Here is a 112725-nt window from a genome sequence, read left to right as displayed (position 1 = left end):
CGCGGCGGCCGTCAGCCCGAGCAGGGCAGCCGCCGCGAACGTGCCCATGACGAGGCCGGGCGTGAAGTCGTCGGCGGCGTAGAGCGACGGGAGGTCGTCCTCGTGGACCGGGTCCGTCACCGGGTACGGGTCGCCCGGCGTCGTCGGCTCGTCGGTGCGTTCCGTCCTGTCGAGCAGGGTCATGAGGGAGTCGAGGCGCTCGCCGAGACGGTGGTCGTCGGCGGCGTCCGCCTTGTCGTCCCCGTAGGAGATGGACTCCGGAAGGTCGAACAGGAGGCTGTAACTGTCGAGGGCCAGGCCATAGTTGAAGACGTCGATGTAGCCCGAGAGGGGGTCGGCGACGACGTACACGCCGTCCTCGCCGTCGAGCTTGTCCCGGACCGCGTACGCGAAGTTCTCCTCGTCCGCGCCGGACTCGTCCTCGTACAGCTGGGGGACGAGGAGGAGACGGACCGGGCCGCCGCCCTCCGATCTCCCGAACGCCTCGATACGGGTGCGGAGTCGCTCCACCTGGGCCTCGTCGAGGGCGCGCGGGCTCTCCGGGTCCTGGTAGACCGCGTCCCGGGCGAGGCCCTCGGCGACCCGGTCGATCCGGGCGTTGAGGTCGATCGCGCGGGGGCGGGGGGACGCGCTCGACGTCGTCTCGTCGAAGACGTGCGGCGCGGTCACGGCGATGGCGAGTCCGGTCGCGACGGCGGCGGTGGGGAGGGCGAGTTTCGTCCAACGGCTGTGTGCCGTTCCCTTCTTGAGGGACACAGGTGCCCCGGGGCGACGGCGGCGCCACCGCCGTACGTAGGGGACCAGGAGGACGAGTGTCAGCGGGGCGCCCGTGATCGCGAGGCCCGTCAGGAACGCCTGGTTGTCGCGGTCGGTCGGGCCTATGTACAGGTCGGCGGGCTCGCTGTCGGCGTCGCGTGCCGCCCGCGCGCGGGCGGCGGCCTTCTCGGCGCCTCCGGCGACGACGTCCACGAACCGCTCGAAGCTGCGCAAGGGTCCCGCGTCGTAGGGGAGTTCGTAGAAGGCGACGGTCACGGCGTCGTCCGCGGGGGCGCTCACGCCGTACGCCGTGGCGTCGGTGACCGTCGAGTCGTCGAGGAGGACGTACAGCCCGTCCTCGCCGAGCCGGTCGTGGACCGCGCCGAGCAGTGCCTCCCCGTCGGAGGTCCCGGTGGCCCCGGAGGGCAGGACGAGGACGTAGGTCGGGACACCGGTGCGGTGCGCGAGCCTCTCGAAGGACGGGGTCGTCGACTTCGGAATCTCGCGCGGGAGTTGGTCGGTGACGTAGACGGGGTCGGCGCGGAGCCGCTCCGCCAGGTACGCCGCCTGGGTGTCGGCCGCCGCGCGCGCGGACGGGGTGGCGGTCGCGAAGAGCGCCAGCAGTACGGCGAGTCCGCCGAGCAGCCGCGCCCCTCTTCTCCCGGTTCCCCCGACTCTTCTCCCGGTTCCCCCGACCCTTTGCCGGGTCCTCTCGACCCTTTGCCGGGTCCTGTCGACCCTTGCCGCTCGCATCGCCGGAAGCCCCCGTTCCCCGCCTGCCGTCACGCGCGGCACTCTACTGGGAGGGTTCGCTAGTGCGAAACACCGTCCGGAGAGGATCGGGTTCAGCCGTGCAGCAACTTCTGGAGCTGCGGCGAGAGTTCGGGCACCTGGGCGCCGGCCGCCTGGGCGGCGGTGATCGCCTTGACGTACTCCGTCGCCTCCGCCCGGAGCCGTGCCTTCTCGCCGCCCTGGTTGCTGCCGATCAGCCAGACGACGATCGCGAGGGGGATCAGGGCGAGGGCGCCGTAGCCGAGCGGTTCGGTCTCCGACCAGGCCCAGCCCGCGCCGATGACGCCGGCGATGACCAGGAGGCAGCCCGCCTCGTCGTGCCAGCCGCCGGTGTCGGCGACGCGCTCGTACTCGGCGACGGCGGCCGGCTTCGGCGGGACGGGCACGGCGGAGGCGGAGTCCACGGGTGCCGCGGGCGCCTCCACCGTCGGATACACCGGGATCGGCAGCACCGCCTTGCCGCCGCCCTGTCCGGCCTCCGGCCGCCCCTCCAGCCACGGCGGCACGTGCGTCGGCGTCATCCCGTGCGCCCGGGCCCGGCCGAGGACCTCGCGGTACCCGGCGAGGGCGGGATGCTCCATCTCGCGCCGCCAGCCCTTGCGGACGTGGACCAGCGCGGCGACGGCCGCGATCAGGGGAGGGCCGGCGAGCGCCGCCGCCTTCGGGCCCAGCGCGGGGACGCCCACGGCCGCGACGACCCAGCACACGACCGCCACCAGGGTCAGGCCCGCCACCCAGGCCAGCGGCCGGTGCTGGGCCGCGTGCGCCGCCTCGCGCCGCTCCGCCAGGAGCGTGGTGACCGCGCGGTCGTCGGTGTAGTCGACGCCGGTGCGCGCGCCGATCTCCCGTACCGCGGTCAGGAGCCGCTCGTCGGAGGAGAGCGCCGCACCGCCGATCGGGAGGAGAACCGTCTCTGCCTTCGCCATCGCCTGATGCCCCCGTGTCGTGAAACCGAGCAGAGATCATGGCACGCGGCCCTGGCGGCTTCGTGAGCGAATCGTGCAGGCCTCATGGGCGGGGCGTGACGGACGGTGCCGCGGGGGCGGTGCGGCGCACCCGCGGCCGATTCGCCGCTGCACAGGCAACCGCCCTGTTCCGGCGGGTGCGTGTGCGGGCCCGGAGCGGAAGAAGTTGCAGATGGATAACGAGGTACGGGGTGGGGAGCGGGACTTCGGACGTGCCTTGAGGGGCTTATGTGCGGCTGATACGGTGCGATGGCTTGACACTCACCTCTGCGATGGCTATTCGCGTAAGTCGAGTAGACCTAGGTGAAGTGTCCCAATTTGCATGTCATTTGACAGACTTTTCTTGGGTTACGGGGAGCGGTTGCGTGAAGATCCAAGAGCGTTCGGGGGCGGCTCAAGGGCGTCCCACGGCTCCGGTCCAGCCGTCGGTCGGTGACCGGCTTCCCACCCCGCCTCGCGAGCGCAAACCCGCGCTCGCGGCGCTGGCGGTGCTGTTGATCCTGGTGGGCGCGCTGGGGGCGACGATGCTCGTCCTCCAGGCCGGTGACCGGGTCGAGGTCGTCCAGGTGACGAGCGACATCCAGCCCGGCGAGTCGGTGGGCGACAGCGTCACGTCCGTGCTGGTCGCCGACGACAGCGCCATCAACTACGTGCGCTGGGACCAGCTCGCCGCTCTCAAGGGTCTCAAGGCCAAGTCCACGATCTACAAGGGCACCGTCGTCATCGGCGACATGTTCACCGAGAACAGCGAGGCCACCCAGGGCAAGACCCTCGTCGGTCTCGCCCTGAAGGCGGGCCAGTTCCCCTCCGGACTGAAGATCGGGGACACGGTCGCGGCCTACCGCGTCACCGACGGCGGCTCCGGCGGCAACAGTTCGGCCTCGGCCACCGGTGACAACTCGGTCATCGTGGACAGCGCGATCGTGGCCACCGTGCCGCAGGCCGGCGGCGACGAGATCGTCAGCAGCGCCAACCAGTCGTACACCCTCGCCGTCGACAACGACCAGGCCGGCGCCCTCGCCCAGGCCGCGGCCAACGGTGAGGTCGCCCTCGTCCTCGTCCCCAGCAGCAACAGCAGCAACTAGAAGGCAGGCGGCCCCACCCCATGGCGCTCATCGCTCTCGCCGCCGACAAGGGTTCCCCCGGCGTGACCACCGCGGCCGTCGCTCTCGCGGCGGTCTGGCCGCGGCGTGCCCTGCTCGCGGAGACCGACCCGGCGGGCGGCGACCTCGTGTACCGCAGTGCCGCCGCGCACGGAGGCCCGCTCAACCCGAACACCGGGATGCTGTCCATCGCCGCGACCGCCCGCCGCGGCCTGGTGCCCGACCAACTCTGGGACCACGTGCAGCCGTTGAGCGGCGGTCTCGAAGTCCTCGTGGGTCTCGGCAACGCCGAGCAGGCCGCCGGCCTCGCCGGACTGTGGCCGACCCTCGGGCACTCCTTCGCCGCGCTCGCCGAGTCCCCGAACGCGCCCGCCGACGTCATCGCCGACTGCGGGCGGATCGCCGGGGACACCCCTGTCGTGGACCTCTTCCCGCACGCCGCGCTCGTCCTGCTGATCAGCCGCACCGAGCCGGAGGCCATCGCGCGCGTCCGCGACCGGGCCGCCGCCCTCGGCAACAAGCTGCACGGCGGCCAGCGCGGCGTGGCGACCATGGGCAACCCGATGATCGGCGTCGTCCTCATCGCCGACACCAACAGCGCGCCCAAGATCGCCGGCCAGGTCAACGACATGCTTGTGCACGCCCAGACCGGCGCCCGCGTGGTCGGCACCCTCGCCGACGACCCGGCCGGTGCCGACCAGTTGGCCGGCCGCAAGCGCGGACGCCTGGAGAAGTCGCTGCTGATCCGCACCGCCCGCAAGGTCACCGCGGACCTGTACCAGCAGTACGGCGCCGCCTGGTCCGCGCCCACGCAGGCCCAGCAGCCGCAGGCGTACGGCCAGCCGGGCGGCCATGCCGGGGCCACCCGATGACCGCTGTCGACCACTCGCTGGTCAAACGGTTCCGGCAGGACGCCGGCGACCGGATCGCCGAACAGCGGCGCCAGGACCAGGTGTCCGGGGTCTCGCCGATGTCCGGCGAGGACGAACGGCACTACGCCCGCGCGGTCATAGCCCAGATCCTGGAGGAGTACGCCCGCACCGAGATCAACGCGGGCCGCACCCCCCTCGACGCGGAGACCGAGGAGCAGTACGCCGCCGCCGTGCACGCCGCGCTGTTCGGCGTCGGCCGGCTCCAGCCGCTCCTCGACAACATCGACGTCGAGAACATCGACATCAACGGGTACGACCAGGTCTTCGTCGGCTACTCCGACGGGCGCGAGTCCAAGGAGGACCCGGTCGCCGAGTCCGACGAGGAGCTCATCGAGCTCATCCAGGTCCTCGGCGCCTACTCGGGCCTGTCGTCCCGCCCCTTCGACTCCGCCAACCCGCAGCTCGACCTGCGGCTGCCCGACGGCTCGCGGCTGTCGGCCGTCATGGACGTCACCCGGCGCCCCGCGCTGTCCATCCGCCGCGCGCGCATGGGCAAGGTGTTCATCTCCGACCTCGTCGGCAACGGCACCGTGACCCCGGAGGTCGCGCACTTCCTGGCGTGCGCGGTGCGGGCCCGCAAGAACATCATGATCGCGGGCGCCACCAACGCCGGCAAGACGACGCTGCTGCGCGCCCTCGCCAACGAGATCCCGCCCCACGAGCGGCTGATCACCGTCGAACGGGCCCTGGAGCTCGGCCTCGACACCTTCGACGACCTGCACCCCAACGTCGTCGCGTTCGAGGAGCGGCTGCCCAACTCCGAGGGCCAGGGCCTGATCTCGATGGCCGAGCTGGTGCGCCGGTCGCTGCGCATGAACCCCTCCCGGGTCATCGTCGGCGAGGTCCTCGGCGACGAGATCGTCACCATGCTCAACGCCATGTCCCAGGGCAACGACGGCTCCCTGTCCACGATCCACGCGAACAGCTCGCACGAGGTGTTCAACCGCATCTCCACGTACGCCCTCCAGGCCGCCGAACGGCTGCCCATCGAGGCGAGCCAGATGCTGATCGCGGGCGCCGTGAACTTCGTCGTCTTCATCCAGCGGCGCAACAACTTCCAGACGGGCGGCCGACTTCAGCGCATGGTCACCTCCGTCCGCGAGGTCAACGGCGTCGACGGCCGTGTGCTGTCCAGCGAGGTGTTCGCGGAGACACCCGACGGGCGGATCGTGCCGCACGCGCCCATCGCCTGCCTCGACGACCTGATCGCACAGGGCTACCGGCCCTCGGGAACCTGGGGGTGACCGCCATGACGTCCTACGCCGCACTCGGTTCGCTCGGCTCCATGGGCGGACTGTTCTCCACGACCGTCCTGTACTCGCTCGGCTGCGGGGTCGCCGTCGGCGGCGGCATCGCGCTGTTCGCCGCCGCCCTGCGCGGACTGCCGGTCAAGCCGGATCACGAGAAGCAGAAGGCCGCCGAACGGGCCTCCGAGATGATCCGGTTCGCCGGACAGCGCGGCTCGCTCGCCGCGATCATCGGTCTCGTCGTGCTGCTGCTCACTCGCTGGGCCGTCGCCGGCATCGCGGCCGGGGTGCTCGTCTTCTTCTGGGACCGGCTCTTCGGCGGCGCCGCCGAGGAACGGGCCGCCATGCGCCGGGTGGAGGCGCTCGCCTCCTGGACGGAGTCGCTGCGCGACACCATCGCCGGCGCCGTCGGTCTGGAGCAGGCCATCCCCGCGTCCGCGCGGGCCGCGGCCCCCGTCCTGCGGCCCCATCTCGACGCGCTCGTCGACCGGTTGCGCTCCCGCACCCCGCTGCCCGAGGCGCTCCAGCACCTCGCCGACGAGATCGACGACGCCTCCGCCGACATCATCGTCGCCGCGCTCATCCTCAACGCCCGGCTGCGCGGCCCCGGTCTGCGCCAGGTGCTCGGCGCGCTCGCCAAGTCGGCGCGCGAGGAAGTCGACATGCGCCAGCGCGTGATGGCCCAACGGTCCTCCACCCGCCGCTCGGTGCAGATCGTCGTCGCCGTCTCCATCGCCTTCGTCCTCGGACTGTCCATCTTCAACCGGGACTTCGTCGAGCCGTACGGCACGGCCGTCGGCCAGCTCGTCCTCGCCTGCGTCTGCGGGCTGTTCGCGCTCGGCTTCTGGTGGCTGCGCAAGCTGTCCACCATCGAGACGCCCGAACGGTTCCTGATCAAGGACGAGTCGTCGGTCCAGTTCGTCCGGCCGAGGACCCAGCCCGCGGAAGAAGGGGTACGTCGATGAGCCTGACCATGCCGATCACCGTCGGCGCGATCATCGGCCTGGGCATCTACGTCCTGGTCCGGGCCCTGATGCCGACCAAACGCAGCGCGGTCTCCCAGGTCGCCCGGATCGACGCGATGCGGGCCCGCGGAGCGGCGTACGAGTCCTCGCGGACCGGCGCCGACCAGGGGCGGCTCGGTTCGATGCGGGCCGACGTCGGGCGCCGCGTCGCCGAGTTCTATCTCCAGCAGGGCTGGGAGCAGCGGTCGCTGCGGGCGGATCTCGCCGTCCTGGACCGCAGTTGGGAGAAGTTCCTCGCCACCAAGGTGCTGCTGGCCACCGCCGGTCTGTTCTTCGGCCCGTTCCTGTTCGCGGTGATCTGGACCCTGGGCTTCGGCCGCAGCCCGATCATCCCGGTGTGGCTCGCGCTCGCCTTCGCCGCCGTCTTCTTCTTCCTGCCCGACCTGGAGGTACGGCGGGACGCGGCCGAGAAGCGGCGCGATCTGCGGCGTGTGATCGGCGCCTATCTGGACCTCGTCTCCATGAGCCTCGCGGGCGGACGCGGTCTGCCCGAGGCGCTGATGGCGGCGGCCGAGGTCTCCGACGGCTGGGCCACCCAGCGCATCCGCAACGCGCTCAACGACGCCCGGATCACCGGTATCAGCCAGTGGCAGGCGCTCGGTCAGCTGGGCGAGGAGATCGGCGTGGAGGAACTGAAGGACCTCTCCGCCTCGCTCGCCCTGGTCGCGGACGACGGGGCCAAGGTCCGTGAGTCCCTCGCCTCCCGCGCCGAGACCATGCGGCACCGCGAACTCGCCGAGATCGAGGGCAGCGCGGGCGAGAAGTCGCAGTCCATGCTCGTCGCCCAGCTGCTGCTGTGCGCCGGCTTCCTGGTGTTCCTGATCTTCCCGGCGGCCATGAGGGTGTTCCAGGTCTCCTGAGCCGCCGCCCCCGGCCGTTTCCAGCAACGCCGCACGCCAACCGCTGTTTCGAGAGGACGACACACGACATGAACGCACGTATCGCACGCACCGGACGGGACGGGCGCGACGGCCGGGAGTTCCGCACCGGCATCCCGCAGGTCGACTTCCTGATCACCTTCCTGAGCGCCCGCGTCGAGCGCGCCCGCTCCGGCGAACTGGACCGCGGCGCCTCCGCGGTGGAGTGGGTCATCATCTCCGCGGTCGTCGTGGCGATCGTCGGCGTGGTCGCCGCGATCATCAACGCCGCGCTGAGCGAGGGCGCCAACAAGGTCGGCGACTGCATCAAGGGTGCCGACGCGGGCAAGACCTGCTGATCGTCCGTATGACGATGAAGACGGACGGCGTAGGGGGATGGGTACGCCGCAGGGTGCAGACGGCTCGCCAAGAGGCGTCCGCCCGCGGCGACTCCGGCATGACCGCGATCGAGTTCGTGCTGCTCACACCGGTCCTCTTCTTCATGATCTTCGCGACGGTGCAGTTCGCGCTGTACTTCTTCGCGGACCATGTCGCCCAGGCGGCGGCACAGGCGGGTGCCCGCAAGGCGCGTGCCACGGCCGACGCCCAGCCGGGCGCGTGGCGCGGTGAGGCGCGGGACGTCGTCGACAGCTACATCGGCCAACTCGGCCCGCAGCTCGTGCTGTCGCCGAACGTGACGATGCTCCAGCCCGAGCAGAACACGGTCGGCGTGGAGATCACGGCACGGGTCCCGACGGTCTTCCCCGGCCTCGACCTGACGGTGCACGCGCAGTCGCAGGGACCGGTCGAACGGTTCGTCCAGGACAACGGGAACTGAGCTGAAGCTGACCATGAAGCATGTGCTGCGCGGGGCGGCGCGCCGGTTCAGAACCGACGACGGGGCTCCGCCGACGGACGACCAAGGGGCTCCGCCGACGGACGACCGAGGGCTCTCCACCGTCGAGGTGGTGATCCTCGCCCCGGTGATGATCCTGTTCATCCTGGTCCTGGTGGCCTTCGGTCAACTCGTCGACGGTCGGGGCGCGGTGGACGGCGCGGCCCGTGACGCCGCGCGCGCCGGCTCCATCCAGAAGGACCACGCCACCGCGATGTCGGAGGCCCGCAAGGCCGCCGAGGCCGACCTCGCCGACGTCTGCTCCGGTCCCGTGACCGTCGACCAGACGAGCGCGGGCTTCGAGGCGGCGACCTTCTTCACGGTCGAGGTGAGCTGCGAGGTCCGCGGACTGGCCATGCTCGGCCTCGACATCCCCACGACCCTGACGGCGAGCTTCAGTTCGCCCCTGGACCCGTTCCGGAGGACGGCGTGAACGGTATCCGGGCCGCCGCGCGCGACTGGCTGTCGGACCGCCGGTCCCACCTCGACGACCGGGGTTCGGGCGCCGGCGCGGTCATCATCTTCGCGCTGGTCTTCCTTTCCCTGTCGGCCTTCGTCATCGACGGCGGCCTGTCCATCTCCAAGCGCGAACGCGCCGCCGACATCGCCGAACAGGCCGCGCGGTACGCCGCCCAGGACATCGACCTGGACGCCCTCTACGACGACGAGAACGGCCCCGCCCCGATCAACTTCCAGAACTGCGACGCCCGGGTGCGCGCGTTCGCCCGCGAGATGAACATGACGGGCGCGGACATCGCGGCGACCCACTGCGTCACCGCGGACGCCGACCAGGTCGCGGTCGAGGTCCAGTTGACCTACTCCCCGGTCTTCACCGGCATGTTCTACAGCGGCGACGTCACCGTCCACGGCCAGGCGACGGCGGAGAACGAGGTCGGCTGACGGCCGGTTCCCGGGTTCTGCGGCGGCTGCTCGGGCGGGGGAGTCCCGCCCGGGGGCGTCCGGCCCGGTGGCATCCCACCTGACGGCTTCCCTCCGGGAGGTGGGCAGTTGTCCTCGCCGGGAGGGGTCGGCTCCTTCGGAGTGGGCTCCGGGTGGGCGGGAGGCGTCGGTTCGGCGGGCGGGTTCGGTTCGGCCGGGGGCGTCGGCTCCGCCGGAGGCGCGGGTTCGGTCGGGGAGGGTTCAGGCGCGGTCGGCGCGGTCGGCGCGGTCGGCGCGGTCGGTTCGGCCGGAGGCGTGGGCTCCGTGGGTTCCGCCGACGGTGCGGGTTCCGTGGGTTCCGCCGGAGGCGTCGGCTCTGCCGGTTCCGTGGGCGTCTCGACGGGTACCGGTTCCGTGGTCGCCGGTGGGGCCGGTTCGGCCGTACTGGGAGCCGGAGTCGGAAGGGGGGTCGCGGACGGAGTCGCAGGGGGCGTCGGGCTGGCGGAGGACTCCGCGGGGGCCGGGACCACGGGCGTTCCGCCGTCGCCGGGGGCCGCCGCGGCAACCGGCTCCTCCCGTACGACCGTGTCGCCGACCGCCGAACCCGTCGTACCGCCGACCGCCGAACCCGTCGTACCGCCGACCGCCGAACCCGTCGTACCGCCGACACCGACAGTGTCGCCGTCGCCGTCGCCGTCACCGGCGTCGCCCCGTGCCGGGGCGGTCACCGGGTCCTGGGCCACCGGTGACCGGCTCGCCGGGACTTCGGCGACGGGGGTGCGGTGGGCGGGGGACTGGTCGTCGGGGCCGAGGGCGAGCAGGAGGGCCGCGGCGGCGAGGGCGATCGCGCCGGCCGTGGCGGCGGCCTTGGCCGCGCCTCCCTTCGCCGGCCCCTTCCACCCGCCGACACCGCTCCAGCTCGTCGAGCCCGCGGCGAAGGTCAGCAGGAACCGGCCCGAGCCGCCCAGCACCACGAGAAGCAGCGCGGGCCCGACGAGCGCGGGCAGCCGGTCGTTGGCGCTCATCAGCGCGGCGAGCCGGGCCCGGCAGTCGTCGCACGCGTCCACGTGCCCCAGGACGCGTTCGGACTGCCGCGCGGTGGCGGAGCCACGGACGTACGCGGGCATGCGGGCCCAGTGGACCTGGCAGGCGGGATCGTCCGGAGCACCGGTCTGCGCGCGCAGGAACGCCTGCCGCATGCCCTCACGGGCGCGGTGCAGCAGGACCGCCGTGGCCCCGTCCTTCGTGCCGAGCTGCGGCCCGATCGCCGCCAGCGGCAGCCCTTCCGCGTCCGCGAGCCACAGCGCCTTGACCCACCGCTCGGGCAACTGCCCCAGCACCCGCACCAGCAGGTCGACGGAGGACACCTGCTCGGCCGGATCACCGCCCTGCGCGGGCACGGAGACCCGCTCGTCGCTCTGCGGATCGTGCGGGGTCTCCCGTACGGCGCTGCCCGCGGCCGACGCGAGACGGCGGACCGTCGTCATCAGGTACGCGGGCACGTTCTCGATCTCGTGCCCCGCGGCGAGGCGGCGCCACACGCGGAAGTGGGCCTCCGCGACGAGGTCCTCGGCGGCCCAGGAACTCCTGGTGAGGGAGCGGGCGTAGGCGACCAGACGCGGCTGCTGCTCCTCGTAGACCCGGGCGTAGGCGGAGGTCGCGGTGGAGATCGCGGCGGAGGTCGCCGCGGAGGCTTCAGCGTCAGTGGATCCGTCAGACATGGCGGAACGCTCCGGAGTGCCTGTTTGAAGCGGCGGTAAGGGTTTGTCAGCCTAGATGACGAAACTTTCAATAAAAGTTTCCGGCATCGTCGGAAGTGGCGTACATCACATGGGTAACTTGCGTAACCGGCGTAATGCCGGCCCCGGTTTCCTCCTCGAAGGAGGTGCAACGGCCCAACCGGCCGCCTCCCGCCCCGCATCGGAGACGCACATGCGACACAACGGTCACCTCACCCTGGAACAGCCCACCGGTGCGCGCCTGCTCACCGCCGACGACGAGGAGTTGGCGGTCACCGTCACCCTCCGCTACACGGCCGACGACCCGTTGGCCGTGCACTTCGACTTCCCCGCGTGGATCTCCCTGGACGGCGAGGAGTTGACGTGGACCTTCGCGCGGGGGCTCCTGGAGGAGGGCGTCGGCAGTCCGGCGGGCCTGGGCAACGTCCACGTCGGCCCGTACGACCGCACGCGCACCGCCGTGGAGTTCAGGGCGCCGGAGGGCGTGGCGATGATCCTCTTCGAGACGGCGGCCCTGCACCGGTACCTGCTGCGCACGTACAGGGTCACGGAGCCGGGGGACGAGCCGACGCAGCCCGCGCTGGAGCGGGGACTGGCGGAGCTGCTCGGCGGGGTCCGAGACGCCCCGGGAGCGTGAACCCGTCTTCTGCCGGGGCTACTTGTCGGCCTTGGGAGGCCGCTTGTCCTCGGTCCTCATCTTGTCGTTGACCTGCTTGGCGAGTTCGTCGTCGAGCTTCTTGAACTCCCGGACGACGGCGTCCGACATCTTCGACAGCGCGTCGAGCTGCTGCGTGATGTCCTCGCGGCCGTCCTCCCAGTTGGACTCGAAGTCGTCGAGGGCGTCGTTCACGCTGCCGTCGCCGATGTCGTCCCTGTACTGCTCGAACAGCTTCTTGGTGTGGTTGAGCTGCGCCTTGATCGACCGCAGCCGCTGACCGTACGTCTCCAGCTCGGTCAACGGGAGCGAGAGGTCGCTCTTGCCGCCCTGTCCCATGGCCACGTCCCCCGATCTCGTAGTCTGACGTGCACGGTACAACGGATGAGGACGGGGAAGGTCGGTCTACGTCATGGCCCGCTACATGGAGACGCTCACCGTCGAGCGCGGGGGTTTCCGGATCAAGGTCCCCGAGTCGTGGTGGGAGTTCGACGTCCGCCCCGAGTCACGGGACGACTCGATCCGCCGCATGGTGAACGAACGCGTCGGACAGCACCCGGAGCTGTCCCAGTACCGTGACGTCTACACGGACTTCCTCCGCAAGGCCGCCGCGGACGCCTGGAAGTCGGGCGCCCTGTACTGCGGTTGCATGGCGGAGAACTTCGGCGCTGACACCCCGATCACGGGATCGGTGACGGTGTCCCTGGTCGGCGGACGCAACGAACACGGCGAGCCCCTCTCCAACGACCCGTCCGTCATCGCGAGCCAGCTGGCCGTCAAGGAGGCGAAGCGCGAGGGCGACTCCTGGCGCAAGGTCACCACGGTCGACATCCCCGGTGTGGGCCCGGCCGCCCGCACGTACGGCATCGAGGACATCCCCGTCCCCGACGACGCCCTGAACCGCACGATCCGCGCGGTGCTCGTCCAGACGTACATCCCCGTCCCGGGCCAGGAGGGCAAGGTCGCGCTCGTCGCCGGCAGCAGCCAGGTCCTGGACCTCGCGGAGTCCTTCTTCGACATCTTCGACGCGATCACGTCGACGTTCCGCTTCACGGCCTGACCGGATGACGGCGTCGGTGACCGAACGCGGCCTGGCCTACGACGTGTTCGGCCCGCTGTGGTCGGTCCTCGACCTGGGTGCGGTGGCGGGGGCCGAGTCGCCGACCGCCTTCGTGGCCGCGCACCGGGCCGAGTTGGACGACCTGCTCGAAGCGGTACGGGAGATCGGCGACTTCTCGCCCGGGACGATGCGGCTCTTCGAGCGGCAGGGCGGCTGGAACGACCGGGGCGGCGGGTCGGCGGAGGTGACGCCCGAGTCCCTGACGCTGCACTCGGCCTGCGTCGAGCGATACCCACCGGACCTCACGGACCCCGCGGCGCTGCGCCGTATCCTCCGCACGGGCGGCGACCTGCAACTCACCCGGCTCATGGACGGGTTGGTGGGCGCCGCGGTGACACGGGGGACGGAGGCCGACCGGGGCGCCGCCCTCGTGTCCGCCGCCGTGCGCGGGGCTGCGGCACTGCTCGGACGCGACGGCGGGCGCGCGGTGGCCGACGTGTTCCGCATGTGGCGGGTGGCGTCCCTGCCGGACGCGCTGCGCCCGGACGCGCCGACGCCGGAAGCCGCCAGGGAGGGCTTCAGGGCGTACGCCCACGCCCTGGCGGACGCGCTCGACGGGCCTGGACCTGGATGAACGGCGGACCATGAAAGGATCACGCCTCGTGCCTCAGCCGATCGACCGCAGCCGGTCCCTGACGCAGCTCGACGGGCAGCGATGGGCCGATCCGCCCCCGGACACCACCGCCATGGTCAGGAACGTCCACGAGCTGCGCCACCGCCCGATCGGCCTGCTCGCACCACATGAGCTGGCCCGCCTGATCGGCCAGGACGTCGGCCTGCCCTGGCTGCTTCCCCGGGCGGTGGAGATCCTCCGGGACACCGCTCCCGGCCAGGCGGCCGGCGGCTGGTACGACGAGGACCTGCTCTACGCGGTCGTCACCAGGAACCGGCATGCCTGGACAGACGTCCCGCAAGCTGCGTACTGGACGGCTGAGTTGAGGAACACCTTGACCGTGCTGGTCGATCTCTCCCGCTCCTTGAAGCGAGAGGCGGACACCTGCCTCTCCACGCTCCCCGGAGGAACGTCATGACGCCGCACCACCCCCACTCCGAGACGCGGTGGTCGCGATAGCCCGCCACTGGAACTGGGAGACCGGCGAGGGCCTGCTGGGCATCGACGACCCGGCGGAGGTCGACGCCGCCCTCGACCGCCGGGACGACCGTCTGGGCGCCGCAGTGATCGGCCTCGCTCTCAACTGCGAGCCGGAGGTGGTGTCCCCGCGGATCATCCGGGCCCTGGAACTGCTCCCCGGCCCCGGCCGTGACTTCCCCTTCACCGCGACCGCCCACCTGGCCCGCCTCGACCGCCGCCTGACCCCGGAGCTGTACGAGGCCCTCCGCGCCGAGGGCCCGGGCGGCGCCGCCGACCACACGTTCGACGACGTCCTGACGTACATCCCCTTCCGGGACCTGCCGCCCTGGCTGAAGCGACGCTGGGTCCGAGTGACGGTACGGGAGACACTGCGACGCTGGTGGCCATGGCCCCGCTGATCGATTTCCAGGACGAGTGATCATGGGCAGTGGATACAGGTACCGGTTCCGGAGCTCGCTCGATGGACTTGCCGCGGCCTGTTTCCCAGCGGCCCATTTCCGCCCGGAGGTGGCCGCGTTGGCCACAGCGGGAACTACGCCTTCCGTTGGGGAGGCAGCGAATCACCCTTTGCGGACGAATCCCAGGGACGTGCTCCGCAGCTCACCAGCAGAATGCCGCTGGTGGTGACCATGACCTCACTGATCGAGCTACCCCTCGAACGGTCGTCCAGGTAAGTTCGCACGCGCACAGAGATGTTGTTGACGTTGCGTGCGTGACGGGGGTTGCGGGTATGGCGGGGCATCGGCCGACGGACTGGTATGTCCTGGATCTGGAGAAGGATCCGACGCCGGGTGATCCGGACCGGGTGAAGCGGCTGGCGAAGACGCTGCACGATTTCGCGGACGACGTCTCGGACGCTTTGCGTCTGGTGAAGGGGATGGCGGGCGAGGACACCCTGCTGGAGTGGGCGGGGAAGTCTGCTGAGGTGTTCAAGGAGGAGTTCGGGGGTGTCCCGAAGAACCTCAAGAAGCTGAAGAAGTCGTACGAGTTGTGCGGGGACGCGCTCGCCGACTTCTGGCCGAAGCTGGAGCGTGCGCAGGCGCTGGCGGATCGTGCGCTGGTGAAGGGCCGTGAGGCGCAGAGCGACCTGTCGTCCGCCAACTCCCGTCTGTCCTCGGCTGATTCGTGGGTCACCCGTGCCAACAAGGAGGCGGACAAGTACAAGGACGATCCCATCGGCAGTAAGTCGGGTGGTGACAAGCCGGACGAGGGGAAGGTCCGTGCGGCGACCCGGGATGCCCAGCATGCCAAGTCGGCGCAGACGACGGCGCGGTCGGATGTCGACAGTGCGCAGGACGCGTTGGATGCGGCGAAGAAGATGGCCGCGGATGCGCGGAGGATGCGTGAGGACGCGGCGCGGGACGCGAAGTCGAAGATCGACGAAGCCTCGGATGCGGGTATTCAGAACCGGTCGTGGTGGGAGGAGGTCGGTGACTGGTTCACCGACAACTGGGACACCATCGTGTCGGTCTGCAAGATCGTCGTAGCGGTCGTCGGGATCGTCGCGATGATCATCGGTGGTCCGATCCTCGGTGTGATCGTGCTCGTCGCCGCACTCGTTGTCCTGGCCGACACGCTCTACAAATATTCGAAGGGCCAGGCGTCCCTGTGGGATGTGGGCCTGGCGGCCCTGGACTGCATACCGGGCATGAAGGGGATCACCACGCTCGGTGGACTCGCGAAGGGTCTCAAGGGCGGCATGGCCGCGATGAAGGGGATGCGGGGCGGCCTCAAGGGGATGAGTCTGGCCCTGCGCGGGCTGGGCAAGAACGCCCGCGGCATGATCGCGGATGGGGCCAAGGGCGCCTACAACCGGACCAAGGAGACAGTCAAGTCACTGTTCACGGACCCCGTTGACCTGGCAACGGGAACTATGTTCCTGCCACAGACCGACATCGTGCTGCCGGGTGTTCTGCCGCTCGTCTTCACCCGACGTGTCGCTTCGGACTACCGGTGCGGGTGGTGGTTCGGACCGACTTGGGCGTCGACCATCGACCAACGCCTTGAAGTCGATGAGCAGGGCGTTGTCTTCGTCACGGAGGACGGGCTCCTGCTGTCGTATTCCCACCCGGTCCACCCGGGCCTTCCGGTTCTCCCGGACAGGGGACCGCATCAGCCGCTTCTGCGCCTGGACGACGGTGGCTACCGTATCGATGATCTGGCCACAGGGCACAGCCGGCTGTTCCGTGCCCCTGACCCGAGCGGTATGTGCCTACTGGCCCGTGTCACCGACCGGAACGGTAATACCGCCGAGTTCGACTACGACGATCAGGGCACGCCACTCGGCATTCGACACTCCGGGGGCTACCGCCTGGGGTTCACGGCAGAGGACGATCGCATCGTGGCCCTGACGCTGAAAGGCGCGGCTGAAGACGGCGGCGACGAGCTCATCAAGCGATACGGCTACAGCGACGGAAACCTCATGGAGGTGTTCCACGCCTCGGACGAACCGCTGCGGTTCGAGTATGACGATCGACTGCGTATCACGTCGTGGACCGACACCAACAGCAGTACGTACTCGTATATCTACGATGAGAAGGATCGCTGCACGGCAGAAGGCGGCGAGGCCGGACATATTGCTGTCACTCTGCAGTACGACGGTGAGGATCCCCAGTGGCCGGGTATGCGGATCACCGCGCTCACGACAGCAGACGGAGCGGTCAACCGCTTTGTCATCAACGACAGCTGTCAGGTTGTTGCCGAAGTTGACGCGTTGGGGGCAATCACTCGCACTGAATATGATGTGAACCATCATGTCGTCGCGTACACGGATGCCTTGCAGCACACCACCCGTTTCGTCAATGATGAGGTGGGACGTCCTCAAGCCATCACTCGGCCGGATGGTGCGACAACTCGTATCACCTACAATTCCTTTGGCCGACCCACCCTCATCGTGTTGCCTGGCGGCGCGCGCTGGGTTCGTGACTACGACGAGCGTGGTAACTGCACCTCGATTGTGAATCCTATGGGCAGGGCGATGCGCTTTGCCTACGACGATCGTGGAGGAATTGTCGCCACGGTGGATCCCCTGGGCGAGACGACACACGTCCTCTGTAACTCTGCCGGACTGACCATCGAGCTCACCGACCCGCTCAATAGTCGATCCACCTATGAATACGACGCGTTCGGGCGCCTGACCGCAGTAGCGGACGGGAGCGGCGCAGTCACGCGTATGCGCTGGTCGACGCAAGGTCACTTGATTCATTGTGCATATCCTGACGGCTCTGCGGAGTCCTGGTCGTACGACGGCGAAGGGAACTGCGTCCGTCATGTGAATGCGGCCGGCCTGGCCACGGTTTCCGAGTACACGCACTTCGACCTCCTGAGTGCACGCACCGATCCGGATGGATCTCGGTACGAGTTCGACTACGATTCCGCTCTCAGGCTGACGAAAGTGATCAATCCGCAGAAGCTGGAGTGGTCGTACGCATACGACCTCGCCGGTCGTCTCGTATCCGAGGTCGACTTCGACAGCCGCTCGCTGGAATACGGTTATGACCCTGCGAACCGGCTGACCTCGCGGACCAATGCCCTTGGCCGGACGATCCGCTTCGATCGTGATTCCCTGGGGCAGGTTGTCCGGAAGACGGCCGGCGAGGTGGAGACCACGTTCTCCTATGACCTCGACGGACGGATGACAGAGGCCGTCGGGCCGGACGGTCGGCTGGCCCGAGAATACGACGCGGTCGGGCTGCTGGCGCTGGAGACGGTCAATGGCCGGGCCGTGAGTCACACCTACGACCTGGCGGGGCGTCGTACGAGGCGAGCCACCCCCACGGGCGTCGTCAGCGAGTGGACCCATGATGCCGCAGGTAACACCAGGACGCTCTCCGCCGCCGGTCAGGTGATCCACTTCAACTACGACGCCACAGGCAACGAGGTGCTGCGCAGTGTCGGCACGAATCCCGTTCTGACACAGGCATGGGACGGCCTGGGGCGTCTGCGGGAACAGGGCGTGCTCGGGGCCGGGGGTCAGACCATCCAGCGGCGGAGCTACGTCTACCGTGCCGACGGCCATCTGCTGGACGTGGATGACCAACTGAACGGCGCCCAGCATTTCTCTCTTGATCCCATGGGGCGTGTCAACGCGGTTCAGGCCATGGGATGGACCGAGCGATACGCCTACGACGAAGCCGGCAACCTGACGGATGTCTCAGGGACCGAATCCGCATCCGGACACTTGCTGAGCGGCACGCGTTCGTACCGGGGGACACGCATCGTCCGTGCGGGTGGAGTTCACTATGAATACGATGCGGCGGGGCGTCTTGTCCTCCGCCGGAAGGCCCGGCTGTCGCACAAAGCGGACGTGTGGCGTTACTCCTGGAGTGACGAGGACCGGCTGACCGGAGTGGTGACGCCCGACGGAACGCACTGGCGGTACCACTACGATCCTCTCGGTCGGCGCATTGCGAAGCTGCGCCTTGCCGCAGACGGTGTCTCCGTGGCGGAGCGAACCGACTTCTGCTGGGACGGCACCACCCTCTGTGAACAGACGACCCATCAGACCGGAACAGCGAACGAGATCACCCTCACCTGGGGGCATCAGGGACTGCATCCGGTGAGTCAGACCGAACGTGTCACTGCTGTCGGCGAACGGCAGGAAGAAATTGACACGCGGTTCTTCGCGATTGTCACGGACCTGATTGGTGCTCCGCGCGAACTGCTCGACGGCGGCGGAAATATTGTCTGGCGTTCTCGTCCAATGCTGTGGGGTTCCACCGCTTGGAATTCCGGCGCAACCGCCTATACGCCACTCCGATTTCCCGGCCAGTATTTTGATCCCGAGTCGGGTCTGCACTACAATTATCTACGCTATTATGACCCCGACGTTGCGCGCTATGTGAGCAGTGACCCCATGGGGTTGTCTCCGGCGCCCAATCCGGTCGGGTACGTGGACAATCCTTACTCGTGGAGTGATCCGCTGGGGCTCGGTCCTTACGACCGGGCAGTAAAGCGTACGAATAAAGTGATGAAGAATGCCGAGGCCGGGACAGTCAGGCGTGCCCCGAACTATCACGGGCGGCTACCGGACGAGCTGGAAAGGGATATCCTGGCATCGCCGGACGGCGTGTATGCCTCAACTGGTACCGGCGGCCGCTTCATTTTCCACAAGGGGCAGGACATTGTCATCACCGAAGGCCAGGGTGCGAACGCTGGACAGGTGGTGACAAGCTACGGCCCATCAGGACCCCGTGGTAAGAGTGGGGCTGAAATCTATGGCGGAGATCCATCGGACCCTGGGCTCCCGATCACACCCGAGATGATCACAAATGGCGAGATTCCCACGCCCAGCGGCGGAACAGTTGCACCGGCAGTCCAAATCGGGCCTTAGTGAGGAGCTGTAGTGCATATTGGTGCGGGAATCGTAGACGTCCACCCAGGTGGCGGTATTGCGGAGATCCCACGGTTCGTCGTTTCGGGGGCCCTGGTGATGGTGGGGCCCTATGCCGACAGCGAGCAGCATGAGATGCATCTTCTTGCCACTTGCGGAGCGGGGAACTGGCAGGATTCCGCGGAGGACGAATTCCGCTTCGGCGGTGTCGATCGCGCGCTGAGCAGCATGATTCTGCAGGTCCCATCCGGAACGAAGGTCATAGATGAAGACTGCGCGGGGTGGTTGCTGACCCCTTACGAGGAGGTGGGCTTTCGGCTCTCCTTGACAGGTGACTTCACGGTTCCGAAATGCGTTACGAGTCTGACCACGCCGACTGGAGACAGGCTGGTGTGTGGGATCAGTGGGTTCCCGTCCGTGGGGTCGGAGAGCAGGCGTCGTCTTCGTGTGTGCCGCGACCTGGACCTTCTTTTCTCGGGGTCCAGGTATGTCGGATGGATCTTGTCCAGCCCTGTGGAATACATGACCTCCGGCTGGATTGTCGCCGAATCAAGTTCCCCGGACAGTGAACTCGCCGAGGTCCTGAGGGATTACTTGATCCTCAACACTGAGCACTTCCACGAGACGTTGGAGGAGGGTGACGCTGCAAGTGGTGACGCGTTGCGGCAGTTGATGGCACGGATCCAAACGGACCACGGTGCGGTCGCCGGGCGCCGCGCGCTGCGGGACTGCATCACCGAGATTCTCGACTGGTACTTCTGAGTTCACCGTCGGGTTTTGAGGTCCTCGATGAAGGCGGCGAACGTGGTGGGCGGGAAGGAGAGGGTGGCGCGGGCCGGGGCCTTGGAGTCGCGGACGGCGACTCGGGTGTGCCGGTTGGCTATCTCCACGCAGTCGTTGCCCTCCCCGCCGCCGGAGAAGGACGACTTCCGCCACTGAGAGGGAGTGGTCATGGACGGGTCCTCACAGTTCCTTGGCCAGTCGTTGGATGAGGTCACGTGACCGCTCGGGGTCGAGTGAAGCTTCCCTCACCCTACGGAAGAGCCTTCGGAAGTGCTCCAGTTGGGCTTCGGAGTCGATGAAGGCTGTGCCGTGTGGGGCGTCGCGGACCACGGTGTCCAGGGGAGGTACCGGTCCGCCGAGGTGCACCATCGCGCTTCCGGCGCCGGGGAAGTCGTCGGCACTGAAACCGCTGGCGGCAGCCTTGGAGACCACCGACACCGAGAGCGCGGGGATGCTCGCGCAGCTCGTCGAATCCTGCCTGGTCGATGTCGAGGCCCGGCAGACGTGGAAGGAGCTGATGATGGCGGTCCGCTACTTCTTCTTCCGGCACGAGGTTGCCGAGAAGGTACGTGAAGAAGGCCGTGAAGAAGGGCGGGCCCAGGCCAGGGCGGAGATGGTGCTCCGGATCCTTCAATGGCGCGAGATCCCCGTTCCGGATGCCGTTCGTGAGCGGGTCGAGGGCTGCGCCGATCTTCATCAGCTGGAGGTGTGGGCCGAGCGGGCCGTCCACGCGGCGGACGCGTGGGATCTCTTCGTCGGGGCCGCTGACAGCGGGCGCTGAGGGTACGGCGGCGCGGCGACCGCGAAGGGCCGGCCGGTGGGGAGGGGGAGGGGTGCGAATCGGGAGCGGTACCCCTCTGCCCGAGCTTCGACTCCTTACATAAGATCTCTGTAGGCTCAGCACACCCCCCGCCCCCACCCACACCTCACCCACCACCTCAGGACGCCGCCATGGCACGACGCCGCAGTTCAAGCCCGTCACGCTCGACGGGAAACGGCTCGACCGGGAACGCGACCACCCCCGGCACCCCCCGGAACCGCACCCCTCAACCTGTGCGGATCCGGCGGCGTACCTTCGGTGATTTCGTGAAGGCGTTCTTCGCGTTCGTGGCGTTGCTCGTGCTGGTCGTCGGGGTGCCGGGCGCGCTCGCGATGAGCGTGGGATGGCCGTTCCCCAGCGGGGCGCCGAAGCTGGAGTGGCTCCAGCAGGAGATCACCACCGGCACGTTCCTGCGCATCCTCACCGTCCTCGTCTGGCTCGCCTGGGCGCAGTTCGCCGCCTGCGTGCTCGTCGAGATAAAGGCGGCGGTGTCGGGGATCGGCGTTCCGGGACGCGTTCCGGGCGCGGGGCCCAGCCAGTTGCTCGCCCGGCAGCTCGTCGCCGCGCTGCTGCTCGTGGGCGCGACGGCCGCGAGCCTGACGCCGGGGCTGTCGCAGCTCGGGCACAGCATCGAGGGCAACCAGCGGGGCACGGTCGCCGCCGCGCAGCAGACGCCGGGCGGCGGGGGGCTGTTCGCGCAGCAGCAGGAGCAGGCCGCGAGCACGGCCGCCGCGCTCGCCGAGCAGGCGTCCACCGCCGCCGCGCACGCCGACGCCGGGGGCGGCTCCGGCGCCGCCAGGAGCGGGCCGACGAAGTACTACCGGATCCAGCCCCCCGAGGGACGGCACCACGACTCCCTGTGGGAGGTCGCCGAACGCCACCTCGGTGACGGCCGCCGGTACAAGGAGATCTTCGAGCTCAACAAGGACCGTGTGCAGCCCGACGGTTCGAAGCTGTCGGAGGCCAGTCTGATCCGGCCCGGCTGGATCATGGAGATGCCCGGCGACGCCCGCGGCGGCGACCTCGTCGAGATGCCCGACAGCCCCTCCGGCGGCGCCCAGCAGCAGGTCCACGACTACGGACAGACCGGCGACCAGGCCAAGGGCGGCGGTGACGAAGTCCAGGGCGGCGGTGACGAGGTCCAGGGCGGCGGCGAGAACGCCCAGGTCTCCCTCCCCGGACAGCGCCCCGAGCAGCGCCCCGCCTCCGACCAGCGGCACGAGCAGGGGCAGCAGCACGCCACCCCCGCCGCCGAGGAGTCCTCCTTCGGGCTCCCGCAGGCCCTCCTCGGCGCCCCCCTCCTCGCCGCCGGCCTCCTCGGCGCGCTCGGCCGGCGCCGCCGACAGGCCCTGTGGCAGTCGGCGTTCGGCGCGGTCGGCGGGCGGCGCGGGATGGAACCGCCGACGCCGACCGGGGACGCGGCCGACGTGCAGGACGCGCTGCTCGTGGGCGCCGACCCCGAGGGCGTACGGCTCCTGGACCGGTCCCTGCGCGGGCTCGCCGCCCAACTGGCCACCGAGTCCCGGCCGTTGCCCGTCGTCTACGCCGCCTGGCTCACCGGCGGCGATCTGCACCTCCAGCTCGCGCAGCCGTCGGGCAAGCCGCCCACGCCCTGGCAGCAGGGGCAGGACCAGACGTTCTGGATGCTCGCCCGCGCCGACGCCGAGCGCTACGAGGACGAGGACACCGCCGCGCCGTACCCGGGGCTCGTCTGCCTCGGCACGATGGACGACTCGCGGCTGCTGCTCAACCTGGAGGCGGTGCCCGGACTCGTGTCGCTGTCGGGCCGGGAGGCCGACCGGGCCGCCGTGTTCGCGTCCGTCGCCGCCGAACTCGCCACCAACGGCTGGTCGGACCGCATGACCATCACCCTCGTCGGGTTCGGCGAGGACCTCACCCCGCTCGCCCCGAACCGGCTCCGGCACCTCGACGGCATCGAGGACCTCATCGAGACCATGGGCGCCGAGACCCGCCAGCGGCGCGGCGCGCTCGGCGCGGCCGGGCACGACTCCGTCCTCACCGGCCGTACCGGCCCCGCCCAGCACACCCGTTGGGCCCCGCACCTGGTCCTGCTGGCCGCCGAGCCGTCCGCCGACGACGCGATGAAGCTCGCCGAACTCGCCGCCGACGCGAGCCGGTTGGGCATCGGCTACCTCGTCGGCACCGAGAGCGGCGATCTGCCGGGCGCCGCCTGGGAGATGGAGATCACCGGCGAGGGCAAGCTGCTCGCCCCGCTCCTCGGACTCGAACTCGACGCCCAGCTCCTGCCCGCCGCCCAGCAGCGCGCGGTCGTCGAGCTGTTCGTGCAGGCCGACCCGGACCGCACGCCCGACGGGCCCGTCACCACCCCGCCGTTCCTCGTCGACATCAGCGAGCAGGGCCGTCCGGCCGTGTACGCGCGGCTCGTCGGGCCGTACGAGATCATCGGGCTCGACACCCCCGACGGCGAGCGGAGCGTCCTGCTGCACGAGGCGCTCGCCCTGCTGCTCCTGCACCGCGAGGGCGTGCACCCGCGGGTGCTGTCCTCCGCGCTGTGGCCGCGCGGCGTGACGGACGACGTGCGCGAGGCGCTGCTCGACCGGCTGCGCGCCTGGCTCGGCACCGACCCCGACGGGACGCCGCGGCTGGCGGCCGACCGCGCCGGGCGGCTCACCCTCGCCAAGTCCGTCGTGTCCGACCTGGACGTGCTGCGGTCGCTGTACCACGAGGCCACCCAGGGCAAGGGCGTCGACAGCCGGGCCGTGCGCGGCCGGCTGCTCACCGACGCGCTCGTCCTGGTGCGCGGGCCGCTGCTCGCGGACCGGCCCGAGGGCCGCTACCGCTGGCTCACCCACGAGATCGTCGACGCCCAGCTTCCGCTGCTCGTCGCGGACATCGGCCTCGCGCTCTCCGAGTTCCACCTGGTGAAGGACCGCGCGGAGAAGGCCATCGAGGCGCTCACCGCCGCCCTGCGGACCGCCCCCGGCGACGAGCGGCTGTGGCACGAGCTGCTCCGCGCCACGCACGGCACCGGCGACGCCGCCCGGCTCCGGGCGCTGGCCGCCGACCTCATCTCCCGCAGCGGGGCCCGCGGACTCCCGCCGCGCACCGAGGCCCTCCTCGACGAGCTCCTGCCGAGCTGGCGCGACGGCGTCGCGGCGGCCGGATGACCGTCCTGCTCGTTCTCGCCGCCGCGCTCTGGGGCGCGGCGGCGGGCGCGTTCCTGCCGACGGCCGTCTACCGCTTCTCCGCGCCCGCCGGGGAACCCTGGCGGGACGCCTGCCCCGACGGCCACCCGCTCAGGGGCTGGCTGGGCCGGGCCCGCTGCGCCCGCGACCGCACCGCGTACGGCCCTTCGGCCACCCTTCTCGCCGCCGTCACCGCCGCCGTCTGCGCCGCGCTCGCCGCCGCCACCGGTACCCGGCCCGAGCTGGCGGTGTGGCTGCTGCTCGCGCCGGCCGGTGTCCTGCTGGCGACGGTCGACCTGAAGGTACGGCGGCTGCCCGACCCGCTGACCCTGCCCCTCGCGGGCGCCGCCCTCGCCCTCCTCGGCGCGGTCTCCTTCGTCCCCGAGCACGCCGGTGACTGGCTCCACGCCCTCCTCGGTGCCCTCGCCCTCGGCGGCGGCTACCTCGTCCTCTTCCTGATCAACCCGGCCGGCATGGGCTTCGGCGACGTGAAACTGGCCCTCGGCACGGGCGCCGTCCTCGGCTGGTACGGCTGGCCGACGGTCCTGCTCGGCACGTTCGCCGGGTTCCTGCTGGGCGCGCTGTACGGCGGCGCGCTCGTCGTCGCGGGCCGGGCGAACCGCAAGACGGCCATCGCCTTCGGCCCCTTCCTGATCATGGGAGCGTTCCTGGGTCTGCTGATCGGCGCGTACACCGCCTGAGGCCCGGCACCGGGGGCCGTACGGCCTGACGTCGGTGTCCGGCAGGGGCTGGCGTAGGCTGGCCGGGACCGTCCGTAGCGGGCGGGCCGTCCACAACCCTTGACGAAAGGGACGCCCCGGTGACCGAGAAGGCCGACCTTCAGTCCGTGCTCGACCGTGCCGCCGCCGGTGGGCGGATCAGCCCTGAAGAAGCGCTCGACCTCTACCGTGACGCCCCGCTGCACGCGCTGGGCGCCGCCGCCGACGCCGTACGCCGCCGCCGGTACGCCGGTACCGAGCACATCGCGACGTACATCATCGAGCGGAACATCAACTACACGAACGTCTGCGTGACGGCGTGCAAGTTCTGCGCGTTCTACGCCCCGCCCACCGCCAAGGACAAGGGCTGGACCCGCGATCTCGACGACATCCTGCGCCGCTGCGCGGAGACCGTCGAGCTCGGCGGCACGCAGATCATGTTCCAGGGCGGCCACCACCCGGACTACGGCGTGGAGTACTACGAGAAGCACTTCGCCGCCATCAAGGAGGCGTTCCCGCAGCTCGTCATCCACAGCCTGGGGGCGAGCGAGGTCGAGCACATGGCCCGCATCTCGAAGGTCTCCGTCGAGGAGGCCATCCAGCGGATCCACGCCGCGGGCCTCGACTCCTTCGCCGGCGCGGGCGCCGAGCTGCTGCCCGCGCGCCCTCGCAAGGCCATCGCCCCGCTGAAGGAGAGCGGCGAGCGCTGGCTGGAGATCATGGAGACCTCGCACAACCTGGGCGTGGAGTCCACCTCCACCATGCTGATGGGCACCGGCGAGACCAACGCCGAGCGCATCGAGCACCTGCGCATGATCCGCGACGTACAGGACCGGACCGGAGGCTTCCGGGCCTTCATCCCGTACCTGTACCAGCCGATGAACAACCACCTCAAGGGCCGCACCCAGGCCACGATCTTCGAGTACCTGCGGATGATCGCGATCGCCCGGCTCTTCATGGACAACATCGCCCACATCCAGGGCTCCTGGCTGACGACGGGGCAGGACGCGGGCCAGCTCACGCTGCACTACGGCGCCGACGACCTCGGCTCGGTCATGCTGGAGGAGAACGTCGTCTCGGCGGCCGGTGCCAAGCACCGCTCCAACCTCCAGGAGATGATCGACATGATCCGCACGGCGGGCCGCACCCCCGCCCAGCGCTCCACCACCTACGAGCACCTGGTCGTCCACGACGACCCGGCGAACGACCCGGCCGACTCGCGGGTGATGTCGCACATCTCGTCGACGGCGATCGAAGGCGGCACCGCCCACCCCGAGTTGAAGATCCTCGCCTCCAACTGACCCGCGCATGGAGACGATTCACACCGCCGACGAACTGCGCCGCACCTGGTCCGGGGAACCGGTCGAGGGCGGCGCGGTCCTGGTGGACGGCGACCGGATCGGCGCCGTGGGCACGCTGGCGGACCTGCGCGAGCGGTTCCCCGGCGCGCGCGTGCGTGTATGGCCCGGCGCCCTCGGCCCGGCCCGCGTCTTCGTGAGCCCGCTCCCGGACGCCCCGAGCCCGCGCGAGACGATCCACGCCGTACTGAAGTCGGGCGCGACGACGGTCCTCGCGGAGTACGTCGGCACACCCGAACTCCGCGCGGCGGCCGAGCGGAACGGCGTCCTGATGGTCGCCCGCGCCCAGGCGACACCCCTCGGCGTGACGGGCCGCGCCGACCTCGCGGTCTTCGACGCCGACGGCACCTGCCTCGCGACGGTGTGCGCCGGCCGCCTGGTCCACCGCCGCCGCTAGCGAGCCCTCACACCGCGGGGGCGGGCGGGACCTCGCGGACACGGCCTAGCCCGCGAACGCCTTCCCGAACGCCCCCGAACTCTGCTCCACACCACTGCAGTTGGTCAGCGCGTCGTCCTCGCCGTCGTCGCCGTCCACGCACTCCTGGTCCCGGAACGTCGACCACATCGACACCCAGGCGATCTCCTTCTCCTCGGCGAACGAGCGCACCTCGGCGGCGTCGGCGAGCGTGAACGTCTCTCCGTCCACGTCGTTCGTGCCGATCATCGACGTGAGCGCCATCGCCCGCCACGCGGTCGCGTCCGAGGTCCCGAAGACGTCCATGAGCTGGGTGTGGGCGGCCTTCGCCGAGGTGAGCGCGTACGCGCCCATGTCACCGTCGTAGGACTCTCCGTAGTTCATGGTCATGATGTTGACCGTCGAGACCTGTACGGCGCTGTTGTTGGCGGACTGGAGCAGCGCGACGCTGTCGTCGTCGAGGCCGGACGGCATGACGGGGAGCGTGAACGACACGGTGAGGTCGGTCCGTTCCTTCTGGAGCAGCGCGATCGCCTCCGACCGCAGCTCGACCGAGTCGGAGTCGGTGAGCGTGTCGCCCTCGATGTCGAAGTCGGCCCGGGTGGACCCGGCGGCGTCCAGGGCCGCGCCGTACGCCTCCGCGAGGTCCTCCGCGCTGTCGCAGGTCTCCGCGAGCTCCTTGCCGGAGGCCCCGCCGAAGGACACCCGCACGTCCGCCCCGTCCTCGGTGAGCGCCGAGATCCGTGACGTCACCGCGGAGTCGGTGATCGCGTACGCCCCGTTCCACTCGGGCGTGCAACTGCTCCCGTCGGAGATGACGAACGCGAGGTTGTACGTCGACGGCGACCCGGCGGAGTCCAGGTCGGAGGCGCTGGTGGCACTGACGTAGGGGGCGAACCCGGTGCTCGACGAGGTGCCCGAGGCGCTCTGCGTCGGCGCCGCCGAGGACTGCTCGGGCGTCGACTCCGACGAGGTGCCGGTGTCGGCCGAACAGCCCGCCGTGGCCAGGGCAAACAGGCAACTGAGCCCCGCCGCCGGCTTCAGGAAACGCCGCATCGCGTAAGCACCCGCTCTCGTGATTTCCGTCTCAGGATGGAAACAAACTGTGTTTGTGGAGTGGAAATGTCTCACACCGGGCTGAGCTTCATGAGGGGCGGGTCATCATGGCCGATCCATAGGTGACAGCCAGAAAACCGGACAAATAACCACCTTAAAGAGGGCAAGTCGCCCGCCCTGTGACGGGTGGGGTCGCGCAGGCGTTCCAGGGAACTCTCAGAGAGAAGACAGGTTAAGGCGTTTCTCATACGTGCCTCACATGAGAAGCAGAGTTTCTGACACATAAAGCCTCCCTAATATCCGGGGAATGCATTCCGAGCCTGCCATCGATAACCGCGCCGCCCGCGGTCGCCGCCGCAAACGCGGCAACGAGTCCGCCGACGGGCCCGTGTTCGTTGACAACTCCGGTCGCCGCTCCAAGCTGCTGCGCCGGATCGGCATCCTCGTCGGCGTCCTGTGTCTGGGGTACGCCGTCGTCCTGGGCCTGGCGTTCATGGGGATCGGCACGTCGAACCCGTCCTCGCTGCTGCCGTTCGGCGACGGCGGAGGCGGCCCCGCCACACAGGGCGGCGGCGGCCCGGGCGCCCAGCCCCAGGGCGGCATCGGGGGCACCGTGCAGCCCACCGGCACCCCGCCCGCGCTGCCCTCGGGCGTCCCCACACCGTCCGCGTCCGCGAACGCCAACTGACCGGAGCGCGGCCCTGCCATGACGACTACGACGACACCCTCCCGCGGCCGCCGCCGCGCCCCCTCCCGCCTCGGGCGCGCGGCGGGCAAGGCGGCGGCGCTCCAGAAGCCGCGCGTGCTGCTCGCGCTGCTGCTCCTGCTCGCGCTGACCAGCGTGATGCTGCTCGACGGCTATCTGCGCGCCGAGGTCGGCGGCGACGAACGCGTCCGCGACGGCGCCAGCGCCAGCAAGGTCCCCGACAAGGTCCTCGACGGCGGCCCGATCATCACCTTCCGCGGCGGCCAGGCGACCTCCGTCTCCGTCCCGGACAAGACGATCGCGCTCACCTTCGACGACGGACCCAACCCCACCTACACCCCGCAGGTGCTGGAGATCCTGGAGAAGTACGACGTCCCCGCCACGTTCTTCGTGGTCGGCTCGATGGTGTCGCGCTACCCGGGCATCGTGAAGGACATGGTCGCGCAGGGCAACGAGGTGGGTATCCACACCTTCACCCACGTCGACCTCTCCTACCAGAGCGACGCCCGCGTCAACCGCGAGATGCAGCAGACCCAGTTGGCGCTCGCGGGCGCGGCCGGCATCACCACCACGCTCTTCCGGGCGCCCTACTCCTCCGAGACCGACGCCATCGACAACTACAGCTGGCCGGTCTACAAGGAGCTCGGCGCCGACGGGTACACCAGCGTCTTCGTCGACACCGACAGCGACGACTGGAAGAAGCCGGGCGTCTCGAAGATCATCAAGTGGGCGACCCCGGACGACGGGGACGGCGCCTCCGTCCTCTTCCACGACGCTGGCGGCGAGCGCTCGCAGACCCTGAAGGCGCTGCCCAAGTACATCGAGAAGATGAAGAAGAAGGGGTACACCTTCACGACCATCAGCGGGGTGCTCGCGGAGGAGCAGTCCGCGCAGGCCACCGGCGCGCCCACCGCGAACGGCACCCAGCAGCCGGGCGGCCAGACCGCCCCCGGCAACGGCACCGAGGCCAACGGGGCCCAGGGCAACGGCACCGAGGCCAACGGGGCCCAGGGCAACGGGACCCAGGGCAACGGCGTGAACGTCCTCCAGGCCGCTCACCGCAGCGCCACCGGCACCACCCTCTACGAGGGCAAGGCCCTCATCGCGGCCGTCGCCGTCGCCGAATGGACGGTGCCCGTCCTGTCGTACGGGCTGCTCGTCGTCGGCATCGCCGTGATCGGCAGGTTCGGGATGATGCTCGTCCTGGCCCGGCGCCACTACAGACAGCGCAACAAACGCCGGTTCAGCTGGGGGCCGACCGTCACCCGGCCGGTGAGCGTGATCGTCCCGGCGTACAACGAGAAGGAGTGCATCGCCAACACCCTGGAGTCGCTGGCGCAGAGCACCCACCCGATCGAGGTCATCGTCGTCGACGACGGATCGAGCGACGGCACCTCCGAGATCGCGCGCGCCGCCGCCGACCGGCTCGGCATGCGCAACGTCCGGGTCATCCGGCAGGAGAACGCGGGCAAGCCCGCCGCCCTCAACAACGGCGTCCGCAACGCCAGTTACGACATCGTCATCATGATGGACGGCGACACCGTCTTCGAGCCGGACGCCGTGCACCAGCTCGTGCAGCCGTTCGCGGACCCCGAGGTCGGTGCCGTCGCCGGCAACGCCAAGGTCGGCAACCGCAACACGATCATCGGCGCCTGGCAGCACATCGAGTACGTGATGGGCTTCAACCTCGACCGCCGTATGTACGACCTGCTGCGCTGCATGCCCACCATCCCGGGCGCGATCGGCGCGTTCCGCCGTGACGCGGTGCTCCAGGTCGGCGGGATGAGCGAGGACACCCTCGCCGAGGACACCGACATCACCATCGCCTTCCACCGCGCGGGCTGGCGGGTCGTCTACCAGGAGCACGCCAAGGCCTGGACGGAGGCGCCCGGTTCGCTCAAGCAGCTCTGGTCCCAGCGCTACCGCTGGTCCTACGGCACCATGCAGGCGCTGTGGAAGCACCGCAAGTCCCTGACGGACAAGGGCCCTTCGGGCCGCTTCGGCCGGGTCGGCATGCCGCTCGTGGTCATCTTCCAGATCGTCACGCCCGTCTGCGCCCCGCTGATCGACGTCTTCACCGCCTACTCGATGATCTTCATCGACTTCCAGGCGGCCCTGTACGCGTGGCTCGCGGTCCTCGGCGTCCAACTGTTCTGCGCGGCGTACGCCTTCCGGCTGGACCGTGAGCAGTACCGCTATCTGCTGATGATGCCGCTCCAGCAGCTCGCGTACCGGCAGATGATGTACCTCGTCCTCATCCACTCCTCCATCACCGCCCTCACCGGCGGCCGGCTGCGCTGGCAGAAGCTGAAGCGGACGGGTGAGGTCGGCACTCCGGCGGGGGCGAACGGCTGATGAGCTGGGAACAGCAGCAGGGGTACCCACAGGGACAGCCGCAGGACCGTCAGCAGGGCTATCAGCCGGGTTATCAGCAGGGCTACGACTACAACTACGGGTACACCTACGGCGGTTACGAGCAGCCGCAGCAGTACGTGCAGCAGGGCTATCCGCAGCAGCAGTACACGGAGTACCCCCAGCAGCCGGTGGAGTCCGTGGAGTCCGTGGAGCCCGTGCAGGCCGACCAGACGGCCCGGTTGCCGCAGGTCGAACCGGAGGACGTGCCTGCGGACGCGCCCGCGGAGGCACCGGAGCAGCCGGCCGAGCAGAAGCCCAGGTCCCCTGGCCGGGACCGGTACTTCGACACGCTCCGGGCCGTCGCGCTCGTCCGTGTCGTCACGTACCACACCTTCGGGTGGGCCTGGTGCGGCATGGTGTTCCCGTCGATGGGGATCATGTTCGCGCTGGCCGGCACGCTGATGGCGAAGTCGCTGGAGAGGCCGCCGCTCAAGGTGATCAGGAGCCGGCTGCGGCGCCTGCTGCCGCCCTTCTGGTTCTGGGGTCTCTTCGTCGTCCTGGCGATGATGATCCACGGATGGATACCGCACTGGCAGATCGTCTTCTGGATCGTCCCGTTCGGTGATCCGATCGGCAACAAGTGGGGCGTCCAGGCCTGGGAGATCCTCTGGTACCTGCGCACCTACCTGTGGTTCGTGCTGCTGTCCCCGCTGCTGCTGAAGGCGTTCCGGCTGGCCCGGATCCCGATGCTGCTGCTGTCCCTCGCGCCGATCCTGGTCCTCACCTTCGTGTGGGCGGGGCCCGAGGGGCGGCTCGGCAACGAGCTGTGGGACTTCTCGACGTACCTCTTCTGCTGGATCCTCGGCTTCGCGCACCGCGACGGGGTGCTCCAGCGGCTGAAGCCGGCCCTGGTGGTCCTGCTGTCGGCCGCCGCGCTGGCGTACGGCGGCTGGTACGCCTTCACGCACCAGGGCGAGGTCGGCACCTACGACCTCGACGAGATCCCGCTCGCGCAGGCCTTCTGGTCGGCCGGGTTCGTGACGCTGCTGTTCTGGGCGAAGGCGCGCTTCGGGATCGACTTCGCGTGGCTGACCCGGTTCCGCCGCACCGACCGGATCGTGACGATCTTCAACGCGCGGGCCGTGACGATCTACCTCTGGCACGAGATCGCGCTGATCCTCGCCGTCCCGCTGATCGACCAGTTCTGGAAGGTGCGTGCCTTCGAGCTGTACCTGCCGCTGGAGAGCCAGTGGTTCATGTTCGGGATCGGCTGGGTGCTGATCGTGGTGTCCGTGCTCGCCTGCGGATGGGTGGAGGACGTGGCGGCGAAGAAGAAGCCCAGGCTCGTCCCGTGAGGCGGGGCTGCAAGAATGGGCGGGTGACCCGGGCCTCCCTGAACAAGCAGCCGCACGAAGTCGCCTCGATGTTCGACGACGTGGCGGAACGGTACGACCTGACCAACGACGTGCTGTCGCTCGGCCAGGACCGCGCGTGGCGCAAGGAGGTGGCGAAGGCCGTCGACGCCCGCCCGGCGCAGAAGATCCTGGACCTGGCGGCCGGCACGGCGACCTCCTCGCTGCCGTTCGCCCGGACCGGCGCCTACGTCGTCCCCTGCGACTTCTCGCTCGGCATGCTGAAGGTCGGCAAGCGCAACCACCCCTGGCTGCCGCTGACCGCGGGCGACGCGACGAAGCTGCCCTTCAAGGACGACACGTTCGACGCCGTCACGATCTCCTTCGGGCTGCGCAACGTCCAGGACTTCGACGCGGGCCTGCGCGAGATGTACCGGGTGACCCGGCCCGGCGGCCGGGTCGTGATCTGCGAGTTCTCGCACCCCACCTGGGCGCCGTTCCGCACGGTCTACACCGAGTACCTGATGCGCGCCCTGCCGCCGGTGGCCCGCGCGGTCTCCTCCAACCCCGAGGCGTACGTCTACCTCGCCGAGTCCATCCGCGCCTGGCCCGACCAGCCCGCGCTCGCCGGCCGCCTTCAGGAGGCCGGCTGGTCGAAGGTGGCGTGGCGGAACCTGTCGGGCGGGATCGTGGCCCTGCACCGCGGCTTCAAGCAGGGCTGACGACCGCGTCGTAGGGGTTGCCCGGCTCCTCCATCTCGCGCCGCAGCCCGCCGCCCGGCGGCCTCGGCACGCGTGGCTCGCGCACGCCCCCGCCGCCCTCTCCCTCACCGAAGTCGAACCAGACGTAGATCACGGAGTCCCGCGGCACCTCGGCGTCGGGCGGCGGGTACTGCCGTACGACGTACTCGACCACGGTCCGGTGGAAGTCGGGCCGGTCCGGTGCGTTCAGGAAGAGGCCGGTCGCCTCCGCCGTCCGACGCGCGTCCATGGCCATCAGACCCACCAGCCGTGGCACGCGCACTTCGGGCGTCTTGGGTGTTAAGCGCAATTTGTCACCCCCAGCGGTACTGGAAGAGTAACTCCAGCCGCGGAGCGCCCGGAAGCCTCGGGCTGCGTTCTGTGACAGATCGCTACTCAGCGTTATCTTTCTGCGAGTTGAGGTTCCGCTTCGGGTGCCGTGCCGATGTCGAGCCGGAAGCAGAGCGCCTCCTCCGGGAGCGTCGGATGCGGGAACGTCTGTGCCAGCTCCATGCCGAGGCGGCGGGTGACCGCCACGGACCGCTCGTTGCCGGGTCTGACCATCGCGACCACGTCCCGCACCCCGGCCGCCCGCAGCCGCTCCAGCGTCAACTCCGCGGCGGTGGTGGCGTACCCCTTGCCCCAGTGCTCCCGGCCGAGCCTCCAGCCGATCTCGATCTCGCCCGTGGGACCCCACTCCCGCTCCCAGGGCTGGGCGCCGGTGAACCCGATGACCTGGTCGTTCTCGTCGAGCATGGTCCACAGGCAGAAGCCGCGCTCGGCGTCGTGGCGGCGCTGGCGGGCGGTGAGCTCCTCGTAGACGTACAGCTCCGCGGACCTGCCGCCGTGGAACTCCATGACGTCGGGGTCGTCGAAGACCCGGTGCCAGGCAACGGCGTCCTCGTCGGTGGGAACACGCAGTCGTACTACAGGCAGAGCTCGGTTCACGGGGCAGCCCTTCAGCCGGGTGATCGGTACCGCTGAATAGACTGCCCATGTCCAGTGCCGGTCGGCACGCAGATTTCGAACTTGGGGAGATCCCGCCGTGACCGCCGAGACCGAGCCCCACTCCGAGCCGTCGTCGGAGACCCTGTCGAAGCCCCTGTCCGAGAACACCGCCGATGTGATCGTCGTCGGCGCGGGGCCGGCGGGCTCCACGACCGCCTACTACCTCGCCAAGGCCGGTCTCGACGTCCTGTTGCTGGAGAAGACCGCCTTCCCGCGCGAGAAGGTCTGCGGCGACGGCCTCACCCCGCGCGCCACCAAACAGCTCGTGTCGATGGGCATCGACATCTCCGAGGAGGCGGGCTGGCTGCGCAACAAGGGCCTGCGGATCATCGCCGGCGGCGTCCGGCTCCAGCTCGACTGGCCGGAACTCGCCTCCTTCCCGGACTACGGCCTCGTCCGCAAGCGTGACGACTTCGACGAGCAGCTCGCCCGCCAGGCCCAGAAGGCCGGCGCCCGGCTGCACGAGCGGTGCAACGTCGGTGCCCCGATCGTCGACGAGCGCACCGGCCGCATCACCGGTGTGCACGCCAAGCTCGGCGAGGAGAAGCGGGAGGTCACCTTCCACGCGCCGCTGGTCGTCGCCGCGGACGGCAACTCCACCCGGCTCTCCCTCGCGATGGGCCTGCACCGCCGCGAGGACCGCCCGATGGGCGTCGCGGTCCGCACCTACTTCGAGTCGCCGCGCCACGAGGACGACTACCTGGAGTCCTGGCTGGAGCTGTGGGACCGCCGCGGCGCCGAGGACCGCCTCCTGCCCGGCTACGGCTGGATCTTCGGCATGGGCGACGGCACGTCCAACGTGGGCCTGGGCGTGCTGAACACCTCCGACTCCTTCAAGGAGCTGGACTGGCGCGAGGTGCTGAAGGCCTGGTGCGCCTCGATGCCCGCCGAGTGGGGCTACACCCCGGAGAACATGACCGGCCCGATCCGCGGCGCGGCCCTGCCCATGGCCTTCAACCGCCAGCCGCACTACACCAAGGGCCTGTTGCTCGTCGGCGACGCCGGCGGTCTGGTGAACCCCTTCAACGGCGAGGGCATCGCCTACGCCATGGAGTCCGGCCAGATCGCCGCCGACGTCATCGTCCAGGCCCACGCCCGCCCGACGCCCGCGAGCCGCGAACTGGCCCTCCAGCGCTACCCGCAGGTCCTCAAGGACGTCTACGGCGGCTACTACACGCTGGGCCGCGCCTTCGTGAAGCTCATCGGCAACCCGAAGGTCATGAAGATCGCCGCCCAGCGCGGTCTGACCCACCCGATGCTCATGAAGTTCACCCTGAAGCTGCTGGCCAACCTCACCGACCCGACGGGCGGCGACGCGATGGACCGCATCATCAACGGCCTGAGCAAGGCGGCCCCGAAGGCCTAGGGGTTCCCGGCCTCCCGTCCGGCGAGGCCCAGTGCCTCCACGTTGGCGGCCCGGCGGGCGAACACCTCGTCCCGCCGGTCCGCCATCTGCCGCAGCGCGTCCCCGCGTTCGCGCCGGGAGAGCCGGTCCAGGTAGACGTGCCCCTCGGTGTGGTCCGTCTCGTGGGCCAGACAGCGCGCGAAGTACCCCGTCCCCTCGACGACGAGCGGCGCGCCGTCCCGGTCGCACCCGCGCACGACGGCCCGGTCCGGACGCGCGACGTCCATGACGGCACCGGGCACGGACAGACAGCCCTCGCCCTCGTCCAGCAGCCGACGCCCGGAGGGACCGGCCGCGTCGACGACCGGGTTGACGATGTGCCCGACGTGCCGGACCCCGTCGTCGTCCGGGCAGTCGTACACGAACAGCCGCAGGTCGACGCCCACCTGGTTGGCCGCCAGTCCGCAGCCCTCCGCGATGTACATCGTCAGGAACATGTCGTCGATGAGCGCGGCGAGATCGGGCCCGAACTCGGTGACGTCCCGGCACGGCCTGTGCAGAACCCCCTCACCCGTCTCGGTGATCCGCCGTACCTTCCCGCGTCGCGCCTCGGGCGCGAGCCGGGGGTACGCGTCGACGGGCCTGCCTTGTACGAACACACTGGGCATGTCTGTGCCTCCTGGTGGACCGATCCGGTGCGCACAACGCGGAAGGACCGCTGCCCCCGAGCGGCCGCGGTCCTTCCGTACAGTCGTGCGTGCGTCAGAGTACGCGCACCGCACCCGTCGCCGGGTAGCCCGACAGGTCCTGGATGACGACGCCCTTGGAGGGGTTCGCCGCGTCCAGGTACTGGCCGTCGCCGATGTAGACGCCCACGTGGTACGCCGAGCCCGCGGAACCCCAGTACAGGATGTCGCCGACCTGGAGGTTGGACAGGGAGACCGGCGTGCCGGACGTGGACTGGTCCTGCGAGATGCGCGGCAGGTCGACACCGACCTGCTTGAACGCCGCCTGGACCAGACCCGAGCAGTCCCACGCGTTGGGTCCCGTGCCGCCCATGACGTACGCGTCGCCGACCTGCGCCTTGAGGAAGGCGATGACCGTCGCGACGCTGCCGCTGGCGGGCGCGGAGGCGGTCGTGGCCGTCGAGAGGCTGGTCCGCTCGGCGGAACGCGAGGTGGCGGCCTCGGCGGCGGCCTTACGGGCCTCCTCGGCCTTCTTCTTCGCCTCGGCCTTGGCCTTCGCCTCGGCGAGATCCTTCTTGGCCTGCTTGGCCGCCGCCGCGGCGGCGGCGTCGCGCTCGGCCAGGAGCTCGTAGTTCGCGGCCGCCTGCTGCGTGGCGTCCGCGGACTGGGCGACCTGAGCGGCCAGGTCGGCCGTCAGGGTGGGCAGTTCGAGCGTCTGCGTCGTCTCGGCGGCGCTCGCCGCCGTGGACGCGCCCGCCGCTGCCATGCTGAGCATGCCACCGGCGACGCCGGCACGCACGGCGATCGAACTCGTCGCGTTGCGGCGGGGCTTCCGGTGGCTGCGTATGTGAGCGGTGTGGGACATGAGAACAACCGGTATCAGGGGCTCCTCCATACCTACAAGAAACGTGTGCTGCGCCACAGTTGTTCAACCGGACCCCGAAATCCCCAGTGGGCGCCCCTTTATTGACGCCGTAACGGACATTGCGGACGTGACGCAATACGGTCGTGATCACGGGCTTTCGTCATTACGTCCGAATTGCCCCGCGCCTACCACTGGTTGAGACCCGTGGCCAAGCCCTCTTCTCATGGACCTCTTATGGATGTGGTGGAGGTCACGCAACGGTCACGGAGGCGGCTGCGTCACGCGCGCGCATCCCGCCTCGCTCGCTCGTGAACGGGCGCACGCGTCCACATCGCTCCTCGCGGCTCCCTCTGTTGTGTGAACGCGGCGCTCTATCAACCGGTCGCGTCCAGCACCAATTTGCATGCAAGGGAAGTCTCTTGATATTGAGACGCCGCCTCCGAGCTGCGCCGACGAGCGAAAATGTCACCTCTGGTGATCACTCGGACGCTTCTCGTTCAAAGATCACCGCTCATCCGACTTCATGATCCTTCGTCAGGTGGTGGAGATCACAAAGCTTGTGCAATACCCCGTGTCGCAGATCACAGAGCGGCGGGCATAAGATGCGAGGCAGTTGGGCTTGTGACCTGCTTCACATGTTCGCGATCTTCGTCAGGACGAACGGAGTTCGCCGGGCGCGCGGGGCGGAAGCGAACCCGATGCCATCGCCAGCAGTCAGTGCCGACTGAGAGGAGCGAGGAGCGGTGAACGCGTATGCGCCCATCCTCGTACTGGGAGCCCTCGGGGCAGGCTTTGCGATCTTCTCCGTGGTCATGGCCACGCTGATCGGTCCGAAGCGGTACAACCGGGCCAAGCTCGAGGCCTACGAGTGCGGGATCGAGCCGACCCCCACGCCGGCGGGCGGCGGGCGCTTCCCCATCAAGTACTACCTGACGGCGATGCTCTTCATCGTCTTCGACATCGAGATCGTCTTCCTCTACCCCTGGGCCGTCACCTTCGACGCCCTGGGTGTTTTCGGGCTCGTGGAGATGCTGCTCTTCGTGCTCACCGTCTTCGTCGCCTACGCGTACGTATGGCGGCGGGGCGGCCTGGAATGGGACTGAGGGGCCTTTAACGACATGGGACTCGAAGAAAAGCTGCCGAGCGGCTTCCTGCTGACCACCGTCGAGCAGGCCGCGGGCTGGGTGCGCAAGGCGTCCGTCTTTCCGGCGACGTTCGGCCTGGCCTGCTGCGCCATCGAGATGATGACCACGGGCGCCGGCCGGTACGACCTGGCGCGCTTCGGTATGGAGGTCTTCCGCGGCTCACCCCGCCAGGCGGACCTGATGATCGTCGCCGGCCGGGTCAGCCAGAAGATGGCGCCGGTGCTCAGGCAGGTCTACGACCAGATGCCGAACCCCAAGTGGGTCATCTCCATGGGGGTCTGCGCCTCCTCGGGCGGCATGTTCAACAACTACGCGATCGTGCAGGGCGTCGACCACATCGTTCCGGTCGACATCTATCTCCCCGGCTGTCCGCCACGGCCGGAGATGCTCATGGACGCCATCCTCAAGCTTCACCAGAAGATCCAGACCTCCAAGCTCGGAGTCAACGCCGAGGAGGCCGCCCGTGAGGCGGAGGAGGCGGCGCTCAAGGCCCTGCCCACGATCGAGATGAAGGGGCTGCTGAGGTGAGCGACGCGCACGGCACCGGCAACGGCGTCAATCCCGAGAAGGACCTCGGTGCCTCCAACCTCCCCGGTCAGCGGGGCGACGGCGGCGAGGAGATCCGCGTCCAGCGCGGCATGTTCGGCGCGAACAACGGCGGTGACACCTCCGGCTACGGCGGCCTGGTCCGCTCCATCCGGCTCCCGGGGGCGGCCACACGCCCCTACGGCGGCTGGTTCGACGAGGTCGCCGACGAGCTGGAGGGCGCGCTGGAGGAGCAGGGACTCCTGCCGGACAACGCGATCGAGAAGACGGTCGTCGACCGCGGTGAACTCACCTTCCACATCGAGCGCGAGCACCTGGTCCGCGTCGCCCGCACCCTGCGCGACGACCCCGCCCTGCGCTTCGAGCTGTGCACCGGTGTCAGCGGTGTCCACTACCCGCACGACAAGGGCCGCGAGCTGCACGCCGTCTACCACCTGCGCTCGATCACCCACAACCGGCTGATCCGCCTGGAGGTCAGCGCCCCGGACGCCGACCCGGTGATCCCGTCGCTGGTCCCCGTGTACCCGACCAACGACTGGCACGAGCGCGAGACGTACGACTTCTTCGGGATCGTCTTCGAGGGCCACCCGGCCCTGACGCGGATCATGATGCCGGACGACTGGCCGGGCCACCCGCAGCGCAAGGACTACCCCCTCGGCGGCATCCCCGTCGAGTACAAGGGCGCCCAGATCCCTGCTCCGGACCAGCGGAGGTCGTACTCATGAGCACGCAGCACGCATCCGCCGCCTCGGCGCGGGAGACCACCGAGGGCGCCGTCTACACGGTCACCGGCGGCGACTGGGACGAGATCGTCCAGTCCGCGGCCCGCGCCGACGACGAGCGCATCGTCGTCAACATGGGTCCCCAGCACCCCTCCACCCACGGGGTGCTCCGGCTGATCCTGGAGATCGACGGCGAGACCGTCACCGAGGCCCGCTGCGGCATCGGCTACCTCCACACCGGCATCGAGAAGAACCTCGAGTTCCGCACGTGGACGCAGGGCACCACGTTCGTGACGCGCATGGACTACCTGACGTCCTTCTTCAACGAGACCGCCTACTGTCTCGCCGTCGAGAAGCTTCTCGGCGTGGAGGACCAGATCACCGAGCGCGCCAAGATCATCCGGGTGCTCCTGATGGAGCTGAACCGGCTCTCCTCGCACCTGGTGTGCATCGCCACCGGCGGCATGGAGCTCGGCGCCACCACGATCATGATCTACGGATTCCGTGATCGTGAAATGATTCTCGACATCTACGAGCTCATCACGGGCCTCCGGATGAACCACGCGTACATCCGCCCCGGCGGACTCGCGCAGGACCTGCCGCCCGGCGCGGTGGACCACATCCGCGAGTTCGTGAAGAAGATGAAGAAGAACCTCCCCGAGTACGACAAGCTCGCCACCGGGAACCCCATCTTCAAGGCCCGTATGCAGGACGTCGGCCATCTCGACCTGGCCGGCTGCATGGCCCTCGGCGCCACCGGCCCGATCCTGCGCTCCACCGGCCTGCCGCACGACCTGCGCAAGTCGCAGCCCTACTGCGACTACGAGACCTACGACTTCGAGGTCCCCACCGCCGACACCTGCGACTCCTACGGACGCTTCCTCATCCGCCTGGAGGAGATGCGCCAGTCGCTGCACATCGTCGAGCAGTGCCTGGACCGGCTCCAGCCCGGCCCGGTCATGGTCGCCGACAAGAAGATCGCCTGGCCCGCCCAGCTCGCGCTCGGCCCCGACGGCCTCGGCAACTCCCTCGACCACATCAAGAAGATCATGGGCACCTCCATGGAGGCCCTGATCCACCACTTCAAGCTGGTCACCGAGGGCTTCCGGGTTCCGCCGGGACAGGCCTACGCGGCCGTCGAGTCGCCCAAGGGCGAACTCGGGGTGCACGCCGTGTCCGACGGCGGCACCCGCCCCTTCCGGGTCCACTTCCGCGACCCGTCCTTCACCAACCTTCAGGCCATGGCGGCGATGTGCGAGGGCGGCCAGGTCGCCGACGTCATCGTCGCCGTCGCGTCCATCGACCCCGTGATGGGAGGCGTCGACCGGTGACCACCACCCCCGAGGGCGTCAGCCTGGGCATGCCCCAACTGCCCGCGCCCGCCTACCCGGACGACGTCCGTGAACGCCTCGAACGGGACGCGCGCGAGGTCATCGCCCGCTACCCCGACTCCCGCTCCGCCCTCCTGCCGCTGCTGCACCTCGTGCAGTCCGAGGAAGGCCATGTCACCCGCACCGGCATGCAGTTCTGCGCGGACGTGCTCGGCCTGACCACCGCCGAGGTCACCGCGGTCGCGACGTTCTACACCATGTACCGGCGCCGTCCCTCCGGCGACTACCAGGTGGGCGTCTGCACCAACACGCTGTGCGCGGTCATGGGCGGCGACGCGATCTTCGAGTCGCTCCAGGAGCACCTGGGCGTCGGCAACGGCGAGACCACCGACGACGGCAAGGTCACCCTGGAGCACATCGAGTGCAACGCGGCCTGCGACTTCGCGCCGGTCGTGATGGTCAACTGGGAGTTCTTCGACAACCAGACCCCGGCCAGCGCCAAGGGCCTCGTCGACGACCTGCGGGCCGGCCGTCCGGTCGAGCCCACGCGCGGGGCGCCGCTGTGCACCTTCAAGGAGACCGCGCGGATCCTCGCCGGGTTCCCCGACGAGCGGCCCGGAGCCGTCGAGGCCAGCGGCGGCGCGGGACCCGCTTCACTGATCGGCCTCCGCCTGGCCAGGGGAGAGGCAGCACCCGCGCGCGTGGTCCATCCGCGGACCGAGGAGCCAGAGGACCAGTCGCCCTCTGACCACATCGAGGAGGGGGAGGGATGACCTTGGCACCCGAGCTGAAAGACACCAGCCCCGAGAAGCTGCTCGCACCGGTGCTGTCGGCCTTCTGGGACGAGGACAGGTCCTGGACGCTGGACGCCTACCGGCGGCACGACGGCTACGAGGGCCTGCGCAAGGCGCTCGCCATGTCGCCGGACGACCTGATCGCCTACGTCAAGGAATCCGGTCTGCGCGGTCGAGGCGGCGCCGGCTTCCCCACCGGGATGAAGTGGCAGTTCATTCCCCAGGGGGACGGAAAGCCGCACTACCTGGTGGTCAACGCCGACGAATCGGAACCCGGGACCTGCAAGGACATCCCGCTCCTGTTCGCGAACCCGCACAGCCTCGTCGAGGGCATGATCATCGCGTGCTACGCCATCAGGTCGTCGCACGCCTTCATCTATCTGCGGGGTGAGGTCGTCCCCGTGCTGCGGCGGTTGCACGCGGCCGTGAGCGAGGCCTACGCGGCCGGCTACCTCGGGCAGAACATCCTGGGCAGCGGCCTCGACCTCGAACTCACCGTGCACGCGGGCGCCGGCGCGTACATCTGCGGCGAGGAGACCGCGCTGCTCGACTCGCTCGAAGGCCGCCGCGGTCAGCCACGACTGCGTCCCCCCTTCCCCGCTGTGGCCGGCCTCTACGCCTGCCCCACTGTGGTGAACAACGTCGAGTCCATCGCGTCGGTTCCCGCGATCCTGCACAAGGGAAAGGACTGGTTCAGGTCGATGGGCAGCGAGAAGTCCCCGGGCTTCACGCTGTACTCGCTCAGCGGCCATGTCGCGGGCCCCGGCCAGTACGAGGCCCCCCTCGGCATCACGCTGCGCCAGCTCCTGGAGATGAGCGGCGGGATGCGGCCCGGGCACCGGCTCAAGTTCTGGACCCCCGGCGGCTCCTCGACCCCGATGTTCACCGACGAGCACCTCGACGTCCCCCTCGACTACGAGGGCGTCGCCGCCGCCGGATCCATGCTCGGCACCAAGGCCCTGCAGTGCTTCGACGAGACGACCTGCGTCGTCCGCGCCGTCACCCGCTGGACCGAGTTCTACGCCCACGAGTCTTGCGGCAAGTGCACCCCCTGCCGCGAAGGCACCTACTGGCTCGTCCAGCTGCTCCGCGACATCGAGGCCGGCAAGGGCGTCATGTCCGACCTCGACAAGCTCAACGACATCGCCGACAACATCAACGGCAAGTCCTTCTGCGCCCTCGGCGACGGTGCCGCCTCGCCGATCTTCTCCTCGCTCAAGTACTTCCGCGAGGAGTACGAGCAGCACATCACGGGCCGCGGCTGCCCCTTCGACCCGGCCAAGTCGACGGCCTGGGCCGACTCCAGCACGGAGGTGAACGCATGACCGTGACCACCAACGCTCCCTCCGGAGGGGGAGAGGCGGCGGTCCCGCCGGAAGATCTCGTCTCGCTGACCATCGACGGCGCCGAGATCAGCGTGCCCAAGGGCACCCTGGTCATCCGGGCCGCCGAGCAGCTCGGCGTCGAGATCCCCCGCTTCTGCGACCACCCCCTGCTCGACCCGGCCGGCGCCTGCCGGCAGTGCATCGTCGAGGTCGAGGGCCAGCGCAAGCCCATGGCGTCCTGCACGATCACGTGCACCGACGGCATGGTCGTCAAGACGCACCTCACCTCGCAGGCCGCAGAGAAGGCCCAGCACGGGGTGATGGAGCTCCTCCTCATCAACCATCCCCTCGACTGTCCCGTCTGCGACAAGGGCGGCGAGTGCCCGCTCCAGAACCAGGCGATGTCCCACGGACAGGCCGAGTCCCGCTTCGAGGGCCGCAAGCGGACCTACGAGAAGCCCGTCCCGATCTCCACCCAGGTGCTCCTGGACCGCGAGCGCTGCGTACTGTGCGCCCGCTGCACCCGCTTCTCCAACCAGATCGCGGGCGACCCGATGATCGAGCTGGTCGAGCGGGGCGCGCTCCAGCAGGTCGGCACCGGCGAGGGCGACCCCTTCGAGTCGTACTTCTCCGGGAACACCATCCAGATCTGCCCGGTCGGCGCGCTGACCTCGGCGGCGTACCGCTTCCGCTCCCGCCCCTTCGACCTGGTGTCGACCCCGAGTGTGTGCGAGCACTGCTCCGGCGGCTGCGCGACCCGCACCGACCACCGGCGCGGCAAGGTCATGCGCAAGCTCGCGGCCAACGACCCCGAGGTCAACGAGGAGTGGATCTGCGACAAGGGGCGGTTCGGCTTCCGGTACGCGCAGCAGCGCGACCGGCTCCAGACGCCCCTGGTGCGCAACGCGGAGGGCGAGCTGGAACCGGCGTCCTGGCCGGAGGCGCTCCAGATCGCCGCGCAGGGGCTGCTCGCCTCGCGCGGACGCACCGGAGTGCTGACCGGCGGCCGGCTCACCGTCGAGGACGCCTACGCGTACAGCAAGTTCGCGCGCGTGGCCCTCGATACCAACGACATCGACTTCCGCGCGCGTGTGCACAGCGGCGAGGAGGCCGACTTCCTCGCCTCCCGCGTCGCCGGACGCGGCCGTGACCTCGACGGCACGGGCGTCACGTACACCGTGCTGGAGAAGGCGCCCGCGGTGCTGCTGGTCGGGTTCGAGGCCGAGGAGGAGGCGCCCGGCGTCTTCCTGAGGCTGCGCAAGGCCTGGCGGGCGCACGGGCAGAAGGTGTTCTCGCTGGCCACGCACGCCACCCGGGGTCTGGAGAAGGCCGGCGGCACGCTGCTGCCCGCCGCTCCCGGCACCGAGACCGAGTGGCTGGACGCGCTCGCGAGCGGGTTCGGTCTGGAGGAGGGCGGCGCCCAGGCGTCCGAGGCGCTGCGCGCCGAGGGCGCGGTCATCGTCGTCGGTGAGCGGATCGCCGCCGTCGCCGGCGGGCTCACCGCCGCCGTCCGGGCCGCCGCGGCGACCGGCGCGCAGCTGGTGTGGATCCCGCGGCGCGCGGGGGAGCGGGCCGCCGTCGAGGCGGGCGCACTGCCGTCGCTGCTGCCGGGCGGACGTCCGGCCACCGATCCGCGCGCGCGTGAGGAGGTCGCCGCCGCGTGGGGCGTCGCCGAACTCCCGCACCGCTACGGCCGCGACACCAGCCAGATCGTCGAGGCCGCCGTCAACGGGGAACTCCAGGCGCTGCTCGTCGCGGGTGTGGAGATCGCGGACCTGCCCGATCCGGCCCGCGCGCGTGAGGCGCTCGCCGAGGTCGGCTTCCTGGTCTCGCTGGAGCTGCGGCCCAGTGAGATCTCCGCGAAGGCGGACGTGGTCCTGCCCGTCGCCGCCGTCGCCGAGAAGGCCGGCACGTTCGTCAACTGGGAAGGCCGGGTGCGGCTCTTCGAAGCCGCCCTCAAGCCCGACCAGATGACCCGCCGCCTCCCGCCGACCGACGCGCGCGTGCTCCAGATGCTGGCCGACGCCATGGACGTGCACCTGGGCCTGCCCGATCTGCGCACCGTCCGCGGGGAGATCGACCGGCTGGGCGCCTGGGACGGGCCCCGCGCGAGCGAACCGCTGGAGATCGCGGCCCAGTTGCCGCGGCCCGCCGCCGGTGAGGCCGTCCTCGCCGGACACCGGCTCCTGCTCGACCAGGGCCGCCTCCAGGACGGCGACGCGGCGCTCGCCGGGACGCGGCACGCGGCCCACGCGCGCGTGTCGGCCGCCACCGCCGCCGAGGCCGGGGTCAAGGACGGCGACGTCCTGGCCGTGACCGGCTCCGCCGGGGTCGTCGAACTGCCGCTGCGGGTCACCGAGATGCCCGACCGGGTGGTCTGGCTCCCGCTGAACTCCACCGGCGGCGGCGTCGCCTCCGACGCCGGGGTGCTGCCCGGCTCCCTCGTCCGTATCGGCCCGGCGACGCTCGACGGCGAAGCCCCCAAGGAGGTGGAGGCATGAGCCCGTACCTCTCCGCAGAAGACCTCTCGATGTTCGGCCGCGACCCCTGGTGGCTGGTCGTCGTCAAGGCGGTGTTCTGCTTCGCCTTCCTGATGGTGACCGTGCTGTTCTCCATCGTCTGGGAGCGCAAGGTCGTCGCCTGGATGCAGCTGCGCGTCGGCCCCAACCGGCACGGGCCCTGGGGCATGCTCCAGTCGCTCGCCGACGGCGTGAAGCTGATGCTCAAGGAAGACGTCATCGTCAAGCGCGCGGACAAGGTCGTCTACGTCCTCGCGCCGATCATCGCGGCCATCCCGGCCTTCATGGCGATCGCGGTGATCCCCTTCGGGCCGGCCGGCAACGAGGTCTCGATCTTCGGCCAGCGCACCACGATGCAGCTCACCGACCTGCCCATCGCGATGCTCTACATCCTCGCGGTCGCCTCCGTCGGCATCTACGGCATCGTGCTCGCGGGCTGGAGCTCCGGATCGACCTACCCGCTCCTGGGCGGGCTGCGCTCCTGCGCGCAGATGATCTCCTACGAGATCGCCATGGGTGCCGCGTTCGCCTCGGTGTTCCTCTACTCGGGGTCGATGTCGACCTCGGCGATCGTCGAGGCGCAGCAGGACCGCTGGTACGTGCTGCTGCTGCCGGTCTCCTTCATCATCTACATCATCACGATGGTCGGTGAGACCAACCGCGCCCCGTTCGACATGCCGGAGTCCGAGGGCGACCTGGTCGGCGGCTTCAACACCGAGTACTCGTCGATCAAGTTCGCGCTGTTCATGCTCGCCGAGTACGTGAACATGGTGACGGTCTCGGCCGTGTCGGTGACGCTCTTCCTGGGCGGCTGGCGGGCTCCCTGGCCTGTCTCGACCTTCTGGGAGGGCGCCAACCACGGCTGGTGGCCGCTCCTGTGGTTCGTCATCAAGGTGCAGCTCCTGCTGTTCTTCTTCATCTGGCTGCGCGGCACGCTCCCGCGCGTGCGCTACGACCAGCTGATGAAGCTCGGCTGGAAGGTCCTCATCCCGGTCTCCGTGGTGTGGCTGATGCTCGTCGCGACGGTGCGGACCCTGCGCAACGAGAACTACGACTTCGCCGACATCGCGCTCTACGTCGGCGGCGGCGTCCTGGTGCTCCTGTTGCTCTCCTTCGTCGTGGACCTGTTCCGCGGCAGGCCCGAGGACGAACAGCCCGCCGCGGCCCTCCCCTTCGACCCGATGGCGGGCGGGTTCCCCGTGCCGCCGCTGCCCGGACAGGAGGTCCCGCAGGTCCCGAGGCGCCGTCCGCGCCGGGAGCGGGAGCTGATTGTCAGTGGCGGGTCCGATACTCACAGTGACGGAACTTCGACGGATGGAAAGGAGGCGTCCGATGGCTGACGAGCCCAAGGAGACCAAGCCCGGTTTCATGAACCCGGTGGCCGGCTTCGGCGTGACCTTCAAGGCCATGTTCAAGAAGCGGCTGACCGAGCAGTACCCCGAGCAGGAGAAGACCACCGCTCCGCGTTTCCACGGACGGCACCAGCTCAACCGCCATCCGGACGGCCTGGAGAAGTGCGTCGGCTGCGAGCTGTGCGCCTGGGCCTGCCCCGCCGACGCGATCTACGTCGAGGGCGCGGACAACACGGACGAGGAACGCTACTCGCCGGGCGAGCGGTACGGGCGGGTGTACCAGATCAACTACGCCCGCTGCATCCTGTGCGGTCTGTGCATCGAGGCCTGTCCCACGCGCGCGCTCACGATGACGAACGAGTTCGAGCTCGCGGACAGCAGCCGCGCCAACCTCATCTACACCAAGGAGCAGCTGCTCGCCGGTCTGGAGGAGGGCATGGTCGACAGCCCGCACTCGATCTTCCCCGGCACCGACGAACAGGACTACTACCGGGGCCTGGTGACCGAGGCCGCGCCCGGCACGGTCCAGCAGGTCGCCGTCTCCAAGGGAGAGAAGCCCGAAGAAGAGGAGGTGGAGGCATGAGCGCCCAGCTCGCCGCGTACTCCACCTCCACCGGCGAGGCCGTCCAGTTCTGGGTCCTCGGGACCGTCGCCGTCGTCGGCGCGCTGGCCACCGTCTTCATGAAGAAGGCCGTGCACAGCGCGCTGTCCCTGGCGGGCACCATGATCGTCCTGGCCGTGTTCTACCTCGCCAACGGCGCCTACTTCCTGGGCGTCGTCCAGATCGTCGTCTACACCGGCGCGATCATGATGCTGTTCCTGTTCGTGGTGATGCTCGTCGGCGTCACGGCCGCGGACTCCCTGAAGGAGACCATCAAGGGCCAGCGCTGGCTGGCCCTGCTGTGCGGCCTCGGCTTCGGCATCCTGCTCCTCGGCGGCATCGGCAACGCCTCCCTGACGGAGTTCGACGGACTCGCCCAGGCGAACGCGAACGGCAACGTGGAGGGCCTCGCCGCCCTCATCTTCACCAAGTACGTGTTCGCCTTCGAGATCACCGGCGCCCTGCTGATCACCGCCACCATCGGCGCGATGCTGCTCACCCACCGCGAGCGCACCGAGCGGGCCAAGACCCAGCGCGAGCTGGCCGAGGAACGCGTGCGCGCGGGCAAGCACCTGCCGCCGCTGCCCGCGCCCGGCGTCTACGCCCGGCACAACGCCGTGGACATCGCCGGTCTGCTGCCCGACGGCACCCCGTCCGAGCTCACCGTCAGCAAGACGCTGCGCGACCGCGGCCAGATCCGGGACGTCTCGCGGGAGGCGCTGAGCGACCTGCGGGCCCTGGAGCAGCGCTCCGAGGAACGCCTGGAGCGGACCCCGGTCGAGCCGGCCGACGCCCAGCGGGCCGAGGAGGCGTCCAAGTGAATCCGGTCAACTACCTGTACCTCGCGGCCCTGTTGTTCACGATCGGCGCCACCGGCGTGCTGATCAGGCGCAACGCGATCGTCGTGTTCATGTGCATCGAGCTCATGCTCAACGCCTGCAACCTCGCGTTCGTCGCCTTCTCCCGGATGCACGGCAATCTCGACGGCCAGATCATCGCCTTCTTCACGATGGTCGTCGCCGCCGCGGAGGTCGTGGTCGGGCTCGCGATCATCGTGTCGCTGTTCCGTTCCCGCCACTCGGCCTCGGTCGACGACGCCAGCCTGATGAAGCTGTAAGGGGTCGCTGAATCGTGGAGAACCTGATCGCGCTGCTCATCGCGGCGCCCCTGCTCGGAGCGGCGGTCCTGCTCGTCGGCGGACGGCGTCTGGACGCCGTCGGCCACTGGATCGGCACCCTGCTCTCGAGCGTGTCCTTCGTGTTCGGCGTCGTCCTGTTCACCGATCTGCTCGGCAAGGACGCGGAGCACCGCACGCTCACCCAGCACCTGTTCAGCTGGATCCCGGTCGAGGGCTTCCAGGCGGACGTCGCCTTCCGCCTCGACCAGCTCTCGATGACGTTCGTGCTGCTGATCACCGGCGTCGGCTCGCTGATCCACCTGTACTCGATCGGGTACATGGAGCACGACGAGCGCCGCCGCCGCTTCTTCGGCTATCTGAACCTGTTCCTCGCGGCGATGCTGATCCTCGTCCTCGCCGACAACTACCTTCTGCTGTACGTCGGCTGGGAGGGCGTCGGTCTCGCCTCGTACCTCCTCATCGGCTTCTGGCAGCACAAGCCCAGCGCCGCCACCGCCGCGAAGAAGGCCTTCCTGGTCAACCGCGTCGGCGACATGGGCCTGTCCATCGCCATCATGCTGATGTTCACGACCTTCGGGACGTTCGCCTTCGGCCCGCTCCTCGGCACGCACGAGGAGGCGGGGCTCGCGGCCGACGCCACCGAGGGCAAGCTCACCGCCATCGCCCTGATGCTGCTCCTCGCGGCCTGCGGCAAGTCGGCCCAGGTGCCGCTCCAGTCCTGGCTCGGGGACGCGATGGAGGGCCCGACCCCGGTCTCGGCCCTCATCCACGCCGCGACGATGGTCACCGCGGGCGTCTACCTGATCGTCCGCTCGGCGGCCATCTTCAACCTCGCGCCGGACGCGCAACTCGTCGTCACCATCGTCGGCGCGGTCACGCTGCTGTTCGGTGCGATCGTCGGTTGCGCGAAGGACGACATCAAGAAGGCGCTGGCCGGCTCGACCATGTCGCAGATCGGCTACATGGTCCTCGCGGCGGGCCTCGGCCCCATCGGCTACGTCTTCGCGATCATGCACCTGGTGACGCACGGCTTCTTCAAGGCCGGGCTGTTCCTCGGCGCCGGCTCCGTCATGCACGGCATGAACGACGAGGTCGACATGCGCAAGTACGGCGGCCTCAGGAAGTACATGCCGGTCACCTTCGTCACCTTCGGCCTCGGCTACCTGGCGATCATCGGCTTCCCCGGCCTGTCCGGCTTCTTCTCCAAGGACAAGATCATCGAGGCGGCGTTCGCCAAGGGCGGCACCGAGGGCTGGATCCTCGGCGCCTGCGCCCTGCTCGGCGCGGCCATCACCGCGTACTACATGACGCGCGTGATGCTGATGACCTTCTTCGGCGAGAAGCGCTGGCAGCCCGACGCGGACGGCCACGAGCCGCACCCGCACGAGTCGCCGAGGTCGATGACGATCCCCATGATCGTGCTGGCCTTCGGATCGGTCCTCGCGGGCGGCTTCTTCAGCATCGGCGACCGCTTCCTGCACTGGCTGGAGCCCATCACCGGCCATGACCACGGCGACTCTCCCCTCAGCGCCCCCACGGTCACCGCGGCCACGGTCACCGTCATGGTCGTCGGCGTGGTGCTCGCCTGGTTCCAGTACGGGCGCCGGCCGGTCCCGGTCGTCGCCCCGCGCGGTTCGCTGCTCACCCGGGCCGCCCGGCGCGACCTGCTCCAGGACGACTTCAACCACGTCGTCCTGGTCCGCGGCGGCGAGCACCTCACGCGCTCCCTGGTCTACGTCGACCACACCCTGGTCGACGGAGTCGTCAACGGCACGGCGGCCTCGGTCGGCGGCCTCTCCGGACGGCTGCGCAGGCTCCAGAACGGCTTCGTGCGGTCGTACGCGGTCTCGATGTTCGGCGGTGCGGCGGTCATCGTCGCCGCGACCCTGCTGATGAGGGCGGTCTGATACCGATGTCCTTTCCTCTGCTGACAGCGACGGCGGCGCTCCCGGCGATCGGGGCGATCGCCACGGCCGCCGTGCCGGCCGCGCGCCGCACCGCCGCCAAGTGGCTGGCGCTGCTCGTCTCGCTCGCCACGCTCGCCCTAGGGATCGCCGTCCTGGTCCGTTTCGACCCGGACGGCGACCGCTACCAGCTCACCGAGTCCCACTGGTGGATCAAGGACTTCGGGGTCCGCTACGAACTGGGCGTCGACGGCATCGCGGTGGCGCTCATCGCGCTGACCGCGCTGCTGATCCCCTTCATCATCCTCGCGGGCTGGCACGACGCCGACCCGCTGGAGACCGGCAGCAGGCGGTGGCGGCCGACACAGGGCTTCTTCGCCCTGATCCTGGCCGTCGAGGCGATGGTGATCATCTCCTTCGAGGCCACCGACGTCTTCGTCTTCTACATCTTCTTCGAAGCCATGCTCATCCCGATGTACTTCCTCATCGGCGGCTTCGGCGACCGGGCCCACGAGCACGGCGAGGAAGCGGCGTCCACGCAACGGTCGTACGCCGCGGTGAAGTTCCTGCTCTACAACCTGGTCGGCGGTCTGATCATGCTGGCCGCGGTGATCGGCCTGTATGTGGTCGCCGGGAACTTCAGCCTCCAGGAGATCGCCGAGGCGCGCGCCAACGGCTCGCTCGACATGGCGACGAACACCGAACGCTGGCTGTTCCTCGGCTTCTTCTTCGCCTTCGCGGTGAAGGCGCCGCTGTGGCCGCTGCACACCTGGCTGCCGAACGCGATGGGGGAGGCGACCGCCCCGGTCGCCGTCCTGATCACCGCGGTCGTCGACAAGGTCGGCACCTTCGCGATGCTCCGCTTCTGCCTCCAGCTCTTCCCGGAGGCGTCGAAGTGGGCGACGCCCGCGATCCTCGTCCTGGCGCTCATCAGCATCATCTACGGGGCGCTGCTCGCCGTCGGCCAGCGCGACATCAAGCGGCTGGTGGCGTACGCGTCGATCTCGCACTTCGGCTTCATCATCATGGGCATCTTCGCGATGACCAGCCAGGGCCAGTCCGGCGCGACGCTCTACATGGTCAACCACGGCATCTCCACCGCCGCGCTGATGCTGGTCGCCGGGTTCCTGATCTCGCGGCGCGGCTCGCGGCTCATCGCGGACTACGGCGGTGTCCAGAAGGTCGCCCCGGTGCTCGCCGGCACGTTCCTGATCGGCAGCCTCGCGACCCTGTCGCTGCCGGGGCTCGCGCCGTTCGTGAGCGAGTTCCTGGTCCTGGTCGGCACGTTCGCGCGCTACCCGGTGATCGGCATCATCGCGACCCTCGGCATCGTGCTGGCCGCGCTCTACACCCTCGTCCTCTACCAACGGACGATGACGGGGCCGGTGAAGACCGAGGTCGCCGAGATGCCCGACCTCAGGTTGCGTGAAGTGCTCGTCGTGGCACCGCTGGTCGTCCTGCTGATCTTCCTCGGGGTCTACCCGAAGCCGGTCACGGACATCGTCGACCCGGCGGTCAAGCAGACCCTGTCCGACGTCCAGAAGAAGGACCCCCAGCCCGAGGTGGAGGCGGCCAAGTGAGTGCGACAGTCGTCCACAGCCTGTGGACAACCGCGGCCGACCCGATCTCGAAGATCGATACGCCGAAGATCGAATACGGACAACTGTCCCCCACGCTGATCGTCGTCGGTGCGGCGGTCGTCGGGGTGCTCATCGAGGCGGCGGTACCGCGCAAGCAGCGCTACTACGCCCAGGTGTTCGTCTCCGTCGTGGCGCTGTGCGCCGCCTTCGCGGCGGTCGTCGCGCTCGCGGCCGACGGCTACGCGACCACCAAGGCGGGCATCGCCGCGATGGGCGCGATCGCCGTCGACGGACCGGCCCTCTTCCTCCAGGGCGTCATCCTGCTGGCGGGCCTGGTCGGCCTGTTCACCTTCGCCGAACGGCGACTGGACCCCGAGGCACACGGCAACCGCGTCGACTCCTTCGCCGCGCAGGCCGCGTCCGTACCGGGCAGCGACAGCGAGAAGGCCGCGGTCAAGGCCGGGTTCACCACCACCGAGGTGTTCCCGCTGCTCCTGTTCGCGGTCGCCGGCATGCTGGTCTTCCCGGCGGCCAACGACCTGCTGACGCTGTTCATCGCCCTGGAGGTCTTCTCGCTGCCGCTGTACCTGATGTGCGCCCTGGCCCGCCGCAAGCGGCTCATGTCGCAGGAGGCCGCGGTCAAGTACTTCCTGCTCGGCGCCTTCGCCTCGGCGTTCACCCTCTTCGGCATCGCCCTGCTCTACGGCTACGCCGGCTCGGTGTCGTACGCCACCATCGCGCAGGTCGTCGAGGGCACCGTCCCGAACGTCGACCCGGCTCTCGCCGACACCATGGGCAACGACGCGCTGCTCCTCATCGGCGCCGCGATGATCGTCATGGGCCTGCTGTTCAAGGTCGGCGCCGTCCCCTTCCACATGTGGACCCCGGACGTGTACCAGGGCGCCCCGACGCCGGTCACCGGCTTCATGGCCGCGGCGACCAAGGTGGCCGCCTTCGGCGCGCTGCTGCGCATCCTGTACGTCGTGCTGCCGGGCCTGCGCTGGGACTGGCGGCCGGTCATGTGGGCCGTCGCGATCGTCACCATGCTCGGCGGCGCCATCGTCGCGATCACGCAGACCGACATCAAGCGGCTGCTGGCGTACTCGTCGATCGCGCACGCGGGCTTCATCCTCGCCGGTGTCATCGCGACCACCCCGGACGGCGTCTCGGCCGTCCTCTTCTACCTGGCCGCGTACTCGTTCGTGACGATCGGCGCGTTCGCCGTGGTCACGCTCGTGCGGGACGCGGGCGGCGAGGCGACGCACCTGTCCAAGTGGGCCGGGCTCGGCCGCCGTTCACCGCTGGTGGCCGCCGTGTTCGCGGTGTTCCTGCTGGCCTTCGCCGGTATCCCGCTGACCTCCGGGTTCGCCGGGAAGTTCGCCGTGTTCAAGGCGGCGGCGGAGGGCGGCGCGGCACCGCTCGTCGTGGTCGGTGTGATCTCCTCGGCGATCGCGGCGTTCTTCTACATCCGCGTCATCGTGCTGATGTTCTTCAGCGAACCGCGTCCCGAGGGCCCGACCGTCGCGGTGCCCTCGCCGCTGACGATGACGGCGATCGGGGTCGGCGTCGCCGTCACCCTGGTGCTCGGCGTCGCCCCGCAGTACTTCCTGGACCTGGCCAACCAGGCCGGAGTGTTCGTGCGCTGAACCGCGCCGTCCGTACGGTGGCCCCGGATCCCCTCCTGACGGGGGAGCCGGGGCCTTCGTGCGTCGCGGGTCAGTGCGCCGGGGCGGACGACGGGGTGGTCGGTGCCGCGGTCGGGGTCATGGTCGGCGTCACCAGGGTGGGCACGCCGGCCGGGCACTTGACGTCCGGGTTCCACCGGCCGAACAGACCGTCGGGGTTGTCCTTGTAGATCCACGCGTGCAGCGTGTAGAAGTTCCCGTTCAGCGGCTCGCCGTAGGGGCGCGCGTCCCGGAAGGTCTGCCCGAACAGCGTGGGCGCGGTGGCGGTCGTGGCGGCGTCCGCGAGCCACTCCACCCCGATCAGCCTGCGCTGCCCGTCGGGACCGTCCTCGTAGAGCAGGGCTCCCGGGGTCGTGGGCGTGATCTTCCCGATGTTCGCCTTGTTGAAGTAGTGGTAGCCCATACCGCCCTCGCCCGGCATCTCGGCGCACGGCGTGGCCTCGAAGCCGTCCCGGACGGCGAGCGGCTCGTACTGGTAGCCGCCGGTCGCCGCGAAGACGGCGGAGAGCTGGGACCAGACGGCGGGGTCGGGGTCGTCCGCGGCGTGCGCGGGCGGGGCGGCCAGGGCGAGGGCGCCGGCCGCGGCCAGGCCGACGGCGGCCTTGAGGGGCCGAGAGGACATGGTGGGACTCCTTGGAGCGGAGGAGAGGGGCGCGCCGGGCGCACCGCCCGTGGAGCGACGGCGAGGTGGGGCGCCTCGCGTGGAGCGTGGACCGGCGTCCTGCGTACTGCGGCGCCTCGCCCGGTGGGGCGGGCTCCCCCCGTCCCGCCCCAGCAGCATGGCCACGCGGCCCGGGAGCCCGCCAGGTGACCAGGGCCATTGGAATGACCACGGAGGGTAGCGGGACTCACCCGGACGGGTCTGTGGATAACTCCTGGGCTGTCAGTCCGGGCGCCTATCGTGGACGCAGTGGTCGAGGGACGACGTACGGGGGACACGACGATGGGCGGGACGGGCGGGATCATCGAGATGCCAGGGACGACCGAGGCACCGGGAACCGAGAGCGAGGCGCTGGCCACACTCCACCGGGTCTTCGGCTACGACGCCTTCCGCGGCGAGCAGGAAGCCGTCATCGAGCATGTGGTGGCCGGCGGGGACGCCGTCGTGCTCATGCCCACCGGCGGCGGCAAGTCGCTGTGCTACCAGATCCCGGCCCTGGTCAGACCTGGCACGGGCATCGTGGTCTCACCGCTCATCGCGCTGATGCAGGACCAGGTGGACGCCCTGCGGGCGCTCGGCGTGCGCGCCGGATTCGTCAACTCCACACAGGACTTCGACGAACGCCGGGTCGTCGAGGCCGAGTTCCTCGCGGGCGAGCTGGACCTGCTGTACCTGGCCCCGGAGCGGCTGCGCCTGGACTCCACGCGCGACCTGCTCGCGCGCGGCAAGATCTCCGTCTTCGCGATCGACGAGGCGCACTGCGTGTCCCAGTGGGGCCACGACTTCCGCCCCGACTATCTCGCCCTCTCCCTGCTCGGCGAGCGCTGGCCCGACGTCCCGCGGATCGCGCTGACGGCGACGGCCACGCACGCCACGCACACCGAGATCACCCAGCGGCTGGGCATGCCGGACGCCCGGCACTTCGTGGCGAGCTTCGACCGGCCCAACATCCAGTACCGGATCGTCCCGAAGGCCGACCCCAAGAAGCAGCTGCTGAGCTTCCTGCGCCAGGAGCACGAGGGCGACGCGGGCATCGTCTACTGCCTGTCGCGCAACTCGGTCGAGAAAACCGCCGAGTTCCTCTCGAAGAACGGCGTGGAGGCAGTGCCGTACCACGCGGGCCTGGACGCGCGGACGCGCGCCGCGCACCAGTCCCGGTTCCTGCGCGAGGAGGGCCTGGTCGTGGTGGCGACCATCGCCTTCGGCATGGGCATCGACAAGCCCGACGTCCGCTTCGTCGCCCACCTCGACCTGCCGAAGTCCGTCGAGGGCTACTACCAGGAGACGGGCCGCGCGGGCCGCGACGGAGCGCCCTCCACGGCCTGGATGGCCTACGGCCTCAACGACGTCGTACAGCAGCGCAAGCTGATCCAGACCGGTGAGGGCGACGAGGCGTTCCGCCGCCGGGCCGCCTCCCATCTCGACGCCATGCTCGCCCTGTGCGAGACGGCGAGCTGCCGGCGCGGCCAGCTCCTCATCTACTTCGGCCAGGAGCCCGGCGCGGCGGGCTGCGGCAACTGCGACACCTGCCTCACCCCGCCCGAGACCTGGGACGGCACGGTCGCGGCCCAGAAGGTCCTGTCGACGATCGTCCGGCTCCAGCGGGAGCGCGGGCAGAAGTTCGGCGCCGTGCAGATCGTCGACATCCTCCTCGGCAAGCGCACCGCCAAGGTCATCCAGTTCGACCACGACCAGCTGTCAGTGTTCGGCATCGGTGAGGACCTGGCCGAGGCCGAATGGCGGGGCGTCATCCGCCAGTTGCTGGCCCAGGGCCTGCTCTCCGTCGAGGGCGACTACGGCACGCTGGTGCTGACCGAGGACAGCGGGACGGTGCTGCGGCGCGAGCGGGAGGTGCCGCTGCGCAAGGAGCCGAAGAAGCCGGCGACGTCACGGGCGTCGGGGTCCTCGTCCTCCGGCAAGGGCAAGGCGAAGGCCGCGGCGGCCGAGCTGCCCGAGGCGCTGGTGCCGGCCTTCGAGGCCCTGCGCGCCTGGCGCGCCGAACAGGCCCGCGAGCAGGGCGTCCCGGCGTACGTGATCTTCCATGACGCCACGCTGCGGGAGATCGTCACCGTGTGGCCCACCTCCGTGGCCGGGCTCGGCGAGGTCAGCGGGGTGGGCGAGAAGAAGCTCGTCACCTACGGCGAGGGCGTCATCGGGGTCCTCGCCGGACTGGGTGAGGGCGCTCCGGCGGACGCGGGAGCGCGGAGCGCGGCGGACCCGGTGAGCACGGGTGCGCAGACCCGGGTCGCCCCGCAGGCCCGGACGGCTCCGGAAGACGACCACTGGCCCGAGTTCGACGAGGAGCCGGAGCCCGAGGACTGGATGTAGGGCCGCGAGGCCCGGAGGCGGGGGCCGCGCCGCGCGAGCCCGGGAGGGGGAGTGCCGCGCGGGCCCGCGCGGCAGGTGTCGAAGCCGCCGCGGGCGGTCGCGGGCGCGCGGCTACGCCAGGGCCGTCAGACCCGGCGCGAAGGTGATCAGCAGCGGCAGCAGGGGGACCAGTGTCGCCACCGTCGCCGTCAGGGCCCGGTGGCGGCGGCCCAGACGGGGCTTGGGGGCCAGCAGGCGGTCGACGCGTTCGCCCAGCAGCCGGTGGCTGGAGGCGCAGGACAGGACGCCCCGGTGCTGGTTGAGCTCGATCAGGGCGAGCGCGGTGGTCAGATGGCCGCACCGCCGGGACGCGGTGTCGTCCGCCGCCAGCTCCACCAGCCGGTGGGTCTGGTCGCAGAAGTGCGCGAACAGGGGGACACGGGGGAAGCCGGTGGCGAGCGCGGTCGACAGATGCAGGAGCCAGTCGTGGTGGGCGCGGGCGTGGTCGCGCTCATGGGTCAGGACGGCGTCCAGCTGGTGGTCGGTGAGCCGGTGCAGCGCGCCGGTCGTCACCACCAGCTGGGGCGGGCTGCCCGGCATCCACCAGGCGTCGGGGTACTCGTCCTCCAGGACCAGCAGGGGACCGCGCGCGGCCTCCTCCAGACCACCGGGCAGCTCCGGCGCGCGCTCGCGCAGATGGGCCCGCGCCCGACCGCGCCGGCGCCGGGCCTCGGCGAGTTCGCGGGCCAGCATCGCCGTCGTCCAGGCGGCTCCGCAGGCCAGCAGCAGGGTGAGGCCGGCGGCCCAGGCCGGGGTCGCGGAGAGGTCGTAGGCGGCGGTGACCGCGGGCGGCGCCGGGGCGAAGACATGGTCGCGGACCGTGTGGAAGACGGCCGCCGCGCCCAGGACCAGCGCCGTCAGACAGCACATCAGCACGGTCGCGACCAGGCACTGCCACACCCACAGCGCGACCACCGGTTCCCGTTCGGGCCAGCTCGCCCGGGTCAGCGCACGGGGCGCCGGCACGGCGGCCGTCAGGGCGACGGCGCTCAACAGGAGCAGGCAGACGGTCATGCCACGGGCTCCGGATCCTGGTCGGCGGAAGGGCGGCTACGGCGGGTCGGCGGGTGGGTGCGGGGCACCGGACGGCCGGTGGCCCACCCGCCGATCAGTATGACGGGGCCGGACGCCGCACGGCAGCCCTCGCGCCCACCCCGGCCGACGTCACACCCCGACGTCACACCCCGGCGGCCCGCCCCGCCGTCCCGGTGCGCGGATCAGCCGGCCACCCGTCCCGTGACCTCCCCCAGGCCCACCCGTACCCCGCCCGGTCCCGGGGCCCAGGCCGAGAGGGTGACCTCGTCGCCGTCCTCCAGGAACGTCCGTTTGCCGTCGGGCAGTTCCAGCGGTTCGCGACCGTTCCACGTCAGTTCCAGGAGCGAACCGCGCTGGCCGGGGCCGGGTCCGCTCACCGTGCCCGAGCCGTACAGGTCGCCGGTGCGCAACGAGGCCCCGTTGACGGTCATGTGGGCCAGCTGCTGCGCGGCCGTCCAGTACATGGTGGAGAAGGGAGGCTCGGAGACGACATGGCCGTTGACCGCGACGGAGATCCGCAGGTCGTAGCCGCCGGGCTCGACGTCCGGGGCGGAGTCGTCGAGGTAGGGCAGCAGCGCGTGGGTGCGCTCCGGCGGTGCCACCGTCGCCTCCTCCAGCGCGTCCAGCGGGGTGATCCACGCCGACACGGAGGTGGCGAAGGACTTGCCGAGGAACGGGCCGAGCGGCACGTACTCCCAGGCCTGGACGTCGCGCGCGGACCAGTCGTTGAGCAGGCACAGACCGAAGACGTGCTCGCGGAAGTCGGCGAGGGCGACGGGCGAACCCATCGCCGAGGGCGTGCCGACCACGAATCCGACCTCCGCCTCGATGTCCAGGCGGACGGACGGGCCGAAGACGGGCGCCGCGTCCGTGGGGGCCTTGCGCTGCCCCGAGGGGCGGACGACGTCCGTCCCCGACACGACCACCGTGCCCGAGCGGCCGTGGTAACCGATCGGCAGATGCTTCCAGTTGGGGGTGAGGGAGTCGGCCGCGTCCGGGCGGAAGATCCGGCCGACGTTGCGGGCGTGGTTCTCGGAGGCGTAGAAGTCGACGTAGTCGGCGACCTCGAACGGCAGATGCAGGGTCACCGACGGCAGCGGGTGCAGGAACTCGGCGACGGCCGACCGGTGCGCGGGGACCGTCACCCAGGCCGTCAGCGCGCGGCGCACGTCCGACCAGGTGGTGCGCCCGGCCGCGAGCAGCGGGTTCAGCGTGGGCCGGTTCAGCAGCGCGGCGTAGGGCGAACCCAGGGCGAGGGCCGAAGCGCCGGCGTCGAGGACGTGGTCGCCGAGACGGACGCCGACCGTGCGGTCGTCGGTGCCGGGCCGGGTGAACACCCCGTAGGGCAGGTTGTGCGGACCGAAGGGGTCGCCCTCGGGGAGATCGAAGGGGGGCATGGGTGCTGCCTCTCGCTCAATCGCTGGTGCGGGTCGCGCCACACGTTACGTCGGTCCCGCTTGGCTCGGGAGGCCCTAAAGAGTTAGCAATGTCCTGGTAAGGATCGGTTGGAGCGTCGGATTCCGGCTTAGCGTCCTTTGGGACGGCAAGGGGACGCCAGGGGACATCGGGCGGGGTGGTGCCGTTCCGCAGTCGGGACACGTGGGGGGACCCGTGGCCAGGAGCGCAGAGACAGGTGTGCCTGTTCAGGCCGACAGAGACGTGCCGGGCCTGATCGTGAAGTTCGGTGACTATCCGCTGCACCACGGCGGTGTCGGCGCCATCCGCAGTCTCGGGCGCCTCGGAGTGCCCATGTACGCCATCACCGAGGACCGCTGCACCCCGGCCGCCGTCTCCCGCTATCTGCGGAAGGCGTTCGTGTGGCCGACGACGGGCACGGAGGACCCGGGCCGGCTCGTCGAGGGACTGCTGCGGATCGGGCGGCGCATCGGACGGCCCACCGTGCTGGTGCCCACCGACGAGGAGGCGGCCGTCCTCATCGCCGAACACCAGGACGACCTCAAGGGCCGCTTCCTCGTCCCGCCCGTCGAACCGGGCCTGCCGCGCCGCCTGGCCAGCAAGCAGGGGCTGCACGAACTCTGCGGGGAACACGGCATCCCGAGCCCCACGGCGGCCTTCCCGCAGTCCTACGACGACGTCGTGGCCTTCGCGGAGAAGGCCCGCTTCCCGGTGGTGGCCAAGAACCGTGAGGCGTTCGTGCGGCGCACCCGGCCCGCCGTGAACGGCACGACCCGGGTCGCGACCCCCGAAGGGCTGCTCACGCTGGCCCGGCAGTGGGGCGAGCGGCCCGGGGTGATCCTCCAGGAGTACCTGCCGAGGGAGGACGCCGAGGACTGGATCGTGCACGCCTGCTTCGACCGCAACTCCACCCCGCTGGCGCTGTTCACCGGCGTCAAGGTCCGCTCCTGGCCGCCGCACGCGGGGATGACGGCGAACGCGTACGTCGTCGACAACCCGGAACTCGCCGATCTCGCCGCCCGGTTCATCAAGCAGATCGGCTTCACCGGCGTCATCGACCTCGATCTGCGCTTCGACCGGCGCGACGGCCGCTACAAGCTGCTCGACTTCAATCCGCGCGTGGGCGCCCAGTTCCGGCTGTTCGAGACCACCTCGGGCGTGGACGTCGTCCGCGCCCTGCATCTGGATCTGACCGGCCGGCCCGTTCCGGAGGGGGAGCAACGGGCCGGGCACCGGTACATCGTGGAGAACATCGACCTGCCCGCGCTCCTCGCCTACCGCCGCAGCGGCTACACGACGCCGCACGCGCCGCGCCGGGCGAGCGGGACCGAGCTGGCCTGGCTCGCGGGTGACGACCCGCTGCCGTTCCTCACGATGCTCGCCCGCTTCGTACGGCCGGGTGCGAAGCATCTGTACCAGCTGTGGCGGACCAGCCGCACCGCCGGGTGAAACCCACTGCCGGGTGAGCCCGATGCCGGGTGATCCCCGCCGCACCACGAAGTGACGAAGTGAACGTCCTGGGGAGGGACTTCGTGAACCGACCGGTAGCAGTCATCGGCGCCGGGCCCTTCGGCCTGTCGACCGCCGCGCATCTCAGGGCCCGCGGGCTCCCCGTCCGGGTCTTCGGCGACCCCATGGTCAGCTGGCGGGCCCATATGCCGGCCGGCATGCTCCTCAAGTCCACCCCGGCCGCCTCGTCCCTGGACGCCCCGCGGCCCGGGCACACCCTGGCCGACTACTGCGACGCGGCCGGCGTACGGCGGCTGGTGACGGACGAGGACATCATCCCGGTCGAGACGTTCGTCGCGTACGGGGAGTGGTTCCAGCAGCGGCTGGTGCCCGGCCTCGAACGGGTGCGGGTCGTCTCCGTCGACCGGCACCGTCCCGGGGGCTTCGCACTCAAGCTGGACTCCGGGGAGTCGTTCACCGCCCGCGCGGTCGTCGTCGCCACCGGTCTGTCCGGGCTCGCGCACCTCCCGCCCGAACTGGCCGCGGGCGACGGCCCCGCGCCCGGCGGACCGGTCTCGCACAGCGGCCAGCACCACGACCTGAGCCGGTTCGCGGGCCAGGAGCTGATCGTCGTCGGCGCGGGGCAGTCCGCGCTGGAGACGGCGGTGCTGGCCGCGGAGGCGGGGGCGCGCGTGCGGGTCGTCTCGCGCGGGCGGGGCCGGGTCGGCTTCGGGGCGCCGCCGTGGGAACAGCCGCGCCTGCGGCCCGAGTCGCCGTTCGGACGGGCCTGGTCGCTGTGGGCGCTCAGCTACTACCCCCACCCCTACCGCCGTCTCCCGGCGCAGCTGCGCCACCATCTGGTGCGGCGCGTCCTCGGGCCGCTCGGCGCCTGGTGGCTGCGCGACCGCTTCGAGGGCACGGTGCGGGTCAGCGAGGTCCGCCGGGTCCTCGGCACGGACATCGCCGACGGCCGCCCCGCCCTGACGGTGCTCACCCGCACCGGCGGCACCGAGCGGCTGGACGCCGACCACGTCGTCGCCGCCACCGGCTACCGCGTCGACCTCGCCGCGATGGACTTCCTCGGCCCCGGGCTGCGGACGGCCCTCGTGGTGAGCCGGGGCGCGCCCCGGCTGGGCGCCGGGTACGTGTCGTCGGTGCCGGGCCTGTACTTCACCGGGCTCCCGGCGGCGTCCTCGTACGGGCCCGTGATGCGGTTCGTGTGCGGCACCGAGTTCGCGTCACCGAGGCTGGCGCGCCATCTGGCGGCGGCACACGGCTGACCGCGACGGGCCGGCCGGGTCCCGGCCGGCCCGCTCTCGTCACCGCCGGTAGGAGCCCACCGTGGACAGCCCGGTCAGGGCCTTGCTGCTGTAGTCGAACAGGGCCTGGTTCTCCCAGGCGTTGCCGGAGGAGGCGTTCGTGGGGTCCCAGCCGTTGCCGGTGACCGCCGTCCACAGGCCCTCCCAGTAGCAGTAGCCGAGGCCTCTGTTGTTGGGCGCGGCGGCGACCGTGTCGGCGAGCGCCCGGATCCAGGCGTCCTGCCCGGCGGCGGTGGCGGGGTAGCCGGAGGTGAGCTGGCTGCTGGAGTAGACGATGTTGGAGGTGCTGTCCTTGTTCGCGAGGGTCCACGGGTAGGCCGTCTCGACGACGATCGCCGGGGTGGCGTACCGGTTGGTGACGAAGGTGAGGTTGGCGGCGAGGTCCGAGAGCGTGCCGTGCCAGTACGGGTAGAAGGACAGCCCGATGACGTCCCAGCCGACGCCGCGTGACTTCATGTTGTCGAAGAACCACTGGTACAGGCTCTGCGTACCGCCGTTGGCGAGATGCAGCACCGTCCGCACCCCGGAGGTCGTCGCGCGGGCGGCGCTGGTGCCGGACTTCAGGAACGTCGCCAGGTTGTCCAGGTGCTCCCAGTTGCCGTCGGGCCAGAGCATGCCCCCGTTCAGCTCGTTGCCGATCTGCACGAGATCGGCCGGGGTGCCCTGCGCGACGAGCGCGCCCAGCACGTCGGCGGTGTGGTTGTAGACGGCCGTCGACAACTGCGCGACGGAGTACGACGACCAGGCCGCCGGCTTGGTCTGGGTCCCCGGGTCGGCCCAGGTGTCGGAGTAGTGGAAGTCGATGATGAGCTTGATGCCGACCGCGCTGAGCCGCTTGGCCAGCGGCAGGACGCGCGCCTTGTTGTTGTAGCCGTCGGCGGGGTTGACCCACACCTTCAGCCGGGCGTGCGAGATGCCGACCGTGCCGAGCAGCGCGACCGGGTCGACCTTGGTCCCGGCGGAGTTGTAGTACACCCCGCCGTACGCCTCGGACTTGGGCAGCGAGGAGATGTCGATGCCGCGGACGGAGAGGGTGGTCGCGGCGGCGGCCGGGGTGACGGCGGCGGCGGACACCAGAGGTGCGGCAGCGGCGGCCTTGAGGATCGTGCGACGGCGCATGAGGGGTTCCTTCCGGTGCGAACGTGCGGGTTCGGGTGGAGGAGCGTGCGACGTGCCGGGGTGTGCGTCGTGCGCGAACGCGCGTCGTGCGGGAGCGCGCGTGCGTGGCGCTGGGGTGGGCGTCGTGGGGGACCGTGCGTGGTGCGGGGGTGTGCGTCCTGGGTGAATGTGCCGTGGTGCGGGGGCGTGCGTGTGCTCCCGTCGGCGGCCGGAGCGGGCCGCCGACGGGACGGGGGAGGGGCTACGAGCGGTAGCGGCCCAGCGTCCGCAGGCCCGGCAGGGCCCGGTCCTCGAAGTCGAACAGCGCGAGGTTCTCCCACGCGTTGCCCGACCCGGGGTCCTCGGGGTTCCAGCCGCTGCCGGCGCGGAAGGTCCACACGCCTTCCCAGTAGCAGTAGCCGAGCCCCTGCCCGCCCGGGACGGCCGCGGCGAGGTCGGCGACCGCGCGCAGCCAGGCCGCCTGGCCCTCGGGGGTGGCGGGGTAGCCGGGGGTGAGCTGCGAGGGGCTGTTGAGGATGTCGTTGATGTCGTCCTCGCTGCCGAGCGTGAACGGGTACGCCGTCTCGGCGATGACGACCGGCTTGCCGTAACGGGCGGTGATGTCGGCGAAGTTGGCCGCCGCGGTCTCCAGGGAGCCGTGCCAGAACGGGTAGTACGACTGGGCGATGATGTCGAAGTCGAGGCCGTACGCGACCGCGTTGTCGAACCACCAGCGGGAGGTGCCGTTGTCGCCGCCGGAGGCGATGTGGAGCATCGTGCGGACGCGGGGCGTGGTGTCGCGGGCCGCGCTCAGACCGGCCTTCAGCAGGACCGCGAGCCCCTCCCAACCGCCGCTGTCACTCCCCCAGTTCTTGCCCTCGGGCCACAGCATGCCGCCGTTGATCTCGTTGCCGACCTGCACCAGGTCGGCCGGCGTGCCCTGCCGCCGCAGCGCGCCCAGCACGTCGGCCGTGTGGTCGTACACGGCCCGCGCCAGGCCCGTGACGTCCAGACCGGACCACGCGGCCGGCTTGGTCTGGTGCGCCGGGTCGGCCCAGGTGTCGGAGTAGTGGAAGTCGATCCAGATGCCGATCCCGGCCCGTCTGAGCCGGCGGGCCAGCGGGAGGACGCGCGCCTTGTCGTTGTAGCCGTCGACCGGGTTCACCCACACCTTCAGCCGGGCGTGGGTGATCCCCGCGTGGGCCAGGAGCCGGACCGGGTCCTCGCGGCGGCCGTCGGCGGTGCGGTACACGGCGCCGTGGTCCTCGTTCTTGGGCAGCGAGGAGATGTCCATGGCGCGGATCGGGAGGCGGCGCCCGTGGGCCGAGGCCGCGGCGGCGGGCGCCGCCCCCAGGACGGGAACGGCCAGCGCGGCGGCTCCCGCGGCAGTGAGAACACTGCGTCTACGCATGTCTGTTGTCCTTTCGGATGATCCAGAAGACAGGTGTCAGCGCGGCTCGCGGAACACCTCGACGGCACCTGTCGCCACGGCGGCCTGACGGCCGTCCGGCAGGGTGACCTTCACCTCGCCGCCGGTGTGGTTGACGGCGAAGCGGTAGGTCCCCGACTCGCCCTCCCGTACGACGAGTTCGACGTCCCGGGGCAGATCGGCCGGGGTGACGCCCGCGTCGGCGAGGGCCAGGTCGACCACCGCCGCCAGCGCGTCCCCGGTCAGCCGGGTCGCCAGGTACCAGGCCGCCCCCTCGCCGAGCGCCCGCCGGGTGAGCGCGGGCCGCCCCGCGGTGCGTCCGCCCGCGAACACGGCGACCGTCTCGCAGCCGTCGCCGGGGACGACGTGCTCGGACCACAGATCGGCCTCGTACGTCTCGCCCCGCGGCGTCGTCACGGTGATCCGCTCACCCGGCAGCAGGGGGTCGAACTCCTCGACGGTCAGGCCCAGTACGTCCCGCAGCGCGCCCGGATGCGGGCCGGGGTGGACGGCGTCGTGCTCGTCGACGATGCCGGAGAAGAACGAGACGAGGAGGGTGCCGCCGCGCGAGACGTACCGCTCCAGGGCCGCGGAGAGCGACGCGGGCGCCGCGTACAACTGGGGGACGACCAGCAGCGGGTACCGGGCCGGGTCCAGGTCGCCGGCCGCGGACGGCGGGAAGAAGTCCACGGTCAGGTGCCGGTCGTACAGGGCCTCGTAGAAGGCGTCCAGCCGCTCGCGCGCGTCCAGCGCGGCACTGGGCTTCCACTCCAGGCGCTGCGCCCACCAGGACTCCCACGACCACAGCATCGCGACGTCCGCCCGGGTCCTGGTGTCCCGGAGGTCGGCCAACTCGCCGATGCGAGCGCCGAGTTCGACGACCTCACGCCACACCCGGGCACCGGTCCCGCCGTGCGGGAGCATCGCGGAGTGGAACTTCTCGGCGCCGAAGCGGGACTGGCGCCACTGGAAGAACATCGCGCCCTCGGAGCCGCGTGCCACATGGGACAGGGAGTTGCGGGCCATCTGCCCGGGTTCCTTGGCCGGGTTGTGCGGCTGCCAGTTGACGGCCGAGGTGGAGTGTTCGAGCAGGAGCCAGGGGGCGCCGCCGGCCAGCGAGCGGGTGAGGTCGGCGGCCAGGGCCAGGTTCACCTGGGTGCGGCGGCCGTCGGTGATCAGGTAGTGGTCGTTGGTGACGACGTCCACCTCCTTCGCCCAGGCCCAGTAGTCCGCCGTGTCGCACTGGCTCGGCGCGGCCATGAAGTTGGTGGTGACCGGCACGCCGGGGGAGAGGCGGTGCAGGACGTCCCGCTCGGCGCGGAAGCCGGCGCGGGCCTGGGCGTCCGCGAACCGCCGGAAGTCCAGCTGCTGGGCGGGGTTGGCGACCGTGGGGGTGGCGGCGGGGACGCCGATCTCGTCCCAGTCGCCGTACTGCTGGCCCCAGAAGGCGGTTCCCCAGGCGTGGTTGAGGGCGCCGAGGGTGCCGTAGCGGTCCATCAGCCAGTTCCGGAAGGCCCGTTCGCAGGTGGCGCAGTAGCAGCTCATCACCGGGGCGCCGTACTCGTTGTGGACGTGCCACAGCACGACGGCCGGGTGCCGTCCGTACCGCTCGCCCAGCCGGGCGGTGATCGCCTGGGCGGCTGCCCGGTAGTGCGGGTCGGAGTGGCAGATCGCCCCGCGTGAACCGAACGCCAGCCGCACCCCCTCGCGGGTCACCGGGAGCGCCTCGGGGTGCGCGCGGTAGAACCAGGCGGGCGGGACGACGGTCGGGGTCGCGAGGGCCACGCCGATCCCGGCCCCGTGGAGCAGACCGAGGACGCGGTCGAGCCAGCCGAAGTCGTACTCCCCCGGCCGGGGTTCGGTCCTGGCCCAGGCGAAGACGCCGAGCGAGACCAGTGTGACACCGGCCTCCCGCATCAGCCGTACGTCCTCCTCCCACACCTCTTCCGGCCACTGCTCGGGGTTGTAGTCACCTCCGAAAGCGAGTGGCTGACCGTCGTACGGCATGGGTGTACTCCCCGGGGGATCGACAAGGAGACGCCCTGATTCTGTGATCGTGCACATTCGAGAGGGCGTCGGACATCCGCGAGCAACAAGTAGGTAACCCGACGTCCCCTCCATTGACAAGGGGTTGAAACGCTTCTCTACTGTGCACGATCACAGAGCCGACCGGCGTTCGGGCACAGCCCTTCGGCCCTTGCGAGACGTACCGCCGTAATGGGCTCGTTCTCAGTCAGGGGAGAAGAACATGTCGATGCACAGCCCCCGGATCAGCAGGCGCACCATGCTCGCCGGGGCCGCGGCCCTCGGCCTCACCGGAACCCTCGCCGCGTGCGGCGGCTCCGACGACTCCGCCCAGGACGACGACTCCGACGCGCCCGTCAAGCTGACCTACTGGTCCTGGGCGCCCAACATGGAGAAGGTCGCCGCGATCTGGAACAAGAAGAACCCGAAGATCACCGTCACCGTCTCCAAGCAGGCAGGCGGCGGCGAGATCGTCGCCAAGCTGATCACCGCGAAGAAGGCGGGCAACGCCCCCGACCTCATCCAGGCCGAGTACCAGTCGCTGCCGACCCTGGTCTCCAACGACGTGCTCGCCGACATCGCGACATACGCGGGCGACGCCAAGTCCGAGTTCGCCGAGGGCCTTTGGGGCATGGTCACGCTCGGCACCGACGCGGTCTACGCGATCCCCCAGGACTCCGGGCCGCTCATGTTCTACTACCGCGAGGACCTCTTCAAGCAGCACGGGCTCAAAGTCCCCGCCACCTGGACGGAGTTCGCCGAGACCGCACGCGCCGCCCGCAAGGCCCTGCCGAAGTCGTACCTGACGACGTTCTCCGCCAACGACCCCGGTCTGTTCGCCGGGCTGGCCCAGCAGGCCGGCGCCAAGTGGTGGACCGTGGACGGCTCCGGCCAGTGGACGGTCGCCATCGACGACACCGCGACCCGGCAGGTCACCGAGTTCTGGGGCGGCCTCGTCCAGGAGGGTGTCATCGACAACCAGCCCATGTACACGCCCGCCTGGAACAACGCCCTCAACAAAGGCACCCACATCGGCTGGGTCTCCGCCGTGTGGGCGCCCGGCGTGCTGGTCTCCGCCGCGCCCGACACCCAGGGCAAGTGGCGCATGGCCCCGCTGCCCCAGTGGACGGCCGGCGACAACGTCACCGGCAGCTGGGGCGGTTCCTCCACGGCCGTCTCCACCGACTCCGAACACCCCGAGGCCGCCGCGAAGTTCGCGCACTGGATCAACACCGACCCCGAGGCGCTCGCCGCCCTCGTCAAGGAGGTCGCGATCTACCCGGCGGCCACCAAGGGCCAGTCAGGATCGGTCCTCACCACGCCCGAGTTCTTCCCCAACCAGCCCGACTTCTACGACACGGCCGCCGAGATCGCCGCCACCACGGCCGCCTCCGCCTGGGGGCCGAACGTCACGATCGCCTACACCACCTTCAACGACGCTTTCGGCAAGGCCGCCAAGGCGAAGAAGGAGACCCAGTTCCTGACCGCCCTGGCCGGCATGCAGACGTCGACCGTCGACGACATGAAGAAGCAGGGCTTCAAGGTGGCCGGGGCATGACCAGCGCCGCCCCCCTCAAGGGCTCCGGCCGCACCCCGGCCGGGTCCTTGGCGGACGGCGCCGGCACCGGTGATCGCACCCGTCCCCGCCGCGTCCGGCGCCCCGGCCGCAGTGCCCCGTACTGGTTCCTGGCGCCGACCCTGCTGCTCTTCGCCGCCTTCACCGTCGTCCCCATCGGCTACGCGATCTGGCTGAGCCTGCACAAGGTCCAGGTCAAGGGCATGGGTCTCGGCTCGGGCGCCCGCGAGGAGGTGTGGAACGGCCTCGCCAACTACACCGCCGTCCTCCAGGACTCCGCGTTCGGCCACAGCGTGCTGCGCGCCTTCGGATACGGCCTCGTCGTCATCCCGACCATGCTCGGACTCGCCCTCGTCTTCGCGCTGATGCTGGACACTCCGAAGGCTCGCAGCGCGCCCTTCGCCCGCCTGACGATCTTCCTGCCGTACGCCGTCCCCGGCATCATCGCCGCCCTGATGTGGGGCTTCCTGTACCTCCCCGACGTCAGCCCCTTCTACTTCCTGCTGCGCGAACTCGGCCTGCCCCAGCCGGACCTGTTCGCCGACGGCAACCTCTACCTCTCCTTCGCCAACATCGCCGTGTGGGGCGGCACCGGCTTCAACATGATCGTCATCTACACCGCGCTCAGGGCGATCCCGCAGGAGATCTACGAGGCCGCGCGCATCGACGGCGCCTCCGACCTCAAGATCGCCCTCCGCCTCAAGATCCCGATCGTGATGCCCTCCCTGGTCCTCACCTTCTTCTTCTCGGTGATCGCCACCCTCCAGGTCTTCACCGAGCCCATGGCGCTGCGCCCGCTCACCAACGGACTGCCCACCGACTGGAGCCCGTTGATGGCCATCTACGACAGCGCCTTCCGCCAGTCCGACATCTACGGCGCCTCCGCCACCGCGGTCGTGCTCGCCCTCGCCACCTTCGTCGTCTCCTTCGCGCTGCTGCGCGTCACCGACCGTCACACCAGGGAGGAGCAGCGATGACCACCCCCGTGGCGCACGTCCGGCGCACCGCCTGGGTCCCCACCCTCGTGCTGATCCTGGGCGCCCTGTACTGCCTGGTCCCGATCGCCTGGGTGGTCGTCGCGGCCACCAAGAACCGTGCCGAGCTGTTCTCCACCTTCACCTTCGCTCCGGGCACCGGATTCCTCGACAACATCAGTGAGTTGACGACCTACCGCGACGGCATCTACTGGCGCTGGATGCTCAACTCCGCCTTCTACGCGGGCCTGGGCGCCCTGCTGTCCGCCGCGGTCTCGGCCGCCGGGGGCTACGCGCTGGGCCGGTTCGCGTTCCGCGGCCGGGAGGCGGTCTTCAAGCTGATCCTGGCCGGCGTCCTGGTGCCGGGCATCGTCCTCGCCGTACCGCAGTACCTGCTCCTGTCCGAGCTGGGCCTCGCCGACTCGTACTGGTCGATGCTGCTGCCGTCGGTCCTCTCCCCGTACGGCGTCTACCTGGTCCGCATCTACGCCGCCGCGTCGGTGCCCGCGGAGCTGATGGAAGCGGCCCGGATGGACGGGGCGAGCGAGTGGCGGATCTTCGCGCGGATCGCCGTACCGATGATGATCCCGGGCCTGATCACGGTCTTCCTGTTCCAGTTCGTCGGCATCTGGAACAACTTCCTGCTGCCCTACGTCATGCTCGCCGACGACGAGAAGTTCCCGATCACCCTCGGCCTCTACACCCTGCTCGCCCAGGGCGCCTCGCAGCCCGCGCTCTACACCCTCGTCATCACCGGCTGCCTGCTCGCGATCCTGCCCCTGATCGCCCTCTTCCTGATCATCCAGCGCTTCTGGTCCCTGGACCTCCTGAGCGGCGCGATCAAGTCGTGACCCCCCGGTCGAACGGCCGCGCCGGGACCTGTCCGGCCGGCTGAGGCGCTTGGGGCGACGGAGTGTGCGGTCCCGGGTGAGCGGGGGTCGATGGGACGGATGCGAGGCGGAGGAGGAGTGGTTGATCGGCCGCTGCCGCGGCGGGTGAAGCGTCTCCCGGCGTGAGGCTGGGGGAGGTTGGCGCGTGACGGCGCCGCTGGGACCCCTTGGCTCCGGGCCGGTTGGGGAGAGAACGCGGCATGGTCCGCCGGACAGGCCCTGACGTAACCGTAGTTGCCTCACCGGAGCGGTCGGCTTCCTGGCGGACGAACCGCAGGAGAAGCCGTTCGCGACCCCTGACCCCGCTGTCCTGTCACGCGGTTGCGCCCAGCGCCTGGCTCGGACCGTGCCTTCTCCGCTCGCCCTGAGCCGCAGACGGATCGGGACGGTCAGTGGGCCGCCCGATCTGCCCGGTGGGGCTGCCGGGTTGGCCGGGTACCGGGAGGTGCTCCGGGACGGAGCGGGAGGCACCCTTCTTCATCCGGCTGCCGCCGGCGCGCGCGCCCGGGCTGGACGCTGTGTTCGCCGGGTCCGATCTGATGGCGCAGGGTGTCGTCAACGCCCTCCGGGCGGAGGGGTGTTCGGTGCCCGGGGACATCGCGGTGGGCGGCTTCGACGACTCGCCGGCCGCTCTCGCCGTCACCCCGGCCCTCACCACCGTCCGGCAGCCCTTCGAACGCATCAGCGCCGAGATGGTCCGGATGCTCCTCGCCCGGATCGCCGGGGAGGACACCGCGGGGGTGCTGCTGCCTACGGAGCTGGTGGTGCGGGGCTCGACCTGAGGGGTGGGGCGCGCGAACGGAACCGGAGCAGCGGTCAACGGATGTGAATGCTGCGCCCGTCCGGTTCGAGTCGAGTCGCGGGGGCGTCCGGTCCGTATTCTCTGATCATGGCCGCTCCCACCGCATATTCCTTGATCGCCACCGACCTCGACGGCACCCTGCTGCGGGACGACGACACGCTCTCCGACCGGTCGCTCGCCGCGCTCGCGCAGGTCGCCGCGGCCGGTGCCCGGCATCTGGTGGTGACTGGCCGGCCGGCGCCCAGAGTGCGTCCGCTCCTCGACGACCTCGGCAGCAGGGGGCTCGCGGTGTGCGGACAGGGCGCGCAGGTGTACGACGCCGGCGCGGACCGTCTGCTGTGGTCGGTCACCCTGGACCGGGAGTTGGCCGAGACGGCGCTCGGCAAGATCGAGGCGGAGGTCGGCCAGGTCTACGCGGCCGTCGACCAGGACGGCGTCGACGGCCTCACCCTCATCGAGCCCGGCTATCTGATGCCGCACCCGACCCTGCCCGCCCTGCGGGTGGGCCGCCGCGACGATCTGTGGTGCGAGCCGATCAGCAAGGTGCTGCTGCGCCATCCCACCCTGTCCGACGACGAGTTGGCGGCCACGGCCCGCTCGGTGATCGGTTCCCTGGCCACCGTGACGATGTCGGGCCCCGGCACCGTCGAACTCCAGCCATGCGGGATCACCAAGGCGACGGGCCTGGCCCTGGCCGCGGAGCATCTCGGGCTCGGCCCCGAAGCCACCCTCGCTTTCGGGGACATGCCCAACGACATCCCCATGTTCGACTGGGCCGCCCACGGCGTCGCCATGGCCAACGCCCACCCCGAACTCAAGGCCGTGGCCGACGAGGTGACCCTGTCCAACGAGGACGACGGCATCGCCGTCGTCCTCGAAAGACTCTTCGGGACCTGGTGAACGGACCGTGCTGAACGGGCCCTGCTGAACGGACCCGCGTGAGAAGCCCGGTGGCGACAGCCCAGTGGAGACGGCCTAGTAGGCGCCGTACACGTTGTCGATCGAGCCGTACACCGCGGCGGCGTACTTGCAGGCCGCGGTGATGTTCGCGACCGGGTCGTACGGGTCGTAGGAGGTGCCCGCCACGTGGTACGCGTTGAAGGTCGGGTCGATCACCTGGAGCAGGCCCTTGGACGGGGTGCCGGCCGCGGCGTTGGAGTCCCAGTTGTTGATCGCGTACCGGTTGCCCGAGGACTCGCGGATGACGTTGCGGTAGATGCCGTTGTACGTCCCCGGGATCCCGTTCTGCGACATGACCTGGAGCGAGGCGCGGATCCAGCCGTCCAGGGTGTCGGAGTAGCCGAGCGAGGTGGCGGTGACCGTGGTCGTGGTGGCCGCGGACGCCGTGGTCGCGCCGACGACGGGGAAGGCGAGTGCGGCGACGGCGACACCGGTGACGGCGAGCTTGCGGGACAGACGCATGACGAAGTTCCTCTCCGGCGCCTGCGAGGTGAGCTGTCGGGTTCGGGCGGGAGCTGCCCGGTCACACCCGTGAAGGCATGACTGCACCCCGAGCCGTACCGGTCCGTCCGAAGACGCGACCGGTACGGCGACTTACCTGGGTCCCCCGCTCCTGCCGTGAAGTCTTCTCTAGGTGAGCGGTCTCCGGGTGGCGGCAGGATTAGGCGTCCACCCGGGGCGGGAACGTATGCGAATGCACATGTCCGAAACAAGTACCGGATTCACAGATCGCACCTGTTGACCTTGGTGCACGGTTTGCGAAGCCCGGAATTCCGGGCTTCGCGGGTGTGGCGGCGTGAGGCAACTCACCGTCGAGCACAAGAGCGGCAAAACGGTCAATGCCGCTCAACTGGCAGTTATCCGGCGGTCCGTGGAATGCGCCTCTCCCAGGTCCGGTGGAAGACCACCTCGCCGCCCTCCGTGCAGATCACCTCGTTGGACGTGCGGAACTCGGCCGCCTCACAGGTGATCTCCGAACGGGTCCGCACGGTCGTGTCCCAGGCCAGGTCCGGACGGTGCAGCCGGATCGTCCAGTCCGAGCGGGTCCGCGCCGACAGCGGGTCCGTCTCGTCGACCGTGTAGACCTCCAGCGCGTCCTCCGTGAACTCCAGCCCGTCCGGGTACACGCGCGTGCCGCCGTACCGCGGGTCGACCTCCAGACGCCACTCTCCCCGGGCCACATCGCGTACGACGAGCCGCTCCGGGCGCGGTTCCTCCAGCGTGGCCGGGTAGTGCACGCCGAGCGGCTCGGCCTGCTCGGGCTCGCCGAAGACGATCTCCGGGTCCGCCTCGCGCGCACGGACCGGCAGGTCGAGGAAGCTGCCCGCCGGGTCCAGCGCGAAGCCCGCCGCCGAGCCGGGCTGGGGCCAGATCCACGGCCAGTACGCGGAGGAGACGGCGAGCCGGATGCGGTGGCCGGGCGGGAAGACGTGCCCGATGCCGTTCAGCTCGAAGGTCACCTCCTCGGTGGCCCCCGGCTCCCAGAGCACCGCGCGGTCCCGTCCGTGGCGCGCCGACAGGTTCAGCACCCCGCGCGTGACCAGCGTCGAGGAGCCGTCCGGCGCCACGTCGCACAGCCGGGCGACGATCTGCCCGCGCTCCGACTCCGACGTCACCCGCAGCCGGACCCGGGGCCGTCCCAGCACCCAGGTCTCCTCGCCCACCGCGAACTCGAAGCAGGCCGAGCGGGCGTCCTCCTCGCGCTGGTCCGGCGGCAGGTCGGCGTCGTTCCCGAACGGGAAGAACCGCCCGGCGTCGACCCCCGTGTGCTGCGGCGAGCGGACGAGCACGGGGGCGCCCTGGAGGCCGTACGTGACGGTCGTGACGTGCGGGGAGGGCCAGGACGGCTCACCGACCCAGCGGCCCGGCAGGGTGTCGTACACGGTCGCGGGCGGATGCGAGTCGCTGACGTAGGCCCGCAGCAGCGGCTCGCGCATCACACCGGTGTCGGCGCCCTTGAGGTGCTGGTCCCACCAGCGCAGCGTCTCCTGGAGGAAGCCGATCGCGGGGCCGGGCGGCAGACCCCGGTCCGGGTACTGGTGCGACCAGGGGCCGATCAGCCCGCGCACCCGGTCCTCGGGCAGGTGCTCGACGAGGCGCAGCACCGTGTCGCGGTACGGGTCGTGCCAGCCGCCCACCGCCAGCACCGCCGCCCGGATCGCGCCGTAGTCCTCGCAGACGCTGCCGTGCCGCCAGTACGCGTCCCGGGTCTGGTGGCCGAGCCAGGTGTGGATGAACGGGTCGACCGCCTCCAGGCGCTTCAGCCACATGTCCCGCCAGGCCTCGCCCGCGTAGCGCGGGTCGGGCGGGCGGGAGACGAACGCGAGCATCGTGGCCGCCCACGCGTGCATGTCCACCGCGAGGACGGAACCGCCCATGTAGTGCACGTCGTTGTCGTAGCGGTCGTCGGTGGAGCAGACCGTGACGACGGCCTTCAGCGGCTCGGGCGCGAGCGCCGCGATCTGGAGGGAGTTGAAGCCGCCCCAGGAGATGCCGAACATGCCGACCTTGCCGTCGCACCAGGGCTGCTCCGCGAGCCAGTTCACCACCTCGACGCCGTCGGCCAGCTCGGTCGCCGAGTACTCGTCGCCCGGCATGCCCTCGCTGTTGCCGTGCCCGCGGACGTCCACGCGCACGGACGCGTAGCCGTGGCCCGCGTACCAGGGGTGGCGCTGGACGTCGCGGGGCGCCGTCCAGTCGGTGAGGCGGTACGGCAGGTATTCGAGCAGAGCGGGTACCCGTTCGTCGGTGAGCGGGCGCCACACGCGCGCGTAGAGGAGCGTTCCGTCCGAGAGCGGGATGCGCAGGTCCTCGTGGGTCGTCTCGTGGGGGAAGGAAGCGGGGAGGTGCATGAGGGGGATCCCGGGAGGTTCAGTGGACGGGGTGCATCGTGCGCCGCAGCCACGGTGCCGCGGCCATCACCGCGAGGCCCGCGGCCACCGCGATCGCGCCGTTGACGCCGAAGTAGGCCGGCTTGGAGACGTCGTCGTAGAGCTTCACCGTCTGGGCCTGGATGCCGTTGGCGAGCGCCAGGGACAGGAACCACAGCGACATGGTCTGGCTGGAGAAGGCGGCCGGGGCGAGCTTGGTGGTGGCCGACATGCCGGAGGTCTCCAGCAGCACGTCACCGAGGCCGAGCAGCAGGTAGGAGCCGACGATCCACCAGGCCGACATCAGGTAGTCGTCCCCGGAGTGACCGCTGGTCGGCACCACCATCAGCAGGAACGACAGACCGCCGAGCACGACCCCGATCGCGATCTTGTTGGAGGCGTGCGGCTGGCCGCGCCCCATGCGCACCCACAGTCCGGCGACCACGGGCGCGAGCGCGACCTCGAAGGCGCCGAGCGCGGAGGCGTACCAGCTCGCGGGGAAGTCGAAGCCGAGGATCGTCGTCTCGGCGTTCGTCGAGGCCAGCAGCATCATCGTGCTGTAGGCCTGGAAGAGGATGAAGTTGAACACGGTCGAGGCGAGGAACAGCACGATGTACGGCTTCAGGCGCCCGCGTTCCCCGGCGGTCACCCGGGGGCTCATGAACATCACCGTGAAGTAGACGACCGGGGCGATCACCGAGACGAGCGTGAGCAGGTCGACGAAGCGGTCCATGGTGAGCCAGCCGGCGCCCGCGAGGAGCGCGGCGAGCGCCGCCACGACGGCCGTGCCCGCGACGATCAGCCGCACCGCGCGGCGCATCGCGGCGGGGGCGAGCGCGTACTCCGCGGAGTGCCTGCGCCCGGCCAGGTGACGGCGGCCCGCCACGTACTGGATCAGACCGAAGGTCATGCCGATCGCGGCGGCCGAGAAGCCCCAGTGCCAGCCCTGGTGGTCGCCGAGCCAGCCGGTGATCAGCGGGCCGGCGAAGGCGCCGATGTTGATCGCCATGTAGTACAGCGCGAAACCGGCGTCCCGGCGCTCGTCGTCGGTGCGGTACAGCTTGCCGACCATGGTGGCCACGTTGGGCTTGAGCAGCCCGGTGCCGCCGCTGATCAGCCCGAGGCCCACCCAGGTCATCGTGGGGGTGGGCACGGCCATGGCGTAGTGTCCGCAGGCGATCAGGATGCCGCCCCACAGCACCGCGCGGAACGAGCCGAGCATCCGGTCGGCGAGCCATCCGCCGGCGACGGAGACGAGGTAGACGAGGGTGCCGTAGGCCGCGGAGACGGACGCCGCGGTACCGGACGACATGCCCATGCCGCCGTGGGCGACGGTGTCGGCGAAGTACAGGACGAGGATGGCCTGCATGCCGAGGAAGGAGAAGCGCTCCCAGACCTCCAGTCCGGAGAGTGTGAGCAGGCCTTTGGGCTGGCCGAAGAAGGCGGTGTCGTCCTCGGGCGGCGGCTGGCTTTCGGGGTCGGTATCGACATCGGTTCGGGACACGCTCTACTACTTCCGCTTAAGTCGATAAATATCCGCTCTTTTCAGGTGATCAAAAACATACCGGTCGTGATCCGATACCGCCCGTGGTGCAGGGGTGGGCGGCAGCGGTGATCGAAAGGTGACCGGATACGCTGACGTGAGTGATGGCAGCGACCTATCGACAATCCGGGTAATCGCCAGTAGACACCAGCAGACAGGAGACCCCTCGTGACCGTCGTCGGGCCGTTCGGGCTGAGCGTGCGGGACCAGGCTCTGGAAGCCGATGTCCAGGCCGGATTGACGGCTGTCGAGGAGGGACTGCTCGAAGCCACCAAGAGCGAGGTCCCGTTCATCACGGAGGCCGCGCAGCACCTGGTACGCGCGGGTGGCAAGCGCTTCAGGCCGCTCCTCGTGATGCTCGCCGCCCGGTTCGGCGACCCCTACGCGCCCGGGATCGTGCCGTCGGCCGTGGTCGTGGAGCTGACCCACCTCGCGACGCTGTACCACGACGACGTGATGGACGAGGCCACGGTGCGCCGCGGCGTCGACAGCGCCAACACCCGCTGGGGCAACTCCGTCGCCGTCCTCACGGGTGATTTCCTGTTCGCCCGCGCCTCCCACATCCTCGCCGACCTCGGCCCCGAGGCGGTCCGGGTCCAGGCCGAGGCGTTCGAACGCCTGGTCACCGGCCAGATCCTGGAGACCGCGGGCCCCATGGACGGCCGTGACCCGGTCGAGCACTACCTGGACGTCCTCGGCGGCAAGACCGGCTCGCTGATCGCCGTCTCCTGCCGCTTCGGCGCGATGATGTCCGGCGCCGACGAGACGGTCGTGGACGTCCTCACCCAGTACGGCGAGCGGCTCGGCGTCGCCTTCCAGCTCGCCGACGACGTCCTCGACATCGCCTCCGACTCGCACGAGTCCGGCAAGACGCCCGGCACCGACCTGCGCGAGGGCATCCCGACGATGCCGGTGCTGCGGCTGCGCGAGCGGGCGGAGCGGCTCGGGCTCGCCGAGGACCTCGCCCTGTGCGAGCTGCTCGACTCCGACCTGAGCGACGACGACCTCCACGCCCGCGCGCTCGCCGGGCTGCGGGCGCACCCCGCGCTCGAACAGGCCCGCCGCGACACCGTCCGCTACGCCGAGGAGGCGCGGGCCGCGCTGGCCCCGCTGCCCGAGTGCGACGCGAAGGCGGCGCTGGTGGAGCTGTGCGACGCGGTGGTCCACCGCGCGGGCTGACGCCCCGCCCGGGTGCGCACCGGGGGAGACCGCCGAGGTGCCGTACCGGGCGGACCACGTGTTTCTGCGCGACGGACGGACCCGGCCCGACCGGGCCTGACCGGCCGACAGGAGCGGCGCCCCCTACGGGTCGTAGGGGGCGCCGCCGTGTCATGTCATACCCCAGGTGTACGCGGAGTTGGCTCCGTGGGCTGACGTCTCAGGTCGGACGATTTGGTCAGATGGACACCACGGACCACACCACTCCTCACCGATCCGGGTGAGAATGGCGGCACGGGGTGGACGACTGTGCTTGCGAACCGGCCGCCGCCGACACGGAGGTAGGGCACACCATGGCACCGTACGAATCCGACGACATCACCGAGGACCCGAAGGCGGGGCGCCGCAAGGCCGCCCGCTACGTCGTCCCGGTCGCGGTCGTGGGTGTGGCCGCGGCGACCATCGGGCTCGTCCCGGCGCTCGCCGACTCCGGCGACCCCGACCTGCCGGAGATCAGCGCGCAGCGGCTCATCGAGAAGATCGCCGCGTCGGACGTCGAGCAGCTCTCCGGCACCGTGCGGTTCAGCACGGACCTCGGGCTGCCGGACCTCGGCGGGCTGGAGAGCGGCCTGACCGGCGGCGCCGCGGGCTCCGGCGGCGGCTCCTCCGCCGACCCCACGGCCAAGCTCACCGAACTCGCCACCGGCACACACACCTTGCGCGTCGCGGCCGACGGCCCGGACCGGCAGAAGGTCTCCCTGCTGGAGGACGCGGCCGAGTACAGCCTCATCCACAACGGCAAGGACGTCTGGGGCTACGACAGCGCGTCCAACGAGGTCTTCCACGCCGAGTCCGCCGAGGCCGGCACCGGCGGGAAGAAGGACGCCGAACCCCCGGCCACACCTCAGCAGCTCACCGAGGAAGCCCTCAAGGCGGTCGACGACACCACGTCCGTGACCGTCGAGGGCACCGCGCACGTCGCCGGACGCGACGCCTACCGGCTCGTCGTCAAGCCCAAGGACTCCGGCTCCACGGTCGGCCAGATCACCGTCGCCGTGGACGCGAAGACGGGCATGCCGCTGAAGTTCACGCTCACCCCGGCGAGCGGCGGCGCGGCCGTCGTCGACGTCGGCTTCACCCAGGTCAGCTTCGCCGCACCGGCCGCCTCCACCTTCGACTTCACCCCGCCCAAGGGCGCGAAGGTGACGGAGGAGGAGCAGCCCGGGGCGACGGAGAAGGGCTCCACCGAGGCACCCGGGCGCACCGGCTCCGGCGAGCACCCCTTCGGCAAGGACTCCGGCTCCGAGGACGGCCCCGGCGGCCTCGACGGGATGAACGTCATCGGGGACGGCTGGGACTCCATCGCCACCTTCGACACCGGAGGCGAGGGCGTCCCCTCCGGCTCCGAGACCGGCGGCGGCGCGCTCGGCGGCTTCATCGACTCGCTCGGCGACAAGGTCACCGGCAAGTTCGGCACGGGCACGGTGTTCAAGACCCGCCTGATCAACGCCCTCGTCACCGACGACGGCAAGGTCTACGTCGGCGCCGTCACCAAGGACGCGCTGGTGAAGGCGGCCGACGCGGCGCAGTAGCCCACCCGCACGACGAATCGAGGGAGCCGATGGACGAGCCGCCCACCACGGAGGCGGACCCGGCGGGACCGGACGACGGCGTCATCCGGACCCGTGGGCTCACCAAGCGCTACCGCGGCGGGCAGCTCGCCGTCGACGGTCTCGACCTGACCGTCCCGGCGGGCAGCGTCTTCGGCTTCCTCGGTCCCAACGGCTCGGGCAAGACGACCACCATCAGGATGCTGATGGGCCTGATCGAGCCCACCTCCGGCTCCGCGCACGTCCTGGGCCGTCCCATGCCCCGCGCGACCCGCGCGGTCCTGCCCCAGGTGGGCGCGCTCATCGAGGGCCCCGCCCTCTACGGCTTCCTCTCCGGCCGCGACAACCTCGTCCGCCTCGACGCCGCCGACCCGGCCTCCGACCCCCGCACCCGGCGCGCCCGGGTCGCGCAGGCCCTGGACCGGGTGGGTCTGACGGCCGCCGCCGCCAAGAAGGCGAAGGCCTACTCGCTCGGCATGAAGCAGCGCCTCGGCCTGGCCGCGGCCCTCCTCCAGCCCCGCCGGCTCCTCGTGCTCGACGAACCGACCAACGGCCTCGACCCGCAGGGCATGCGCGAGATCCGCTCCCTGGTGAGGGAGCTGGCCTCCGACGGCACGACCGTCTTCCTCTCCTCGCACCTCCTGGACGAGATCGAGCAGGTCTGCACCCACGCGGCCGTCATGGCCCAGGGCCGGCTGATCGTCCAGGGCCCGGTGTCGGAGCTCGCGGCGGGCGCGCGGGGCCGTCTGGTCGTGACCACACCGGACCCGGGGGAGGCGGCGCGGGTCCTGAAGGAACAGGGCGTCGGCGACGTGGTCGTGGCCGAGGACCGCGTGACGGCGGAGCCGCCCGCCGGTGAACCCGCGGATCTGAACGCGGCGTTGGTGAAGGCGGGCGTGCGGGTGCGAGGCTTCGGGGTGGAACGGGCGTCCCTGGAGGACGCGTTCGTGGCGCTGACGGGGGAGGGCTTCGATGTCGCGGGCTGAGGCCGCGGTCCTCCCGGTGCCCCGCCGCCGGATCACCCTCCGGGGCACCCTCTTCGGCAACGAGCTGCTGACGACCTTCCGCCGCTGGCGCACCCTCGCCCTGCTGGCCGTGGTCGCGGCGGTCCCCGTCCTCATCGGCATCGCCGTGCGGATCGAGACCGGCGGTGACGGAGGCGGCCCCGGCCGCGGCGGCGGCGGTGACGGACCGGCGTTCATCTCCCAGGTCACCAACAACGGCCTCTTCCTGGTCTTCACCGCGCTCGCCGCGACCCTCCCGTTCTTCCTGCCGATGGCGATCGGCGTGATCGCGGGCGACTCCGTCGCGGGCGAGTCGAACGCCGGCACCCTGCGCTATCTGCTCGTCGCCCCGGCGGGCCGCACCCGTCTGCTGCTCACCAAGTACGCAACGGTGCTGACGTTCTGCCTGGTGGCGACCCTCACGGTCGCGGTGTCGGCGCTCGTCGTGGGCGCGCTGCTCTTCCCCCTGGGCGACCTCACGACCATCTCCGGCACCCGGATCACCTTCGCCGACGGCCTGGTCCGGGCGTTCCTGATCGCCCTGGTGGTCGCCGCGTCACTGATCGGGGTGGCGGCGCTCGGCCTGTTCGTGTCGACGCTCACCGGGAGCGGCATCGCGGCGATGGCGACGACGGTCGGCCTGCTCATCACGGTCCAGATCCTCGACCAGATCCCCCAGCTGCACGCGATGCAGCCGTACTTCTTCTCCCACTACTGGCTGTCCTTCGCCGACCTCATGCGCGAGCCGGTCTACTGGGACGACCTGCGCAAGAACCTGGGCCTCCAGGCCCTGTACGCGGTGGTGTTCGGCTCGGCGGCCTGGGCGAGGTTCACGACGAAGGACATCACGGCGTAGCGGGCGGGAGGCGCGTCAGGCGGCGTCCTCGTAGGGGAAGCGCGCGAGGGGCGGCTCCTGGGCGAAGAACGTCTTCGCCCGGGCCAGCGCCTGCGCGTCCGCGAGCACGTCACCCGGCTTGCTGCCGTTGCCGAGGAGGACCCCGCCGAACCGCATCCCCAGATACGCGGCCGAGTGGTGCAGGGTGCCGACCAGCGGGTCGGCGACCTCGGGCTCCTCGTGGGCCAGCGCGGTCACGCCCCAGAGCGTGCGCCCCGCCATGACGGCCTTGAAGTCGACGCCGGGGGTGCGCAGCCAGCCGGACCAGTGGTCCAGATAGCGCTTGGTGGACGCGGACACGGAGTACCAGTAGAGCGGGGAGACGATCACGACGTCCGTCGCCGCGAGGGTCGCGTCCAGCAGCAGCCCGACGGTGCCGTCCGTGGGGCGGACATGGTCGCTGTCGTGGCGCAGGTCCCGGAAGTCGGGCAGCGGGTGCTCGGCGAGCGAGATCCAGCGCCGCTCCGCCTCCGCGGGCAGCTGCTCGGCGGCCCGGCGGGCCAGCAGTTCGCTGTTGCCCTCCTCGCGGCTGCTGCCCAGCAGGAACAGGAAGCGGCGGGTCATGGGATCCCCCAGGCGGTGAGACGGGACGACACGCCCGAGGAGGGCGCGCACAGGGAGGGTGCACACAAGCAAGGCGTCCACGAGCAAGACGCCCACAAGTAGAGCGCACGCCGATTAACTGCACACGCATTATATGCGCACGCAATTACCTCCTGTCCAGGGCCGCCCCCGTCAGCCGGGCCAGCGCCTCCGTCTCGCGCGGTGGCCGTCCGGTCAGGTCGCCGAGCCGCCAGTCCGGGACCCAGGGCACGCGGTACACGTCGATCACCGACTCGATGACCTTGACGTGCTGGGCGAGCGGCCTCGGCAGCCGCCCCGGGGCGTCCGCGACCAGCACCACCGCGTCGAGGTCCAGCCCCCGGGGCGCCTCGCCGAGCCGGAAGAGGTCCAGCGTGCGCAGCACCGCCGCCAGGCCCGCCGCGTGCGTACGGCCCACCAGCAGCACCGACGGGGGATCGGCGGGGCCGGGCCAGCCGTGCCCGCAGTCGTGGCCGCCGTAGACGCGGGAGAGCGTGGAGGTGCCGGAGCCGCCGTGCGTGCCCACCCAGGAGAAGTGCCGCGCCGTCGCGGTGCCCCGGGGGACAGGGCTCGGCTCCTCGGGCACGGCCACCGGTCCGCGCAGCCAGATCTCGGGCCCTTGCCGCACGTCGGACCGCATGGAACCCCCTCCTTCCGCTTCTCCCCGACGGCTCCCGCCGGGGCTGGGACGAGCCTGTGACGTCACGGTGACGTGAGTACCGTGAGTGAGCGGAGAGACTACTCAACAGTACGTGTGCGACCGGTTCCTGACTCGGAGGAGCGGAGACCGGAGCGGGGAGGGAGCACCATGGAAGCCGGACCCATCCCGGACCGGGACCCGAACACGCAGTACGCCGCCCACTCCCCGACGCATCCGAGTGAGGGAACGATGTCGCGACTTGGCCGCGAGAAGCGGGAACAGCAGGGCGCCGCCCACCCGGCGGTGCTCGCGGCGGCCCCCGTGGACGTCCTCGTCGGGCCGGACGGCGCCTCGGTGGGCGGGGTGCCCGTGCCCGTGACCCCGGGTGAGGAGATCCAGCAGACGGTGCTGAACCACCTCCACCGGGTCGCCCTCGCCACCGGCCATCCCGTCCACGCCACCGTCCGCGACGACCGCATCGGCTACGTCGTCGCCCTGCGCGTCGCCATGGACGGCGCCAGCAGCTTCACCGCGGAACCCCGGCCGACCACCCCGCCGGAGCCCCCGGCACTCCTCCGCCCCGAGCCCCCGGCTCCCGCACGGCCCGAGCTGCCGGCCGCCGAGCCCCAGGCGCCCGCGGACCGGCTGCCCGAACCCTCCGTGACCTGGCCCCCCGCGGCGACCGACGACCCGCCGCCCGCGCGGTCCGAGGGCCACGACGCCGGACCCGCCGCGCCCGAGGACCGGCCGGCCGCACCGGCCGAGCCCGCCCGGCCCGCCGAGCCCGCCACCTTCCCGCTGCGGGCCGTGCCGGAGGACGCGGCCGAGGAGGAGCCCCGGGACGCCGTGCCGACCTTCCGGCTGCGGGCCGTCCCGGAGTGGGTGGAGAACCGCGCGCCCGGGACCGTCGCACCCCCGACCGGCCAGTTCGGGCCGCCCCCGGTGATGGGCGACCCGGCGACGGCACAGGCTCCGGCACCGCAGGACGCGCCGCAGGACGCGCCGAGGGGCGCCGCGAGGACGTTCGGGCTGATCGCCGACGCGCACGCCACCGACGTACGCCTCGACGACCCCGACCCCAGGCCGACCCCGCCGCGCGGGTTCGACGCCGTCGCCGAGGCCGTCCTCGGGGACGACCCGGCCACGGCGTACGACGGCGGCGGCACCCCGCTGCTCGCCGAACCGATGGCGGGCATCAACGAGGCCGTCAAGGCCGGGCGGATCCAGCAGGCGTCGGAACTGGCCGAGGAGACGGTGGTCCGGGCGTCGGCGGCGCTCGGTGCCAAGCACCCCGAGGTGCTGCGGCTGCTCGAACTGACCTCCTACATCGCCTATCTCGCCGGCGACCCGGTCCGCGCCTTCGGCCTCTCGCTCGACCTGGCCAGGACCCGCCACGGAGCCCGGGACGCCGAGGCCGCGTACGGCAACGTCCAGAGCGCGGCGACCGCCTGGCGTGCCGTACGCGACCCGGAACTCGGGCTGCGCATGGGCGTCGACCTGCTGAACCTGTGGACCGAGCTGTCCGCCGAGGGCGGCCCGGCCGCGGAGGACGCGGAGCAGCTCGACTCCGCCCGCGCCCGCATGGGCCGCCTCGCCGAACGGGCCCGCAAGTCCTAGGCCCGGCAGGGCCGATGGGTCTCGTGGGCCCGGCAGGGCCGATGGGTTTCCTGGGCCCGAGGGGCCCGGCGGACGTCAGGCCGAGAGCGCCCAGATCGCGTACGCCACCGCGTCACTGTTCCGGTTCAGCGCGGTGTCGTTGATGTTGGACGTCGTGTCGCAGGACGAGTGGTAGCAGCGGTCGAAGGCCAGCCCCGACGTACCGCCCCACTTGGCGGCCTGCGCCGCCGTCTTGATGTAGTCCGCGCCGCTGAACAGCCCGCCCACCGGGACGCCCACGTTCTTGAACGGGGCGTGGTCGGAACGGCCGTCGCCCTCGGTCTCGATCTCGGTCGGGACCCCGAGCCCGGCGTAGTAGTCCTTGAAGGTCTGCTCGATCGTCGGGTCGTCGTCGTAGACGAAGTACCCGGGGTTGGGCGAGCCGATCATGTCGAAGTTGAGATAGCCGCTGATCTTCGCGCGGTTCGTGGACGACAGGTTGTTGACGTAGTAGCGGGAGCCGACCAGGCCCAGCTCCTCGGCGCCCCACCAGGCGAACCGCAGATGCTTGGTGGGCTGGTACCCGGCCCGGGACACGGCCAGCGCCGTCTCCAGGACCGCCGCCGAGCCGGAGCCGTTGTCGTTGATGCCGGCGCCGGAGGTGACGCTGTCGAGATGCGAGCCGGCCATCACGACCTTGTTGGTGTCGCCGCCCGGCCAGTCGGCGATCAGGTTGTAGCCGGTGCGCCCGGAGGTCGTGAACTGCTGGATGACCGTGGTGTACCCGGCGGCGTCCAGCTTGGCCTTCACGTAGTCGAGCGAGGCCTTGTAGCCGGTGCGGCCGTGGGCCCGGTTGCCGCCGTTGGCGGTGGCGATGGACTGCAACTGCGTGAGGTGCGCCTTGACGTTGGCGACGGGGATGTCCGGCGCGGCGGCCACCGCGGGTCTCGGGGTGGCGGGGGCCGCGCCGGCTATGGATCCGCCGACCAGGAGTGTCGCGGCCGCGATGACGGTGGTGACCGTGGCGCGTCCGGGAACCGAGAGCTTCATGTGGGGGGCTCCGAATTCCTCGGGAATCACAGGGATTCCACAGCGAATGGGGTGCCTGGATGGTGAAGCTGTGGCCAACAGTCCGTCAAGAGCGGTATCAGGACACGGGTGTTCGTATACCGGGCAGGTGCGGCCCGGCCTGCGGGTCCGCGGTCAGTGCACGCAGAACTCGTTGCCCTCGGGGTCCGCCATGACCACCCACGCCCCCGACGGCTCCTCCACCTCGCGCAGCACCCGCGCCCCGAGCGCCGCCAGCCGCGCCACCTCGTCCTCCCGCCGCCCCGCGCCCGGGTGCAGGTCGAGGTGGAGGCGGTTCTTCACCGTCTTCTCCTCCGGCACCCGCTGGAACAGCACCCGCCGCCCCAGCCCGGTCCCGCTGTCCGCGTCACAGGGATCCCCGGGATGCCGTACGGCGATCAGGTCCCGGAAGGCGAGGCGCCCGTGGAACCCGACGGTGGCCTCACGGGGCAGCGCGCCGAGGCCCAGGAGCCGCTCGATCAGGGCGTGGTTGTCCTCGGCCGTGTAGTGCAGCGCGGCGGCCCAGAAGTCGGCCTGGGCGTGCGGGTCGGCGCAGTCGACGACGAGCTTCCAGTGGACGGGCTCGGGGGCGGGGGCGGGCTCTGGTGTGGTGGTCATGGGTCATTCATAGCCCCGGACCAGGTCGGGAACTGTCCTAAACGGGCTCGGCCTCGGGTGCGGTCTCGGGTGCGGTCTCGCGCCGGCCGGTGACCGGGGTGCCCGCGCGGGCGGTGTCCATCCGCAGCCGTCCGCGCCGGGCCGCGCGCAGCGCGTCCCAGGTCAGCAGGGCCAGCGCCAGCCAGACCAGGGCGAAGCCCGCCCACCGCTCGGCCGGCATGGCCTCGTGGAAGTAGACGATGCCGAGCAGGAACTGGAAGACCGGGGCCAGGTACTGGAGCAGCCCCAGCGTGGACAGCGGCACCCGGATCGCGGCGGCGCCGAAGCAGACGAGCGGCAGCGCGGTGATCACGCCGGTCAGCACCAGCAGGGTGGTGTGCCCGGCGCCCTCGGCGGTGAACGTGGAGTCGCCACGCGCCCCGAGCAGCAGCAGGAAGGCGACCGCCGGCAGGAACTGGAGCGCGGTCTCGGCGGCCAGCGACTCCAGGCCGCCCAGGTTGACCTGCTTCTTCACCAGCCCGTACGTCGCGAAGGAGCAGGCGAGGATGAGGGAGATCCAGGGCGGATGGCCGTAGCCGACGGTGAGGACGAGGACCGCGGCGAAGCCGACGCCGACCGCCGCCCACTGCGCGGGCCGCAGCCGTTCCTTCAGGATGAGCACGCCCATCGCGATGGTGACCAGCGGGTTGATGAAGTACCCGAGGGAGGCCTCGACGACCCGGCCGTTGTCCACGGCCCAGATGTAGGTGCCCCAGTTGACCGCGATGAAGGCCGCGCCGACCGCGATCAGCGCGAGGCGTCGGGGCTGGCGCAGCAGCTCCCCGGCCCATCGCCACCGCCGCAGCACGAGCAGGGCCACGGCGACGACGGCGAGCGACCACACCATCCGGTGGGCCAGCACCTCGAACGGCCCGGCGGGCTTCAGCAGCGGGAAGTACATGGGGAACAGGCCCCACATCCCGTAGGCGGCGAAGCCGTTCAGCAGTCCTATGCGCTGCTCGCCGCGATCGACCTTGGGCTCCGCGCTCACGGGCCCTCCTTCCGCTCACACATGCGGTGGTCCCGGTTCACGCATGCCAGCACGAAGGTAGCGCCGAAGGCCGCGGCCTGTCATGCCCGTATCGCCATACGGTCATGACAGGGTCCGCGGCCTTCGGTCTCGGCCGGGGGGTCAGCCCTTGAGGGCGGCGGCGATCGCCTCGGCCAGCGGGGTGGTGGGCCGGCCGGCCAGCCGGGACAGGTCCCCGGAGTCGACGACCAGCTCGCCCTCGGCGATGGAGGCGTCCACGCCGGCGAGGATCTCGGCGAACGGCTCCGGCAGACCGGCGCCGGTCAGGATGGAGACCAGGGCCTCGCCGGACACCTGGCTGACGGCGATCTCCTTGCCGGTCTGCCGGCTCAGCTCGGCCGCGTACTCGGCGAAGCTCCACGCGGTGTCGCCGCCGAGCTCGTACGTCCGGTTCTCGTGCCCCTCGCCGGTCAGTACGGCCACGGCCGCCGCGGCGTAGTCGGCGCGGGAGGCGGAGGAGACACGGCCCTCACCGGCGGCGGTGACGACGGCGCTGTGCTCCAGGGTGGGGGCGAGGTTCTCGGTGTAGTTCTCGTGGTACCAGCCGTTGCGCAGCAGTGTGTACGGCAGCCCCGAGGCGAGCAGCACCTTCTCGGTGGCGCGGTGGTCGTCCGCGAGCGCGGCGGTGAGGGTGCCGGGGGCGCTGGTGTAGGCGAGCAGGGCCACGCCTGCGGCCTTGGCGGCCTCGATGACGACCGTGTGCTGGCCGGGGCGGTCGTTGCCGACCTCGCTGCCGGAGATGAGCAGCACCTTGTCGCCGGCGCCGAACACGCCGTCGAAGGTCTCCGGGGCGTTGTAGTCGGCGACGGCGATCTTCACGCCCTTGGCCGCGAGGGCGGAGCCCTTCTCCGCGCTGCGCACGACCGCCGTGATCTGCTCGGCCGGGACCTTCGTCAGCAACTGCTCGACGACGTGGCTGCCCAGGTGTCCGGTGGCTCCGGTGACGACGATGCTCATGATGTGCGATCTCCTTGTGGGGTGCGGATGCACTCACCGTAGAAGCTGCACTAACTCTTGGAAAGTACCCACTTTGAAGTAAGGTACTGGCATGGCAGTAAGCAATCCGGAGAGCCCCGAGGCGATGTGCCCCTACCGCCTCGTCCTGGAGCACGTCACCAGCCGCTGGGGCGTCCTGGTCCTCATCACCCTCCTCGACCGCCCCCACCGCTTCAGCGAGCTGCGCCGCGCCGTCAGCGGCTTCGGCCGGAGCGTCAGCGAGAAGATGCTCACGCAGACCCTCCAGACCCTGGAACGGGACGGCCTCGTCCACCGGGACGCCAAGCCGGTCATCCCCCCGAGGGTCGACTACTCCCTCACGAACCTGGGCACCGAGGCAGCACAACAGGTACGGAGCCTGGCGCTGTGGACGGAGCGGCGGATGGGGGCGGTGGAGGAGGCGCGGGAGGTGTACGACACGCGCAAAGCGGCTGCTGAGCAGGGATGACGCGGTCTCCGGGGTCCGGCAGGACGTATGTCGACGGCGCTCGCTGGGCACATACATGTCAGGGCGTTGGTTGACCTCGGCGAGGTGTCCATCCGTGCGCCCCCTTTCCGCCCCTCGGGCCGACTTGAGTCGCCCGGCATGCTGAGGGGCGCGGTGTTGTGCCCAGCCGTACGTCGGTCCGGACGAGCCGCTGGCCGGCGCCTGGACGCCTGACTCGGGGGTTCGCATTGGACACAGGGGATCCGGATGTGCGAGGGAACGATTCAGCAGCGGGCGGAAGTCCCGCGGGGTGGGTGGAGGGACTGCTTGAGCAACTGACCGTGCTCGCAAAGGAGATCAGGCATGCCAACCTGATCCAGCTCCACCGCATCTCGGTCGAGCAGATGGAGCGCAGGATGGCAGATCCTGCTCTGGCCGATGCCGTCAATATTCTGTCGGGCCTCACAGAGCGCGAGCGTCGTCAGCTCATCCATGTCAACGCGCAGTACCACGGCATACTGCTCCATCACCGAGTGGAAGCCATGACATGGAACGAACTCATGGGGCATTTGCGGGTTTTGTGCAGGAACCCCGTCTTTGAGCGCTACTGGGAGCTCACTCGGGATCACCGCAGAAGCCTGCCTCGCGGGTCGCTGGAGTCTCGTGTGGGGAGTGCTGTGGATGTAGTGGTGGAGGGGCTCCGCGAGGAGCCGGAGGAATGGTGGGTCGTGGCGTACCCGGAGGAGCCACCGTCGCCCTGAGGGACTGCTTTCACTCGAAGCGGCAGAAGTCTTCACTCCCAGGGTCTAACTCCGTTTAAAATGACGTGTCTTGGGGCACCGGAGTCGGTTGTGTCCGACGACCATGGCCCCATCTCGTCAAAGAGGCTTTCCGCGTGCACAACGAACCCTCCGCCGTCCGCATTCTCCGACGTATCGGCGACTCGCCGCGCCTGCGAGGAAGTGTCACGGACACGACGTGTCCTGACCTCTTCGAGTTGAGTGACGGAAGTTTCGCGGTGATCGGAACGGACCGGACCGAGGAGTTGGACGGTCTGCTCCCCGAAGACGCCGCTCGCGCCGACTACGAGCGCATCGTTGTGATCACTCGCGAGACCCTCCTCCGGGCCAAGCGGGACATCCCCGACGTCTGATGCCGAAGGGCCCGGACGCGGTGCGCGTCCGGGCCCTTCGTGTGTCCGGACGGGGTCAGCCGACCACCGTCCACGTGTCGCCCCCGGCGAGAAGCGCCGCCAGGTCACCCTTGCCGTTCTGTTCGATCGCCGCGTCGAGCTGGTCGGACATCTGCGTGTCGTAGACCGGACGGTCCACCGCGCGCAGGACCCCGATCGGGGTGTGGTGCAGCGTGTCCGGGTCGGCGAGGCGGGAGAGGGCGAAGGCGGTGGTGGGGGAGGGGGAGTGCGCGTCGTGGACGACGACCGCGGACTCGTTCTCCGGCGTCACCGTGACCACCTTCAGATCGCCGGTCGCCGCGTCACGGACCACACCCTTGGAACCGTCCGCGCCGAACCGGATCGGCTGCCCGTGTTCGAGACGGATCACCGCCTCCCCGGCCTGCTGACGGTCCTTCAGGACCTCGAAGGCGCCGTCGTTGAAGATGTTGCAGTTCTGGTAGATCTCCACGAGTGCGGTGCCGGGGTGGGCGGCGGCCTGGCGCAGGACCTCGGTGAGGTGTTTGCGGTCGGAGTCCACGGTGCGTGCCACGAAGGACGCCTCGGCGCCGATGGCGAGGGAGACGGGGTTGAAGGGTGCGTCCAGGGAGCCCATGGGGGTGGACTTGGTGATCTTCCCGACCTCGGAGGTGGGGCTGTACTGGCCTTTGGTGAGGCCGTAGATCCGGTTGTTGAAGAGGAGGATCTTGAGGTTGACGTTGCGGCGCAGTGCGTGGATGAGGTGGTTGCCGCCGATGGAGAGGGCGTCGCCGTCGCCCGTCACCACCCACACGCTCAGGTCCCGCCGCGAGGACGCCAGTCCGGTCGCGATCGCCGGTGCCCGGCCGTGGATGGAGTGCATGCCGTAGGTGTTCATGTAGTACGGGAAGCGGGAGGAGCAGCCGATGCCGGAGACGAAGACGATGTTCTCCTTGGCCAGCCCCAGTTCCGGCATGAACCCCTGGACGGCCGCCAGGATGGCGTAGTCGCCGCAGCCGGGGCACCAGCGCACTTCCTGGTCGGACTTGAAGTCCTTCATCGACTGCCTGGCCTCGGCCTTGGGGACGAGGGAGAGCGCCTCGATCGTGCCCGTGCCTTCCGTGGACGTCTCAGCCATCGATGGCCTCCTTGAGAGCCGTGGCGAGCTGTTCGGCCTTGAACGGCATGCCGTTCACCTGGTTGTACGAGTGCGCGTCGACCAGGTACTTGGCCCGGATCAGTGTGGCGAGCTGTCCGAGGTTCATCTCCGGGATGACGACCTTGTCGTAGCCGTCCAGGACGGCGGCGAGGTTGTGGGGGAAGGGGTTGAGGTGGCGCAGGTGGGCCTGGGCGATGGACTCGCCCGCGGCGCGCAGGCGCCGGACCGCGGCGGTGATGGGGCCGTAGGTGGAGCCCCAGCCCAGGACCAGGGTGCGGGCGCCGTGCGGGTCGTCGACCTCGAGGTCGGGCACGGTGATGCCGTCGATCTTGGCCTGGCGGGTGCGGACCATGAAGTCGTGGTTGGTGGGGTCGTAGGAGATGTTGCCGGTGCCGTCCTGTTTCTCGATGCCGCCGATGCGGTGTTCGAGACCGGGGGTGCCGGGGATCGCCCACGGGCGGGCCAGGGTCCGCGGGTCGCGTTTGTAGGGCCAGAACACCTCGGTGCCGTCGTCCAGGGTGTGGTTGGGTCCCTGCGCGAACTGCGTGGTCAGGTCCGGGAGTTCATCGGTCTCGGGGATGCGCCAGGGCTCGGAGCCGTTGGCGAGGTAGCCGTCGGAGAGCAGGAAGACCGGGGTGCGGTAGGTCAGGGCGATACGGGCCGCCTCCAGGGCGGCGTCGAAGCAGTCGGCCGGTGTGCGCGGGGCGATCACGGGGACCGGGGCCTCGCCGTTGCGGCCGTACATCGCCTGGAGCAGGTCGGCCTGCTCGGTCTTGGTGGGCAGACCGGTGGAGGGACCGCCGCGCTGGATGTCGACGACCAGCAGCGGCAGCTCCAGGGAGACCGCCAGCCCGATGGTCTCCGACTTCAGGGCCACACCCGGACCGGAGGTGGTGGTCACCGCGAGGGAGCCGCCGAAGGCCGCGCCCAGCGCCGCGCCGATGCCCGCGATCTCGTCCTCGGCCTGGAAGGTGCGCACCCCGAAGTTCTTGTGCCGGCTCAGCTCGTGCAGGATGTCCGAGGCCGGGGTGATCGGGTAGGAGCCCAGGAACAGCGGCAGGTCCGCCTGGCGTCCGGCGGCGATCAGACCGTAGGACAGGGCCAGGTTCCCGGAGATGTTGCGGTACGTGCCGACCGGGAACGCCTGCGCGGCGGGCGCCACCTCGTAGGAGACGGCGAAGTCCTCGGTCGTCTCACCGAAGTTCCAGCCCGCACGGAACGCCGCGATGTTCGCCGCGGCGATGTCCGGCTTCTTCGCGAACTTCGTCCGCAGGAACCGCTCCGTGCCCTCCGTCGGACGGTGATACATCCACGACAACAACCCCAGCGCGAACATGTTCTTGCTGCGCTCGGCCTCCTTGCGGCTGAGGTCGAACTCCTTGAGGGCCTCGACGGTCAGGGTGGTCAACGGCACGGGATGGAGGCTGTACCCGTCGAGCGACCCGTCCTCCAGGGGCGAGGCGCCGTACCCGACCTTCTGCATCGCCCGTTTGGTGAACTCGTCCGTGTTGACGATGATCTCCGCGCCGCGCGGCAGATCGCCGACGTTCGCCCGCAGCGCCGCCGGGTTCATCGCGACGAGGACGTTCGGCGCGTCGCCCGGCGTGAGGATGTCGTGGTCGGCGAAGTGCAGCTGGAACGACGAGACCCCCGGCAGTGTGCCTGCGGGGGCCCTGATCTCGGCGGGGAAGTTGGGGAGGGTGGACAGATCGTTTCCGAAGGAGGCCGTTTCCGAGGTGAAACGGTCACCGGTGAGCTGCATACCGTCGCCGGAGTCCCCCGCGAAGCGGATGATCACCCGGTCCAGCCGGCGGACGTCCTTCGCCGCGGCGGGTTTGCGCTGCTCTCCCAGTTGCTCTCCCAGTACTGCTTCGTCGGCCTGTTCCGCTGGGCTGCTGACCTGGCTGGTCACTGAACTGGACCTCCCTCGAGGCGGCTGTCCGGGACCGGCCCTCCCTTGGGCCGTCCCAGGATCAACCCTACGTCCGTAAGGGTCGCCTTCCTGTGGACAATCGCAGGATGGACACGATTTTGAGACGGCCCTTCGCCCTGACTTGTCATGATTTCTCGCCCCCCGATGCCTGACTCTGTAGACGCTCGGTGCTTCCGCGTGGTTCTCCGGGTTCGCTGAGTGACGACCGCGGCCCGCGCGGCCGTCGTACAGCTGACACGGTGTCAGGGCATCAGGAGTTCAGATAGGTGAGGACCGCCAGGACGCGACGGTGATCCCCGTCGCTCGGGGACAGCCCGAGCTTCAGGAAGATGTTGCTGACGTGCTTCTCCACCGCGCCGTCGCTGACGACCAGCTGCCGCGCGATCGCCGAGTTCGTCCGCCCCTCGGCCATCAGCCCCAGCACCTCGCGCTCCCGCGGGGTGAGTCCCGCGAGCACGTCCTGCTTGCGGCTGCGCCCGAGCAGCTGCGCCACGACCTCGGGATCCAGCGCCGTCCCGCCCTCGGCGACCCGCACCACCGCGTCCACGAACTCGCGTACCTCGGCCACGCGGTCCTTGAGCAGATAGCCGACCCCGCGGGTGGAGCCGGCGAGCAGCTCGGTCGCGTACCGCTCCTCCACGTACTGCGACAGCACCAGCACCCCGAGTCCGGGATGCGCCTTGCGCAGCTGCACCGCCGCCCGGACCCCTTCGTCGGTGTGCGTGGGCGGCATCCGCACGTCGGCCACGACGACGTCGGGCAGTTCCCCCTGGGCGTCCAGCTCGGTGATGGTCTTGATCAGGGCCTCGCCGTCCCCGACACCCGCGACCACGTCATGCCCGCGGTCGGTCAGCAGCCGGGTCAGCCCTTCCCTGAGCAGTACCGAATCCTCGGCGATGACCACCCGCACCCTGTCCTCCACGATCCCGGCCCCCCAGCACGCACTCCGACGTCCGGTGGTCCAGCATTCCAGCATTCGGACCCGACTGCGCCCGAGGGGCACGAATCAACGCCGAACAGATGCGCGATAAGGCGGATTCCCGCCCACCCCCTTGTTTCTTTCAGCCCGTCCGGCGCTTGAGGACGAGGCCCGTTCAGGGCCGATGGGGGGTCCAGGGGGCGGAGCCCTCGGGGCGGTGCGGGGTCGAAGGGTCGGCAGCCCCTGGGGAGGGGAACGGGTAAGGGCGGCGGGGGCGAAGAAACCCCCACCGCCCGCCCCGCCCCGCACTCAGAGCGCCCGCTCACCCCGCCACGGCAGCTCCGCCGTCACCCGCGTGGGCCCGCCCACCGGAGAGTCCACCACCAGCACCCCGTCCACCGCGTCGAGCCGCTCCCCCAGCCCCGCCAGCCCGGACCCGCCAGAGGTGTCCGCGCCGCCCACCCCGTTGTCCACGACCTGGAGCATCAGCCGGTTCTCCACCCGCCACACGTCCACCGCCGCCCAGGTGGCCCGGGAGTGCTTGCTGATGTTCTGGAGCAGCTCCGACACCGTGAAGTACGCGATCCCCTCGATCGCCGGCGCCGGCCGCTGCGCCAGATCGACCTCCACCTGCACCGGCACCGTGCAGCGTGAGGCGACGGAGGACAGGGCGGCGTCGAGGCCCCGGTCCGTGAGGACCGCCGGGTGGATGCCCCGGGCCAGGTCCCGCAGCTCCTGGAGCGCCGTCTTCACCTCGCCGTGCGCCTCGTCCACCATCCGCGCCGCCGCCTCCGGGTCCTCGGCGAGCTTCTCCTTCGCCAGCCCCAGATCCATGGCGAGCGCCACCAGCCGGGCCTGCGCCCCGTCGTGCAGATCCCGCTCGATGCGCCGCAGATCGGCGGCGGCCGTGTCGACGACGACCCCCCGGTCCGACTCCAGCTCCACCACCCGCGTGGCCAGCTTCGACGGCCCCAGCAGCCCGTGCACCATCACCCGGTCCACCATCGTCAGCGCCCGCACGATCCACGGCGTGGCCAGCGTGAACAGCAGCCCGACCAGCGCCGTCACCCCGATCTCGAAGGGGTTGTCCAGATAGATGTGGTGGCTCTGGTCCCCGTAGAGCTGGAGCCCGTCCTGCCCGACGTACGCCGGGAACACCCAGAACCACAGCGGATACGTCAGCAGCGCCCACCCGTAGGCCCAGAAGTTCACCGCGACCACGAACGAGAACACCGCCCACGGGAACTGGATCACCGCGTACAGCAGCGCGCGCCACGAGGCACCGCTCTTGAGGACGGCCCCCATCCAGGCCATGAACCCGTGCCCGCGCATCCGCAGCGGCTCGGGGTCGGCGACCTCCAGGCCCAGCAGCCCGCGTGCCCGCGCCCGCTCCAGCGTGCCGAAGCCCCGGCAGCCGGCGAGACCCGCCGCCAGCACCGGGACGCCGAGGAACGTCACCAGCAGACCCGCGCCGAGCGAGACCATGGTGACGGCGTAGGTGAACAGCAGGACCGCGATCGGCAGGCCCAGCAGCACATACCCGAACTCCCGCCAGCTGCGCCCCTCGAAGGGGGCCCGCAGCCCCGTCGGCAGCCGGCGCCGCCGGGTCTCCCCGGTCGACCCGAGCCCGCTGTCGTACCCGTAGCGCTGTCCGTACTCCGTGGCCATCGGCGTCGTCCGTTTCTGCTCGTCCACTCGCCCGTGCGGCGCGGCGGTCCTGCCGTACCTCCACACTCCTCGACGGCAGGTCACCGGGCCATGGAGTCCATCGGAGTCTTCGAAGGGGGGTTTTCCCTACCCCCGCCCGCCGGAGCCCCGGCCCGGCCGCCGGAGGTCCGGCCCAGGTCTGCCGGAGCCCCTGCCGAGCTCTGCCGGAGGTCCGGCCGAGGTCTGCCGGAGGGTCAGCGGTTCCGCCAGGGCAGTTCCGCCGTCACCGTCGTGGGGCCGCCGACGGGGGAGTCGACGACGAACAGTCCGTCGACGGCGTCGAGCCGTTCGGCCAGACCCCGCATGCCGGTGCCGCCTTCGAGGCGGATGCCGCCCCGGCCGTCGTCCGACACCTGGATCAGCAGCCGGTCCTCGGACCGCCACACCTCCACCGACGCCGTCCGCGCGCCGCTGTGCTTGCTGACGTTCTGGAGCAGCTCGGAGACGGTGAAGTAGGCGATGCCCTCGATGGCGGCGGCGGGCCGCTCGTCCAGATCGGCGGTCACCTGCACCGGCACCGTGCAGCGTGAGGCGACGGAGGACAGGGCGGCGTCGAGGCCCCGGTCCGTGAGGACCGCCGGGTGGATGCCCCGGGCCAGGTCCCGCAGCTCCTGGAGCGCCAGCTTCACCTCGCCGTGCGCCTCCGCGACCATCGCCGCCGCGTGGTCGGGGTCCTCCAGCAGCTTCTCCTTCGCCAGGCCCAGCCCCATCGCGAGACTGACCAGCCGGGCCTGCGCCCCGTCGTGCAGATCCCGCTCGATGCGCCGCAGATCCGCCGCCGCCGTGTCCACCACGACCCCGCGGTCCGACTCCAGTTCGGCGATGCGCCGCTCCAACTCGTCCGAGGGCGAGAGCAGTCCGCGCACCATCGCCCGGTCGGCGTTGGTGAGCCCCCGCGCGATGAACGGCAGCACCGGCCACAGCACGAACAACGAGGTCAGCGTGACGGTGAAGGTGACGATGCCCCAGGGCAGCCGGATGAAGTCGTACAGGATCGTCCGCCAGCCCACCGGGTCCTTCAGCATCAGCCACAGCTGCTGGAAGAACCCGCTGCGCGCGGTGCTCCACGGCAGCGGACTCGGCTCGTCGATCCGCACCCCGAGCAGCGCCCGGGCCCGCTTGCGCTCCAGCTTGCCCAGTTGCCGCGCGCCCATCAGCCCGGCCGCGAGCACCGGCAGACCGATCACCGTCAGCGTCAGCAGGGCACCGGTGAACAGCACGGTCATCACGTACACGAACCCGAACACCGACATCGGCAGGTTCAGCAGGAGATGAGCGATCTCCTTCCAGGTGTGCGCGCCGTAGGCGAAACGTGCGGGCGGGAGCTCGGGCGCGGGCTCGGCGGCCCGGGTCCGGAGCTGTCTGGGGCGGCGTTCGGTCATATGGGCCAGCGTGCCGCGCGCCGCGCCGGAACGCCATGAGGGGGACCACCGAGAAGTCCGGGGGAAAACCCCACCCGAACCCTGACCCGACCGCACCCGAACCCCGCCGGAACCCCACACCGACCCCGCCAGGACCCCACACCGACCCCGCCAGGACCCCACACCGACCCCGCCAGGACCCCACACGGGCCCCGCCGGGACGCCGCCGGAACCCCGCCGGGACAACTCAACCGGTGACGGGCTGCTTACGCTCCCTTTAGCAGGCCCTAGACTCCCGTGCGTATCGATCGTCGAGCAGCGTGGGCGTGTTCACGGGAGCAGGGAGCGAGGGACGTACGTGACGGACGTGCCGGAACCGACCGCCGAACCGACCGTCGCCATCGCGTCGGACTACTTCCAGTCCTACTCGGTCGTCGGACTGCTCGCCGTCGTCGGCGTGCTCTTCGTCGCCGTAGCCTTCAGCGCCAACCGGCTGCTGCGCCCCGTGGTCCCGACCCCCGAGAAGCTCCTGACGTACGAGTGCGGCGTCGACCCCGTCGGCGAGGGCTGGGCCCACACCCAGGTCCGCTACTACGTCTACGCCTTCCTCTACGTCATCTTCGCCGTCGACTCGATCTTCCTCTTCCCCTGGGCGACGGTGTTCGCCGCGCCCGGCTACGGCGCCACCACGCTCGTGGAGATGTTCGTCTTCCTGGGCTTCCTGACGGTCGGCCTCCTCTACGCATACAAGAAGGGCGTCCTGGCATGGACGTGACGCCGGAACAGAACCCGCCGCGACAGCCGGTGTACCTGCCGGAGCCGAAACGGCTGGGCGCCCTCGCCCGCCTCGCCCCCGAGCCGATGAAGGTGGTCCTCAACTGGGGCCGCCGCTACTCGCTCTGGGTCTTCAACTTCGGCCTCGCCTGCTGCGCCATCGAGTTCATCGCCGCGTCGATGGCCCGCCACGACTTCATCCGTCTCGGCGTCATCCCGTTCGCGCCGGGCCCCCGCCAGGCCGACCTGATGGTCGTCTCCGGCACGGTCACCGACAAGATGGCCCCGGCCGTGAAGCGCCTGTACGAGCAGATGCCCGAGCCCAAGTACGTCATCTCCTTCGGCGCCTGCTCCAACTGCGGCGGCCCCTACTGGGACTCCTACTCCGTCACCAAGGGCGTCGACCAGATCATCCCCGTCGACGTCTACGTCCCCGGCTGCCCGCCCCGGCCCGAGGCCCTCCTCCAGGGCATCCTCAAACTCCAGGAGAAGATCGCCCGGGAGTCCCTGGCCGACCGCTACGCCGACGCCCCCGGCCCGTCCGCGGCGGCTCTGCAGAGCGGGCTGGTCCCGGCACCCTCCGCCGTCGCCCCCGGGGAGGGACGATGACCGCCGTCGGCTGGCTCCCCGCCCCCGCCGAGGACCTCTTCGGCCCGGACGCCACCGCCGAGGAGTCCTACGACCTCCTCACCGTCGACGTGCCCCCGGCCTCCTGGCTCACCGCCCTGGAGACTGCCCGCGACGGGCTCGGCTGCACCTACTTCGACTGGCTGAGCGCCGTCGACGAACCCGGCACCGGCTTCCGCGTCGCCGCCCACCTCGCCGCCCTCGCCCCGGTCCGCCGGCTCCTGGTGCGCACCACCGTCCCGCACGCGTCGCCGACGCTCCCCTCCGCCGTCGGCGTCTTCGCGGGCGCCGCCTGGCACGAACGCGAGACGCACGAAATGTTCGGCGTCGACTTCCAGGGCCACCCCGGCCTGGACCACCTCCTCCTCCCGGAGTCCTTCGAGGGGCACCCCCTGCGCAAGGACTTCGTCCTCGCCGCCCGCGTCGCCAAGGCCTGGCCGGGCGCCAAGGAACCCGGCGAGTCCGACCACGGCGGCCCCAAGCGCCGCCAGATGCTCCCCCCGGGCGTGCCCGACCCCAACGAGTGGGGTCCCCTCAAGGGCCAGCTCCCCCCGGCCCCGGCCCGCCCCGCCCGCGCGGCCGGTGCCCGCGCCACCGGTCCCCGTGCCGCCGCGGGCGACCGCCCGGTACGCCGCGCGCGCTCGGTGTCGGAGGGCTCGGCGAGCCAGCAGGCGGTCGAGGAATCGGCTCCCCAGCTCCCCGACACGGGCGCGACCTCCGCCGGCCCCCGCCGCTCCCGCAGCGCTTCGGAGGGTTCGGCTTCCCAGCTCCCGGACACGGGCGCGACTCCTGCCGGTCCCCGCCGCTCCCGCAGCGCCTCGGCGGGTTCCGCGAGTCAGCGCACCACCCCCGACGCCCCGGTGACACCTCCGTCCCAGCCCCCTGCCGAGGCCGCACCCCGCAGCCCCGACGCCCCGTGGCACCACGCCCGCCCGGCCTTCGACGAACCCGGGGCCGAGACGGAAGCCGCGCCGCGGAACCCGCAGACCCCCGGAACTCCGGAAACCCCCGAACCACCCGGAACTCCGGAAACTCCCGAACCATCCGAAAGTCCGGAACCACCCGAGAGTTCGGTAACCCCCGAGAGTTCGGAAACCCCCGAGGACCCCGCAGGAGGCTCGCAGTGAACGACGCTCTCGACGTCGCCCTGCGACTCCTGATCGTCTTCGTCGTCTTCCTCACCTTCCCCCTGATCGTCGGTCAGACCGAGCACAAGGTGATGGCCCACATGCAGGGCCGCCTCGGCCCCATGTACGCGGGCGGTTTCCACGGCTGGGCCCAACTCGTCGCGGACGGCGTCAAGTTCGCCCAGAAGGAGGACATCGTCCCGACGGGCGCGGACCGCCGTGTCTTCCAGCTCGCCCCGGCCGTCGCCCTCCTCCCGTACCTGCTCGTCCTGCTCGCCATCCCGATCGGCCCGGGGGAGGGCGCGGTCGGCCAGGTCGTCGACGCGGGCGTCTTCTTCGTGCTCGCCGTGATGGGCGTGGGCGTCCTCGGCTCGCTCATGGCCGGCTGGGCCTCCGCCAACAAGTTCTCCCTCCTCGGCGGCCTGCGCACCGCGGCCCAGCTCCTCGCCTACGAACTGCCGATGCTGCTCACCGCCGCCTCCGTCGCCATGGCGGCCGGCACGGTCTCCCTGCCCGGCATCGTCGACGCCTTCGAGTGGTGGTGGCTGCCCTGGCAGATCGTCGGCGCGATCGTCTTCTTCGTCGCCGGCCTCGCCGAACTCCAGCGCCCGCCCTTCGACATGCCCGTCGCCGACTCGGAGATCATCTTCGGCGCGTACACCGAGTACACGGGCCTGCGCTTCGCTCTGTTCCTGCTCGCCGAGTACGCCGGGATCGTCGTCCTGTGCGGTCTGACCACCGTCCTCTTCCTGGGTGGCTGGCACGGACCCTGGGGCGCCGACGGCCTCGGCTGGGTCTGGACCCTGCTGAAGACGGCCGTCCTCGCCTTCGTCGTGATCTGGCTCCGCGTCACCTACCCCCGTCTGCGCGAGGACCAGCTCCAGAAGCTCGCCTGGACCCTCCTCGTCCCCCTGTCCCTCGCCCAGATCGCCCTCACCGGCGTCGTCAAGGTGGTGATCCGGTAACCATGGCCCCCTTTCCAGGGAGCGGCCTCGCCAAGGGCCTGGCAGTCACCCTCCGCACGATGACGAAGAAGACCGTCACCGAGCAGTACCCGGAGGTCCAGCCCGACCTCCCGCCCCGCACCCGCGGAGTCATCGGCCTGTTCGAGGAGAACTGCACGGTCTGCATGCTCTGCGCCCGTGAGTGCCCGGACTGGTGCATCTACATCGACTCCCACAAGGAGACCGTCCCCGCGGCGGCCCCGGGCGGACGCGAGCGCAGCCGCAACGTCCTGGACCGCTTCGCCATCGACTTCTCCCTGTGCATGTACTGCGGTATCTGCATCGAGGTCTGTCCTTTCGACGCGCTGTTCTGGTCACCGGAGTTCGAGTACGCCGAGACCGACATCCACGAACTCACCCACGAGCGGGACAAGCTCCGCGAGTGGATGTGGACGGTCCCGGCCCCGCCCGCCCTCGACCCCGCTGCCGAGGAGCCCAAGGAGATCGCCGCCGCCCGCAAGACCGCCGAGAAGCTCGCGGCCCAGGCGGCCGAGGCGGCTCAGACGGCCGAGGCGGCCCAAGCAGCCCGAGCGGCATCGTCGGACGAGCCGGAATCGCCGGAGCAGGAGGGCACCCCGTGAGCCCCGCCGCCACCCACGCCCTTCTCGCCGCCGGGACCCACGGCTTCCTCTCGCCGACCGGCGTCGAGATCGCGTTCCTCCTCGTCGGCCTGGTCACCTTCGGCGCCGCGATCGTCACCGTCACCACCAAGCAGCTCGTGCACGCCGCCCTGTGGCTGGTGGTCACCCTCGGCGGGCTCGCCGTCGAATACCTCCTCCTCACCGCCGAGTTCATCGCCTGGGTGCAGGTCCTCATCTACGTCGGTTCGGTCGTCGTCCTCCTCCTGTTCGGGCTGATGCTCACCAAGGCCCCCATCGGCCGCTCCCCGGACGCCGACTCCGGCAACCGCTGGGTCGCCCTCACGGTCGCCGTCGCCTCCGCCGCCGCCCTGGTCTGGGTCGTCGTCGACGCCTTCCGCGCCACCTGGATCGACCTCGACGGCCCCGCCGCCGGCTCCACCGAGGCCACCGGAGCGAGCCTCTTCCAGAACTGGGTCCTCCCCTTCGAGGCTCTCTCCGTCCTCCTCCTCGCCGCCCTGGTCGGCGCCATCGTCCTGTCCCGCAGGACGGGGACGGAGCCGGGCGCGTCGACGGGACCGGCCGCACCGGCCGGATCGACGGTGCCGGGACAGCCGACCGCACCGGCCGAGCAGGAAGGCGCCCGCTGATGCACCTCGCCTACCCCGCCGTCCTCTCCGCCCTCCTCTTCTGCACCGGCCTGTACGGCGTCCTCGCCCGCCGCAACGCGATCCTCGTCCTGATGTCGGTCGAGCTGATGCTCAACGCCGTCAACCTCAACCTCGTCGCCTTCGACGTCTGGCTCAGCCGGGCCGCCGAGGAGACGCTCCACTCGGGCCAGGCCCTGACCCTGTTCACCATCGCCATCGCCGCCGCCGAGATCGGCATCGGCCTGGCGATCGTCCTCGCCGTGCACCGCAACCGCGGCACCGCGGACATCGACAAGCTCCGCGACACCGCCGAGGGCCACGACCCCGACGACCCGGACGACCCGGACAGCATCGCCCCCGCGACCGAGACGGGCGCCGAGAAGGCCGAGGCCACCGCGTGACGACCACCACCCTCGCCGTCCTCGTCCCCCTTCTGCCCTTCCTGGGCGCGGCGGCCGGCCTGCTGCTGGGCCGCACCGCCCCCGGCTTCGTCCGCCCGCTGGCCGTGGTGCCGCCCCTCGCCGCCCTCGCCCTGGCCGCCGTGGCCGCCGTGGTCGCCGTGCGCCAGGGCGGCGACGCGGCGATCGACGCGGCCACCGAGCTCACGCCCACCGGCTCCGTCCCGGTCGAACTCGCCCTGCACATCGACGGCTTCGCGGCCCTCGTCGCCGTCCTCGTCTGCCTGGTCGCGAGCTGCGTGCAGATCTACTCGACCGGCTACCTGCGCGACGACCCGCGCTACCCCTCCTACGCCGCCCTCGTCTCCCTGTTCACCTCCGCGATGCTGCTCGTCGTCTACTCCGGCGACCTGATGGTGCTGCTGGTCGGCTGGGAGATCATGGGCATCTGCTCGTACTTCCTGGTCGGCCACTACTGGGAGACCCCGGAGGCCCGCGCCGCCTCCATCAAGGCGTTCCTCGTCACCAAGCTCGGCGACGTCCCCTTCCTGATCGGCCTGTTCGCGCTCGCCACCGACGCCGGCTCCTTCCGGATCACCCGGATCCTCGGCGCCGTCGCGCACGGCGGGCTCGACCACCCGACCCTGATCGCCCTGCTGCTCCTCGCGGGCGTCGCGGGCAAGTCGGCGCAGTTCCCGCTGCACACCTGGCTCCCCGACGCGATGGCGGGCCCCACACCCGTCTCCGCGCTGATCCACGCCGCGACGATGGTCGCCGCCGGTGTCTACTTCGTCGCCCGGCTCCTCCCGGTGTTCGAGGCCTCCCAGGCCGCCATGGTCGTCCTCGCCGCGATGGCCGCCGTGACGATGCTCGGCTCCGGTCTCGCCGCGCTCGCCCAGGACGACATCAAGCGCGTCCTCGCCTACTCGACCATCGGCCAGCTCGGCTACATGACCGGCGCCCTCGCCGTCGGCGACCGCGGGGCCGCCGTCTTCCACCTCCTGTCGCACGGCGCCTTCAAGGCGCTGCTGTTCCTCGCGGCCGGCGTGATCATCCACGCCGCCGGCACCAACTCGCTGGCCGCCATGTCCCGCATGGGCCAGCTGCGCGACCGCGTGCCCGACGCCTACTGGACGATGACCGTGGCGCTGCTCGCGCTCGCCGCGATCCCGCCGTTCAGCGGCTTCTTCTCCAAGGAGTCCGTCCTCGGCGCCGCCGAACACGTCGCCACCGGTCACACCGAGCACGCCCCCGGCGCCGCGGGCTGGGTCGTCCTCGTCGCCGGACTGCTCACGGCCCTGCTCACCGCCGCCTACGCGATGCGCCTGTGGCTGCTGGCCTTCCGCGGCCAGGGCGCCGAGGCCCCCGACCACGGCCGCCAGCCGCTCACCATGACCGTCGTCCTGTGGGTCCTCGCCGTCCCCTCCCTGGCCCTCGGCGGGCTCGCCTACCGCTCGCTGCCCGGCTGGTTCGACGGCGTCGACCTCGCCCCGACCCTCACCACCTCCGTGCTCGGCACGGGCGTGGCCCTGGTCGGCGGCATCGTCACCTACGGGGCCTGGCGGCACACCAGCGTCCTCGCGGCCGACGCCCCGATGGGCGCCGTCGCCGCCCACCCGGAGGGCGACGCCGGACTCGTCGAGGCCGAGGCCATCGCCACCCACGCACCCGCGTACGGAGACGTCGCCGCGGCGTCCGACCCCGCCGACCCGGGCCGCCTCCTGCTCGGCCCGCTGCACCGGCACGCCGCCGCCGGCTTCCACCTGGACGCCGTCTTCACGGCCCTGTTCGTCCGTCCCGTCCAGGGCGCCGCCACGCTCGTCCGCTTCCTCGACCGCGAGGTCGTCGAGACGTACGTACGCGGCGCGGGCGCCCTGCCCCGCTGGCTCGGGACCGCCGTACGGCGCGCCCAGACCGGCAACGTGCAGACCTATGTGAGCGCGCTGCTCGCCGGCACCGTCGTCCTGGTGGTCGCCGCCCTCCTCGTCGCCACGGGAGCGTGAGCAGGCGTGATCGATATCAACGAGTCCGTGATGCAGGTCCTTCTGGCGTTGATCGTCGTCGGCCCGCTCCTGGGGGCCGTCGCCGCCCTGCTGCCCGCCCCGCCCGGGCTGAAGGGGAAGTCGCCCGAGCAGGCCGTCCTGCGCCACGGCGTGACCGTGACCGGCGTGATCCTCATCGCCGCGGTCGTCCTCGCGCTCGGCTTCGACCACGACCACCCGTCGAGGATGCAGGCCACGACCGACATCAGCTGGATCCCCGCACTCGACGTGCGGATCCACCTCGGCATCGACGGCATCTCCCTCCCCCTCCTCGTCCTGACCGCGCTGCTGACCTTCCTGTGCGCGCTCTACTCGTACTTCAAGATGCCCTCGGGTCCGACCCCGAAGGCGTTCGTCGCCCTGCTGCTCGTCCTGGAGTCCGGCACCCTCGCGACCTTCGCCGTCCTCGACCTGCTGCTGTTCTTCCTAGCCTTCGAGACCGTGCTCATCCCGATGTACTTCCTCATCGCCCGCTGGGGCGGCGAGGGACGGACCCGGGCCGCCTGGCGGTTCATCCTCTACACCCTGCTCGGATCCGTCGTGATGCTGCTCGGCCTGCTCCTGATCGGGATCAAGGCGGGCACGTTCGACATGGTGGCACTCGCCACTGACAACGGCCGGTCCCTCTCCACATCCGTGCAGGTCATCGCCGTACTGGCGATCGGGATCGGGCTCGCGGTCAAGACCCCGATGTGGCCGCTGCACAGCTGGCTGCCCGACGCCCACACCGCCGCCCCGACCGTGGGCTCGGTCCTGCTGGCCGGCGTCCTGCTGAAGATGGGTACGTACGGGTTCGTCCGGATCCTGCTGCCCGTCGCCCCCGACGGCTTCGCTGACTTCGCGCCCTACCTCGCCGCCTTCGCCGTCGTCGGGATCATCTACGGATCGCTCGCCTGCCTGGCCCTCGTCCGACCGGGCGCGAAGGGCGACCTCAAGCGCCTCATCGCCTACTCCTCCGTCGGTCACATGGGCTTCGTCCTCCTCGGCATCGCCACCATGACCCCGACCGGCGTCAACGGCGCCCTGTTCGCCAACGTCGCCCACGGGCTCATCACCGGCCTGCTGTTCTTCCTGGTCGGCGCCCTCAAGGACCGCACGGGCAGCACCGACCTCGACGCCCTCGCCGAGCAGACCGGCGCCGCCCTCTACGGCAAGGCACCCCGCCTCGGCGGCCTCCTCGCGTTCGCCGCGGTCGCCTCCCTCGGGCTGCCGGGCCTCGCCGGGTTCTGGGGCGAGATGCTGGCCCTGTTCGGCGCGTTCCGGCCCGCCGAGCAGCTCAGCCGCCCGGCGTTCCTCACGTTCATGGCGATCGCGGCCTTCGGCACCCTCCTCACCGCCGCCTACCTCCTTGCCGTGGTCCGCCGCGTGTGCATGGGCGCCGTACCGCAGGACGCCCCGCAGCTCGCCGACGTCCAGCCGTACGAGTTCGCGGCCTGGACCCCGCTCGTCGCCCTCACCGTCGTAGCCGGCCTGTGGCCCAAGGCCCTCCTCGGGCTGACCGACCCGGCCGTGCAGCAGCTCCTCGCAGGAGGCACCCGATGAGCTCCCCGGCCCAGCTCCTGGCCGCCGACCTCGTCCAGTCCGTCGACTGGCTCGCGATCGCGCCGCCCACCCTCGCCGCGGTCGTCGGCCTCGCCGTCCTCGTCGCGGACCTGTTCCTCGCCGACGCCCGCAAGGCACTGCTCGGATGGATCTCGGTCGCCGGGCTCGCCGCCTGCGTCCTCCTGCTGCTGCCGCTGCGGGACGGCGACCGCGCCACCTTCTGCCTGAACGGCGCCCCCGACGTCTGCAGCTACACCGCCGACCGCTTCACCCTCGTCCTCCAGCTCCTCGTCCTCGGCGGAGCCCTCCTGGCGGCCCTTCTCTCGGTCACCGCGCTCAAGGACGCCGACAAACGGCTCCCCGAAGGGGAGTACTGGTTCCTGCTGCTGTCCTCCGCCGCCGGAGCCGCCCTCCTGCCCGCCTCCCGCGACCTCGCGACCCTGATCGTCGCCCTCGAAGTCGCCTCCCTGCCCGCCTTCGCCCTCGTCGGCCTGCGCCACGGCGACCGCCGCTCCTCCGAAGCGGCCCTGAAGTTCTTCCTGTCCTCGGTCACCGCGACCGCGGTCAGCCTCATGGGCGTCAGCTTCGTGTACGCCTCCACCGGCACCCTGTACCTCACGCAGATCGCCGAACGCGTCCAGCACGTCGACGGCCAGCTCCACACCCTCACCCAGACCGGCGTCGTCCTCACCCTCGTCGGCTTCGCCTTCAAGACCGCCGCCGTGCCCTTCCACTTCTGGGTCCCCGACACCTACGTGGGCGCCCCCCTCCCGATCGCCGCCTACCTGTCGGTCGTCGGCAAGGCGGTCGGCTTCTCCGGCCTGATCCTCCTCACCGTGGTCGCCCTCCCGTCGTACGCCGACGTCTGGGGCCCGGCACTGGCCGGCCTCGCCGCGCTCACCATGACCGTCGGCAACGTCGGCGCCCTGCGGCAGCGGGCCACGCGCGCGTACAGCGCCGTACGCCTGCTCGCCTGGTCCTCCGTCGGCCAGGCCGGCTACCTCCTGGTGCCGATCGCCGCCGCCGCGTACTCCGACGACGCCGAACGCTCCATCGGCTCCACCGTCGCCTACGCCCTCATGTACGGCGCCGTGAACCTCGGCGCCTTCGCCGTGGCCGCCCTGGTGGGCCGCACGAAGACCCGCAACCGCCTGGCGGACTACCGCGGTCTGTACGCCTCCCACCCCCTGGCCGCCCTCCTCCTCGCCTTCTTCCTGATCTGCCTCGCGGGCCTCCCACCGGGCGTCATCGGCCTCTTCGCGAAGGTCACCGTCTTCTCCGCCGCCGTCGACGCGGGCCTCGGCTGGCTCGCCGTGGTCATGGCCGTCAACGTCGTGATCGCGCTGTTCTACTACCTCCAGTGGACCGGCCTGCTCTTCCGCGCCCCCGAGGACGCCCCCGAGGGCACACCGGCACGGCACCGCGTCCCCGCCCCCCTCACCGCCGCGCTCGCCCTGACCGGCGCCCTCGGCATCGTCCTGTCGGGCGCTCCCCAGCTCGTCCTGCGCTTCGCGGACACCGGCCTCTTCTGACCCCCGGCGCGCCTCACCACGCGCGCGCGGACGCCCGTCCGGGAACCGGTTTCCGACAGCCCTCACCCGGACGGCTCACAGCCGCGCCCGCGCGCACAAGGGAACTAGCCGCTCCCGCCTGGCGTTGACCAGTACGGAAGGGTCCACTGGACGTGACACGAGTGACACCAGCAGGGCCGTGGATCAGCAAGCAAAGGGTTCCCCTGCCGCACGACTTGGAGGGCGTACCGTGCACCGCCGGCACAACGGGCTCAGGACCGCAGTACTCCTCGGGGGACTGTCCGCACTCATCATCGTCATCGGCAGCTTCTTCGGCCGCACGGGGCTCATCGTGGCGGTCCTGGTCGCCCTGGGCACCAACGCGTACGCGTACTGGAACAGCGACAAGCTGGCGCTACGCGCGATGCGCGCCCGCCCCGTGAGCGAGTTCGAGGCCCCCGCGCTGTACCGGATGGTCCGCGAACTCTCCACCCAGGCCCGCCAGCCCATGCCGCGCCTGTACATCTCCCCGACGGAGGCCCCCAACGCCTTCGCTACCGGCCGCAACCCGCGCAACGCCGCCGTGTGCTGCACCGAGGGCATCCTGCGCCTGCTCGACGAACGCGAACTGCGCGGCGTCATCGGCCACGAGCTCAGCCATGTCTACAACCGCGACATCCTGATCTCCTCGGTCGCGGGCGCCCTCGCCTCGGTGATCATGTTCCTGGTCAACTTCGCCTGGCTGATCCCGATCGGACGTTCGAACGACGATGACGGCCCCGGAATCCTGGGCATGCTCCTCATCATGATCCTGGGCCCGCTCGCCGCGTCGCTCATCCAACTGGCCATCAGCCGCTCCCGGGAGTACGAGGCCGACGCGTCCGGCGCCCAGCTGACCGGAGACCCCCTCGCCCTGGCCAGCGCGCTGCGCAAGCTGGAGACCGGCACCAAGCAGCTCCCGCTGCCGCCCGAGCCCCGCATCGAGACCGCCAGTCATATGATGATCGCCAATCCGTTCCGGCCGGGTCAGGGGCTCTCGAAGATGTTCTCCACGCACCCGCCGATGGCGGAGCGCATCGCCCGCCTCGAGAAGATGGCAGGTCGCCCCCAGTGAAGATCCTGAACCTCGTCCTGAACGTCATCTGGCTGTTCCTGAGCGGCTTCTGGCTGTTCGTCGGCTACATGTTCGCCGGCCTGCTGCTGTGCGTGACGATCATCGGCATCCCCTTCGGCATCGCGGCCTTCCGTATCGGCGTCTACGCCCTGTGGCCCTTCGGGTACACGACGGTCGAGCGTTCCGACGCCGGAGCCCCGTCCTGCGTCGGCAACGTCCTGTGGCTGATCCTGGCGGGCTGGTGGCTGACGCTCGGCCACATCGTCACCGGCCTCCTCCTGTGCGTGACGATCATCGGCATCCCGCTCGGCATCGCCAACTTCAAGCTGATCCCGGTGTCGTTGTGGCCGCTGGGCCGCAAGATCGTCCCGACCGACCAGCCGTTCACGTCGTCCCGCTGGTAGGGGAACCGACACCGGGCACGCCAGTGGCCTGAGGCCCGTCACCGGCTGCCGCATGCGCCGTGCCGCCGGTGGCGGGCGTGGCAACGGCTGCGCGCAAGCGGCCGGTTGTTCGCACAGCGGTTTTCCACACGGCGGTCGTCCACAGCCTGGTGGTTGTCCACAGCCCGGTGCGTGTCCACAAGCCGGTGGTTGTCCACAGGCCCGCACGTTCGTCGGCGTCGCCCCGCATGATGAACCCGTGCCCGCGGCACGGCAGCCGAGAACACAGCACCGCGCCCCACCGCACCTCACCGACGCCCGGGCACGCCCGTCCACCGCCGCCGCACGGCGTACGCCACGACCCCCACCACCAGCACACCCGCCCCCACGACCACCGAACCCACCGGCAGCGCGAACGCGAGCACCGCGCACCCGAGCAGCCCCACCGCCGGGACCACACGCACCGCCGGCGCCGAACCCAGCGTCCATGCCGAGGCGTTGGCCACCGCGTAGTACGCCAGCACACCGAAGGAGGAGAACCCGATCGCGCCCCGCACGTCCACCGTGGCGGCCAGGACCGCGACCACCGCGCCCACGGCCAGCTCGGCCCGGTGCGGCACCCGGAACCGAGGATGAACGGCTGCCAGCGCACCCGGCAGATGCCGGTCCCGGGCCATCGCCAGCGTCGTCCGGGAGACGCCCAGGACCAGCGCCAGCAGCGAGCCCAGCGCGGCCACGGCGGCACCCGCCCGCACCACCGGCACCAGCCCCGGCACCCCGGCGGCCCGCACCGCGTCCGCCAGCGGCGCGCCCGCCTGACCCAGCGCCGCCGCGCCCAGCACGGAAAGGACGGCCACCGCCACAGCCACGTACACGACCAGGGCGATGCCCAGAGCCAGCGGGATCGCCCGCGGAATGGTCCGCGCGGGGTCACGGACCTCCTCGCCCAGCGTCGCGATCCGCGCGTACCCCGCGAACGCGAAGAACAGCAGCCCCGCCGCCTCCAGAACCCCGCCCACACCTCCCGACGCCCCGCCGCCGAGCCGCCCGGCGTCGGCCGCGCCGGAGCCCAGACAGACGACCACCACGGAAGCGAGGACGGCCAGCACGACCGCCACGATCACCCGGGTCAGCCAGGCGGACTTCTGGACGCCGCCGTAGTTCACCGCCGTCAGCGCCACGACGGCCGCGACCGCCACGGCATGCGCCCGATCCGGCCAGACGTACGCGCCCACGGTGAGCGCCATCGCCGCACAGGAGGCCGTCTTCCCGACCACGAACGACCAGCCGGCCACGTACCCCCAGAACGGGCCGAGCCGCTCCCGCCCGTACACGTACGTGCCACCGGAGGCCGGATACAGGGCGGCCAGCCGAGCCGACGAGGTGGCGTTGCAGTAGGCCACCACGGCGGCGACCGCGAGCCCGAGCAGCAGCCCCGACCCGGCCGCGCGCGCCGCGGGCGCCAGGGCGGCGAAGACACCGGCACCGACCATCGAGCCCAGCCCGATGACCACCGCGTCGCCGACCCCGAGCGTGCGCCGCAGTCCGGAGTGCTGGCCGGAACCGGTGGGTGTCATGCGCCGCACCCTACTGACCGGTGCAACCGGCGGGTACGCCCCGCACGTCCTACAGGTCGACACGGCACGAACACGCGCTGCCGGAACGCTCGAAGCACCGCGCGGTGGGCATCCCGACCGGGATCCAGATCACAGGGCCGGGACAGTTCGGACACAGCGCGGAAGGGCAGGTTCAGGACATGAGCATCATCGGTTGGATCATCCTGGGGCTTCTGGCCGGGGCCATCGCCAAGTTCCTGCTGCCCGGGCGCGACCCGGGTGGTTTCGTCGGCACGACCCTCATCGGCATCGCGGGCGCGTTCATCGGCGGCTGGATCTCGTCACGCTGGCTGGACCACCCCATCACCAAGGACTTCTACGACGGAACCACGTGGGCGGCCGCGATCGGAGGCTCACTCGTCCTCCTGATCGCCTACCGCATACTCTTCGGCAACTCACGCGACTGAACCACCCCCGGACCGCAGCCAGCAGGCGGGAAGGGTGGGCACCGGCCAGGTGCCCACCCTTCTTCGTGCGCTCGTCGTCCGACGCCGAACAGGCCGTGGACTACCGGTAGTTCACGAACTGGACCGCGAAGTCGAGGTCCTTGCCCTTGAGTAGCGCGATGATGGCCTGGAGGTCGTCCCGGCTCTTGGAGCTGACACGCAGTTCCTCGCCCTGGACCTGGGCCTTCACGCCCTTCGGGCCCTCGTCACGGATGATCTTCGCGACCTTCTTGGCGTTCTCCTGGGAGATGCCCTCCTCGATCGACGCGAAGATCTTGTACTCCTTGCCGGACAGCTGCGGCTCACCGGCGTCCAGCGCCTTCAGCGAGATGCCGCGCTTGATCAGCTTGGACTGGAAGACGTCGAGAACGGCCTTCACCCGGTCCTCGGAGTTCGCCTCCATCAGGATCTTCTCGCCGGACCACGAGATGGAGGCGCCGACGCCCTTGAAGTCGTAGCGCTGCGAGATCTCCTTGGCGGTCTGGTTGAGGGCGTTGTCGACCTCCTGCCGCTCGACCTTCGAGACGATGTCGAAACTGGAGTCGGCCATGTCCTGTGGCTCCTTGTATCGGGGTGCGTAACGGGGTGCGTACCGGGTGCGGATCGGCGGGCGTGGGGCCGCCGCCGAGCCGGGCACAGTTCCCGGGCCGCATCCGGACAAGCCTAGCCACCCGGCGTGCCCCGAGCGCTGATCAATCCGGTGGCGAAGCACCCCGCTCCATCGGGTATTGTTTACGTCGTTGCCACGGAACACCGCCGAAAAGCGGTTCGAAGGGCAGCAAAACCCCGGCGGTGTGCCCGAGCGGCCAAAGGGAGCAGACTGTAAATCTGCCGGCTCAGCCTTCCCAGGTTCGAATCCTGGCGCCGCCACGCTGAGAGAGACCCCCTCTCACCAGGTTAATTCCCTGGTGAGAGGGGGTCTCTGCGTTGCTCACGCCGTTCGATTCACTGCGGTCGGGATGCGGGCGTGTCTCACCTCGTACCGCCCATATCCCCTTGTCGGTCAGTGCGTGTCCCCCAGGTGTCCCCCGGGGGTGAGGATCATCACTCGGGTTCGTTCCACTCCCGAAGTGCGGCATCGATGCGGTCGTTCGCGCGCTCCCGCGTCTGGTCAAGCACCTTGGCGTACACCTTGTGCAGCACCGCGATGCTGTGTCCGGCCCGGCGGGCGCACTCCATGGCGTCCACCCCGGAACTGAGCCAGAACGAGACGCCGGCGTGCCGGAGGTCGTAGGGGCGGCGAGCCAGCAGGGAGGACGTTTCCGCTTCCGTGAGCACGTCCTTTCGAGCCTTAGCCCACACCTCTCCGTAGCCGGTCTCCTGTAGCAGCCCGTTGCGGTTCGTCCGGAAGAGCCGGCCATCGGGCGCGGTGCCGTGAGCGGCGATGTGCTCCCGCAGCAGGCGTACGAAGTGCGGCGGGATCGGCACCGGTCGGGAGTCCTTCTTGGCGCGAGCCTTGAGGTGCCGTTTCTCGTGCGCCGTGCCGTCGTCGGTCCAGCTCCGTCCGGCCCGAACGACCCCTTCCCGAAGGGTGAGCATCCCCCATCCCGTGTCGGGAAGGTGACACTGGCTCAGGCGCAGTCCGGCAGCCTCAGCGGGGCGCATGGACGCGTAGTAGAGGCAGCCGAAGAACGCTTCGAGATGCTGCCCACGCGGGCCCTGCTCGCGTACTCCTGCCAGCAGCGCACGGACTTGGCGTGGGTTGGCGACGCTCTCAGGGTCCACCGCTTCCACGGACTTCGGGGCGGTCCACTTCACGGCACTGATCGGATTCACCGGCATGGTGAAGTACTGCTGTTCCACGGCGAGTCCGAGCACATCGCTCAGACAGGCACGCTTGCGCTTTGCAGTGCGCGGTGACGCCTCCTTGCCGTCCAGTCGTAGAGACAGCGCGTCCAGGGCCAGGCGGATGGTCGCGGGGTCCTCCAACGCGGAGACAGGCATGGAGTGCTTGGAGATCCAAGCTAGGGCTTGCGCCACATCGTCCGGCAGGGTCTCGTCCCAGCGCTTCCGGTTGTACGCCCACCCGTACAGTGCCCGTCGCATGAGCGCGGGTTCGGGCATCCCCGCTTTCGTCTTCACAAGCGCAGGGGTGATGGTCGCCAGCGCATCGGCGTAGTTCTTCCGAGACTTCGCCGGGGCCGGCGCCCACTTGCGGTCGATGTACGTGCGGGTGTGCTCGTACCAAGTGATGGAACCCTGCCGGGCGCGCAACTCGGATACGGGCAGGCCCGTTTCCTCGTCGAACTGATCGCCGTGCCGTACGGCGGACATGAGTTCCGAGCGGCGCCCCTCAGCCTGAACCTTGAGCGTGTAGCTCTTGGAGTGCTTCCGCTCCCCGACCAGCCAACGGACACGGTAGGGCTTGGGACGATCCTTGCGAACCTCGATCGCGTAGAGGCGAACGTCGTAGGTCAAAGCCATATGAACTCCAGAGGGGCCCGCCGGAAGCGGGCCCCTCGTGTCTCGTGTGCGGGAGATGATCAGGCGGCAGCGTCTTCCATGGACGACCACCAGGCGTCGAGGTCCGTACGGCGGCAGCGGAGCTGACCGTTGGGGAGCTTGATGAGCTTCGGGGCCTTGCCGCGGGCGCGCATGCGGTAGAAGGCGGCGCGGCTCATGTCGATCTCTTCGAGGACTTCGCGGAGCTTGAGCTTCTGATCGCGGGCCACGGTGCGACTCCTCACCGAAGTGGCGGGGCTCTTCGGCCCCTTCTGGGAAGTCCGCTACATCCGCTACGCCGCTACATTGCAGGTCAGCGGCGCCTTTTGTGTAGCGGAGAGGTTCGGTGTAGCGGCTACGGCTCTTCGTGGTTCGGGGCTGTAGCCGCTACACCGGTGGTTGCCGCTACAGCGGCAGGGGCTCTGAGCTGGGGTGTAGCGGTGTAGCGGATGTAGCGGTGTCCTGGGGAGGGGGCGGGCAGTAGCGGGCCCATGCGTCCGCGAGATCGTCCGCGTGGAAGCCCTTGAGGACACCGCCCGCGGTGCGGATGTTGCGGGAGCGGATGGGGATGTGGTCGTCGGTCACGTACTCCGCGAGCATCTTCGACAGGCGCCGGTTATCGAGTGGCTTGCCGTCGAGGTCGGCCCATGGGGCGTCGTCGAGGGCGTTGAGTCGGTCGAGGATGGCGACGGTGGGCAGGCGGTCGATGCCGATCAGTACGTGGTCGCGTAGGTCGGTGAGGAGGCGGATGCCGATGC

The 112725-nt window shown here is 70.6% G+C and carries 103 protein-coding genes, 1 tRNA gene, 2 pseudogenes and 1 riboswitch (2 of these 107 only partly in view); of the genes and pseudogenes, 70 read left to right on the top strand and 36 right to left on the bottom strand.

Features of this window, described 5'->3' with window-relative positions; translation table 11 throughout:
- Together ACIPSE_RS04895 and ACIPSE_RS04890 are read right to left on the bottom strand one after the other, a co-directional pair.
- Positions 1–1542, bottom strand: partial view of a hypothetical protein gene (locus ACIPSE_RS04895; protein ID WP_401657402.1) — the 5' portion only. The gene continues 561 nt to the left of window position 1, outside the view; the window shows 1542 of its 2103 coding nt (coding positions 1–1542); its start codon is at positions 1540–1542; its stop codon lies off the left edge, out of view.
- 59 nt (positions 1543–1601) lie between these two features.
- Positions 1602–2474 (bottom strand): hypothetical protein, encoded by an 873-nt coding sequence (locus ACIPSE_RS04890; RefSeq protein ID WP_401657400.1) that lies wholly within the window; start codon positions 2472–2474, stop codon positions 1602–1604.
- 404 nt (positions 2475–2878) lie between these two features.
- Here ACIPSE_RS04890 and ACIPSE_RS04885 point away from each other — a divergent pair, with 404 nt between their 5' ends.
- From ACIPSE_RS04885 to ACIPSE_RS04845, 9 genes are all read left to right on the top strand, one after another.
- Positions 2879–3598, top strand: a complete 720-nt coding sequence (locus tag ACIPSE_RS04885; RefSeq protein ID WP_401657398.1) for a hypothetical protein — start codon at positions 2879–2881, stop codon at positions 3596–3598.
- A 20-nt stretch (positions 3599–3618) separates the two neighbouring features.
- Positions 3619–4488, top strand: coding sequence for a hypothetical protein (locus tag ACIPSE_RS04880; RefSeq protein WP_401657396.1), 870 nt, complete (start codon positions 3619–3621; stop codon positions 4486–4488).
- Positions 4485–5792 carry a CpaF family protein gene (locus ACIPSE_RS04875; RefSeq protein ID WP_401657394.1) on the top strand — a complete coding sequence of 436 codons (1308 nt, stop codon included), beginning with the start codon at positions 4485–4487 and terminating at the stop codon, positions 5790–5792. The genes ACIPSE_RS04880 and ACIPSE_RS04875 overlap by 4 nt, the downstream gene beginning before the upstream one ends.
- Before the next feature lie 41 nt (positions 5793–5833).
- Entirely contained in the window at positions 5834–6760 is a 927-nt protein-coding gene (locus ACIPSE_RS04870) for a type II secretion system F family protein (RefSeq protein WP_401657694.1), read from the top strand.
- Entirely contained in the window at positions 6757–7680 is a 924-nt protein-coding gene (locus ACIPSE_RS04865; protein WP_401657392.1) for a type II secretion system F family protein, read from the top strand. Before ACIPSE_RS04870 ends, ACIPSE_RS04865 begins: the two co-directional genes overlap by 4 nt.
- A 68-nt stretch (positions 7681–7748) precedes the next feature.
- Entirely contained in the window at positions 7749–8036 is a 288-nt protein-coding gene (locus tag ACIPSE_RS04860) for a hypothetical protein (protein ID WP_401657390.1), read from the top strand.
- 8 nt (positions 8037–8044) lie between these two features.
- Positions 8045–8515: a TadE family protein gene (locus ACIPSE_RS04855; RefSeq protein WP_401657388.1), complete on the top strand. Its 471-nt coding sequence runs from the start codon at positions 8045–8047 to the stop codon at positions 8513–8515.
- Positions 8516–8528: 13 nt separating this feature from the next.
- Positions 8529–9005, top strand: a complete 477-nt coding sequence (locus tag ACIPSE_RS04850) for a TadE/TadG family type IV pilus assembly protein (RefSeq protein ID WP_401657386.1) — start codon at positions 8529–8531, stop codon at positions 9003–9005.
- A 5-nt stretch (positions 9006–9010) separates the two neighbouring features.
- On the top strand, positions 9011–9472 hold the full coding sequence (locus ACIPSE_RS04845; RefSeq protein ID WP_401657692.1) for a TadE/TadG family type IV pilus assembly protein: 462 nt from the start codon (positions 9011–9013) through the stop codon (positions 9470–9472).
- Here the strand turns inward: ACIPSE_RS04845 and ACIPSE_RS04840 are convergent.
- On the bottom strand, positions 9415–11172 hold the full coding sequence (locus ACIPSE_RS04840) for a sigma-70 family RNA polymerase sigma factor (protein WP_401657384.1): 1758 nt from the start codon (positions 11170–11172) through the stop codon (positions 9415–9417). The two genes, ACIPSE_RS04845 and ACIPSE_RS04840, sit on opposite strands and share 58 nt — an antisense overlap.
- A 211-nt stretch (positions 11173–11383) precedes the next feature.
- On the opposite strand from ACIPSE_RS04840, the gene ACIPSE_RS04835 reads away from it, so the two are divergent.
- A complete protein-coding gene (locus ACIPSE_RS04835; RefSeq protein ID WP_401657382.1) occupies positions 11384–11827 on the top strand; it encodes an SsgA family sporulation/cell division regulator in 444 nt (147 codons plus the stop codon).
- 18 nt (positions 11828–11845) lie between these two features.
- Here the strand turns inward: ACIPSE_RS04835 and ACIPSE_RS04830 are convergent, their stop codons facing one another.
- A complete protein-coding gene (locus tag ACIPSE_RS04830) occupies positions 11846–12184 on the bottom strand; it encodes a hypothetical protein (RefSeq protein ID WP_401657690.1) in 339 nt (112 codons plus the stop codon).
- A gap of 73 nt (positions 12185–12257) precedes the next feature.
- On the opposite strand from ACIPSE_RS04830, the gene ACIPSE_RS04825 reads away from it, so the two are divergent.
- The 6 genes from ACIPSE_RS04825 (at position 12258) to ACIPSE_RS04800 (ending at position 20152) form a co-directional block, all read left to right on the top strand.
- Complete coding sequence (locus ACIPSE_RS04825; RefSeq protein WP_401657380.1) at positions 12258–12905, top strand: hypothetical protein; 648 nt, start codon at positions 12258–12260, stop codon at positions 12903–12905.
- 16 nt (positions 12906–12921) lie between these two features.
- Complete coding sequence (locus ACIPSE_RS04820) at positions 12922–13539, top strand: hypothetical protein (RefSeq protein WP_401657378.1); 618 nt, start codon at positions 12922–12924, stop codon at positions 13537–13539.
- Positions 13540–13567: 28 nt separating this feature from the next.
- Positions 13568–13996, top strand: coding sequence for a contact-dependent growth inhibition system immunity protein (locus ACIPSE_RS04815; protein ID WP_401657376.1), 429 nt, complete (start codon positions 13568–13570; stop codon positions 13994–13996).
- Between the two features lie 28 nt (positions 13997–14024).
- Positions 14025–14456 carry a hypothetical protein gene (locus ACIPSE_RS04810; RefSeq protein WP_401657374.1) on the top strand — a complete coding sequence of 144 codons (432 nt, stop codon included), beginning with the start codon at positions 14025–14027 and terminating at the stop codon, positions 14454–14456.
- Between the two features lie 314 nt (positions 14457–14770).
- A complete protein-coding gene (locus ACIPSE_RS04805; RefSeq protein ID WP_401657372.1) occupies positions 14771–19390 on the top strand; it encodes an RHS repeat-associated core domain-containing protein in 4620 nt (1539 codons plus the stop codon).
- 12 nt (positions 19391–19402) lie between these two features.
- Positions 19403–20152: a hypothetical protein gene (locus ACIPSE_RS04800; protein WP_401657370.1), complete on the top strand. Its 750-nt coding sequence runs from the start codon at positions 19403–19405 to the stop codon at positions 20150–20152.
- Positions 20153–20154: 2 nt separating this feature from the next.
- On the opposite strand, the gene ACIPSE_RS04795 is transcribed toward ACIPSE_RS04800, so the two are convergent.
- Both ACIPSE_RS04795 and ACIPSE_RS04790 read right to left on the bottom strand, forming a co-directional pair.
- On the bottom strand, positions 20155–20343 hold the full coding sequence (locus ACIPSE_RS04795) for a DUF397 domain-containing protein (protein WP_401657368.1): 189 nt from the start codon (positions 20341–20343) through the stop codon (positions 20155–20157).
- 10 nt (positions 20344–20353) lie between these two features.
- Positions 20354–20563: pseudogene (locus tag ACIPSE_RS04790) on the bottom strand (Scr1 family TA system antitoxin-like transcriptional regulator); the annotation flags it as partial.
- A 31-nt stretch (positions 20564–20594) separates the two neighbouring features.
- Between ACIPSE_RS04790 and ACIPSE_RS04785 the strand changes: the two are divergent.
- The 5 genes from ACIPSE_RS04785 to ACIPSE_RS04765 all read left to right on the top strand — a co-directional run bounded on the left by ACIPSE_RS04785 (position 20595) and on the right by ACIPSE_RS04765 (position 26634).
- Complete coding sequence (locus ACIPSE_RS04785) at positions 20595–20954, top strand: hypothetical protein (RefSeq protein WP_401657366.1); 360 nt, start codon at positions 20595–20597, stop codon at positions 20952–20954.
- Positions 20955–21124: 170 nt separating this feature from the next.
- A complete protein-coding gene (locus tag ACIPSE_RS04780) occupies positions 21125–24142 on the top strand; it encodes a BTAD domain-containing putative transcriptional regulator (RefSeq protein ID WP_401657364.1) in 3018 nt (1005 codons plus the stop codon).
- Entirely contained in the window at positions 24139–24861 is a 723-nt protein-coding gene (locus ACIPSE_RS04775; protein WP_401657362.1) for a prepilin peptidase, read from the top strand. Before ACIPSE_RS04780 ends, ACIPSE_RS04775 begins: the two co-directional genes overlap by 4 nt.
- Positions 24862–24980: 119 nt before the next feature.
- Complete coding sequence (mqnC, locus tag ACIPSE_RS04770; RefSeq protein ID WP_401657360.1) at positions 24981–26180, top strand: cyclic dehypoxanthinyl futalosine synthase; 1200 nt, start codon at positions 24981–24983, stop codon at positions 26178–26180.
- Between the two features lie 7 nt (positions 26181–26187).
- A complete protein-coding gene (locus tag ACIPSE_RS04765; RefSeq protein WP_401657358.1) occupies positions 26188–26634 on the top strand; it encodes an imidazolonepropionase-like domain-containing protein in 447 nt (148 codons plus the stop codon).
- 45 nt (positions 26635–26679) lie between these two features.
- On the opposite strand, the gene ACIPSE_RS04760 is transcribed toward ACIPSE_RS04765, so the two are convergent.
- Positions 26680–27708 (bottom strand): chitinase, encoded by a 1029-nt coding sequence (locus ACIPSE_RS04760; RefSeq protein ID WP_401657356.1) that lies wholly within the window; start codon positions 27706–27708, stop codon positions 26680–26682.
- A gap of 307 nt (positions 27709–28015) precedes the next feature.
- Between ACIPSE_RS04760 and ACIPSE_RS04755 the strand changes: the two genes are divergently transcribed.
- Genes ACIPSE_RS04755 through ACIPSE_RS04740 form a run of 4 tightly spaced genes read left to right on the top strand, consistent with a single transcriptional unit; the run spans position 28016 to position 32843 of the window.
- Positions 28016–28396, top strand: coding sequence for a hypothetical protein (locus ACIPSE_RS04755; RefSeq protein WP_401657354.1), 381 nt, complete (start codon positions 28016–28018; stop codon positions 28394–28396).
- An 18-nt stretch (positions 28397–28414) separates the two neighbouring features.
- Complete coding sequence (locus ACIPSE_RS04750; RefSeq protein WP_401657352.1) at positions 28415–30769, top strand: bifunctional polysaccharide deacetylase/glycosyltransferase family 2 protein; 2355 nt, start codon at positions 28415–28417, stop codon at positions 30767–30769.
- Complete coding sequence (locus ACIPSE_RS04745) at positions 30769–32124, top strand: acyltransferase family protein (protein WP_401657350.1); 1356 nt, start codon at positions 30769–30771, stop codon at positions 32122–32124. Before ACIPSE_RS04750 ends, ACIPSE_RS04745 begins: the two co-directional genes overlap by 1 nt.
- Before the next feature lie 23 nt (positions 32125–32147).
- Positions 32148–32843, top strand: a complete 696-nt coding sequence (locus tag ACIPSE_RS04740; protein ID WP_401657348.1) for a demethylmenaquinone methyltransferase — start codon at positions 32148–32150, stop codon at positions 32841–32843.
- Here ACIPSE_RS04740 and ACIPSE_RS04735 read toward each other — a convergent pair.
- Entirely contained in the window at positions 32830–33144 is a 315-nt protein-coding gene (locus ACIPSE_RS04735) for a PASTA domain-containing protein (protein ID WP_401657346.1), read from the bottom strand. The two genes, ACIPSE_RS04740 and ACIPSE_RS04735, sit on opposite strands and share 14 nt — an antisense overlap.
- Before the next feature lie 119 nt (positions 33145–33263).
- Positions 33264–33809 (bottom strand): GNAT family N-acetyltransferase, encoded by a 546-nt coding sequence (locus ACIPSE_RS04730; protein ID WP_401657344.1) that lies wholly within the window; start codon positions 33807–33809, stop codon positions 33264–33266.
- 97 nt (positions 33810–33906) lie between these two features.
- On the opposite strand from ACIPSE_RS04730, the gene ACIPSE_RS04725 reads away from it, so the two are divergent.
- On the top strand, positions 33907–35235 hold the full coding sequence (locus ACIPSE_RS04725) for a geranylgeranyl reductase family protein (RefSeq protein WP_401657342.1): 1329 nt from the start codon (positions 33907–33909) through the stop codon (positions 35233–35235).
- On the opposite strand, the gene def is transcribed toward ACIPSE_RS04725, so the two are convergent.
- Both def and ACIPSE_RS04715 read right to left on the bottom strand, forming a co-directional pair.
- Positions 35232–35882 (bottom strand): peptide deformylase, encoded by a 651-nt coding sequence (gene def / locus ACIPSE_RS04720; RefSeq protein ID WP_401657340.1) that lies wholly within the window; start codon positions 35880–35882, stop codon positions 35232–35234. The two genes, ACIPSE_RS04725 and def, sit on opposite strands and share 4 nt — an antisense overlap.
- A 94-nt stretch (positions 35883–35976) precedes the next feature.
- A complete protein-coding gene (locus ACIPSE_RS04715) occupies positions 35977–36795 on the bottom strand; it encodes a C40 family peptidase (RefSeq protein WP_401657338.1) in 819 nt (272 codons plus the stop codon).
- A gap of 713 nt (positions 36796–37508) precedes the next feature.
- Between ACIPSE_RS04715 and ACIPSE_RS04710 the strand changes: the two genes are divergently transcribed.
- From ACIPSE_RS04710 to nuoN, 14 genes are read left to right on the top strand one after another with little or no spacing between them, the layout of a single operon-like run.
- Positions 37509–37868, top strand: a complete 360-nt coding sequence (locus ACIPSE_RS04710; protein WP_007383963.1) for an NADH-quinone oxidoreductase subunit A — start codon at positions 37509–37511, stop codon at positions 37866–37868.
- Positions 37869–37883: 15 nt separating this feature from the next.
- Positions 37884–38438, top strand: coding sequence for an NADH-quinone oxidoreductase subunit B family protein (locus ACIPSE_RS04705; RefSeq protein WP_003998928.1), 555 nt, complete (start codon positions 37884–37886; stop codon positions 38436–38438).
- The gene (locus ACIPSE_RS04700; protein WP_401657336.1) at positions 38435–39181 is read left to right on the top strand and encodes an NADH-quinone oxidoreductase subunit C; all 747 of its coding nucleotides are present in this window, start codon (positions 38435–38437) and stop codon (positions 39179–39181) included. Before ACIPSE_RS04705 ends, ACIPSE_RS04700 begins: the two co-directional genes overlap by 4 nt.
- Positions 39178–40509: an NADH-quinone oxidoreductase subunit D gene (locus ACIPSE_RS04695; RefSeq protein WP_401657334.1), complete on the top strand. Its 1332-nt coding sequence runs from the start codon at positions 39178–39180 to the stop codon at positions 40507–40509. Before ACIPSE_RS04700 ends, ACIPSE_RS04695 begins: the two co-directional genes overlap by 4 nt.
- A 29-nt stretch (positions 40510–40538) precedes the next feature.
- Positions 40539–41282, top strand: coding sequence for an NADH-quinone oxidoreductase subunit NuoE (gene nuoE, locus ACIPSE_RS04690; RefSeq protein WP_401657688.1), 744 nt, complete (start codon positions 40539–40541; stop codon positions 41280–41282).
- Positions 41279–42628, top strand: coding sequence for an NADH-quinone oxidoreductase subunit NuoF (nuoF, locus tag ACIPSE_RS04685; protein WP_401657332.1), 1350 nt, complete (start codon positions 41279–41281; stop codon positions 42626–42628). The genes nuoE and nuoF overlap by 4 nt, the downstream gene beginning before the upstream one ends.
- A complete protein-coding gene (locus ACIPSE_RS04680; protein ID WP_401657330.1) occupies positions 42625–45129 on the top strand; it encodes an NADH-quinone oxidoreductase subunit G in 2505 nt (834 codons plus the stop codon). Before nuoF ends, ACIPSE_RS04680 begins: the two co-directional genes overlap by 4 nt.
- Positions 45126–46487, top strand: a complete 1362-nt coding sequence (gene nuoH / locus ACIPSE_RS04675) for an NADH-quinone oxidoreductase subunit NuoH (protein ID WP_401657328.1) — start codon at positions 45126–45128, stop codon at positions 46485–46487. The genes ACIPSE_RS04680 and nuoH overlap by 4 nt, the downstream gene beginning before the upstream one ends.
- The gene (gene nuoI, locus ACIPSE_RS04670) at positions 46480–47082 is read left to right on the top strand and encodes an NADH-quinone oxidoreductase subunit NuoI (RefSeq protein WP_401657326.1); all 603 of its coding nucleotides are present in this window, start codon (positions 46480–46482) and stop codon (positions 47080–47082) included. Before nuoH ends, nuoI begins: the two co-directional genes overlap by 8 nt.
- Positions 47079–47921, top strand: a complete 843-nt coding sequence (locus ACIPSE_RS04665) for an NADH-quinone oxidoreductase subunit J (RefSeq protein ID WP_401657324.1) — start codon at positions 47079–47081, stop codon at positions 47919–47921. The genes nuoI and ACIPSE_RS04665 overlap by 4 nt, the downstream gene beginning before the upstream one ends.
- On the top strand, positions 47918–48217 hold the full coding sequence (gene nuoK, locus ACIPSE_RS04660) for an NADH-quinone oxidoreductase subunit NuoK (protein ID WP_003974374.1): 300 nt from the start codon (positions 47918–47920) through the stop codon (positions 48215–48217). The genes ACIPSE_RS04665 and nuoK (ACIPSE_RS04660) overlap by 4 nt, the downstream gene beginning before the upstream one ends.
- 14 nt (positions 48218–48231) lie before the next feature.
- Positions 48232–50145: an NADH-quinone oxidoreductase subunit L gene (nuoL, locus tag ACIPSE_RS04655; RefSeq protein ID WP_401657322.1), complete on the top strand. Its 1914-nt coding sequence runs from the start codon at positions 48232–48234 to the stop codon at positions 50143–50145.
- Between the two features lie 5 nt (positions 50146–50150).
- On the top strand, positions 50151–51722 hold the full coding sequence (locus ACIPSE_RS04650) for an NADH-quinone oxidoreductase subunit M (protein WP_401657320.1): 1572 nt from the start codon (positions 50151–50153) through the stop codon (positions 51720–51722).
- On the top strand, positions 51719–53368 hold the full coding sequence (gene nuoN / locus ACIPSE_RS04645; RefSeq protein WP_401657318.1) for an NADH-quinone oxidoreductase subunit NuoN: 1650 nt from the start codon (positions 51719–51721) through the stop codon (positions 53366–53368). Before ACIPSE_RS04650 ends, nuoN begins: the two co-directional genes overlap by 4 nt.
- 70 nt (positions 53369–53438) lie before the next feature.
- On the opposite strand, the gene ACIPSE_RS04640 is transcribed toward nuoN, so the two are convergent.
- Entirely contained in the window at positions 53439–54029 is a 591-nt protein-coding gene (locus ACIPSE_RS04640; RefSeq protein ID WP_401657316.1) for a hypothetical protein, read from the bottom strand.
- A 321-nt stretch (positions 54030–54350) separates the two neighbouring features.
- Between ACIPSE_RS04640 and recQ the strand changes: the two genes are divergently transcribed.
- Entirely contained in the window at positions 54351–56396 is a 2046-nt protein-coding gene (gene recQ / locus ACIPSE_RS04635; protein WP_401657686.1) for a DNA helicase RecQ, read from the top strand.
- A 111-nt stretch (positions 56397–56507) separates the two neighbouring features.
- Here recQ and ACIPSE_RS04630 read toward each other — a convergent pair whose 3' ends face one another.
- Both ACIPSE_RS04630 and fahA read right to left on the bottom strand, forming a co-directional pair.
- The gene (locus tag ACIPSE_RS04630) at positions 56508–57449 is read right to left on the bottom strand and encodes a M56 family metallopeptidase (protein ID WP_401657314.1); all 942 of its coding nucleotides are present in this window, start codon (positions 57447–57449) and stop codon (positions 56508–56510) included.
- Between the two features lie 203 nt (positions 57450–57652).
- The gene (gene fahA / locus ACIPSE_RS04625; protein ID WP_401657312.1) at positions 57653–58867 is read right to left on the bottom strand and encodes a fumarylacetoacetase; all 1215 of its coding nucleotides are present in this window, start codon (positions 58865–58867) and stop codon (positions 57653–57655) included.
- A 238-nt stretch (positions 58868–59105) separates the two neighbouring features.
- Here fahA and ACIPSE_RS04620 point away from each other — a divergent pair, with 238 nt between their 5' ends.
- Together ACIPSE_RS04620 and ACIPSE_RS04615 are read left to right on the top strand one after the other, a co-directional pair.
- A complete protein-coding gene (locus tag ACIPSE_RS04620) occupies positions 59106–60335 on the top strand; it encodes an ATP-grasp domain-containing protein (RefSeq protein WP_401657310.1) in 1230 nt (409 codons plus the stop codon).
- 83 nt (positions 60336–60418) lie between these two features.
- Positions 60419–61615 (top strand): FAD-dependent oxidoreductase, encoded by a 1197-nt coding sequence (locus ACIPSE_RS04615; protein WP_401657308.1) that lies wholly within the window; start codon positions 60419–60421, stop codon positions 61613–61615.
- 39 nt (positions 61616–61654) lie between these two features.
- Here the strand turns inward: ACIPSE_RS04615 and ACIPSE_RS04610 are convergent, their stop codons facing one another.
- The 3 genes from ACIPSE_RS04610 to ACIPSE_RS04600 form a co-directional block, all read right to left on the bottom strand.
- Positions 61655–62773, bottom strand: coding sequence for an arabinogalactan endo-beta-1,4-galactanase (locus ACIPSE_RS04610; protein WP_401657306.1), 1119 nt, complete (start codon positions 62771–62773; stop codon positions 61655–61657).
- 241 nt (positions 62774–63014) lie between these two features.
- The gene (locus ACIPSE_RS04605; RefSeq protein ID WP_401657304.1) at positions 63015–64163 is read right to left on the bottom strand and encodes an arabinogalactan endo-beta-1,4-galactanase; all 1149 of its coding nucleotides are present in this window, start codon (positions 64161–64163) and stop codon (positions 63015–63017) included.
- A 36-nt stretch (positions 64164–64199) separates the two neighbouring features.
- Positions 64200–66188 (bottom strand): beta-galactosidase, encoded by a 1989-nt coding sequence (locus ACIPSE_RS04600; protein WP_401657302.1) that lies wholly within the window; start codon positions 66186–66188, stop codon positions 64200–64202.
- Positions 66189–66429: 241 nt separating this feature from the next.
- On the opposite strand from ACIPSE_RS04600, the gene ACIPSE_RS04595 reads away from it, so the two are divergent.
- The 5 genes and pseudogenes from ACIPSE_RS04595 to ACIPSE_RS04575 all read left to right on the top strand — a co-directional run bounded on the left by ACIPSE_RS04595 (position 66430) and on the right by ACIPSE_RS04575 (position 71348).
- Positions 66430–67764, top strand: coding sequence for an ABC transporter substrate-binding protein (locus tag ACIPSE_RS04595; protein ID WP_401657300.1), 1335 nt, complete (start codon positions 66430–66432; stop codon positions 67762–67764).
- Positions 67761–68759 carry a carbohydrate ABC transporter permease gene (locus ACIPSE_RS04590; protein ID WP_401657298.1) on the top strand — a complete coding sequence of 333 codons (999 nt, stop codon included), beginning with the start codon at positions 67761–67763 and terminating at the stop codon, positions 68757–68759. Before ACIPSE_RS04595 ends, ACIPSE_RS04590 begins: the two co-directional genes overlap by 4 nt.
- Positions 68756–69607 (top strand): carbohydrate ABC transporter permease, encoded by an 852-nt coding sequence (locus tag ACIPSE_RS04585; protein ID WP_401657296.1) that lies wholly within the window; start codon positions 68756–68758, stop codon positions 69605–69607. Before ACIPSE_RS04590 ends, ACIPSE_RS04585 begins: the two co-directional genes overlap by 4 nt.
- 397 nt (positions 69608–70004) lie before the next feature.
- Positions 70005–70428 (top strand): annotated as a pseudogene (locus tag ACIPSE_RS04580) (LacI family DNA-binding transcriptional regulator); the annotation flags it as partial.
- Between the two features lie 107 nt (positions 70429–70535).
- Entirely contained in the window at positions 70536–71348 is an 813-nt protein-coding gene (locus ACIPSE_RS04575; protein ID WP_401657294.1) for an HAD family hydrolase, read from the top strand.
- 75 nt (positions 71349–71423) lie between these two features.
- Here the strand turns inward: ACIPSE_RS04575 and ACIPSE_RS04570 are convergent, their stop codons facing one another.
- The 3 genes from ACIPSE_RS04570 to ACIPSE_RS04560 form a co-directional block, all read right to left on the bottom strand.
- Positions 71424–71870 carry a transglycosylase SLT domain-containing protein gene (locus ACIPSE_RS04570; RefSeq protein WP_401657292.1) on the bottom strand — a complete coding sequence of 149 codons (447 nt, stop codon included), beginning with the start codon at positions 71868–71870 and terminating at the stop codon, positions 71424–71426.
- A gap of 5 nt (positions 71871–71875) precedes the next feature.
- A riboswitch (cyclic di-AMP (ydaO/yuaA leader) is annotated at positions 71876–72044 on the bottom strand.
- A 221-nt stretch (positions 72045–72265) separates the two neighbouring features.
- Positions 72266–74260, bottom strand: coding sequence for a CocE/NonD family hydrolase (locus ACIPSE_RS04565; RefSeq protein WP_401657290.1), 1995 nt, complete (start codon positions 74258–74260; stop codon positions 72266–72268).
- A 19-nt stretch (positions 74261–74279) separates the two neighbouring features.
- Positions 74280–75782, bottom strand: a complete 1503-nt coding sequence (locus tag ACIPSE_RS04560) for a peptide MFS transporter (protein ID WP_401657288.1) — start codon at positions 75780–75782, stop codon at positions 74280–74282.
- Positions 75783–75989: 207 nt separating this feature from the next.
- Here ACIPSE_RS04560 and ACIPSE_RS04555 point away from each other — a divergent pair, with 207 nt between their 5' ends.
- From ACIPSE_RS04555 to ACIPSE_RS04540, 4 genes are all read left to right on the top strand, one after another.
- Positions 75990–77000, top strand: a complete 1011-nt coding sequence (locus tag ACIPSE_RS04555) for a polyprenyl synthetase family protein (protein ID WP_401657286.1) — start codon at positions 75990–75992, stop codon at positions 76998–77000.
- A 332-nt stretch (positions 77001–77332) separates the two neighbouring features.
- Positions 77333–78571, top strand: a complete 1239-nt coding sequence (locus ACIPSE_RS04550) for an outer membrane lipoprotein carrier protein LolA (RefSeq protein ID WP_401657284.1) — start codon at positions 77333–77335, stop codon at positions 78569–78571.
- Between the two features lie 29 nt (positions 78572–78600).
- Positions 78601–79575, top strand: a complete 975-nt coding sequence (locus tag ACIPSE_RS04545) for an ABC transporter ATP-binding protein (protein WP_401657282.1) — start codon at positions 78601–78603, stop codon at positions 79573–79575.
- Positions 79562–80449: an ABC transporter permease gene (locus ACIPSE_RS04540; RefSeq protein ID WP_401657280.1), complete on the top strand. Its 888-nt coding sequence runs from the start codon at positions 79562–79564 to the stop codon at positions 80447–80449. The genes ACIPSE_RS04545 and ACIPSE_RS04540 overlap by 14 nt, the downstream gene beginning before the upstream one ends.
- A gap of 15 nt (positions 80450–80464) precedes the next feature.
- Here the strand turns inward: ACIPSE_RS04540 and ACIPSE_RS04535 are convergent, their stop codons facing one another.
- Positions 80465–81052, bottom strand: coding sequence for a flavodoxin family protein (locus ACIPSE_RS04535; RefSeq protein WP_401657278.1), 588 nt, complete (start codon positions 81050–81052; stop codon positions 80465–80467).
- 145 nt (positions 81053–81197) lie between these two features.
- Positions 81198–81710, bottom strand: a complete 513-nt coding sequence (locus tag ACIPSE_RS04530; RefSeq protein WP_401657276.1) for a DUF6668 family protein — start codon at positions 81708–81710, stop codon at positions 81198–81200.
- Positions 81711–81959: 249 nt separating this feature from the next.
- Here ACIPSE_RS04530 and ACIPSE_RS04525 point away from each other — a divergent pair, with 249 nt between their 5' ends.
- Positions 81960–83327, top strand: coding sequence for a tetratricopeptide repeat protein (locus ACIPSE_RS04525; protein ID WP_401657684.1), 1368 nt, complete (start codon positions 81960–81962; stop codon positions 83325–83327).
- 75 nt (positions 83328–83402) lie between these two features.
- Here ACIPSE_RS04525 and ACIPSE_RS04520 read toward each other — a convergent pair whose 3' ends face one another.
- From ACIPSE_RS04520 to ACIPSE_RS04505, 4 genes are all read right to left on the bottom strand, one after another.
- Complete coding sequence (locus tag ACIPSE_RS04520) at positions 83403–84356, bottom strand: M28 family metallopeptidase (protein WP_401657274.1); 954 nt, start codon at positions 84354–84356, stop codon at positions 83403–83405.
- Between the two features lie 153 nt (positions 84357–84509).
- Entirely contained in the window at positions 84510–84992 is a 483-nt protein-coding gene (locus ACIPSE_RS04515) for a VOC family protein (RefSeq protein ID WP_401657272.1), read from the bottom strand.
- 37 nt (positions 84993–85029) lie between these two features.
- The gene (gene rarD / locus ACIPSE_RS04510; RefSeq protein ID WP_401657270.1) at positions 85030–86022 is read right to left on the bottom strand and encodes an EamA family transporter RarD; all 993 of its coding nucleotides are present in this window, start codon (positions 86020–86022) and stop codon (positions 85030–85032) included.
- Positions 86023–86163: 141 nt separating this feature from the next.
- Positions 86164–87018 (bottom strand): SDR family oxidoreductase, encoded by an 855-nt coding sequence (locus tag ACIPSE_RS04505; RefSeq protein ID WP_401657268.1) that lies wholly within the window; start codon positions 87016–87018, stop codon positions 86164–86166.
- Positions 87019–87109: 91 nt separating this feature from the next.
- On the opposite strand from ACIPSE_RS04505, the gene ACIPSE_RS04500 reads away from it, so the two are divergent.
- The 3 genes from ACIPSE_RS04500 to ACIPSE_RS04490 all read left to right on the top strand — a co-directional run bounded on the left by ACIPSE_RS04500 (position 87110) and on the right by ACIPSE_RS04490 (position 88637).
- On the top strand, positions 87110–87505 hold the full coding sequence (locus ACIPSE_RS04500) for a winged helix-turn-helix transcriptional regulator (protein ID WP_401657266.1): 396 nt from the start codon (positions 87110–87112) through the stop codon (positions 87503–87505).
- Positions 87506–87798: 293 nt separating this feature from the next.
- Positions 87799–88245 carry a DUF6082 family protein gene (locus ACIPSE_RS04495; protein ID WP_401657264.1) on the top strand — a complete coding sequence of 149 codons (447 nt, stop codon included), beginning with the start codon at positions 87799–87801 and terminating at the stop codon, positions 88243–88245.
- A gap of 134 nt (positions 88246–88379) precedes the next feature.
- Complete coding sequence (locus ACIPSE_RS04490; RefSeq protein WP_401657262.1) at positions 88380–88637, top strand: hypothetical protein; 258 nt, start codon at positions 88380–88382, stop codon at positions 88635–88637.
- A 55-nt stretch (positions 88638–88692) separates the two neighbouring features.
- On the opposite strand, the gene ACIPSE_RS04485 is transcribed toward ACIPSE_RS04490, so the two are convergent.
- The 5 genes from ACIPSE_RS04485 to ACIPSE_RS04465 all read right to left on the bottom strand — a co-directional run bounded on the left by ACIPSE_RS04485 (position 88693) and on the right by ACIPSE_RS04465 (position 95734).
- Entirely contained in the window at positions 88693–89772 is a 1080-nt protein-coding gene (locus ACIPSE_RS04485; RefSeq protein WP_401657260.1) for a 2-oxoacid:ferredoxin oxidoreductase subunit beta, read from the bottom strand.
- On the bottom strand, positions 89765–91705 hold the full coding sequence (locus ACIPSE_RS04480; RefSeq protein ID WP_401657258.1) for a 2-oxoacid:acceptor oxidoreductase subunit alpha: 1941 nt from the start codon (positions 91703–91705) through the stop codon (positions 89765–89767). Before ACIPSE_RS04480 ends, ACIPSE_RS04485 begins: the two co-directional genes overlap by 8 nt.
- Positions 91706–91976: 271 nt before the next feature.
- Positions 91977–92636, bottom strand: coding sequence for a LuxR C-terminal-related transcriptional regulator (locus ACIPSE_RS04475; RefSeq protein WP_401657682.1), 660 nt, complete (start codon positions 92634–92636; stop codon positions 91977–91979).
- 318 nt (positions 92637–92954) lie between these two features.
- Positions 92955–94313, bottom strand: a complete 1359-nt coding sequence (locus ACIPSE_RS04470; RefSeq protein ID WP_401657256.1) for a sensor histidine kinase — start codon at positions 94311–94313, stop codon at positions 92955–92957.
- A gap of 233 nt (positions 94314–94546) precedes the next feature.
- A complete protein-coding gene (locus tag ACIPSE_RS04465; RefSeq protein ID WP_401657254.1) occupies positions 94547–95734 on the bottom strand; it encodes a sensor histidine kinase in 1188 nt (395 codons plus the stop codon).
- A gap of 346 nt (positions 95735–96080) precedes the next feature.
- Between ACIPSE_RS04465 and ACIPSE_RS04460 the strand changes: the two genes are divergently transcribed.
- The 12 genes from ACIPSE_RS04460 (at position 96081) to ACIPSE_RS04405 (ending at position 107484) form a co-directional block, all read left to right on the top strand.
- On the top strand, positions 96081–96488 hold the full coding sequence (locus tag ACIPSE_RS04460) for an NADH-quinone oxidoreductase subunit A (protein ID WP_401657680.1): 408 nt from the start codon (positions 96081–96083) through the stop codon (positions 96486–96488).
- Complete coding sequence (locus tag ACIPSE_RS04455) at positions 96479–97096, top strand: NADH-quinone oxidoreductase subunit B (RefSeq protein ID WP_401657252.1); 618 nt, start codon at positions 96479–96481, stop codon at positions 97094–97096. The genes ACIPSE_RS04460 and ACIPSE_RS04455 overlap by 10 nt, the downstream gene beginning before the upstream one ends.
- Positions 97093–98241 carry an NADH-quinone oxidoreductase subunit C gene (locus ACIPSE_RS04450; protein ID WP_401657250.1) on the top strand — a complete coding sequence of 383 codons (1149 nt, stop codon included), beginning with the start codon at positions 97093–97095 and terminating at the stop codon, positions 98239–98241. Before ACIPSE_RS04455 ends, ACIPSE_RS04450 begins: the two co-directional genes overlap by 4 nt.
- The gene (locus ACIPSE_RS04445) at positions 98238–99206 is read left to right on the top strand and encodes an NADH-quinone oxidoreductase subunit H (RefSeq protein WP_401657248.1); all 969 of its coding nucleotides are present in this window, start codon (positions 98238–98240) and stop codon (positions 99204–99206) included. The genes ACIPSE_RS04450 and ACIPSE_RS04445 overlap by 4 nt, the downstream gene beginning before the upstream one ends.
- Before the next feature lie 2 nt (positions 99207–99208).
- Complete coding sequence (locus tag ACIPSE_RS04440) at positions 99209–99826, top strand: NuoI/complex I 23 kDa subunit family protein (RefSeq protein ID WP_401657246.1); 618 nt, start codon at positions 99209–99211, stop codon at positions 99824–99826.
- Positions 99823–100473, top strand: coding sequence for an NADH-quinone oxidoreductase subunit J (locus ACIPSE_RS04435; RefSeq protein ID WP_401657244.1), 651 nt, complete (start codon positions 99823–99825; stop codon positions 100471–100473). The genes ACIPSE_RS04440 and ACIPSE_RS04435 overlap by 4 nt, the downstream gene beginning before the upstream one ends.
- Positions 100473–100874 (top strand): NADH-quinone oxidoreductase subunit NuoK, encoded by a 402-nt coding sequence (gene nuoK / locus ACIPSE_RS04430; protein WP_401657242.1) that lies wholly within the window; start codon positions 100473–100475, stop codon positions 100872–100874. The genes ACIPSE_RS04435 and nuoK (ACIPSE_RS04430) overlap by 1 nt, the downstream gene beginning before the upstream one ends.
- Positions 100871–102874, top strand: coding sequence for an NADH-quinone oxidoreductase subunit L (locus ACIPSE_RS04425; protein ID WP_401657240.1), 2004 nt, complete (start codon positions 100871–100873; stop codon positions 102872–102874). Before nuoK (ACIPSE_RS04430) ends, ACIPSE_RS04425 begins: the two co-directional genes overlap by 4 nt.
- A 6-nt stretch (positions 102875–102880) precedes the next feature.
- The gene (locus tag ACIPSE_RS04420) at positions 102881–104455 is read left to right on the top strand and encodes a NuoM family protein (protein WP_401657238.1); all 1575 of its coding nucleotides are present in this window, start codon (positions 102881–102883) and stop codon (positions 104453–104455) included.
- Positions 104452–105987, top strand: coding sequence for an NADH-quinone oxidoreductase subunit N (locus ACIPSE_RS04415; RefSeq protein ID WP_401657236.1), 1536 nt, complete (start codon positions 104452–104454; stop codon positions 105985–105987). The genes ACIPSE_RS04420 and ACIPSE_RS04415 overlap by 4 nt, the downstream gene beginning before the upstream one ends.
- Positions 105988–106216: 229 nt before the next feature.
- Entirely contained in the window at positions 106217–107080 is an 864-nt protein-coding gene (gene htpX, locus ACIPSE_RS04410; RefSeq protein WP_401657234.1) for a zinc metalloprotease HtpX, read from the top strand.
- Between the two features lie 5 nt (positions 107081–107085).
- Positions 107086–107484, top strand: a complete 399-nt coding sequence (locus ACIPSE_RS04405; protein WP_401657678.1) for a YccF domain-containing protein — start codon at positions 107086–107088, stop codon at positions 107482–107484.
- 287 nt (positions 107485–107771) lie between these two features.
- Here ACIPSE_RS04405 and ACIPSE_RS04400 read toward each other — a convergent pair whose 3' ends face one another.
- Positions 107772–109040, bottom strand: a complete 1269-nt coding sequence (locus tag ACIPSE_RS04400) for an APC family permease (RefSeq protein WP_401657232.1) — start codon at positions 109038–109040, stop codon at positions 107772–107774.
- 179 nt (positions 109041–109219) lie between these two features.
- Here ACIPSE_RS04400 and ACIPSE_RS04395 point away from each other — a divergent pair, with 179 nt between their 5' ends.
- Entirely contained in the window at positions 109220–109486 is a 267-nt protein-coding gene (locus ACIPSE_RS04395) for a GlsB/YeaQ/YmgE family stress response membrane protein (protein WP_401657230.1), read from the top strand.
- A gap of 100 nt (positions 109487–109586) precedes the next feature.
- Here the strand turns inward: ACIPSE_RS04395 and ACIPSE_RS04390 are convergent, their stop codons facing one another.
- Positions 109587–110075: a YajQ family cyclic di-GMP-binding protein gene (locus ACIPSE_RS04390; protein WP_401657228.1), complete on the bottom strand. Its 489-nt coding sequence runs from the start codon at positions 110073–110075 to the stop codon at positions 109587–109589.
- Between the two features lie 238 nt (positions 110076–110313).
- On the opposite strand from ACIPSE_RS04390, the gene ACIPSE_RS04385 reads away from it, so the two are divergent.
- A tRNA-Tyr gene (locus ACIPSE_RS04385) sits at positions 110314–110395 on the top strand.
- A 174-nt stretch (positions 110396–110569) separates the two neighbouring features.
- Here the strand turns inward: ACIPSE_RS04385 and ACIPSE_RS04380 are convergent.
- From ACIPSE_RS04380 to ACIPSE_RS04370, 3 genes are all read right to left on the bottom strand, one after another.
- A complete protein-coding gene (locus ACIPSE_RS04380) occupies positions 110570–111949 on the bottom strand; it encodes a tyrosine-type recombinase/integrase (protein WP_401657226.1) in 1380 nt (459 codons plus the stop codon).
- Between the two features lie 59 nt (positions 111950–112008).
- Positions 112009–112197 carry a helix-turn-helix transcriptional regulator gene (locus ACIPSE_RS04375; RefSeq protein WP_401657224.1) on the bottom strand — a complete coding sequence of 63 codons (189 nt, stop codon included), beginning with the start codon at positions 112195–112197 and terminating at the stop codon, positions 112009–112011.
- A 175-nt stretch (positions 112198–112372) separates the two neighbouring features.
- Positions 112373–112725, bottom strand: partial view of a DUF3631 domain-containing protein gene (locus ACIPSE_RS04370; RefSeq protein WP_401657222.1) — the final stretch only. It continues 811 nt past the right edge of the window; 353 of the gene's 1164 nt are visible here — the last part of the coding sequence; the start codon falls outside the window, past its right edge; it ends in the stop codon at positions 112373–112375.

The organism is Streptomyces sp. NPDC090106 (assembly GCF_044747265.1).
GTDB lineage: Bacteria > Actinomycetota > Actinomycetes > Streptomycetales > Streptomycetaceae > Streptomyces.
The sequence above is the reverse complement of the archived record's forward strand: the minus strand, read 5'-3'. Positions and strand labels throughout refer to the sequence as shown.

Coding starts and splice junctions, on each gene's coding strand:
- ACIPSE_RS04485 (WP_401657260.1), bottom strand. CDS start 89,772: ATGGCTGAGACGTCCACGGAAGGCACGGGCACGATCGAGGCGCTCTCC.
- ACIPSE_RS04525 (WP_401657684.1), top strand. CDS start 81,960: ATGTCGCGACTTGGCCGCGAGAAGCGGGAACAGCAGGGCGCCGCCCAC.
- ACIPSE_RS04540 (WP_401657280.1), top strand. CDS start 79,562: ATGTCGCGGGCTGAGGCCGCGGTCCTCCCGGTGCCCCGCCGCCGGATC.
- nuoF (WP_401657332.1), top strand. CDS start 41,279: ATGACCTTGGCACCCGAGCTGAAAGACACCAGCCCCGAGAAGCTGCTC.
- ACIPSE_RS04775 (WP_401657362.1), top strand. CDS start 24,139: ATGACCGTCCTGCTCGTTCTCGCCGCCGCGCTCTGGGGCGCGGCGGCG.
- ACIPSE_RS04455 (WP_401657252.1), top strand. CDS start 96,479: ATGGACGTGACGCCGGAACAGAACCCGCCGCGACAGCCGGTGTACCTG.
- recQ (WP_401657686.1), top strand. CDS start 54,351: ATGGGCGGGACGGGCGGGATCATCGAGATGCCAGGGACGACCGAGGCA.
- ACIPSE_RS04595 (WP_401657300.1), top strand. CDS start 66,430: ATGTCGATGCACAGCCCCCGGATCAGCAGGCGCACCATGCTCGCCGGG.
- ACIPSE_RS04765 (WP_401657358.1), top strand. CDS start 26,188: ATGGAGACGATTCACACCGCCGACGAACTGCGCCGCACCTGGTCCGGG.
- ACIPSE_RS04640 (WP_401657316.1), bottom strand. CDS start 54,029: ATGTCCTCTCGGCCCCTCAAGGCCGCCGTCGGCCTGGCCGCGGCCGGC.
- ACIPSE_RS04875 (WP_401657394.1), top strand. CDS start 4,485: ATGACCGCTGTCGACCACTCGCTGGTCAAACGGTTCCGGCAGGACGCC.
- ACIPSE_RS04450 (WP_401657250.1), top strand. CDS start 97,093: ATGACCGCCGTCGGCTGGCTCCCCGCCCCCGCCGAGGACCTCTTCGGC.
- ACIPSE_RS04600 (WP_401657302.1), bottom strand. CDS start 66,188: ATGCCGTACGACGGTCAGCCACTCGCTTTCGGAGGTGACTACAACCCC.
- ACIPSE_RS04520 (WP_401657274.1), bottom strand. CDS start 84,356: ATGAAGCTCTCGGTTCCCGGACGCGCCACGGTCACCACCGTCATCGCG.
- fahA (WP_401657312.1), bottom strand. CDS start 58,867: ATGCCCCCCTTCGATCTCCCCGAGGGCGACCCCTTCGGTCCGCACAAC.
- ACIPSE_RS04830 (WP_401657690.1), bottom strand. CDS start 12,184: ATGGGACAGGGCGGCAAGAGCGACCTCTCGCTCCCGTTGACCGAGCTG.
- ACIPSE_RS04585 (WP_401657296.1), top strand. CDS start 68,756: ATGACCACCCCCGTGGCGCACGTCCGGCGCACCGCCTGGGTCCCCACC.
- ACIPSE_RS04545 (WP_401657282.1), top strand. CDS start 78,601: ATGGACGAGCCGCCCACCACGGAGGCGGACCCGGCGGGACCGGACGAC.
- ACIPSE_RS04630 (WP_401657314.1), bottom strand. CDS start 57,449: ATGACCGTCTGCCTGCTCCTGTTGAGCGCCGTCGCCCTGACGGCCGCC.
- ACIPSE_RS04535 (WP_401657278.1), bottom strand. CDS start 81,052: ATGACCCGCCGCTTCCTGTTCCTGCTGGGCAGCAGCCGCGAGGAGGGC.
- ACIPSE_RS04400 (WP_401657232.1), bottom strand. CDS start 109,040: ATGACACCCACCGGTTCCGGCCAGCACTCCGGACTGCGGCGCACGCTC.
- ACIPSE_RS04695 (WP_401657334.1), top strand. CDS start 39,178: ATGAGCACGCAGCACGCATCCGCCGCCTCGGCGCGGGAGACCACCGAG.
- ACIPSE_RS04825 (WP_401657380.1), top strand. CDS start 12,258: ATGGCCCGCTACATGGAGACGCTCACCGTCGAGCGCGGGGGTTTCCGG.
- ACIPSE_RS04440 (WP_401657246.1), top strand. CDS start 99,209: ATGGCCCCCTTTCCAGGGAGCGGCCTCGCCAAGGGCCTGGCAGTCACC.
- ACIPSE_RS04570 (WP_401657292.1), bottom strand. CDS start 71,870: ATGCGTCTGTCCCGCAAGCTCGCCGTCACCGGTGTCGCCGTCGCCGCA.
- ACIPSE_RS04605 (WP_401657304.1), bottom strand. CDS start 64,163: ATGCGTAGACGCAGTGTTCTCACTGCCGCGGGAGCCGCCGCGCTGGCC.
- ACIPSE_RS04395 (WP_401657230.1), top strand. CDS start 109,220: ATGAGCATCATCGGTTGGATCATCCTGGGGCTTCTGGCCGGGGCCATC.
- ACIPSE_RS04500 (WP_401657266.1), top strand. CDS start 87,110: ATGGCAGTAAGCAATCCGGAGAGCCCCGAGGCGATGTGCCCCTACCGC.
- ACIPSE_RS04665 (WP_401657324.1), top strand. CDS start 47,079: ATGAGCGCCCAGCTCGCCGCGTACTCCACCTCCACCGGCGAGGCCGTC.
- ACIPSE_RS04680 (WP_401657330.1), top strand. CDS start 42,625: ATGACCGTGACCACCAACGCTCCCTCCGGAGGGGGAGAGGCGGCGGTC.
- ACIPSE_RS04835 (WP_401657382.1), top strand. CDS start 11,384: ATGCGACACAACGGTCACCTCACCCTGGAACAGCCCACCGGTGCGCGC.
- ACIPSE_RS04780 (WP_401657364.1), top strand. CDS start 21,125: ATGGCACGACGCCGCAGTTCAAGCCCGTCACGCTCGACGGGAAACGGC.
- ACIPSE_RS04465 (WP_401657254.1), bottom strand. CDS start 95,734: ATGACCGAACGCCGCCCCAGACAGCTCCGGACCCGGGCCGCCGAGCCC.
- ACIPSE_RS04860 (WP_401657390.1), top strand. CDS start 7,749: ATGAACGCACGTATCGCACGCACCGGACGGGACGGGCGCGACGGCCGG.
- nuoI (WP_401657326.1), top strand. CDS start 46,480: ATGGCTGACGAGCCCAAGGAGACCAAGCCCGGTTTCATGAACCCGGTG.
- ACIPSE_RS04610 (WP_401657306.1), bottom strand. CDS start 62,773: ATGCGCCGTCGCACGATCCTCAAGGCCGCCGCTGCCGCACCTCTGGTG.
- ACIPSE_RS04850 (WP_401657386.1), top strand. CDS start 8,529: ATGAAGCATGTGCTGCGCGGGGCGGCGCGCCGGTTCAGAACCGACGAC.
- def (WP_401657340.1), bottom strand. CDS start 35,882: ATGCCCAGTGTGTTCGTACAAGGCAGGCCCGTCGACGCGTACCCCCGG.
- ACIPSE_RS04515 (WP_401657272.1), bottom strand. CDS start 84,992: ATGACCACCACACCAGAGCCCGCCCCCGCCCCCGAGCCCGTCCACTGG.
- nuoE (WP_401657688.1), top strand. CDS start 40,539: ATGCCCCAACTGCCCGCGCCCGCCTACCCGGACGACGTCCGTGAACGC.
- ACIPSE_RS04705 (WP_003998928.1), top strand. CDS start 37,884: ATGGGACTCGAAGAAAAGCTGCCGAGCGGCTTCCTGCTGACCACCGTC.
- ACIPSE_RS04750 (WP_401657352.1), top strand. CDS start 28,415: ATGACGACTACGACGACACCCTCCCGCGGCCGCCGCCGCGCCCCCTCC.
- ACIPSE_RS04715 (WP_401657338.1), bottom strand. CDS start 36,795: ATGGAGGAGCCCCTGATACCGGTTGTTCTCATGTCCCACACCGCTCAC.
- ACIPSE_RS04840 (WP_401657384.1), bottom strand. CDS start 11,172: ATGTCTGACGGATCCACTGACGCTGAAGCCTCCGCGGCGACCTCCGCC.
- ACIPSE_RS04745 (WP_401657350.1), top strand. CDS start 30,769: ATGAGCTGGGAACAGCAGCAGGGGTACCCACAGGGACAGCCGCAGGAC.
- ACIPSE_RS04575 (WP_401657294.1), top strand. CDS start 70,536: ATGGCCGCTCCCACCGCATATTCCTTGATCGCCACCGACCTCGACGGC.
- ACIPSE_RS04390 (WP_401657228.1), bottom strand. CDS start 110,075: ATGGCCGACTCCAGTTTCGACATCGTCTCGAAGGTCGAGCGGCAGGAG.
- ACIPSE_RS04415 (WP_401657236.1), top strand. CDS start 104,452: ATGAGCTCCCCGGCCCAGCTCCTGGCCGCCGACCTCGTCCAGTCCGTC.
- ACIPSE_RS04865 (WP_401657392.1), top strand. CDS start 6,757: ATGAGCCTGACCATGCCGATCACCGTCGGCGCGATCATCGGCCTGGGC.
- ACIPSE_RS04870 (WP_401657694.1), top strand. CDS start 5,834: ATGGGCGGACTGTTCTCCACGACCGTCCTGTACTCGCTCGGCTGCGGG.
- ACIPSE_RS04550 (WP_401657284.1), top strand. CDS start 77,333: ATGGCACCGTACGAATCCGACGACATCACCGAGGACCCGAAGGCGGGG.
- nuoK (WP_401657242.1), top strand. CDS start 100,473: ATGCACCTCGCCTACCCCGCCGTCCTCTCCGCCCTCCTCTTCTGCACC.
- ACIPSE_RS04565 (WP_401657290.1), bottom strand. CDS start 74,260: ATGCACCTCCCCGCTTCCTTCCCCCACGAGACGACCCACGAGGACCTG.
- ACIPSE_RS04755 (WP_401657354.1), top strand. CDS start 28,016: ATGCATTCCGAGCCTGCCATCGATAACCGCGCCGCCCGCGGTCGCCGC.
- ACIPSE_RS04855 (WP_401657388.1), top strand. CDS start 8,045: ATGACGATGAAGACGGACGGCGTAGGGGGATGGGTACGCCGCAGGGTG.
- nuoH (WP_401657328.1), top strand. CDS start 45,126: ATGAGCCCGTACCTCTCCGCAGAAGACCTCTCGATGTTCGGCCGCGAC.
- ACIPSE_RS04505 (WP_401657268.1), bottom strand. CDS start 87,018: ATGAGCATCGTCGTCACCGGAGCCACCGGACACCTGGGCAGCCACGTC.
- ACIPSE_RS04380 (WP_401657226.1), bottom strand. CDS start 111,949: ATGGCTTTGACCTACGACGTTCGCCTCTACGCGATCGAGGTTCGCAAG.
- ACIPSE_RS04530 (WP_401657276.1), bottom strand. CDS start 81,710: ATGCGGTCCGACGTGCGGCAAGGGCCCGAGATCTGGCTGCGCGGACCG.
- ACIPSE_RS04880 (WP_401657396.1), top strand. CDS start 3,619: ATGGCGCTCATCGCTCTCGCCGCCGACAAGGGTTCCCCCGGCGTGACC.
- ACIPSE_RS04890 (WP_401657400.1), bottom strand. CDS start 2,474: ATGGCGAAGGCAGAGACGGTTCTCCTCCCGATCGGCGGTGCGGCGCTC.
- ACIPSE_RS04795 (WP_401657368.1), bottom strand. CDS start 20,343: ATGACCACTCCCTCTCAGTGGCGGAAGTCGTCCTTCTCCGGCGGCGGG.
- ACIPSE_RS04760 (WP_401657356.1), bottom strand. CDS start 27,708: ATGCGGCGTTTCCTGAAGCCGGCGGCGGGGCTCAGTTGCCTGTTTGCC.
- ACIPSE_RS04470 (WP_401657256.1), bottom strand. CDS start 94,313: ATGGCCACGGAGTACGGACAGCGCTACGGGTACGACAGCGGGCTCGGG.
- ACIPSE_RS04650 (WP_401657320.1), top strand. CDS start 50,151: ATGTCCTTTCCTCTGCTGACAGCGACGGCGGCGCTCCCGGCGATCGGG.
- ACIPSE_RS04590 (WP_401657298.1), top strand. CDS start 67,761: ATGACCAGCGCCGCCCCCCTCAAGGGCTCCGGCCGCACCCCGGCCGGG.